Raw genomic sequence first — 113755 nt, forward strand, 5'->3', positions numbered from 1 at the left:
ACGCCTCCTTGGCGGCGGCGACCGCGGCGTCCACCTCTTCGACGGAGGCGAAGGCGACCTTGGCGGTGACCTCGCCGGTCGCCGGGTTCGTCACCGGCCCGTACGTGCCCGAGGCGCCTTCGGCGGTCCTGCCGCCGATCCAGTGGTTGACGATGTCCGTCATGACCGCGAACTCCTTCACAGATGGGTGCCGACGCGTCGTGGCGTGCCGTTCGTCCGGCTCACGGGCCGCGGCCGGCGACGGTCGGGTCGCGGTCACGGCCGTGGGTCCATCTCAGCAGCCGGGCGCCCGGCGCGCGCCCGACATTGTGTCTGCGGTTCGGGTGCCCGCGTAGACACGTGGGGGTGTGGCGGCTCCCCCGCCCGCCGGGGCCGGTCCGTCGTGGCCCGTTCCCTGGTCTGTCTCCACGTCACCCGTGTCGCCCGTGTCGCCCGTGTCGCATCCGTGTCACGGACACCGCGTTCTCGTCACGGGTGTCACAGGCGTGCAGGTCTTCGGTCACGCCCGGGTACGGGCCCCGGCCACACGCCGCCGGTCGTCGTTCACCCGGAACAGGCTTGGTGATCGTCAGCGCAGCGCCCGGCTCCCCCCGGCGGCCGTCCCCGGCCGCGGCCGTGGTGCGCGCGGGGAGGTGCGTGTGCCGACCGACCGAAGGCTCTGGTCGTACAAGGACATCGCGGCCCACATCAAGGTGCGGCCGGACACCGTGCGCTCGTACCGCAAGCACGGGCTGCTGCCGCCGCCCGACCACGTGGAGGGCGGGAAGCCCTACTGGTACGCGGACACGGTCCGCGCCTGGGTGGCGTCCCGGCCCCGCAACCGGGGCCGGTAGCGCGGCGACCGGGCGCGGACGGGAGGCTGCGCGGCGTTCATACCCCCTGGGGGTACAGTGGGACGTGGTGTGGTCCGACGGCGGGCCACGGTACCGACGGGTGTCCGCCCGCGCGCGGGTACCCGTTCCGCACGGCCCGAAGAGGAGTACGACATGAGCGCCCAGACCGAGACCCCGGGTTCCGTCACCACCGTCTACAAGGTGAGCGGCATGAGCTGCGGCCACTGCGAGGGTGCCGTCTCCGGTGAGATCTCCGAGATCCCCGGCGTCGGCTCGGTGCAGGCCGTCGCCGCCACCGGCGAGGTCACCGTCGTCTCCGACGCCCCGCTCGACGAAGCGGCCGTGCGCGCCGCCGTGGACGAGGCGGGCTTCGAGCTCGTCGGCAAGGCCTGACCCCTCGCCCCCAGCGGCCTCACGACAGCCCCACAGCCCCACAGCCCCGCCGACCGGGCCGCCCCACCGGCTCTCGGGCCGGTCGTGTCCGGCCCGGTCGGCCCCTGGAGCCCGGACATGACCAGCACCACCGCGGACACGCCCACGACCACCGAGCCGGACCTCGCCGAGGTCGAGCTGCTGATCGGCGGGATGACCTGCGCCTCCTGCGCGGCCCGCGTCGAGAAGAAGCTCAACCGCATGGACGGTGTGAGCGCCACGGTGAACTACGCGACGGAGAAGGCCCGGATCACCTACCCGGCCTCCCTCACGGTCGCCGACCTGATCGCCACCGTCGTGAAGACCGGGTACACCGCCGAGGAACCCGCGCCGCCGCCGACGGAGTCCGCCGGGGACACGGAGGGGCCCCGGGAGGCGGACGACCCCGAGCTGTCCGCTCTGCGGCGGCGTCTCGTCGTCTCGGCCCTCCTCGCCGCCCCCGTCGTGCTGCTCGCGATGGTCCCGGCGCTGCAGTTCGACAACTGGCAGTGGCTCTCGCTCACCCTGGCGGCGCCCGTCGTCGTCTGGGGCGGGCTGCCCTTCCACCGCGCCGCCTGGGCCAACGTCCGGCACGGCGCGGCCACCATGGACACCCTCGTCTCCCTCGGCACGCTCGCCGCGTTCGGCTGGTCGCTGTGGGCGCTGTTCTTCGGGGACGCGGGTATGCCGGGCATGCGGCACGGCTTCGACCTCACCGTCTCCCGCTCCGCCGGCGCCTCCGCGATCTATCTGGAGGCCGCCGCCGGGGTCACCGTCTTCCTCCTCCTCGGCCGCTGGCTGGAGGCCCGCTCCAAGCGCCGCGCCGGCGCCGCGCTGCGGGCGCTGATGGAGCTGGGCGCGAAGGACGTGGCCGTGCTGCGCGACGGCCGCGAGGTGCGCGTGCCGGTGTCCGAGCTGGCCGTCGGCGACCGGTTCGTCGTCCGGCCCGGCGAGAAGATCGCCACCGACGGCGTCGTGGCCGAGGGCGGCGGTGCCGTGGACACCTCCCTGCTGACCGGTGAGTCGGTGCCGGTGGACGTGACCGCCGGCTCCGCCGTCACCGGCGCCACGGTCAACGCCGGGGGCCGGCTGGTCGTCGAGGCCACCCGGGTCGGTGCCGACACGCAGCTGGCGCGGATGGCGAGGCTGGTGGAGGACGCGCAGAGCGGCAAGGCCGAGGTGCAGCGCCTCGCCGACCGGGTGTCGGGCGTCTTCGTGCCCGTCGTGCTGCTGATCGCGGCCGGCACCTTCGGCGGGTGGCTGGGCGCCACCGGGGACGCGGTCGCCGCGTTCACCGCGGCCGTCGCCGTCCTGATCATCGCCTGCCCGTGCGCGCTCGGCCTCGCCACGCCGACCGCGCTGCTGGTCGGCACGGGCCGCGGCGCCCAGCTCGGCATCCTGATCAAGGGCCCGGAGGTGCTGGAGTCCACGCGGCGCGTCGACACGGTCGTCCTCGACAAGACCGGCACCGTCACCACCGGCCGCATGACCCTCCACGAGGTGTACGCCGCCGAGGGCACCGACGAGAAGCAGGTGCTGCGGCTCGCGGGCGCCGTCGAGCACGCCTCCGAGCACCCCGTGGCCCGCGCGATCGCCGCCGGCGCTATGGAGCAGACCGGCGCGCTGCCGGACGTCACGGACTTCGAGAACGTCCCCGGGCGGGGCGTGCGCGGGCGCGTGGAGGGCCACGAGGTGACCGTGGGGCGCCTCCACGGCGATCTGCCGGCCGGGCTGGCCCGCGCCAAGGAGGAGGCCGAGAGGGAGGGCCGTACGGCCGTCGTGGCCGAGTGGGACGGGGTGGCGCGGGGTGTCCTCTCCGTCGCGGACACCGTGAAGGAGACCAGTGCCGAGGCGGTGGCCGAGCTGCGCCGGCTGGGGCTCACGCCCGTGCTGCTGACCGGCGACAACCGGCGGGTCGCCGAGTCGGTCGCCCGGGCGGTGGGCGTGGACGAGGTGATCGCGGAGGTCCTGCCCGAGGACAAGGCCGACGTGGTCCGGCGGCTGCGGGCCGAGGGCCGTACGGTCGCCATGGTCGGGGACGGTGTCAACGACGCCGCCGCGCTCGCCACCGCCGACCTGGGGCTCGCCATGGGCACGGGGACGGACGCGGCGATCGAGGCGGCCGACCTGACCCTCGTACGCGGTGACCTGCGGGTGGCGGCGGACGCGATCCGGCTGTCCCGGCGGACCCTCGCCGTGATCAAGGGCAATCTCGTGTGGGCCTTCGGCTACAACGTGGCCGCGCTGCCGCTGGCCGCCGCGGGACTGCTGAATCCGATGATCGCGGGCGCGGCGATGGCGTTCTCGTCGGTGTTCGTGGTCACCAACAGTCTCAGGCTGCGTACGTTTCGCTGAGTCCGCGGGGGAAGTGCGGCCGATTGTCCCGGAAAGTGCCCCTGGAGTCCGGCACGTGTCTCACATAAGCTCTTCACAAGACTCTTGCATCTCCCTTACGCGGGAGTCTCGTTCGCCGTAACGGGGCTCTTGCGTATTTTTCGGACATATGCAAGAGACGCAGATCACAGTGGAGCGAACGTAACCATCGAGGGGGCTCGAAGGTCTAAGTTGGCGATGTCAGGCAGCGTCTTGGGGGGCGCCACCTGGCATCTGGGGATGTCTTGGGGGACCTTCCCAGAGATGCGTTGCCGGGACACGTACACCGGGAAGCTTTGAGCGGCCCTCCCGGGCGTGCGCTGTCCCGGCAGACCGCAGCCCGCGACATGACCGCAGGTACGTTCGCGGCACGTCCGCAGCGATTCAGGCGCTGCCTCTCAGACGCCCGGCCGGATCCCGTGGGGGGAATCCGCACCGGGACACGGGAAGGCGCCCCGGTCGCCGGCCCGTGGGGGGACCGGCACCGGGGCGCCTTCTTTCTCATGCGGTGGTACAGCGCACCACAAGTGCGCCCCGGGGGAGCGTGGCCGGCCCCGCAGCCGCCCACGCCCCTCCAGTGACACCCCCTGAGGCGGACGGCGCCCCCAGCGGCAGGTGTCAGCGCTGCTCGACCGGGACGAAGTCGCGCTCGACGACGCCCGTGTAGATCTGGCGCGGGCGGCCGATGCGGGAACCCGGCTCCTTGATCATCTCGTGCCACTGGGCGATCCAGCCCGGCAGCCGGCCGAGGGCGAACAGGACCGTGAACATCTCGGTCGGGAAGCCCATGGCCCGGTAGATCAGGCCGGTGTAGAAGTCGACGTTCGGGTAGAGGCTGCGCGAGACGAAGTAGTCGTCGGAGAGCGCGTGCTCCTCCAGCTTCAGGGCGATGTCCAGCAGCTCGTCGGACTTGCCGAGGGCGGAGAGCACGTCGTGCGCGGCGGCCTTGATGATCTTGGCGCGCGGGTCGAAGTTCTTGTAGACCCGGTGGCCGAAGCCCATCAGGCGGACGCCGTCCTCCTTGTTCTTCACCTTGCGGATGAAGGAGTCGACGTCGCCGCCGGAGTCGCGGATGCCCTCCAGCATCTCCAGCACCGACTGGTTGGCGCCGCCGTGCAGCGGGCCCCACAGGGCGTTGATGCCGGCGGAGATCGAGGCGAACATGTTCGCCTGCGAGGAGCCGACCAGGCGGACCGTGGAGGTCGAGCAGTTCTGCTCGTGGTCCGCGTGCAGGATCAGCAGCTTGTCCAGGGCGGCGACGACCGTCGGGTCGAGCTCGTACTCCTGGGCCGGGACCGAGAACGTCATGCGCAGGAAGTTCTCGACGTAGCCGAGGTCGTTGCGCGGGTAGACGAACGGGTGGCCGATCGACTTCTTGTACGCGTACGCCGCGATCGTCGGGAGCTTGGCGAGCAGCCGGATGGTGGAGAGGTTGCGCTGACGCTCGTCGAACGGGTTGTGGCTGTCCTGGTAGAACGTGGACAGCGCGGAGACGACCGACGACAGCATGGCCATCGGGTGGGCGTCGCGCGGGAAGCCCTTGTAGAAGTTCTTGACGTCCTCGTGCAGCAGGGTGTGCTGCGTGATCTCGCCCTTGAACGCGGCCAGCTGGTCGACGGTCGGCAGCTCACCGTTGATCAGCAGGTAGGCGACCTCCAGGAAGGTGGAGCGCTCCGCGAGCTGTTCGATCGGGTAGCCGCGGTACCGGAGGATGCCCGCCTCGCCGTCCAGGTACGTAATGGCGGATTTGTAGGCGGCCGTGTTGCCGTAACCGCTGTCCAGTGTGACCAGACCGGTCTGGGCGCGGAGCTTCCCGATGTCGAAGCCCTTGTCGCCGACGGTGCTGTCGATCACCGGGTAGGTGTACTCGCCGTCGCCGTACCGCAGTACTACAGAGTTGTCGCTCACGTCTTCCCTCACCGACGTAGTGCCTCATCTTCGAGGTGCCCTGACTGTCTCTACCATCCCCCACTTGGCTCAGGAGAGTGCACTCGGGGTCGACCATCGGGCCTATCGGCGGCACTGAGTGCCGCCAACTTGCCCATCCTGCCCCCTCTCCTTCCCTTCCGGAAGGGTTCTGTGACCTTTGCGACTCATTTGATCGATCATTTTTTCCTGGCGGCGGCCGGGCCCGGCGTGGACCTTCCCGGTCAGGCGCCCGCGAGCCGGAAGTCGAGCGCCGTGCAGCGTCTTCCGGCGGAGACCGTGCGCACCGCCTGCCCGATCGCCCTGCGCGAGCCGACGAGGACGACCAGCTTCTTGGCCCGGGTGACCGCTGTGTAGAGCAGATTCCGCTGGAGCATCATCCAGGCGCCGGTGGTCACGGGGATGACCACCGCCGGGTACTCGCTGCCCTGGGAGCGGTGGATGGTCACGGCGTAGGCGTGGGCGAGTTCGTCCAGTTCGTCGAAGTCGTACGGGACCTCCTCGTCCTCGTCGGTCAGGACGGTGAGGCGCTGGTCGACCGGGTCGAGCGAGGTGACCACGCCGACGGTGCCGTTGAAGACGCCGTTCTCGCCCTTCTCGTAGTTGTTGCGGATCTGGGTGACCTTGTCGCCGACGCGGAAGACGCGTCCGCCGAACCGCTTCTCCGGCACGTCGGGGCGGCCCGGGGTGACGGCCTGCTGGAGCAGCCCGTTCAGCGTGCCGGCGCCGGCGGGGCCGCGGTGCATGGGGGCGAGGACCTGGACGTCACGGCGCGGGTCGAGCCCGAACCTGGCCGGGATGCGGCGGGCGGCGACGTCGACCGTGAGCCGTCCGGCCTCCTCGGTGTCGTCCTCGACGAAGAGGAAGAAGTCCTTCATGCCCTCGGTGACGGGGTGCTGTCCGGCGTTGATGCGGTGCGCGTTGGTCACCACGCCGGACTGCTGGGCCTGGCGGAAGACCCGGGTGAGGCGGACGGACGGGACGGGGCTGCCGTCGGCCAGCAGGTCCCGCAGCACCTCCCCCGCGCCGACGCTGGGCAACTGGTCGACGTCCCCGACGAAGAGGAGGTGGGCGCCCGGGGGGACGGCCTTGACCAGCTTGTTGGCGAGGAGCAGGTCGAGCATGGACGCCTCGTCGACCACGACCAGGTCGGCGTCGAGGGGCCGGTCCCGGTCGTAGGCGGCGTCACCGCCGGGCTTGAGCTCCAGCAGGCGGTGCACGGTGGACGCCTCGGCGCCGGTCAGCTCGGCGAGGCGCTTGGCGGCGCGGCCGGTCGGGGCGGCGAGGACGACCTTCGCCTTCTTGGCGCGGGCCAGCTCCACGATCGACCTCACCGTGAAGGACTTGCCGCAGCCGGGGCCGCCGGTGAGGACGGCGACCTTCTCGGTCAGCGCCAGCTTGACGGCGGCCTCCTGCTCGGGGGCGAGTTCGGCGCCGGTACGTCCCTTCAGCCAGCCGAGCGCCTTGTCCCAGGCCACATCCCGGAAGGCCGGCATCCGGTCCTCGCCGGCCGTCAGGAGGCGGCGGAGCTGCGCGGCCAGGGCCAGCTCGGCGCGGTGGAAGGGGACGAGATACACGGCGGTGACGGGGTCGCCGCCCTCCGGGTCGGGCACCTTCTCGCGTACGACGCCGGGGTCGTCGTCCGGGCTCTGAGGCTCGGCGGCCAGCTCGGCGAGGCACTCGATGACCAGGCCGGTGTCCACCTGGAGCAGCTTCACCGCGTCGGCGATCAGCTTCTCCTCGGGGAGATAGCAGTGCCCCTGGTCGGTGGCCTGCGACAGGGCGTACTGCAGCCCGGCCTTCACCCGGTCCGGGCTGTCGTGCGGGATGCCGACGGACTGGGCGATCCGGTCGGCGGTGAGGAAGCCGATGCCCCACACGTCGGCGGCGAGACGGTAGGGCTGGTTCTTCACGACGGAGATGGAGGCGTCGCCGTACTTCTTGTAGATGCGCACGGCGATGGAGGTGGACACCTCGACGGTCTGGAGGAAGAGCATGACCTCCTTGATCGCCTTCTGCTCCTCCCACGCCTCGGCGATCTTCTTGGTGCGCTTGGGCCCGAGGCCGGGAACCTCGATGAGCCGCTTGGGCTCCTCCTCGATGATCCTGAGGGTGTCGATGCCGAAGTGCTGCGTGATGCGGTCGGCGAAGACCGGTCCGATGCCCTTGACCAGTCCGGAGCCGAGGTAGCGCCGGATGCCCTGCACGGTGGCGGGCAGCACGGTCGTGTAGTTCTCGACGTGGAACTGCTTGCCGTACTGGGGGTGCGACCCCCAGCGGCCCTCCATCCGCAGCGACTCCCCCACCTGCGCGCCGAGCAGCGCGCCGACGACGGTCAGCAGGTCGCCGGCGCCCCGGCCGGTGTCGACGCGGGCGACCGTGTAGCCGTTCTCCTCGTTGGCGTACGTGATGCGCTCGAGGACGCCTTCGAGAACGGCGAGCCTCCGTTCACCGGGGGCGGCTGCGGCAGCGGACTGGTCGGGCATGGCTCCGACGGTACCGGTGGGGTGTGACAGGGGTGGGCGGGGAGCGGACTTCTCGGCGCGCTCGGCCGGTGCGGCCCGCTGCCGGGCGCCGCGTTCAGCAGCTCTCCTCGATGTAGAGGAGGGTGAGACCGTCTGTGGAGACGAACTCGTACGGGACGTAGCTCGGCGTGCACTCCGCCAGGAGCCGGTCCTCGATCTGGCGCCAGGCCGCGATCCGCTCGGTCGCGGGCACGGGGCGGAATCGTTCTCCGCCGCCTTCTCCGATGATCAGCACATCCGCCCGGGCCACCAGACGCCGGGCGAGCCGTCGATGGAGCGGGCCTCGGACTTTCCGCCAGAGCCGGCCCTCGTCGTCGGCGAACTCCTCACGGCCGGCGGGCGACGGCACCCATGCGACGGGCGGATCCGGGGCCGGGGGCAACGAGGCCAAGACCTCGGCCAGAGTCGCTTTGCGCGGACGCTTGTCGGGCATGCCTGAACACCTCCACGCGATGCGGGCGGATCTTCTTACGTCGGTTCTTCACGCAGAGGCATGCCTCACGGCTGCCCCGCCGCCCTTTTCAACGCTTCGAGGAAGGGAGCGAAGGCCCCTGCCGGGAAGGTGAGGGTGGCTCTGGCGGGGGCTTTGGAGTCGCGGACGGCGACGTGGGTGGGCGAGGTCGCGATCTCGACGCACTCGTTGCCGTCGCCCGGGCCCGAGTAGGACGACTTACGCCAGTTGTCCATGTGGCTCACAGCTCCTTCGCCAGGCCGTGGATGAAATCACGCGACCGTCCGGGGTCGAGTGACGCGGCCTCCACTTTATGAAAACTCGTTCGGTAGGTGTTGAGCTGAGCCTCGGAATCGATGAAGGCCGAGCCGTGCAGCGCGTCGCGGACCACGGTGTCCAGTTTGGGCAAGGGTCCGCCCACGTACGTCATCGTGCTGGAGGCCAGGGCGAATCCGTCCAGGTCGAAGGGGATGACGCGTACGGTGATGTGATCCGCTTCGGAGAGTTCCAGGAGGTGCACGAGTTGCGCTCTCGAGGTGGCGCGGTCACCCACTCTGATGCGCAGTGCCGCCTCGTGGATCACCGCTTCGTAGGGGATGGTGAACTGCTGGCGCGCCTTGCGGTGTCGGATGCGCAGTTCGAGTTCCTCGGCGGTCAGTTCCGGCAGCCTGGACGAGAAGACGGCACGTGAGTACTCCTCGGTCTGCAGCAGGCCCGGCACGTACAGGATCGCTACGTGACGAAGGAACCGAGCGTGGTGCTCCAGCTCGGACAGGTCCAGGAACGACGTGGGCAGGAGACCCTGTACTCCTCCCACCAGCCGGTCGTCCGGTCGGTGGCCATCTGTACGAGGGCGTCGATGAACTCCTCGCGACGGAGCTGGTGTCCAACGCCGTACGGCACACCAAGGGTCCCGCCGCCCTGCGCGTGCGCTGGTCGCCGCCGGGGACGTTGCGGATCGGCGCCTGGGACGCGGACCCCGAGCCGCCCGAGCCGCCCCGGCCGTACGAGGCGGAGGCGGAGGCCGAGGACGGGCGGGGGCTGGCGCTGGTGCGGGCCTGCGCCGACGTGTGGGGCTGGCAGCCGCTGGCCGGGCAGGGCAGCCTGGGCAAGTACGTGTGGTGTGAACTGTCGGCTGCCTGAAAGTCCTTTGCGGTACCGCGGCCCGGGGCCCAGACTGTGCCGGTGCTGATCCGACGCGAAACACCTGCCGATGTCCCCGCTGTCCGCGCCGTCACCGCGGCGGCCTTCGCCAAGCCGGAGACTCCGGTTCCGGTGGAGGTGACCCTGCTCGACGAGCTGCGCACCTGCGACGGCTGGCTGCCGGAACTGTCGCTCGTGGCACTCGACGACAAGGACGAGGTGGTGGGCCACGTGGTCTGCACCCGGGGCCATGTCGGCGCTGCCCCCGCCCTGGGCCTCGGCCCGCTCAGCGTGCACCCCGACCACCAGCGCCGCGGCGTCGGCCTCGCCCTTGTCCACACCGTGCTCGGCGCGGCGGACGCCCTGGGCGAGCCCCTCGTCGCCCTCCTCGGCAGCCCGGCGTACTACGGCCGCTACGGTTTCCGCACCAGCACGGACTACGGCATCACCGCACCGGACCTCTCGTGGGGCGAGTACTTCCAGGTCCGCCCCCTGGCCGCCCACGATCCCGCACTGCGGGGCGCCTTCACGTACGCGGAGCCGTTCGAGCGGGTCTGACCTCGGTGCGGGCGTCGGCCTTCGGGCTCCGTCGGTCGACGACCGGCGTCCCGGCGCCGCGCCTGTAACCTCGATGATGACCAACCAATCGCCTCACCGCCGGGAGAAACGGCCCATGGCGAAAGGCCCGTTCGTCGCCATGTCCGCCGCGACCGCCGCACTGGGGACGGCGTTCGGTTCGCTCGCGCTCCAACTGGACGCGAACGGCTACGGACAGTACGTCGACTCCGTGGCGGCCTTCAGCGTCCTGATGTTCATCACCTCGGCGCTGACCATGGTGACCTGGGGGCGGGACGGACGTCCGCACTCGGACTGAGGGTGGCGGGCCAACCCAGCCGCCGGTCAGCCCGTGATGGAGAAGAAGATCGTGTCCTGGGTGTACCAGTCGAGGTTCTTCGTGGCGTACTCCCACTCCTCGTGCTCGGACTCCAGCTTCTCGATCACCTCCCGGACGTCGTACCGGAAGCCCTCGTCCATCCGGTCCAGCACCGCGCGGTAGGCGTCGGCGGCCGGCTTCGCCTTCGCCAGCGGGAACATGCCGATGTCCGGCCCGTCCACGGGGTACGGGATGCGGAAGGGGATCTCGTGCGGCGGCCCGGAGAAGAGGTGGTCGCGCAGCAGGAGACCGGCGCTCACACCCAGTCGGCGCAGCTCCTCGTCGACCAGGCCGAAGAAGGTGAACGGCTTGGAGTACACGCCCAGATCCGAGGGGTCGGAGCCGTTGCAGTCGATGATGGTCTGGAGCGCGTGGTAGTAGGCGCTCGCCGCGTACTCGGCCTTCGAGTCCGCGTGGCCGGCCACCAGGTGGTCGAGCGCGTCCGGTATGGACAGGCCCAGGTCGATGCCCTGACGGTCAAGGTCGTGCTGGCGCTGACGCGCCCGGTCACGCATCGCGCCGAGCACGCGCCGCTGATCCACCGTCAGGTTGTCGGCGGCGCCCAGGAAGGCGAGGACGTCGGCCTTGTCGGCCGTGCTGTAGGAGATGATCCGGCTCATGCTCTGCATCCTGTCAGCCGCCGCTGACAGCGGTGCTCCGCGGCCGGGGAGTCGGGTGGCCGGAGCCCGGTGAACAGTCCGGCCGGCGGCCTGAGTCTGGGCGGTTTCCCCCCGGCCGGGGGAAGCGGCTCCCCCGCAGGTGGGATCTCATCGTGGGCGCCGCCGCGTGTACTGGGGCTGTCGGTGACAACGGAAGGACTCACATGCGCGGCCTCACAAGACGACGTCTGCTCATCTCCGCCGCATCGGCGACCTCGGCGGTGGGCCTGGGAACCCTGCCCGCGCGGGCCTCGGACCGGGCCGGGGCGCCCGGCGACGTGGTGGACGCCCTGCGGAGGCTTCCGGGCCTCCGGGTGATCGAGGAGCGACCGGGCGCCGAACCCGGTTACCGCTTCTTCGTACTCGGCCTGCGCCAGCCGGTGGACCACACCGATCCCGGGGCCGGAACCTTCGAGCAGCGCCTGACCCTGCTCCACACCGCCGTCGACCGGCCCACCGTCCTGTTCACCACCGGGTACGACGTGCCGCTGATCCCACGGCGTACGGAACCGGCCATCCTGCTGGGCGGCAACCAGATCGGCGTCGAGCACCGCTTCTTCGGCACCTCGCGTCCTGCCGTGTCCCACTTCGGCCACCTGACGATCCGGCAGGCCGCCGACGATCACCACCGTGTGGTCCGTCTCTTCCGTCGGCTGTATGCCGGCGCGTGGATCTCCACCGGCGGCAGCAAAGGCGGTATGGCCAGCGTCTACCATCGCCGTTTCCACCCTCACGACGTGTCCGGAACCATCGCCTATTCGGCCCCGAACAACGTCGACGACCGCGAGGACTCCGCCTACGTGCGGTTCCTGGAACGCGTGGGCACCGCCACCGCCCGCGACGCCCTGAAGAGGGTGCAGCGGCAGATCCTGCTGCGCCGCGCACCACTGGTCGCCCGCTACGAGGCATGGGCAGCCGGCGCCGGTGACACGTTCCGCATCATCGGCAGCGCCGACAAGGCACTGGAGATCGCCGTCCTGCGGGCACCGTTCATGTTCTGGCAGAGCCGCACCACCGCCGACGCCGCCGCCATCCCCGGTCCGGACGCCACCACCGATGCGCTGTACACATGGCTGGAAAAGACGGCCGGCCTGCCCGTCTACGCCGATTCCACGGCCCGGGAGTACATCCCCTACTGGTACCAACTCGGCACGCAGATGGGGTACCTGGACGTTCCCAAGGCGCATCTCGACGGACTGCTGCGGTACCCGGATGCCCTCGAACCCCGCAGCTTCGTACCCCGTGACGTCCCGATGCGCTTCGACGCCGAGGCCATGCCCGACATCGACCGCTGGGTACGGCTCCACGGTGACCGGCTGCTCTTCGTCAACGGCACCCAGGACCCGTCCGTCGCCGAGCCCTTCCGGCCCGGCGCCCGCGACAGTCGCGTGCTGTGGGTGCCGCACGGCAACCACCACGTCACGATCGCGGATCTCCCCGCCACCGACCGGTCGGAGGCCGTCACCATGCTCCGGCGATGGTCCGGGGACATACGCCCCGCGCGCCCCGGGAGAGGCCCCGCGACGTCTGCGGTGTGACTGCGGTGTGCTCCTGTGGCGCGCGGGCCGAGGCCCGACGGGATCTGGTGGTCCGTTCGCGCGACAGCCCTGCGGCAGGCGGTCCCGGTGCCGTCTCCCGACGGCGGCCGGTGCCCGTGAGGCCGTGGAGAGACGGCCGTCAGAGCGCGGCGAACAGTCCGGCCAGCGGGGCGGGTGTCCGGTCGGGGTCGGGGTCGAGGGCCTCGGTGAGGACGCGGCCGTAGTGGATCTTGCGGCCCTTCTTGGTGCCGAGGAAGCGGCGCAGTTGCTGCTCGGCGGGGCGGCCCTGCTGGGCGGGCTGGCGGAGGAAGGTCTGGAGGGGGCGCAGATCGCCCTCGGCCTCGACGAGTTCCGTCACCCGCGGCACGCCGAGCGCGCGGATGAGTTCGTCCTCCAGGTCGGCCGCGCAGACGAAGAGGTCGTGCGGTGCCGCATCCGCCCGCTCCAGGGCGCGGACGTAGTAGCCGCGTTCCCGTTCGTCGCACAGGCCGGTGAGGCGGAGGTCCAGGCCGGACGGGCCGAGGAGGCCGGCGAAGCGGCCGACGCTCATCGCGCCGCCCATCGGGAGGACGCAGATGCCCTCCGCCGCCAGGTCCCGGCCGCGGCTCGCGGCCAGTGCGTCGACCGCCGCCGCGTCGCTCGGGCCTTCGAGCAGGACGGTCGTCCGGACGGACAGGCGTCCGGCCAGCTCGCGGGCGAGTTCGCCGGGGCCGTGGAGGGCGTGAGGGCCCCGGGGGTCCTCGGCCGCCCATGCGGTGACCGCGTTCCGGAACGAGTCCATGTCCGCCATGAGGCCGAGTCTGGTTCCTGCGCCGCCACCGCGCCAGGGGTTTAGGCGGGATTCCCTGCGGGGAGGGGCGGGGACCGTGGTCAGGGCCAAGACCAGGGGCCGGGGCTGGGGTCGTCGCGGAGACCGCCGGGGCTCGGGCGGCGGCGGTCCCCTCGGGTGCCCGGTGGGCGGGGCGGAGGCGACCGCCGGGCGCGTGCTCAGCGGTGCAGGGCGGTCTCCCGGCGCATGCCCATGAGCTTCTCGGGGTTGCGGACGGCGTAGAGGCCGGTGACGCGGCCCTCGTCGAAGCGCATCGCCAGCACGGTGTCGAGCTCGCCGTCGAGCCGGAGGACCAGGGCAGGGTGGCCGTTGACCTGGGCCGGTGCCGCGGACACGGCGGCCTTCTGCTTCCTCAGTCCGCCGATCATCAGGCGGACCACCTTGTCGGCCCCCGTGACGGGCCGCAGGACGGCCTGCTTGATGCCGCCGCCGTCGCCCAGCAGGACGACGTCCGGGGCGAGGATGTCGAGCAGCCCCTGGATGTCGCCCGTCTCGACCGCCCGTTGGAACGCGTCGAGCGCGTTCCGGGTCTGGGCCTGCGAGACGGCGCCGCGCGGCCGGCGTGCCGCGACGTGCGCGCGGGCCCGGTGCGCGGTCTGGCGGACGGCGGCCTGGCTCTTGCCGACGGCCTCGGCGATCTCGTCGTAGTCCAGGGCGAAGACCTCGCGGAGCACGAACACCGCCCGCTCGGTCGGCGTGAGCGTCTCCAGGACCAGCATCATCGCCATCGAGACACTGTCGGCGAGCTCGACGTCCTCGGCCACGTCGGGCGTGGTGAGCAGCGGCTCGGGCAGCCAGGAGCCGACGTAGGACTCCTTGCGGCGGCCGAGCGTGCGCAGCCGGTTCAGTGCCTGGCGGGTGGTGATCCGGACCAGGTAGGCGCGCGGGTCGCGCACCGCGGCGAGGTCGGTGCCCGCCCACCGCAGCCAGGTCTCCTGGAGGACGTCCTCGGCGTCGGCGGCCGAGCCGAGCATCTCGTAGGCGACGGTGAAGAGGAGGTTGCGGTGGGTGACGAAGGCCTCGGTGGCGTGGTTCATGACGGAGGCGGTGTCGTCCGTGGCGGAGACATCCGTGGCGGTGTCGTCCACGGCGTCGCTGTCGGCGGCGGCAGTGGTGGTGCCGCGCAGGGGCGTGCTGTTCCGTGTGTGTCCGCTGTTCTCGTTCGTCACCGGTTTCTCCCGTTCGTCTGCTCCTGCGGTCTCCCGCGCACGGGACACCGGCCGCCGTTGTCCCGTGACACCCGTCGGGCGTGTTCCACGTCACGCCGGTGTCCTGTCACAGGGGCCGGGACGCCGGAGTCCTGTGGTTGTCAGTAAGGCATCGAGAGCGAGGACGGGATCATGGAGACTCGATTCAACCTGTTCGAGAACGAGTTCGGCGGCAGGTTCGCCAAGCGGTTCGCGGGCGCGGGGATGCTGGTCCACCAGTCGTCCCTGCCCGCGTCCACGCAGGAGCTGGTGTCGCTGCGGGCCAGCCAGATCAACGGCTGCGGACACTGCATCGACATGCACGTCAAGGAGGCCGCGGCCGCCGGGGAGAGCCAGGTCCGGCTCCATCTGGTCGCCGCCTGGCGGGAGTCGACCGTGTTCACCGAGGCCGAGCGGGCCGCGCTGGCGCTCGCCGAGGAGGGCACCCGGCTCGCCGACGCCCACCAGGGCGTGTCCGAGGAGACCTGGGCGCTGGTGCGCAAGCACTACGACGACGACCAGATCGCCGCGCTGGTCTGCCTGGTCGCTCTGATCAACGCGGCCAACCGGCTCGCCGTGATCACGCACCAGCGGGGTGGGTCCTACGAGGCGGGCATGTTCGCCGCCGCGATGGGCTGACCACCCCGCGGCGAACGCCTCCCGCACCTCCGGCCGGCCCGGTCCGGGATCGCGCGATCCTGGACCGGGCCGCCGCACGTCCGGGCCGTGACGTCGGCTTCGACGGCACGCCGGACGGGCTGGAGGCGGTCGAGGCGGGACGAGGCGGGCACACTGTACGCCTCCGTCGCACAGCAGCCGGGGGAACCGGGCAGGATCGCCGCCCGGCTCGGATTCACTCGGATTCACTGAGGTTCACTCGGATCGGGGAGCGATTCATGTACGACTACGACCTGCTGGTCGTGGGATCGGCCAACGCCGACCTCGTGATCGGCGTCGAACGGCGGCCTGGCGCCGGCGAGACGGTGCTCGGCACCGACCTGGCCGTCCACCCGGGCGGCAAGGGCGCCAACCAGGCGGTGGCCGCCGCCCGCCTCGGCGCCCGTACGGCCCTGCTGGCCCGGGTCGGTGACGACACCTACGGCCGGCTGCTGCTGGACTCGCAGCGGGCGGCCGGCGTCGACACGGTCGGCGTGCTGGTGGGCGGCGCCCCGACCGGCGTCGCGCTGATCACCGTCGACCCGTCCGGGGACAACAGCATCGTCGTCTCGCCGGGCGCCAACGGCCGTCTGGCACCGGAGGACGTGCGTGCCGCCGCGAGCCTCTTCCACGCCTCCCGGGTCGTGTCGGCGCAGTTGGAGATCCCGCTGGAGACGGTCGTGGAGGTGGTCCGGAGTCTGGCGCCGGGCAGCCGCTTCGTGCTGAACCCGTCGCCGCCGCGGCCGCTGCCGCAGGAGGTGCTGGCGGCCTGCGACCCGCTGATCGTCAACGAGCACGAGGCGAAGGTGATCCTCGGCGACGCGTGCGTGAGCGAACGCCCCGAGGACTGGGCCCGCATCCTGCTGGCCAAGGGGCCGCGCTCGGTCGTCGTCACCCTGGGCGCGGAGGGCGCGCTGACCGCCTCGGCGGCCGAGGGCGTCTCCCGCGTCCCGTCCGTGAAGGTGGACGCCGTGGACACGACGGGCGCCGGTGACGCGTTCACGGCGGCGCTGGCCCGGCGGCTCGGCACGGGCGCGTCCCTCGCCGAGGCGGCGGCGTACGCGGCACGGGTCGGCGCGGCGGCGGTGACGAAGGCGGGGGCGCAGGCGTCGTACCCGACGGCGGCGGAGGTGGAGACGCTGTGACATCCCACTGCCCCCAGGTCCCGTAGAGGTTCTCCCCGGCCGGCGCGGCGGCGGTCGGCGGCGGCCGGCACGTCACGGTGATGCCCGTGTCGTCGGACCCGGCGACGGCTGTGTCCTCCGGTACGCGTATGTCCTGCTCACGCGGGATGTGACCGCGGCACACGGCGATGCCGTGAGCCCCCTGGACATAACATAGAGTTCATTCTTTTTTCTTGTCGGGCGGTCTCGAGAGAACAGGAACCGGGAGCATGGCGCGCCAGATGCAGGAACGGGCCCAGCGAACGCGTGAGGTACTGCTGCGTGCCGCCGCCGAGGTGTTCGACGAAGTGGGTTACGCCGGGGCCAGCATCAACAAGATCCTCGACCTCGCCGGGGTGACCGCGGGGGCGGTGTACTTCCACTTCAAGTCGAAGGAGGGGCTGGCCCGCGCGGTGATCCTCGAGCAGGCCGCCGATCTGCGGTTCCCGCAGGAACGGGACGGTCTGCAGCAGCTGATCGACATGACCCAGTACCTGGCCCTGGAGATGCAGCGCAACACACTCCTGCGGGCAGGCGTACGGCTCGCGGTCGAGCAGAGCGACTCCGGCCTGCAGGACTACACGATCTACGACTGGTGGACCGAGCACTTCCGCGAACAGCTCCTCCGGGCGGGCGAGCTGGGTGAGCTGCTGCCGGACGTGAACGAGACGGAGTTCGCCCAGCAGCTGGTCGGTTCGTACACGGGAACGCAGATCATGTCGCAGATCTCCTGCGGGCGGGCCGACCTCCCGCGGCGGATCGCCGTCATGTGGCGCTACCTGCTGCCCGCCATCGCGCCCGCCGAGGTGATCGCCCGCCTGGACCTCTCCCCCGGGCACACCGAGGGGAGCCTCTCCACCGAGGGGCCGGCAGCGGAGGCCTGAGCCCGCCGCGTACGTCCCTCGCCGGAGCGACCGGTTCCGGCGGCCCTCCACCGCGCACGTGTTCTCCCGGAACAGTGACCCGGGTGCCCCCCGAGGCGAAAAAATAGCGAACGTTCTCTATTCTTCTGTGGAGCGCCCCTGAGCGGGCCGGCACGAGGGAGGGGGGACAGGTGTGTCCGTGCAGCAGGAGGCTCGGAAACCGGCGTCGCTCCCGTCCGCACGCCCGGGCCGTACGGGTGGATCCCCGAGCACCCAGACACAGCGACAAAGGAGAACGGCATGCCCACGGTCTCGACGTCCGACTCGGTGGTGGAGTACTTCGTCACCGGCACCGGAACCGGGCTCGCGCTGATCCACGGCACCGGCGGTGACGCGGCCGGGTACGAGCACCTGCTGAAGAAGTTCGACGACCGCCGCACCGTCATCACCCCCAACTACTCCGGCAGCGGCGCCACCGAGGACGCCGGTGGACCGCTCACCCTGGAACTCCTCGCCGAACAGGTCGTCGCGGCCGTCGAGGACAGCCCCGCCGAGGGGCCGGTCGACCTCGTGGGCTGGTCCCTCGGCGCGGTCGTCGCGGCCAAGATCGCCGCGGACCACCCCGAGCTGGTGCGCCGCCTGGTCCTGCTGACCGGGTGGGCCTCGCTCGACGAGCGTCAGCGGCTGTTCTTCGACCTGTGGCACCGCCTCGACCGGCTCGACCACGACGCGTTCGGCCGTTTCCTGCAGCTGCACGGCTGGACCGACGAGCAGCTGAACGTCCTCGGCGCCAAGGGCGTCGAGGAGCTGGTCTCGGGTGGCATCCCGGCGGGCATCGGCCGTCAGATCGCGCTCAACCTGACGACCGACATCACCGGCCTGCTGCCGAGGATCACGGCGCCGACGCTGGTGATCGGGGCCAAGCACGACCGCATGGTGCCCGTGAAGCACTCGCGCGAACTGCACGAGTCGATCGCCGGCAGCACGTACGTGGAGATGGACGCGGGCCACTTCGCGCTCTTCGAGAAGGCGGACGAACTGGCCGGTCTCATCAACGGGTTCATCCACCAGGACGCGGCCGGGCCGAGCGCCGCCTGACGCCGTCCGGGAGGGCCCGGTCACCGACCGGGCCCTCCCGGCCCCCCTCCCCCCCTCAGGCCTCCCGCAATCCCCCCGGATCTCCCCCACAGGCGTCCTGATGCCAAGTACGACAGGCGGGAGGCGAAGAGGGTTGCACGGTCCGCCGGAGAATTTCCCGCCGGTCCCCGTGGCGCCCTCCACAGCAACGGAGACCGGCGCCTTCCGGGCGTTCCGGAAGGACGTGTCACACGTGCCGCTGTCGGGTGCGCGGGCCGGGTGTCAGGGGCGGGGGGCCTCCGCGTCCGTCCGCGGGGTGCGGATGCCGTCGATGATGCGGGACCAGTTGTCCTTCCCGTGGCCGTCGGCGATCGCGCGGTGGTAGTGGGCCTGGACGGCGCGCGGGAGGGCGAGGTCGATGCCGAGGGCCGTGCTGGTGTCGGCGATGTGGTCGGCGGTGGCCCCCATCATGGTCACCGTGCTCAGATGGCCCGGGTGCTCGCCGGCGTCGATCTGCGCGCCGACGTCCTCGCCGGCCTCGAGCATCGCCGGGATGCCGGCCAGCGTCGGCATCAGCTCCGAGAACGCCCGCGTCGCGCTGATCCCCGCCGTTCCCAGCAGCGCGGTGGCGTGCATGAGCGACGAGAGGCTCGTCAGGAACACGTCGAGGTGGGCCAGGTACATCAGCTGCGCCAGCCCGGGGTCCTCGCCGAGGTGGCGCGGCGACCCGATCCGGGCCAGCACCGGACGGTGCTCCTCGAAGACCTCGGGCGCCCCGCTGTAGTACACGAACGACGCCTCGGTGCCGACCATCGGCGCGGGCACCATCACACCGCCGGACACGAAGCGCGCCCCGTGTCCGGCCGCCCAGGCCGCCGCCTCGCGGGCGCGGTCGGGGGTGTCCGAGCTCAGGTTGACGATCGTACGGCCGGCCAGCGCCGCGGTCGCGGGCCGGAGGATGTCGTACATCGCCTCGTAGTCGGTGAGGCTGAGGATCACCAGCTCGCTCGCGGCGACCGCGTCGGCGGGCGACGCCGCCAGGGTGGCGCCGTCGGCCACGAGGCCTTCGGCCCGGGAGGCGGTCCGGTTCCAGACGGTGACCGGGTGGCCCGCGGCGAGCAGCGTGCGGGCCATGGCCTGGCCCATCGGGCCGAGGCCGATGAGTGTGACGGGGGTGGCGTTCATGCGTCGTTCCTCTCGTTGTCGGAGCCGACGGTGTCGGCGGGACCGGCGGGACCGGCGGGACCGGCGGGACCGGCGGTGTCGGCGGCGCGCAGGCTCTCGTAGGTCCTCGCGAAGCCCTCGGAGCCGTGGCCCGCGGCGACCTGCCGCCTGATCAGCTCCTGGACGACGGCGATCGGGGCGGGGTCGACGCCCTGGTCCTCGCTGGCCCGCACGATGTGTGTCAGGTCGGAGAAGTCGAGGCTCTGCTGGCCCGGGACGGTGTAGTCGCCGCCGTCGACGACCTTGGCGTAGCCGGCGAGTTCCTGGGTCATGGCGGCCAGGAAAGGGGCCTGCCGGGCGGCGAAGTCGGACGCGCTCATCCCCGTGGTGGCGACCATCGCCGCGCCGTGGAAGAAGCCCGCGAACATCTGGTACATCCCCGACAGCATCGCCAGGTCCACCAGCGACGCCCGGCCCGCGTCCTCGCCGTGGAACTCGCTCGTGGCCCAGAGGCCGAGGGTCGGCAGGAGGTCGTCGTAGGCCGCCCGCGAGCCGCTGTAGAAGATCTGGCCCTCGCGGGCACCGATCATGGCGGGCACGGCCATGATGGCGCCGTCGAGGTAGGTGATGCCGTGCCCGGCCGCCCAGGAGGCGAGTTCGCGGGACTCGTTCGGCGTCGTGGTCGTGAGGTTGACGAGAGTACGGCCGCTCAGTTCGCCGACGACCGGATCGAGGGTCTCCCGGACCGAGGAGTACTTGAGCAGGCAGGCGACGATCACCGGGCTCGCCGTCACGGCCTCGCGGACCGAGCCGGCCGCGCGGGCGCCGCGGGCCACCGGTTCCGCGGCGCGGGAGGGGGTGCGGTTCCACACGGTCACGGAGCGGCCGGCGTCGAGCAGCGCGGCCGTCAGCGTGCTGCCCATCGCGCCGAGGCCGAGCATGGAGATTTCGGTCGACTGGGTCGAATTCACGGGCTTTCCGGTCATGACCACTATCCTGCGGACCGCTGTATCGTCGCGGAAGTACCCACTATTTACTGCGGTACTTACCTCTTGGTAAGCAAGGAGGAGCCATGGCCAAGGCGCCCCGCAACGGTCCCTACATCTGCGGTATCGACGCCGCGCTCGACGTCGTCAGCGGCAAGTGGAAAGGGCTCGTCCTCTGGGAACTGCACACCCACGGCGTCCGGCGCTTCGCCGAACTGCGCCGCGCGCTGCCGGGTGTGAGCGAGAAGATGCTGACGCAGCATCTGCGCCAGATGGAGGAGGACGGTCTCGTCCACCGCACGGTCTACGCGGAGGTGCCGCCGCGCGTGGAGTACTCGCTGACCGAGTCGGGCGCGGCCCTCAACGAGGCGCTGCGGCCGCTCGCCGAGTGGGGCCGCGACCGGATCCGCCGCGATCGGCTCGACGTGGTCGCCGCCCTCGGAACACCGGCACCGATGCCGTCCTGACCTGCGAGGCCTCCGGTCCGGCTCCCGACCAGGCCCAGACGAACAGGAGTGCCGCGGCAGATCGCGGACGGTGATGCTCCGCTCGTCGTTCCCGGATCCTGACACGCTCCCCGGGAGCAGTCCGCCCACCGCCTGGTCGAGGGAGATCCGCTCCTCGCCCGCCAGCTGCAGAGTGTCGGTGACGACGAACGCCTGGAGAGCCCCGACCCCTGCCAGGCGATCACTTCATAGGATCATGTGGCCAACGGACGCAGGCAGTTGCCTGCCGCTGTCGAACGGAACGGGGGAAGCCACCATGGAGAAACCCGATGTACCTGCTCGTCAAGGCGCCAATCCTGATCTGCGTGTCTCCGACGACGACCTGACCAAGCTCGCGGACGACCTCGACGACATGCAGGACCACCTGGACAAGCAGGTCAAGCGGATGGACGGGGTGGTGGACCGCATCGAGGCCGGTTGGCGTGGTCCCGCCGGGACCGCCTACCGCGGTTTCCACCGGGCGGCGGCCGAGGACGCCGTGCGGATCCGTGAGGTGATACGCCACCTCGAACAGGCGGTACGCCTCAGCAGGGACGGCTTCACCCAGCGCGATCTTGACGTACTCGCCCAGCTCCAGCACATCCGGGTCGACGTCGACAGCGAGGTCGACAGGCTGTCCACGCCGTACACGGACTCCGGGGCGGACGCCGCTCCGGCCCGTCACCGCAGCAGCCTCGACGCGTTCTGATCACCTGGCTGCACAGCACCATCGCATACGCAGGCATTGACGTACGGGGAATGTATGCCACACGAGAAGCCCGCCGAGGACCGCATAACGGTCTCCTTCGGCACGCTCCATGAGCTCGCCGTGGAGTTGGAGGACATCCTCGAGAAACTGAACGAGAAGCTGGATGACCTCTACGACCGTGTCGTCCCGGTCGTGCTGTCGTGGGAGGGTGAGGCCCGGGAGGTCTTCGTCGACAAACTCGACGAGTGGGACCGTTCGGCACAGGATCTCCAGGCGGCCCAGAAGTGGCTGCACGAGATAGTGACGACCGGTCACGTCAACTACACGTCGGCGCACCGCGCCGTGCTGCGCGGCTGGGGAGCCGCCTGATGACCACGCCGGCGGGCCCGGGATCCCCGAGCGGGACGGTGGACGTCACACCGTCCGTTCTCTACGGCGTCTCCCTGGGGTTCGCCGACCAACAGGACCAGATGCACCGAGGTGTCAAGGCGTTCCTCACCGAACTGGCGCGCTACCCGGACGGTGGCGGCAGAGGGACGGCCGTCCAGAGCTTCACCAGCGCCTACAAGGACGTGGCGGAACGCTTCCTCGACGTGTGGGCCAAAGCCGTGGTGAGCGTGGGAGGTGCGGCGGTCGGTTTCACCGTCACCGGCAACAACTACGCGGCGGCCGACGCCGCGACCAACCCGTCCCCCACGGTTCAGCCGCGGCACCAGCACCCTCCGGTCGTCATCGACACCCCTCCCTCGTACGGTCCCGTCACGGACTTCAAGTGGGGGGACTTCGACGACAGCCAGGACTTCGTCCAGCGCGCCTTGGAGGGTGTGGAGGCGGTGGTCCTGACCGTACTGCGCCCCCTCCTCGAAGACGCCTGCCGCTGGGGCAAGGCCGCCGAGATCCTGCCGCTGCCCAACCACCACCGCGTCAACTCGGTCTCGGAGACCTGGCGCATGCCACAGACGACCCTGGCTGCGGTCGACGGAACACTCACGCCGCTGATGCAGAGCATCACCGACCAGTCGAACAGCGAGTGGTACGGCGCCATGCGTACGTTCTGCAGCACGCTGTGGGGCACATCCGCCTGGGGCAAAGGCCGGCACGGCTACAACTGGAAGAACGACGAGGCCACCAACCGCGGCACGAGTCACCCGGTTTTCGCCGTCCTGTTCGACACGTGTGAAGTGATGGTGGACGCCCTCGCGCACTTCGCGAAGGCCGCCGAAGACGTCCGCGACGACCTCCACCGGATCTACCGTAAAGCGGTCATCGACACCCTGCCCCAGATCGACCTGAGCGACGGCGTAGACCTCAAGGACGTCAAGAATCTGGGCAAAGGGCTGCTGAAAATGGGGAAGGGGATCGTCACCGATCTCTCGTCCGGCATCGTGCTGAACATCGACGAGCAGGCCATGAACGACGCGGTCACGGCATACGACAACCGCGTCGAACGCCAGACACGACGCATCAAGGACCTGCTGGAAGCCCTGGACGAGGCTTCCAAAAGCGCCCCTACCTTCAAGGCGGAGGAAGCCCGGGCCGAAGCGTTCGGTGCACGAGCGCTGACAGATTTCAAGGGCGACCCTCTCTACACCGTCCCCGGAGACGACGAGTCGAAGCACAAGTATCCCGTGGACCTGGCCAATCAGGAGGGTCTGGTGGGTGCTCACGTCATCGACAAACACGTAGGCAAGACGGACGCACAACTCGAGCAGCGACTCAGGGACCAAGCGAGACTTTACCCCGACGGGGTCACCAGGCCCATCGCTGTGTCCACGTTCCACGACCTCGGCCAGGCACAGCGATACACCCAGGCCGTCCTCGACGATCCCGACAACCAGCGCAAGATCGACCGGTGGCTCAGCAGAAATCCGACACAGCCCAACCAGACGAGGAACATCGGCCTCGAGTTCAGTCACCCCGTGGGCCGCTCCTGGGCGCGCGGAGACGCACAGGCACACGACTCCGACAAGGTGCTGGTAACTCTTCGGCCTCGTCCAGGCGGTCATCCCCCATATGTTGTACTGACCGCGATGCCCAGCGACACCCTGCCCAACACATAAAAAGGAGTGCCGTGCCGGAGGAAAAACCCACTGTCGATGCAGACTCCTGGAAATCCGCCCTGTTCGATCTGTTCGGTGGCGGATGGACTTTCGCTCAGGTGGGCCCCAGGCGTCACGAGGACTGGCGCCTCGACGTGACCACGATCATGTCCCTCAAGGCCGCCGATCCACGAAACTGGGCCTCACTCAATTATGCGCCCGAAGTCGACGAAAACCGCAGTGGCACGAACTCACCGTTCTACCCCTGGAGTCCCGAGGAGACCGGGGCGTCACTGCACGAGGTCAAAGCGGAATCAGCCGGCCGACTCCTGGTGGCACTGAAAGGTGAATTTTACCAGGCTCACAATATCCCTAATTTCGAGCAGCGAAAAGAAATACTCTTCCGGAGCTCACGCACGATTCTGTCGCGATTCGGCCCCGACAGCCAATTCTTCACGAATGCCGCCGAGGCCCACAGAGACCCCGACGCCGACCTCCTGAATCCCGACACGGAATGGGACTGTCTTTCCGTCTACACAACTGACTGTGGACTCGTCGCGGTATCCGACTCAGAGATCGGCGTCTTCTGGGCGTTCTGGGAAGACTGAAGGGACCTGACTTTGCGTACCCGTTCCGCCACCTACCCCGACCGTGGCACCGCACAGTGGGCGACCCAGCAGGTCGTCACCGCCAATGAACAGGTGATCCACCGCTGGCTGGCCCAGTCCACACGGTCACGCCTGACCATCGAGGCGTCCTGGCCCACTCGCCCCGAACCGGTGGGACGCGTCCTGTTGCAGGCGATGATGTTCGCCGGACGGGATCCTGTCGACGTACGTGCGGCCCGGGTGATCCTCAAGCGGGACGCAGGCACCCCGCACGGCTTCACCGTCCACGCCACCTTCCCCATCCACCTGTAGAAGACCGATCACCATGCCTCTGAGCCCTCTCGATCACGATCACCGCTACGGCGAGTTGGACCAGGTGATCCGCGCCTACGTCGGGCACGCCGCCGACGACACCCCGGAACAGGCCGGGCCCGCCCTCACCGCCTACCTTCGCCACACGTGGCACACCCGGCCGTGGGCGCTGGCCATCGCCGAACGGCAGCTCCGCGATTACGCCGAGCACCCGCCCGGGAGACTGCGACGGAGACTCGGTGAGTTCTACGCCGTCCCCGACGTCGGTCTGCCCGACAACGAGATCCAGCAGTGGCTGCGCTGTCTCGCCGATCACCTCAGGCGAAGCATCGAGCAAGGGGCCGCCCCGCCCCCGGCCGTCCCCGCGACGCACTGGGAGTGGCATGCCCGGTTCCCGGAGACCGGACAGTTCCTGGGCGGCTGGTTCTCCCAGGACATGCCGGACGAATTCGCCGACCACGACGATGCGGTCGAGGACTACCGCTCCTCCACTGCTCCCCAGCTCGTGGCGCGACTCGTCGGCGAGCTGCACGAACTGCTCGCCATGGGACTCGACGAGTCCGCCTACGCCGTGGCCGTCGCCGAACTGGGTATGGAAGTCGACCCACCGGCTCCCTACACTCCGGCCGCGTGGCTGGAACTGGTGGCGCACAGGCTCGGCATGCCTCCGGCCGATTACGCGCCCGCCCCGCACGAAGGCGTGGAGTGATGCCATGGGCAGCGGCCGCATTGCGCAAAGGATCAGATCTCTCCCTTCCGCAGGTTCCCCGACGCCAGGTACGCCTCTCGGGAGACGGTGCGAGGTGGCACCGCACGGCCCGGAGGCCTCTCGTTCAACAGTCATGAACAGGAGTTCCATGCCTCGGCAAGACCCCTTCCTCGACTCCGGCTCCTGGGCAGCGGCGCTGCTGGACCTCTTCGGCGGCGGCCGGACGTTCGCGCGGGTGGGCCCACGTCACAGGGCGATCGTCCCGGGGAGCGGAAGCCGTCGGCGGGGAACGCGTCAAGAGCTGTGTTGCCGAACTCGCCTTACCGCGTAGCGGCATGGTCCACGCCTTCCATGCCGCCCGGCGCCCCCGCACGGCCTGATCCGTCGACCAGACCCAAGGACGTACACGTGAGTGAAATCGACAGGGATTCCTGGAACCGCTCCCTGCGTGCCCTTTTCGGTGAAGCCATGTTCGCGTCGACCGGTGCTCGACGGCACGAGGACTGGCGGCTGGACGCCCTCGACATCATGCGTCTGCGGACACGAGACCCGCGCGGCTGGCCGGTCATGACCCTCTCTCCCGGCGGAAGCTCCTACAGGGAGGTGGACGGGCCCTTTCTCCTGGTGACAGCCGCTCACTTCGACCACGTCCTCCCGGTGTCACGCCGTGGAGCAACGGAAGTGCTCGCCACCTTGCAGGGGGAATGGTTCCGTCCCGACGACATCCCGGACTTCGCGGAGCGGAAGGAGGAACTCCTGTCACACGCACAACGGATTCTGTCCCGCTTCGGTGAGAACGCCGCCTGCTTCACCAACGCGGCGGCGGTGAAGGGAGACCCGGACGCCGACATGCTGAACCGCGAGGGAATCCACGAGGGTCTCACCGAGTACACCGCCGACTGCGGCGTGATCGCGGTCTCCGACACGGAGGTCGGCGTCTTCTGGGCTTTCTGGGAGGACTGACGAACGCGCCGTGTCCCCACGTCACAGGGTGATCGGCCTGGTCGTCGAGCCTGGCGTGCCGACTGCGGGAGTCGCCGGTGCGGGCGGGGCGGGCCCGGGTGCCGGAGGAAAGATCGCTCACGGGCGATGACTTCGCTCCGGAACGGGAGTCTCCGTCACGAGCACCCGTGCCGGACGCCCGCCCGTTGCGGTCCGGGTGCGACGTGGAGCGTGGCCTGTGACAGGAGATCTTCCCCATGACCGATCCGAAGCCGACCGCGGACCGCAGCCGCGGGACCGGCGTCTGGCCCCTGATACACACCGAGCGCGCGGCCCTGGCGGCCGACCTCGAGGACCTGACCGACGAGCGGTGGGAGACGCCCTCGCTCTGTGCCGGGCTGTCGGTGCGCGAGGTGCTGGCGCATCTCACCGCGGGGGCGAGCCTCAACGCCGTGCGCTGGATGGCGGGGGTGATCCGCTGCCGGTTCGACTTCGACAGGCAGGTGGCCGTGCGGCTGGCCGAGCAGCTGGGCGACACCCCCGCCGAGACCCTCGCGCGGTTCCGGCGCGTCGTCCCGAGCACGACCAAGCCGCCCCTGCCGGCCGTCGCCATGCTGGGCGAGACACTCGTGCACGGGGAGGACATCCGGCGCCCGCTGGGCATCCGTCACGACCGTCCGGTCGACGTCGTCACCCGGGTCGCCGAGTACTACGCGGGCTCGGACCTCGTGGTCGTCGCCAAGGGGCGCGTCGGCGGGCTGCGGCTCGTCGCGGACGACGGCCCCTTCACGACCGGTTCCGGGCCCGTGGTGTCCGGTCCCACCCTGGCCCTGGTGATGGCCATGACCGGTCGCGCGGCGTACTGCGACGACCTCGGGGGCGACGGCGTGGAGATCCTGCGCGGTCGCTGCGGGACGGCGTGAGCGCGGTCGTACGGCCGTGCCGCACGGGGGTCGTGCCCGCCCCGTGCGGCACGGTGTCCACGGGTCCCTCACGTCGGGGAAGCGACCGAGCGGCCGTTCCTACGCCGCGTGTTCCGCGAAGCGGGCCGCCGTCTCCGCCAGGACCTCCCGGCCGTCCCGGGCCCACAGGGCGTCGTTGAACAGCTCGACCTCGATGGCGCCGGTGTAACCGGCCGCGTCGACGTAGGACTTCCACTCGCGCATGTCGATCGCGCCGTCGCCGATCTGGCCGCGGCCGTTGAGGACGCCCTCCGGGAGAGGGGTCGTCCAGTCGGCGAGCTGGAAGGTGTGGATGCGGCCGGAGGCGCCCGCCCGGGCGATCTGCTCCGGCGCCCGGTCGTCCCACCAGATGTGGTACGTGTCGACGGTGACGCCGACCTGGTGGGCGGGGAAGCGCTCGGCGAGGTCCAGGGCCTGGGCGAGGGTGGAGACCACGCAGCGGTCCGAGGCGAACATGGGGTGCAGGGGCTCGATGGCGAGGCGTACGCCGTGCTTCTCGGCGTAGGGGCCCAGTTCGGCCAGCGCGTCCGCGATGCGTTCGCGGGCCGCGTGCAGGTCCTTGCCGCCGGGCGGGAGGCCGCCCGAGACCAGCACCAGGGTGTCGGTGCCGAGGGCGGCGGCCTCGTCGACCGCGCGGCGGTTGTCGGCGAGGGCCCGGGCGCGCTCGTCCGGGTCGGTCGCCGTGAGGAAGCCGCCGCGGCACAGGGTGGTGGCGTTCAGGCCCGCGTCGCGGACCAGTTTCGCCGCCGCCTCGACGCCGTACTCCTGGACCGGCTCGCGCCACAGGCCGACGTTGCCGATGCCCAGGTCGCGGCAGGCGGCGGTCAGTTCGGGCAGCGAGAGCTGCTTGACCGTCATCTGGTTGATGCTGAAGCGCGCGAGATCGGTCACCGGTCCACCCCGTACAGGCTCAGCAGGTTCCGCATGCGGTCCTCCGCCAGCTTCGGGTCGGGGAACAGGCCGAGGCCGTCGGCGAGTTCGTAGGCGCGGGCGAGGTGCGGCAGGGAGCGGGCCGACTGGAGGCCGCCGACCATCGTGAAGTGGGACTGGTGGCCCGCCAGCCAGGCCAGGAACACCACGCCCGTCTTGTAGAAGCGGGTGGGGGCCTGGAAGAGGTGGCGGGAGAGGGGGACGGTGGGGTCGAGGAGGGCGCGGAAGCCCTCCGTGTTCCCGGTGTCCAGGACGCGGACCGCCTCGGCGGCCAGCGGGCCCAGCGGGTCGAAGATGCCGAGCAGGGCGTGGCTGAAGCCCTGGTCGTCACCGGCGATCAGCTCGGGGTAGTGGAAGTCGTCGCCGGTGTAGCAGCGCACGCCCTTGGGGAGGCGGCGGCGCAGGTCCACCTCGCGCCGGGCGTCCAGCAACGAGACCTTGATGCCGTCGACCTTGTCGGGGTGGGCGGCGATGACCTCCAGGAAGGTGCCGGTCGCCGCGTCCAGGTCGGAGGAGCCCCAGTAGCCCTCCAGGGCCGGGTCGAACATGGGGCCCAGCCAGTGCAGGATCACCGGCTCGGCGGCCTGGCGCAGCAGGTGGCCGTAGACCTCCAGGTAGTCCTCGGGGCCCTGGGCCGTGGCGGCGAGGGCGCGGGAGGCCATCAGGATGGCCTGGGCGCCGGACTCCTCGACGACGGCGAGCTGTTCCTCGTAGGCCGCGCGGACCTCGGCGAGGGTGCCGGCGGTGAGCTGGTCGGTGCCGACGCCGCAGGCGATGCGGCCGCCGCACGCCCTGGCCTCGGCGGCGGAGCGGCGGATCAGTTCGGCCGCGCCGGCCCAGTCCAGGCCCATGCCGCGCTGGGCGGTGTCCATCGCCTCGGCGACGCCGAGTCCGTGGGACCACAGGTGGCGGCGGAAGGCGAGGGTGGCGTCCCAGTCGACGGCGGCGGGCGAGTCGGGGGTGGTGTCGGCGTACGGGTCGGCGACGACGTGCGCGGCGGAGAAGACCGTACGGGAGGTGAAAGCGCTTCCCGTGGAGAGGGCGAGGGGTTCGGTGCGGGGTTCGTAGGCGCGCAGGGCGCCGTTCGCGTCGGGCAGGTGGAGGGTCACAGCGAGATCTCCGGTACGTCGAGGCGGCGGCCCTCGGCCGAGGACTTCAGGCCCAGTTCGGCGAGCTGGACGCCGCGGGCGCCGGCCAGCAGGTCCCAGCGGTAGGGGGCGTCGGCGTAGACGTGCTTGAGGAACAGCTCCCACTGGGCCTTGAAGCCGTTGTCGAACTCGCCGTTGTCGGGGACCTCCTGCCACTGGTCGCGGAAGACCTCGGTGGCGGGGATGTCCGGGTTCCAGACGGGCTTGGGGGTGGCGCTGCGGTGCTGGACACGGCAGTTGCGCAGGCCCGCGACGGCGGAGCCCTCGGTGCCGTCGACCTGGAACTCGACGAGTTCGTCGCGGTTGACGCGGACCGTCCAGGAGGAGTTGATCTGCGCGATCGCGCCGCCGTCGAGTTCGAAGATGCCGTAGGCGGCGTCGTCGGCGGTGGCGTCGTAGGGCTTGCCGTCCTCGTCCCAGCGCTCGGGGATGTGGGTGGCGGTGAGGGCCTGGACGGTCTTCACGCGGCCGAACAGCTCGTGCAGGACGTACTCCCAGTGCGGGAACATGTCGACGACGATGCCGCCGCCGTCCTCGGCGCGGTAGTTCCACGAGGGGCGCTGGGCGTCCTGCCAGTCGCCCTCGAAGACCCAGTAGCCGAACTCGCCGCGCACGGACAGGACGCGGCCGAAGAAGCCGCCGTCGATGAGGCGCTTGAGCTTGAGCAGGCCGGGGAGGAAGAGCTTGTCCTGGACGACGCCGTGCCTGACGCCGGCGGCGTTCGCCAGGCGGGCCAGTTCCAGGGCGCCGTCGAGGCCGGTGGCGGTGGGCTTCTCGGTGTAGATGTGCTTGCCGGCGGCGATCGCCTTCCTGATCGCCTCCTCGCGGGCCGAGGTGACCTGGGCGTCGAAGTAGATCTCGACGCTCTCGTCGGCGAGGACGGCGTCCAGGTCGGTGGAGACGTGCTCCAGGCCGTGCTTCTCGGCGAGCGCCCGCAGCGCGTGCTCGCGGCGGCCCACCAGGACCGGCTCCGGCCACAGCACGGTGCCGTCGCCCAGGTCGAGGCCGCCCTGTTCGCGGATGGCCAGGATGGAGCGGACGAGGTGCTGGCGGTAGCCCATGCGTCCGGTCACACCGTTCATGGCGATCCGCACCGTCTTGCGTGTCACGTCGTTCCCTTCGTACGGCGGTCCGCGCGCCGCATACGCCGAAGAGTGGACAGGCGATACAGCAAGCGCTTTCTATGTGTCATGAAGCTAGCCTGTGGACGGAGGTCCGGACAAGAGCGCGGCCGGAGCGAGTTGTTCGAGGGGGCGAACAAACGCGTGCGCCGGGCTTAAGGTCGGCACGGAACCCGGGCCGGCCCCGGGGTCCGTGCACGAAGGCGTACGACGTGGGCGTACGGCGAGGACGACGAGACGGCCGACCGGAGGACGAGGACATGACGGTGACACTGGCGGACGTGGCGGCCCGCGCCAAGGTCTCCCCCGCGACGGTGTCGCGCGTGCTGAACGGGAACTATCCCGTGGCCGCCTCCACCCGGGAGCGGGTGCTGAAGGCGGTCGACGACCTGGACTACGTCCTCAACGGTCCCGCGAGCGCCCTGGCGGCGGCGACGTCCGACCTGGTGGGCATCCTGGTCAACGACATCGCCGACCCCTTCTTCGGCGTGATGGCCGGTGCGATCCAGTCGGAGATCGGCGGCCCGGGCGGCAGGGCCGGCGGCGAGAGACTCGCCGTGGTCTGCAACACCGGCGGCACCCCGGAGCGCGAGCTGACCTACCTCACGCTGCTGCAGCGGCAGCGGGCGGCGGCCGTGGTGCTGACCGGCGGGGCTATGGAGGACGCGGCGCACCAGAAGGCGGTGGCGGCCAAGCTGCGGAAGCTGACGGACGCCGGGACGCGGGTGGTGCTGTGCGGGCGTCCGCCGGCACCCGGCACCGGGGCGATCGCGCTGGCCTTCGACAACCGCGGGGGCGGCCGGGAGCTGACCGAGCACCTGATCGGACTCGGCCACCGGCGGCTCGGCTACATCGCGGGCCCCCGGGAGCGCACCACCACCAGGCACCGGCTGGAGGGCCACCGGGCCGCGCTCGCCGCGCACGGCATCGAGGAGGACCCCCGCTGGACGGTCCACGGCCGCTACGACCGGCAGTCCGGCTACGAGGCCACGCTGGAGCTGCTGCGGCGGGACCCGGAGCTGACCGCCGTGGTCGCCGCGAACGACTCCGTCGCGCTGGGGGCGTGCGCGGCGCTGCGGGACTCCGGGCTGCGGATCCCGGCGGACGTGTCGGTGGCCGGCTTCGACGACCTGCCGTTCAGCATCGACGCGGTGCCCGCGCTGACGACGGTGCGGCTGCCGCTCGCGGAGGCGGGGGCGCGGGCGGGGCGGATCGCGATGGGACGGGAGGATGCGCCGCCCGGGGGGATCGCGACGGTACGGGGGGAGTTGATGGTGCGGGGCTCCTCCGGAGTGCCGCGGGGATAGACGCCGTTCCCTCGGGGACGCGGGGCGTCCGTGCGGGCGCGGCGGGGGCTTCCACCACGGCCGCCAGGAGTGGCTCGACCGCGTCACCATGAACCGGGCCGTGCGCTACGACATCGTCCATGAACCCGCCCGCGGCCGCTGGTACCTCGACGCCTCCTGGTCCCTGGACACCAACCCGCTGCTCACACCGCAGCAGATCCGCGCGTCAGGCACACGTCTGCTCGGCGTCGGCCTCAACGCCGACCACCTTGCCGTCACCGTCCTCGACGAGCACGGCAACCCGGTCGGCGAACCCCACACCGTCCCGCTCGACCTGACAGGCCCCGCCACCACACGGGACGGCCGCCTCCGCACGGCGATCAGCCGCCTGATCACCATCGCCCACGAGCACGGCTGCGCCGCGGTCATAATCGAGGACCTCGGCTTCACCGACGCCCGCGCCACCGGCCGCGAGACCATGGGCCGCGGACAGCGCGGCAAACGCTTCCGCCGCGCGGTCGCAGGCATCCCCACCGCACGCTTCCGCGAGCGGCTGCGCGGCATGGCCTACCACCAGGGTCTCCACATCATCGCCGTCGACCCCGCATACACCAGCATGTGGGGCGAGAAGCACTGGAAGACCCCGCTCCAGCAGCAGACCAGGACCACCGTCACCCGGCACCACGGTGCCGCCGTGGCGATCGGCAGGCGCGGCCTGGGACACAGGATCCGGCGTCGGCCAGGTGTGACCGCACCCGACCAGAGGATCGGGCCACGGAGAGCTACCGGCCAGACCGCATCCCTCCCCAGGCCGCGCGGGACCACGAGCCCGCCCAGGACAGCGGGCACGCCCACTCAGGGCGGCAAGACCCGACCGCGCCGAGGTGACCAGCACGTGCTGCTCCCCGACCTCGAAGACCGTTCGCGAGGTCACCTGGCCCTCACCGGCCCGGTCTACGGCGAGTCGGCCGACACAGGCCAACCCCCATAAGAAACGGTAGGGTCCCCGGGCATGAAGCTGGCGTTCTCCACCCTCGGACTGCCCGGACTGCCGCTGAGCGATGTGCTGCGGCTCGCCACCGACCACGGATACCACGGCGTCGAACTGCGCGCCCATCCCGAGGAGCCGGTCCACCCCGGTCTCTCCCCCGAGCAACGGGCCGACGCCGCCGCCGCGTTCGAGGCGGCCGGTGTCGAGGTGCTCTGTGTCGCGGGGTACGCGCGGGTCGCCGCGCCCGGTGACGACGACGCCGTCGTCGCCGAGGTCCGCACCCTGCTCGACCTGGCCCGCGATCTGGGCGCCCCGTACGTCAGGGTCTTCCCCGGCGGCGGTACCGATCAGAGCCCCGAGGAGGCCGACGCGACGGCCGCCCGGCGGCTGGGCACCGCCGCCGAGTACGCCACCGGCGTCGGGGTGCGCATCCTGCTGGAGACCCACGACTCGCACCGCACCGGCGCCGACGCGATGCGCGTGCTCGGCCTGGTCGGTCACCGGCAGGTCGGCGCGGTGTGGGACGTCATGCACACCTGGCTGGGCGGCGAGCAGCCCGTGGAGTCCTACGCGGCCCTGTCACCGCACCTCGGCTACGTCCAGGTCAAGGACATCGCCTCGCCCGACGACACCACGCCGCTGCCGCTCGGCGCGGGCGTGCTGCCGCTGGCCGAGTGCGTGGAGGTGCTCTCCCGGGAGGGCTGGGACGGCTGGCTGTGCTGGGAGTACGAGAAGCGGTGGTACGAGGCCGCCGCCCCGCTGCCCGGGCTGCTGGACGGCGGCAGGGCTCATCTCGCCCGGCTGCTCAACGAGTCGGCCTGAGAGCCGGCGTACCGGGGCTGCGGGAAGGGGCCGGGCGGACGCTGGGGCTGGTTGCGCAGCGACCGGTTGTCACTGATCACGTACGTCTTGGTGGTGGGCTCCGGCGTCCGGGGGGCGGGTGACGGCGCGGGACGGTGAGGACCGCGGCCGTCGTCGCGGCGCACACCGCCGGGCCGGTCGCGGTCGTACGCGCCGCCGGACCGGGGGCCCTCGTGGCGCGTCCCGTCGGGCCGGGGGCCGTCGTGGCGGCCGGTGCCGGTGTCGCGGCCGGTGCCGGTGTCACGGCCGGTCCCGGTGTCGCGGCCCGGTGCAGGGTCCGGCGCGCGCGCCGTGTCGGGGTCCTGCGGGGACGGCCGCAGACGGTGGCGGGGGGTGGTGCGCCGGGGCGGGCGGGTCAGCGTGATCTGGCGTACGAGCTGCTGGAAGCAGGTCAGGGAGGCCAGGCCCGGCAGGGCGGCGGCCGCGATGTCCATGACGGTGCGGGAGGTCTGCGCGGAGACGCACAGGGCCATCGCGATGAGGGAGAAGGCGAGGACCACGCACCAGGAGTGCACGGCCCGGCGCTGGTGCAGGGCCGCCCTCAGCACGGACAGCGACGCCGCGAGCCAGGGGCCGTAGACGAGCAGGGGCCACCAGGAGACGACATCGGTCTGCAACCGGGTCAGGGCGACGACGCGCAGGGGGTCGTAGGCGACCATGCCGCCGAAGAGGCTGACCGCGGAGGCGATGACGGTGATGGCGGCGGCGATGACGTAGCTGACCGCCCGCAGGCCCCTCGGGCCGCGCCGCTCGCGCACCTTGCGGTGGCTGCGGGTGCTCCCCCTCAACGGCGGCAGCTCGGCCGTGATCTGCTGCAGGTTCTCCAGGGGGCCGCCCGGTGCCGGAGGGGCCGGTGCCGGAGGGGCCGGTGCCGGAGGGGCCGGGGGGGCCGGGGGCTCGTGCGGAGGCGGCGGGGAGGCCGTCTGCGGGAGCTGCTCCTCCAGGGCGTCCTGGAGCATGAAGGCCAGTTCCTCGGCCGGGTCCCAGGACATGTCGGGGACGAGCGGCAGGGAGGGGTCGTCGACGGGTGCGCGGTGACGGCCGTGGCCCGCCTCGGGACGGGGCTCGGGACCCGTCCCGTGGGGAAAGCCGAAGCCCGTCTCGTGCGGGAGGCCGAAGCCCGCCTCGGGGCCGGGCCAGGAGTAAGGGTGGGGGGTGGAGTGGTCCGGTCCGTAATACGGTTCTTCTTCGTACACGGCCCGGTCACTCGGCTCGCGAGAGGACGGGCCATTCCCTGATGGCGTCCCGGCGTCGGGCGGGGTATTTCCGCGGCCCGTCCGTGTCGTTCGGGAAATCCCGCGCAAAGGGGTCGGTACCGCCGGGTGCGACGGAGCGTCCGCCTCTGCCCAGAGTGCCGTTCGGCGTGGCCGACGCGCACGTCACTGCCGGGTCATGAGCGCAAGGGACCGATGGAACCGCGTGGCCCCCCATGATGTTCCTACGCTCGAAAGCCCAAGGGAGACACTTTCCCCCAGTTACCTTGGTCATATTCTCACTAACGCCGCCCGACTCATCCGGATGCGCGGCAAAAGAGTGAAGGATTAACCAGACAATGAGCCTGTCATGGTGCTTGTCCGTCCCTCCGGGGGAGGACGCGCGGCGGGCGTTCGCACCCTGACGCTCCACCGGGCCCCACCGGTCCCGCCCCACCGGCCCCTCCGGGCCCGTCCGTCCCGACTTCGGATTCCGGGTCCGGAACGGGAACCCGCGGCGGGGGTCGCCCGTCCAATCCGCAGACTGCCGGAAGAGTCTCCGCCGTGCGGTGTCGGCCTCGCTGCTGGCTGCGATCGCTGACCACCCTCTCCTCCGCACCGCGGCCGGCAGCACGCCGCCATCGGCGCGCCCCCCTCCCGAGCGCCGGTGGCGGCCCCTCCGCCCCTCTCCCTCTCACCGCCCGGCCCAGCCCGCCCCGGCCCGGCCGGTGACTCCTGTGCGCTCCCTTGACTGGCAGAAACTTCCCGGATATTGGTGACTCCTTGGAAGTTTCCTTCAGTGTCCTTCAGCAGCTCTCCAGCGATCCCCCGCGGATCACTCCGGAAGGAGCGCACGTGCACGACAGCAGCACGGCCGGCCCGGGAAGCACCGCACGCCCCTCCAGACGCACCGTCCTCGCCGCCACCGCGGGTGTCACCGCGGTGCTCGCGGCCGGCGGCACCGCCGTCGCCGCCCCCCGCCGGCCCGACGACGACAGGCTCCGTGCCCTCATCTCCCGCATGACGCTGGAGGAGAAGGTCGGCCAGCTCTTCGTGATGCGGGTCTACGGCCACTCCGCCACCGCCCCCGACCAGGCCGACATCGACGCCAACCTCGAGGAGATCGGCGTCCGCACCGCCGCCGAGCTGATCGCCAAGTACCGCGTCGGCGGCGTCATCTACTTCGCCTGGGCCCACAACACCCGCGACCCGCACCAGATCGCCGGTCTGTCCAACGGCATCCAGAAGGCGTCCCTGTCGCTGCCGCGCGGGCTTCCGGTGCTGATCTCCACCGACCAGGAGCACGGCATAGTGGCCCGCGTGGGCGAGCCGGCGACCCTCTTCCCCGGCGCGATGGCCGTCGGCGCGAACGGCTCGCGCTCCGACGCCCGCGCCCTCGGCCGGATCGCGGGCGCCGAACTGCGCGCGATGGGCGTCCGGCAGGACTACTCCCCCGTGGCCGACGTCAACGTCAACCCGGCCAACCCCGTGATCGGCGTGCGCTCCTTCGGCGCCGACCCCGAGGCGGTGGCCGGTCTGGTGGCCGCCGAGGTGACGGGGTACCAGCGCTCCGGTGTCGCCGCGTGCGCCAAGCACTTCCCCGGGCACGGCGACACGGCCACCGACAGCCACACCGGTCTGCCGGTCATCACGCACAGCCGCGCCGAGTGGGAGAAGCTGGACGCGCCGCCGTTCCGCGCGGCGATCGCGGCCGGCATCGACGCGATCATGACCGCGCACCTCGTCGTCCCGGCGCTCGACGACTCCGGTGACCCGGCCACCCTCTCCCGCCCGATCCTCACCGGCATCCTGCGTGAGGAACTCGGCTACGACGGCGTCGTGGTCACCGACTCCCTCGGCATGGAGGGCGTACGGACGAAGTACGGCGACGACCGGGTGCCGGTGCTGGCGCTGAAGGCCGGCGTCGACCAGCTCCTCAACCCGCCGGACCTGGACCTCGCGTGGAACGCGGTGCTCACGGCCGTGCGCGAGGGCGAGCTGACCGAGGCGCGGCTCGACGAATCGATCCTGCGGGTGCTGCGGCTGAAGGCGAAGCTCGGTCTCTTCGAGAACGCCTACACCAGCGCCCGGGACGTGGACCGCACGGTCGGCACCCGGGGGCACCTGGCCGCCGCCGACCGGATCGCCGAGCGGAGCACGACGCTGCTGGTCAACGAGGGGCAGCTGCTGCCCCTGTCCCGGCGCCGGACGCCGAGGCTGCTGGTCGTCGGCGCCGATCCCGCCTCCCCGTCGGGCACCACGGGCCCTCCGACCGGCACCCTCGCGGGCGCGCTGGGCGAACTCGGCTTCACCGCCACCACCCTGTCCACCGGCACCGCCCCGTCTGCCGCGACCATCGACCGGGCGGTCGCCGCCGCCGGGGAGGCGGACGCGGTGGTGGTGGCCACCTACAACGTCACCGCGGGCAGCAGCCAGCGCACGCTGGTCGCCCGGCTGCTCGCCACCGGGAAGCCGGTGGTCGCGGTCGCGATCCGCAACCCGTACGACGTGGCCCGGCTGCCCGGCGTGCCGGCCGTCCTCGCCGCGTACTCCTGGACGGACGTCGAGATGCGGGCGGCGGCCCGGGTGATCGCCGGCCGGGTGCGGCCGCGCGGGAAGCTGCCCGTGCCGGTGATGCGCGCGGACGATCCGACGGCGGTGCTCCACCCGATCGGACACGGACTGACGTACCGGTCGTAGGCGGCGTACGCCACCCGCCCGGAGCGCACCCGTCACCGTGCGCAAAGCTCCCCGCACGACTGGCGTGCACCCGCCTCGGCGGGTCACGCTGGGCGGGGGATCCGGGGGGACGGCTATGCGTGGGAGAAGGCGGACGGGCGCGCGGCGCGCGCCGGCGGCGCTGCCGGCCGTACTGACGGCCGTACTGCTGGCGGGCTGTCAGGCTCCGACGTCCGGCGGGACGGATCCGCACGGGCGGCTCGGCGGTCCGTCGCCGTCGGCCGCGTCCACCCGGCTCACCGGGTACGGGGCGGTGTTCCTGGCGGTCGACGAGTGCAGCTCGTTCGGGACGGTCAGCTTCACCGAGGTGCCGTGCGCGAGCGAGCGGGCGGCGGCCCGGGTCGTGGCCCGGCACGACGGGAAGGCGTCGGGCGGGCCGCCCTGCCCGCCGGTCACCGACTTCGTCCTGCACATCAGCGAACAGCGGCCCTCCGCCGACGAGGACGGCGACGGCGCGGTGGCGCAGGGCTACGCCTGCATGCGCTCGCTGCAGCCGCCGCACCCCGGCGACCCCGGCGGCGGGGGCGGCCCGCGCACCATCGTCGGCGACTGCGTCTACGACGCCGGCCGCGGCAAGGTCCGCGAGACCGCGTGCGACGGGAAGGGTGAGCGGAAACCGCAGTACAAGGTGGTCCGGGCGGTCACCGGCCGGGACCGCTGCCCCGCCGGGACCGCCCTGTTCGTCCGCCTCGGCGACGGTGACCGCCCGGTGGGCTGCGCCCGGCCGCTGTGAGCGTCCTTCACGCACAACGGCCGGACACGGCCCGGTGGGTGCGCGGCACTATGGACGCAGCGCCGTCTCCTGCCGGACGTCCCGCTTGTCCAGCCTGGCGTCGAACGCCGCCAGCGGGCGGGCCGTCGCCGGGTTCTCCCGGACGGTGGCGGGGGCGACGCCCGCCCAGTCGAGGATGCGGGCGGTGGCCAGGGCCTTCTGCTCGGGCACCAGGCCGGCGACGTTGGCGCCGTGGTTCATGCCGGGCGCGGTCATGACGTAGGAGTCACGCGCGCCGTGGCCGAGGCGGAAGGGCTCGGCGCCCCACGGGTCGTTCTCGCCGTACACGAACAGCATGTGGCGGGCGTTGTGCCTCACCCAGGTGTCGACGTCCCGCATCGCCCACGGCTGGAACTCCATCTCGATCGCGCGGGGCACGAAGTTGCGCGGCGGCTGGTAGCCGTAGCGGATGTACTTCTTCTCGATGTGCGGGAAGCGGATCGTCGGCGCGCCCAGCTGGGTGCCGGCCTGGTAGTAGTACGGCGTGTACCGCTCCAGGCCCTGGTCGGTGTAGGCGGCGAAGCCGGAGACGGTGTCGACCGACTCCCAGATCACGTCGTCGGTGGCGTTCTTCGCGTCGGCGGGGATGCCGGCGCAGTCCTTCAGGGTGCTGTACTGCCAGAAGCCCCACACGTAGTCGAGGACGACGGCCTCGTAGGCGCGGTCGAGGCTGCCGATCGTGTCGAAGGTGTAGCCGTTCTCGGCCGCGTACGCCGCGTACTTCTTCTCCAGCGGCGCCCGGCGCACCAGGGCCTCGCGCTGCACGCCGTTCAGGCGGTCGCGGCACTCCTCCGTGCCGACGGTGGCGAAGAAGCGGTCGTACGCCGAGTCCTCCTTGTTCACCACGTCGTTGGGGGCGACGTAGGCGACGACGCCGTCCATGTCGCGGGGGTAGAACCGCTCGTAGTAGGTGGCGGTCATGCCGCCCTTGGAGCCGCCGGTGGAGATCCAGTTCTCGGAGTAGACGGGCTTGAGGGCCTTGAAGATGCGGTGCTGGTCACTGGCGGCCTGCCAGATGTCCAGCTTGGACCAGTCGGCCGGCTGGGGCCGGGACGGGGTGAAGTAGCGGTACTCCATGGAGACCTGGTTGCCGTCCACGATCTGGGTCGGCTCGCGGCGGCTCGGGTTCGTGGAGATGTGGTAGCCGCCGGTGTAGAAGACCGTCGGGCGGCTCACGTCCTTGTGCAGCACGGTGATCCGCTGCTGGAACGTGCCCTTGGACGGGTGCCGGTGGTCGACCGGCTGCGTGTAGTTCAGGACGAAGAAGCGGTAGCCGGTGTACGGCTTCTCCTCGATCAGGCTCATGCCCGGTATGGACAGCAACCGGTCCTTGATGTCGACGGCCTTCGGCTCGGCGGCGGTGGCCGCGCCCGCCGTGCCGGCGGTGCCTATGAGCACCACGAGCGCCAGCAGCCATCTGAGCGCCTTGCGCATGCACCCTCCCTGGGAAACAGACGTGCGCCGGAAGCTATCGGAGCAAGTCACCCGTACACCAGGGGAGATGGGGAAATGGCCGGCCCGGGGCCGGTGACGGACGCCGGGGTGCCGGCCCCGGTCGGCGGGAGGGCGGCGGTCAGCGGGAGGCGGCGACCGGCTCCTCCGGTCCGGCGGCGCCGACGAAGGTACGCCACAGCCGCGCGTACCGTCCGTCGAGTGCCAGCAGCTCCTCGTGCGTGCCGTCCTCGGCGACCCGCCCGTGGTCCATGACGACGACCCGGTCGGCGCGGGCGGCCGTGGTCAGCCGGTGTGCCACGACCAGGGTCGTACGGCGGCCCGCGATCCGGTCGGTGGCCTGGTTGACCTGGGCCTCGGTGGCCAGGTCCAGTGCCGCGGTCGCCTCGTCGAGGAGGAGGACGTCCGGGTCGACGAGTTCGGCGCGGGCCAGGGCGATCAGCTGGCGCTGTCCGGCGGAGAGGTTGCGGCCCCGTTCGGCGACCTCGTGGAGGTAGCCGCCCTCCAGGGTGGCGATCATCTCGTGGGCGCCGACCGCGCGTGCCGCCGCCTCCACCTCGGCGTCGGTGGCGTCGGGGCGGCCGTAGGCGATGGCGTCGCGGACGGTGCCGGGGAAGAGGTAGGCCTCCTGCGGGACGACGCCGAGGCGGTGCCGGTAGGAGGTGAGGTCGAGGTCGCGCAGGTCCCGCCCGTCGACGGTGACCCGCCCGCCGGTCGGGTCGTAGAAGCGGGCGACCAGCTTGACCAGGGTCGACTTGCCGGCGCCGGTCTCGCCGACGAAGGCGACGGTCTGCCCGGCGGGGATGCGCAGGTCGATGCCGGTGAGGGCCTCCTCCTCGTCGCCGTACCGGAAGTGCACGTCCTCGAAGGCGATCTCGCCGCGCAGGGAGGTGACCTCGGCCGGTTTCTCGGCGGTCCGGGTCGAGGTGGGCTCGCGCAGCAGTTCCTGGATGCGGCCCAGGGAGACGGTCGCCTGCTGGTAGCCGTCGAAGACCTGGGAGAGCTGCTGGACGGGGGCGAAGAACAGGTCGATGTAGAGCAGGTAGGCGACCAGCGCGCCGGTGGTCAGCGTGGCGTCGTCGATGCGCGCGCCGCCGACGACCAGCACGGCGACGGCCGCGGCCGAGGACAGCAGCTGCACGAACGGGAAGTACACCGAGATCAGCCACTGGCCGCGGATGCGGGCCCGCCGGTAGCTGTCGCTGTGCTCGGCGAAGCGCCGCCCGCCGTCGTGCTCGCGCCGGAACGCCTGCACGATCCGCAGGCCGGCCACCGACTCCTGCAGGTCGGCGTTGACCGCGGACACCCGCTCGCGGGCCAGTTCGTACGCCTTCACGCTGGCCCGGCGGAAGAAGAAGGTGGCGACGACCAGCGGCGGCAGCGTCGCGAAGACGACCAGGGCGAGCTGTACGTCGATCACCAGCAGGGCGGCCATGATGCCGAAGAAGGTGACGACCGAGACGAAGGCGGTGACCAGTCCCGTCTGGAGGAACGTCGACAGCGCGTCGACGTCCGTGGTCATCCGGGTCATGATCCGGCCGGTCAGCTCGCGCTCGTAGTAGTCCAGGCCGAGCCGCTGGAGCTGGGCGAAGATCTTCAGGCGCAGGGCGTACAGGATCCGTTCGCCGGTGCGGCCGGTCATGCGGATCTCCCCGGTCTGCGCCGCCCACTGCACGAGCACCGTGAGCAGGCCCAGCAGGGAGGCCGTCCAGACCGCGCCGAGGGCGAGCCGGGTGACGCCGTCGTCGATGCCGTGCCGGATCAGCACCGGCAGCAGCAGGCCCATGCCGGCGTCGGCGGCGACCAGGGCGAGGCTGACGAGCAGCGGGCGGCCGAAGCCGCGCAGGAGGCGCCGCAGGCCGTACGACTCCTCCGGCAGCACGGCGCGGGCCTCGTCGACGTCCGGGGTGTCGGTGGCCGGGGGCAGGGCGTCGACCTGGGCGAGCAGCTCGGGGGTGGCCGGGGTGCCGGCGAGGGCGGTGTCCTTGGGCGCGCGGTCGCCGGTCCACAGCCGCGGGGTGACGCCGCGCTCGGCGTCGAACTCGGCGTCCAGCTCGTCGCGGACGGAGGTGTCCTCCGGCGCCTCGGCGGGGCGGGTGTGGCCGGGCGAGACGCCGCCGAGCTCGTCGGGGTCGGTGAGCAGGCGGCGGTAGAGGGCGCACCGTTCCTGGAGCTCGTCGTGGGTGCCGATGTCGGCGAGGCGGCCGTGGTCGAGGACGGCGATGCGGTCGGCGAGGCCGAGGGTGGAGCGGCGGTGGGCTATCAGCAGGGTGGTGCGGCCCCGCATGACGTGCGCCAGCGCCTCGTGGATCTCGTGCTCGACGCGGGCGTCCACGGCGGAGGTGGCGTCGTCCAGGACGAGCAGCCGGGGGTCGGTGAGGATGGCGCGGGCGAGGGCGACGCGCTGGCGCTGGCCGCCGGAGAGGGTCAGTCCGTGCTCGCCGACGGTGGTGTCGTAGCCGTCGGGCAGCTCGCTGATGAAGCCGTGGGCCTGCGCGGCGCGGGCCGCGGCCTCGATCTCCTCGTCGGTGGCGTCGGGGCGGCCGTAGGCGATGTTGGCGCGCACGGTGTCGGAGAAGAGGAACGAGTCCTCGGGCACGAGCCCGATCGCGGCGCGCAGCGAGTCGAGGGTCAGTTCCCGCACGTCGTGGCCGCCGACGAGGACGGCGCCGCGCGTCACGTCGTAGAAGCGCGGCAGGAGCAGGGAGACGGTGGACTTGCCGGAGCCGGAGGAGCCGACGACGGCGAGGGTCTCGCCGGGCCGGATCTCGAAGGAGAGTCCGTCGAGGACGGGCCGGCCGGGGTCGTAGCCGAAGGACACGTCGTCGAACTCGACGGTGGCGGGCGCGTCGGCCGGGAGTTCCCGGGTGCCGTCGGTCAGGGACGGCTCGGTGTCGATCAGCTCCAGGACGCGTTCGGTGCCGGCGCGGGCCTGCTGGCCGACGGTGAGGACCATGGCGAGCATGCGGACCGGGCCGACGAGCTGGGCCAGGTAGGTGGAGAAGGCGACGAAGGTGCCCAGCGTGATGTTCCCGCGGACGGCCAGCCAGCCGCCGAGGGCGAGCATGGCGACCTGGCCGAGGGCGGGGACGGCCTGGAGGGCGGGGGTGTACCGGCTGTTCAGCCGGATCGTCCGCAGCCGTCCGGCGAACAGCCGCCTGCCGACCTCCCGGAGCTTGCCGGTCTCCTGCTCCTCCTGCCCGAAGCCCTTCACCACGCGTACGCCGCTCACCGAGCCGTCGACCACGCCGGCGACGGCGGCGGCCTGGGCCTGGGCGTACCAGGTGGCGGGGTGCAGCCGGGTGCGGCTGCGGCGGGCGATGAACCACAGCGCGGGGGCGACGGCGAGGGCGACCAGGGTGAGCGGCGGGGACAGCCACGCCATGATCACCAGGGAGATCAGGAAGAGCAGGACGTTCCCGATGGTCATCGGGAGCATGAACAGCAGGCTCTGGATCAGCTGGAGGTCGCTGGTGGCGCGTCCGACGACCTGGCCGGTGGACAGCTCGTCCTGCCGTCGCCCGTCGAGCCGGGTGATCGTGTCGTACATGTCCGTGCGCAGGTCGTGCTGCACGTCGAGGGCGAGCCGGCCGCCGTAGTAGCGGCGGACGTAGGTGAGGCCGTAGACGGCGAGCGCGGCGCCGACCAGGAGCCCGGCCCAGGTGGCCATGGACCTGCTCTTGTCGCCGATCACGTCGTCGACGATCACCTTGGTGATCAGCGGGACGAGGGCCATGACGGCCATGCCGCCGAGGGAGGACCCGAGGGCGAGGACGACGTCCTTGGGATACCGCCAGGCGTACCCCGCCAGCCGTCGTGCCCATCCCCGTTGCGCGTCCACGCGGTGCCCTCCGGTCGGTCGTCCTGCTCGTCTGATCTACCGGAAGGCACCAACACGGGCGAGCGGGGATTTCATCCCGCCGCAACATTCGGGCTCCCGCCTCGGATGCGGTACGCCCCGCCCCGGCGGGTCCTGTCCGGCCGTGAGGGGGGTGAGGGCGTTGACGCCCCGGCCGTGGCCCCCGGTGCCCAGGGCGAAGCAGCTCGTCGCGCCCGGCCGGGGCGCGGGCCGGGGCCCTGTACGTGGTGGTGTCCTCCCGTGCGGCGTCCTCGTCGTCCTCTCGTCCGCTCGGCGTGCGGGCGGGTTCCTCAAGGAGCCGCTCGTCCGGCCCGGGGAGCCGCTCGTCCGGCCCGGGGAGCCGTCCCTCGCCGCAGACGGAGGTGTCGGCGCGGCGCACCACGGCCCCGTTCCCGGCCGGGGGCGCAGTCCGGTCCGGCGCCGTGCTCGCCGAAGCGGTACGCCTGGGCGGGGCCGTGGCGGCGGCCCGGTCCGGTGACGGCTCCGGGCACCGCGCCGACGCGCTCGGGGTCGGCGGGGTTGTGCCGGGGTCCCACGATCAACGTCCAGCCGCCCGCCTCGGGGTGACGTACACGCGGCGGGGGCGGGACGGTCGTCGCTGTCGGGGAGGACGGCGCTGTGCCCCGGCGCGACGAAGGCCGCGAGCCGTTCGCCGTACAGGCCAGAGCGCCGGTGGTGCCCGTCCGGTCCTCTCCGGGGACGGCGGTCCGGGAGGCGGAGCAGCCCTCCAGCGGCTCGGGCCGGTCGTCGAACGCCCCTTGATCCGGATCAGTCGCGCGCCGGCCGCCCGGTCCCGCTCGGACAGCGCCTCCTCGCCACCGGCCGCGGCCGGCGCGGTGAAGGCGCGCGCCCGCAGGGCACCAGGGCCGTCGCGCCGTGTCCGTCACAGCGGTTCGAGGACGGCGCCCCCGGCGTCGGCAGCGTCCCCCAGGGCGCGCCGCGCGGCGTCCGGGTCCGGATCGGCGAGAAGAGGGACGGGTGTGTCGGTCACCGGGCCGACGTCGCTCCGGCGCGTCGGCGTGCGGCCGAGGAACACCGGGCATGCGGACCGGATGCCGACGGCGGCGGACTCGCGCACGGCCGGCGAGGGGGACGGCGCCCCTGGCGCCGTCAGAGTCTCATGAGCGGCCCGGCCCGCCGGGGATCTCCGAGTTCCCCGACCGGGTCTGCGTACCGTCTCCCGCTCCGTGCGCCGTTGCGGCCCGGAGGCCGGGCTCTCCTCTCCCTCCCCCTTCCGAAAAACATGAGCATTTCGGCCTCTACTGTCCTCGCCTCGCTCATTTGAGTGGACTGAGGACATTCCGGCCCCGAGTGCTCACGTTTTTTCGATGCTGAGTGCATGGAGCGCAATCCTCTCGGCACCGGACATGTGATCAGCACGGTGTGCACGCTGATGCGGGAAGACGGTCTGGACGTGTCCCTGGCAGCCGTCGCTCGGACGTGCGGAGTCTCACGCAACTTCCTCTGGACGTACTGGAAGACGGCCTCCGCCCTGCATCTGGCGGCGTTGAGGGCGGAGCTGGCGCAGGCATTCCGCACCGCGCGGCAAACCCACCCGAGCGACGGCACCGTGCCGGGCATCGTCGCGCACCTGGGTCAGGTCGTACGCGTGGTGCGGGGGCATCCGACGACGGCCGCCGTCGCGCGGACCGCCCGTGAGGCGCTGCCGCGGGCGCACGGGACCGTCGACGGGCCGCTGGTGGGCGTCGTGACGGAACACGTCGGCGACCTGCTGCATCCGCTCGCCCCGCACGGCGGGGTGTGAAGCGATCCCGCGCTGTACGACCTGCCCTGGAAGATCCTGTGGATCGCCCGCCCCGCCGCCCTCTGCGTCGAAGCGGTCGGTGACCGGGAGTGGGAGGGCAGGCTGGACGGGGCGTTCGGAGCGCTGCTGGGCGACCTGCTCCGCCCCTGGGCCGGGGCGGGGCCGTCGCAGGACGACGCCTGACGGGGACGCGCCGGGCCGGCCGGATGCCGCCCACCGCTCGCCGCCCACGGGCACGGGCAGGAACAGGGGCACGGGCGGGTGACCCGCCCGGCAGGATGCCCCGCAGGACGTCCGGCCGGGCGGCCGCCGGCTACAGGTAGGGGCGGGTGATCAGTTCGATGGCGTGGCCTGCCGGGTCCTTGAAGTAGACGCCGCGGCCGCCGTGTCCGGTGTTCGTCTCACCGGGGCGCCGCATCTGGGGGTCGGCCCAGTGCTCGATGCCGCGGTCGAGCAGGCGCCGGTAGGCGCGGTCGAAGAGGTCGTCGTCGACCAGGAACGCGTAGTGCTGCATCTGGATCTCGACCGGCGGCTCGGCGAACTGGAGCAGTACGCCGTCGGCGAGCTGGATGTTGGTGAACGGGCCCCAGGACGGTGCCGCGTCCGCTTCCAGCAACTCCTGGAAGAAACGGGCGGATTCTTCGCGGTCCTCGGCGGCGATGATGGTGTGGTTGAACGTGGCTGGCATGCGGTCGGCCTCACGGTGGGTTCGGTGCGGAAACGGGCTCGTCGGGGTGGACGAGCACGGGGAGGTCCGCGTGCCGAACCGAGGGGGCGCCCACCGCGCGCCCGGCGCGGGGTCAGCCCTCCACCGGGTCGCCGTTCCGTGTGTGGCCCATGGCCGGTCCGGTGTTCACGTCGGCCAACGCTAGGTGACGGACACTCACCTGGCAACCCGGGGGCGGTCGTTCACTGTCCCGCGCCCTGTCACGCAATCGCCACCTTCCCTTCACGCCGCCGCGTGCATGCCCATGTCACTGTCTGCGGTATCACCCAGACATCAACCCGCGTAGATCGGACACCCCACATGCTCGCGATACGCATATCCGCAGGCCGGCGGCGTCGGAAGGCGACCGCGCTGGCCGCCGCCGCCCTCGTCGCCCTCGCCGCCCCCACCCTCTCCGCGGCCCCGGCGACGGCAACGACGACAACGGCGACGGCGACGGCGACGGCGGCGACCGGCAGCGACTACGACTCGACGTACTACAAGGACGCGCTCGGCAAGACCGGCGCCGCGCTCAAGTCCTCCCTCCACACGATCATCAGCGACCAGACAAAACTCCCCTACTCGGCCGTCTGGGACGCCCTGAAGAACACCGACCAGGACCCCGCCGACAGCGGCAACGTGATCCTGCTCTACTCGGGCGTCTCCCGCAGCAAGTCGCTCAACGGCGGTGACACCGGCGACTGGAACCGGGAGCACGTCTGGGCCAAGTCGCACGGCGACTTCGGCACCTCCATCGGACCCGGCACCGACCTGCACCACCTGCGCCCCGAGGACGTCCGGGTCAACAGCGTCCGCGGCAACAAGGACTTCGACAACGGCGGCAGCACCGTGAGCAACGGCGGCGGCAGCCTCACCGACTCCGACTCCTTCGAGCCCCGCGACGCCGTCAAGGGCGACGTGGCGCGCATGATCTTCTACATGGCGGTGCGCTACGAGGGCGGCGACGGCTGGGCCGACCTGGAGGTCAACAGCAGCGTGAACAACGGCAGCAAGCCGTACATCGGCAAGCTCGCCGTCCTGAAGGAGTGGAACGACGAGGACCCGCCGGACGCCTTCGAGAAGCGCCGCAACCAGGTCATCCACGAGACCTACCAGCACAACCGCAACCCGTTCATCGACCACCCGGAGTGGGTCGAGGCGATCTGGTGACGGCCCCGGCGGCGGTCCGCCCTCAGCCCAGGTGCGTCGGCGCGAACATCCGCAGTACGGCGGGGAGTACGACGACCGAGGGGCCGGGGGCGGCCAGGGCCTTCGCGAGGTCGGCCTCCAGGGTCTCGGGGGTCGTGCGCACCCCCGGCACCCCGAACGACTCGGCGAGCGCCACGTAGTCGGGGCGGGTGAGCTCCGTCGCCGTGGGCTCGCCGAAGGCGCCGGTCATGTACTCGCGCAGGATGCCGTAGCCGCCGTCGTCGACGATCAGCCAGGTGACGTTCAGGCCGTACTGGCGGGCGGTGGCCAGTTCGGCGACGGAGTACAGGGCGCCGCCGTCGCCGGAGACCGCCAGCACCGGGCGGGTGGGATCGGCGGCCGCCGCTCCCAGCGCGGCCGGGAAGGCGTAGCCGAGGCCGCCGGCTCCCTGAGCGGAGTGCATGGTGTTGGGCGCCTTGGCGTCGAAGGCCGACCAGGCCCAGTAGGCCAGGATGGTCATGTCCCAGAAGGACGGGGCGTCGGCCGGCAGGGCTCGGCGGACGGCCGCGAGGACGTCCTGCTCCAGGGTGAGGTCCTGGGAGGCGAGGCGTTCGCCGACCCTGTCCAGCAGGGCCCGCACGCGCTCGGGCGCCGTCGGGTCGTGCCGCTCCTCCACCGTCTCCAGCAGAGCCTGGAGGGCGAGGCGTGCGTCGGCGTGGATGCCCAGGGCCGGGTGGTTGGACTCCAGCTTGCCGAGGTCGGCCTCGATCTGGATCACCCGGCCGCGCGGCCGGAAGGTGTGGTAGTTCGAGGAGAGTTCGCCGAGGCCCGAGCCGACCACCAGCAGGACGTCCGCGTCCTCCAGGAAGTCGGTGGTGTGGCGGTCCTCCAGCCAGGACTGGAGGGACAGGGGGTGCGTCCAGGGGAACGCGCCCTTGCCGCCGAAGGTCGTGACCACGGGCGCCTGGAGCCGCTCCGCCAGCTGCCGCAGCTTGCCGGAGGCGTCCGCGCGGACCACTCCCCCGCCCGCGATGATCGCGGGGCGTTCGGCACGCGCGAGCAGGTCGGCAGCCACCGCGGTCAGTTCGGGGCGCGGGGGCAGTTCCTCGGGGAAGGTGTCGCCGCCGGTCACCACGGGGATCGGCGTCTCGGCCAGCAGGACGTCCTGCGGGATCTCCACCCACACGGGGCCGTGCGGGACGGTGAGCGCCGACGTCCAGGCCTCGGCGAGCGCGGACGGGATCTGGGACTGTGTGCGGACGGTGTGGACGGACTTCACCACGCCCCGGAAGGACGCCGCCTGGTCGGGGAGTTCGTGCAGATAGCCGTGGCGGCCGCCGCCCAGGCCGGCCGTCGGGACCTGGCTGCTGATCGCCAGGACGGGGGCGGAGGCCGCCCGCGCCTCCTGGAGCGCGGCCAGGGAGGTGAGGGCTCCCGGGCCGGTCGACAGGAGGAGCGGGGCGGCCTCGCCGGTGATCCGGCCGTAGGCGTCCGCCGCGAAACCGGCGTTGTTCTCCACCCGCAGGCCGATGTAGCGCAGGTCCGAGCGGCGCAGGGCGTCGAACATGCCGAGGGCGTGCTGGCCGGGCAGGCCGAAGACGGTGGTCGCGCCGAGGGCGGCCAGGGTCTCCACGACCAGGTCTCCGCCGATGCGGCCGGGAGGAGGGTTCAGCGCGGCCTCCGTCTGGGCGGCGGTCGGACGGAGCACCAGGTCGTGGTCGTGGGTCACTTGCCCTCGTTCTCCTCGCGGGCGGCCGCGATCTGGCGGCTCATGATGGTGGTCAGTTCGTACGCGGTGTGGGACGCGGCCACCGACGTGATCTCCGCGTGGTCGTACGCGGGGGCCACCTCGACGACGTCGGCCGACACCAGGTTGCAGGAGGCCAGGCCGCGCAGGATCTCCAGCAGCTCGCGGGAGGTCATGCCGCCGGCCTCGGGGGTGCCGGTGCCGGGGGCGTGGGCCGGGTCCAGGCAGTCGATGTCGATGGAGATGTACAGCGGGCGGTCGCCGATGCGCTGGCGCAGCTGGTCGGCGATCTCGTCGGCGCCGCGGCGGTAGACGTCGGCGGAGGTGACGATGCCGAAGCCCATCTTCTCGTCGTCGGTCAGGTCCTTCTTGCCGTACAGCGGGCCGCGGGTACCGACGTGGGAGAGCGCCTCCGTGTCGAGGATGCCCTCCTCGACCGCGCGGCGGAAGGGGGTGCCGTGCGTGTACTCGGCGCCGAAGTAGGTGTCCCAGGTGTCCAGGTGGGCGTCGAAGTGGAGCAGGGCGACCGGGCCGTGCTTCTTGGCGACCGAGCGCAGCAGCGGCAGCGCGATGGTGTGGTCGCCGCCCAGGGTCATCAGGCGGGCGCCCGTGCCGAGGAGGTCGTCGGCGGCGGCCTCGACCGTCTCGACGGCCTCGTTGATGTTGAACGGGTTGACCGCTATGTCACCGCCGTCGGCGACCTGGGCGAGGGCGAAGGGCGAGGCGTCCTGCGCCGGGTTGTAGGGGCGCAGCAGCCGGGAGGCCTCGCGGATGGCGTTGCCGCCGAAGCGGGCACCGGGCCGGTACGAGACCCCCGAGTCGAACGGCACGCCCACCACGGCGACGTCGGCGGTGCCCACCTCGTCCAGGCGGGGCAGCCGGGCGAAGGTCGCCGGCCCGGCGTACCGCGGGACGCGGGAGGAGTCGACGGGGCCGCGGGGCGTCTCGTTGCTGCTCATGAATTGCCTTCCTTCTTACGCTTCTTCGCGTATTTACTGCTCTGTACCGCTCGGTACGACTCTACTGGTGGGCCGGTACCGGTTCGGGTGCGGATTCGGGGGCGCGGCCGGCGAGACGTTCGCGCCAGGCGGCCAGGACGGCCGCGTCGGTGGGCCGGGTCGCCAGGGAGACGACGACGTAGGCGGCCAGGGAGGCCAGCAGGCCGTAGTAGACGGGCTCGTTGGCGAGGATGCCGTAGCCGGCCATGAGGCCGACGACCGCGAGGCCGCCGACGGCGACGGCGGCGAGGGCGCCCTGTGCGGTGCCGCGCTTCCACAGCAGTCCGCCGAGGATGGGCACGAGGAGGCCGCCGACGAGGAGGTTGTAGGCGACGGTGAGCGCCTCGACGACGTCGTTCAGGGCGATCGCGGCGCAGATCACGGCGACGCCCATGACGAGGATGAAGACGCGGTTGCCCTTGACCTCGTCGTGCTCCTCGTCCGTCTTGCGCATCACGCCGCGCAGCCGGGACCAGATGTCGTTGTTGGCGACGGTGGCGCAGGCGATGAGGGCGCCGGAGGACGTGGACATCACCGCGGCCAGGGCGGCGGCCAGCACCAGGCCGCGCACGCCGACGGGGAGTTCGTCCTTGACGATGGTGGCGAAGGCGTCGTCGGGGCTGGCGAGCTTCGGGTAGAGAACCTTGGCGGCCGTGCCGATGATCGCGCCGGCGACGGCGTAGACGAGGCAGTAGGTGCCGGCGACGGTGCCGCCCCACTTGGCGGTGCGGTCGCTGCCCGCGGTGAAGACGCGCTGCCAGATGTCCTGCCCGATGAGCATGCCGAAGGTGTAGATCAGGACGTAGGTGAAGATCGTCTCGCCGCCGACGCCGAGCGGGTCGAAGTAGGAGGTCGGCAGCTTCGCCTTCATCTCGCCGAAGCCGCCGGCCCGGATGACGGCGATGGGCAGCAGCAGGAGCAGGACGCCGATGGTCTTCACCACGAACTGCACCATGTCGGTGAGCGTGATGGACCACATGCCGCCGAGGGTGGAGTAGGCGACGACGATCGTGCCGCCCAGGACGATCGCGAGGGTGCGGTTCACGTCGAAGAGGACGTCGAAGATGGTGGCGTAGGCGATGGTGGAGGTCACCGCCAGCATCAGCGTGTACGCCCACATGACGACGCCGGAGATGATGCCGGCCCTGCCGCCGTAGCGCAGGTCCAGCATCTCGGAGACGGTGTAGACCTTCAGCCGGGCGATGCGGGCGGAGAAGAAGATCGACAGGGCGAGGATGCCGAGGCCGATGGTGACGACCATCCAGGCACCGGAGAGCCCGTACTGGTAGCCGAGTCCGACACCGCCGATGGTGGACGCGCCGCCGAGGACGATGGCCGCCATGGTGCCCGAGTACATCGCGGGGCCGAGACGGCGGCCGGCGACGAGGAACTCGCTCTTGGACTTGGCGCGGCGCATGCCCCACCAGCCCATGGCGAGCATGCTGGCGAGATAGACGACGATCACTGTGTAGTCGACGGCCATGGGGGGGGCTCCTTCGCGCACTCGTCGGTGGCGTGTCGTGCTGATGGGGGGATTGTCCGGACGCACTGTCCGGCCGGCACCTCGCGGGGACATCCGCCCGTACCCGCGACGGCCGGTCCGACACCGGTGGGGAATTCCGGTCCGGATTGACATTAGGTGGCCGAAAAGCAACTGCGAAGTGTACGTTCCATCCATTCGGACCCGCCGGAGTGGAGGTAACGTCCATGGCGCAGGAGAGAGTCGCCCCGCCCACGCCTCCCGTGTCCCTCGCGGCCCTGCTGTCCCGCGAGGATCTCGCCCTGCGCCAGATCACCGGGCCCCCGGCGGCACAGGTGACGGTCCACTGGGCGCAGGCCTCCGAGATGGCCGACCCCTGCCCGTACATGCTGGGCGGCGAACTGCTGCTGACGGCCGGCGTGCACATCCCCGCGGGGACGGAGGCGGAGACGGCGGGCTACTTCGACGCGTACGTCGCGCGGATCGTGGCAGGGGGCGGCGCGGCTCTCGGTTTCGGGGTGGCGCCGGTGCACGACACGGTGCCCGAGGCGCTGGTCGCGGCGTGCGAGGCGCACGGGCTGCCGCTGGTGGAGGTGGAGCCGCGGACGACGTTCTCGGGCGTGGCCCGTGCCGTGTGGCAGCTGATGGCGCAGACCCGGCTGGCCGAGGTGCGGCGGGTGTCCGAGGCGCAGCAGGCGCTGGCCGCGGCGGCGTCCCGGCCGGACCCGGTGCCGTCGGTGCTGCGCCGGCTGGCCGCCCGGCTCGACGGGCGGGCGGTACTGTACGGGCCGGGGGGCGCCGAGATCGCGGCGGCGGGGCGGGAGCCGGAGGGCGAGGCGGGCGGGGCGGGCGGAGCGCTGGCGGAGCTGGCCCGGGACGTCGTCCGCCGGGGCTCCACGACCGCCACCGACACGGTCGCCGGTGTCCGTCTGGCCGCGTACGTGCTCGGCAACGGCGGGGGATTCGTGCTCGGTGTCGCCGCGCCGCGGCGGGAGCCGGGGGACCACACCGTCGCGTCGGTCGCCGCCGTGCTGCTCTCCCTGCTCACCGGTGAACACCGGAGCGGCACCGGCGCGGACCGCTCCGCGGCCCTGGTGCGGCTGTTGCTGGGCGCCCGCCCCGAGGAGGTCGCGCCCCTGCTCGGCGGCGGCGCGGACGCCCGCTGGCACGTCGTGCACGCCCGCCCGGACTCCGGCTCCCCGGACCCGGTGGCGGCCTCCGCGCTGGGTGCGGCGCTGGGCTCCCCGCTGGTCGACCCGGCCGGCGACGTCGTCCGGGTTCTGGTACCGGCGACTCCGGAGCCCGGGCACGGGGCGGAGCGGACGGCCGGTGCGGAGGCCTCCCCGGGCTCCCCCGCCGGTGCCGGGCCGGCCCCGCAGCCGGGCTGGACGCTGGGGGTCAGTGCCGCCGTCGCCCCGGCCGAGTGGGCGACCGCCGACGCGCAGGCGGCGCGGGCACTGGCACGGGCGCGGGCGACCCGCGTGCCGGCGGTGCGGCACGCCGCCCGGCCCGCCCTGGCCGGCCTGGTCCCGGACGCCGAGGCCGAGGCGTACGCCCGCGCGCTCCTCGCGCCGGTCGCGGCGGTGCCGGCGCTGACGGAGACGCTGCGCGTCTGGCTGTCCCTGCACGGCAGCTGGGACCGTACCGCCGTCGCCCTGTCCGTGCACCGCAACACCGTCCGCCAGCGCATCGCCCGCTGCGCGGCCCTGCTGGGCGCCGACCTCGACGACGCCGACGTACGGATGGAGCTGTGGTTCGCGCTGCGCCGGCTGTGACCGCCGCCGGGGCCGGGTGACGCGCGTCCCAGCAGGCGGTACCCGGCAGACGCGCCCAGGCGGCTGCTACACAATGGAGTCATGCCGATACCCGGGACACCCAGCCGCGCCGAACTCGCCGAACACCTCGTCAGAACGCGTATCGCGGGCGACGTCGCCACCCCCCGCGAGAACAACCTCTCCCACTACCGGAAGCTGGCGAACGGCGACCGCCACTACTGGCTCGGTCTGGAACTGGGCGACCGCTGGACCGACGAGCAGGACGTGCTCGCGGTGATGGCGGAGCGCGTCGGCGTCAACGACGACCCGGAACACCGGTACGGGCAGGACACCATCGACCCGGAGCTGACCGTGGCCGCGCTGGAGCGCATGGCCGGGCGGCTGCGCAAGGCGGCCGACGGCGGGCAGCGGGTGCTGTTCGCCACCGGGCACCCGGGCGGACTGCTCGACGTGCACCGGGCCACGGCCGCCGCGCTGCGCGCCGCCGGCTGCGAGATCGTCGTCATCCCGGAGGGGCTGACGACGGAGGAGGGCTACGTCCAGCAGTTCGCGGACGTGGCGGTGCTGGAGCACGGCGCCACGCTGTGGCACACGCACTCCGGGGAGCCGATGAAGGCGATCCTGACCGGTCTGGAGCGCGCGGGCCGCCCGCTGCCGGACCTGGTCGTCGCCGACCACGGCTGGGCGGGTTACGCCGGCCAGCACGGCGTCGACTCCGTGGGGTACGCCGACTGCAACGACCCGGCGCTGTTCCTCGCCGAGACCGAGGGCACCGTCCAGGTCGTCGTGCCGCTGGACGACCACGTGGTCAGCCCGCGCCACTACGACCCGATGACGGCGTACCTGCTCGGCGAGGCGGGGCTGGGGACGGGGCCGGGTCCCGCATAGCGGGTGCTGCGGGCGCGGCCGGGAACCGGGACGTGCGGCTCCGCCGGTGCGGAGCCGCACGTCCCGTCCCGCTTCATCGACGGGTCGTCGGATCAGTGGCCGCCCCAGCCGCCGTGGCCGTTGTCGTAGCCGCCGTGGCCGTTGTCGTAGCCGCGGTCGTAGCCACGGTCGTGGTCGTAGCCGCGGTCGTGGTCGTAACGATCCCAACCATGGTGGTAGTCGCGGTCCCAGCGGTCCCAGCCGCGGTCGTGGCCGCGGTCGTAGTCGCGGCTGTAGCTGTGGCGGTCGTGGTGCGACGAGTCGCTCGCCGACGCGGTGCCCGCCGTGCCTATCGCGATACCACCGGCCATCGTCAGTCCGGCCGCCGACACCGCGACAAGGCGCCTTACTCGCTGTGCTCGCATGAGAGATTCCCTTTCGTTCCACCGACTCCCGCGCATGACGCGAAGCGATGTCGAGAGCGGATGGCCGCACCGCCTTGAAAGGTACGGAGCGGTCGTGGGGGTCTGACCGCACATTCATCCGGACACGCAACCCGATCGCCGGCACCACCGGACCGCCCGGAACGGTTCGCGGGCGGGTGCTGCGCCCCTGGCCCGGAGGTCACGAGCCGACTCGGTCGGGTAAACCGTGTCTGCGGCCCTTCACTCATAGAGCCTAATCACTCATGTGGCCCAAGTCACATGGGGAGTCCATCGGGATTCAGGTCACCGGGGGATCCGGACCAGACCCTCCTGGACCACCGAGACGGCCAGCCTCCCGTCCCGCGTGTAGATGCGGGCCTGGCCGATGCCCCGCCCGCCGGACGCGGACGGCGACTCCTGGTCGTACAGCAGCCATTCGTCGGCGCGGAACGGCCGGTGGAACCACATGGCGTGGTCGAGCGAGGCCCCGACGACGTCCCCGACGGCCCAGCCGCCCCGGCCGTGCGCGAGCAGCACGGAGTCGAGGAGGGTCATGTCGGAGACGTAGGTGGCGAGCACGACGTGCAGCAGGGGGTCGTCGGTGAGCTTGCCGTCGGTGCGGAACCACACCTGGGAGGGCGGCTCGCGCGGCTCGCCGAAGTCCCCGAAGGGCGGGTCGTCCACGTACCGCAGGTCGACGGCGGCCCGGGCCTGGAGGAACCGCTCCACGGTCTCGGCCGGCAGGTGCGGATAGCCCCGCAGCCGCTCCTCGCCGGTGGGGAGGGTCGCCGGGTCCGGGGCGTCCGGCATCGGGGCCTGGTGGTCCAGGCCCTCCTCGTACGTCTGGAAGGACGCCGACAGACCGAAGACCGGCTTGCCGTGCTGGACGGCGACCACGCGGCGGGTGGTGAAGGAGCGGCCGTCGCGGAGGCGGTCGACGTGGTAGACGATGGGCGCGCCGGGGTCGCCGGGGCGCAGGAAGTACGCGTGCAGGGAGTGCGCGAACCGGTCCTCGGGGACCGTGCGCCCGGCCGCCACCAGGGCCTGGGCGGCCACCTGCCCGCCGAAGACCCGGGGGACGACGGCGGAACGGGACTGCCCGCGGAAGATGTCCTCCTCGATCCGCTCGAGGTCGAGCAGATCGAGGAGGGACTGGAGTGCTTCGCTCATGTCCTGAAGGCTCTGGAAGCTCTGACGGCTCTGAAGACTCTGGCGGCTCTGGCGGATCCGGGGCCTACAGGCCCATGTCCTTCGCGATGATCGTCTTCATGATCTCGCTGGTGCCGCCGTAGATGCGGTTGACCCGGTTGTCCGCGTACAGGCGGGCTATCGGGTACTCGTTCATGTAGCCGTAGCCGCCGTGCAGCTGGAGGCAGCGGTCGATGACGCGGTGGGCGACCTCGGTGCAGAACAGCTTGGCGCTGGCGGCCTCGGCGGGGGTCAGCTCGCCGGCGTCCAGGGCCTCGGTGGCGCGGTCGGCGACGGCCTCGGCGGCGTCCACCTCGGCCTGGCAGGCGGCCAGCTCGAACTTGGTGTTCTGGAAGGCGGCGACCGGCTTGCCGAAGACGGTGCGCTCCTGCACGTACTGCTTGGCGAAGCGGACGGCGGCCTTGGCCTGGGCGTAGGCGCCGAAGGCGATGCCCCAGCGCTCGGAGGCCAGGTTGTGGCCGAGGTAGGAGAAGCCCTTGTTCTCCTCGCCCAGCAGATCCTCGACGGGCACCTTGACGTCGACGAACGCCAGCTCGGCGGTGTCGGAGACCCGCAGGCCGAGCTTGTCCAGCTTGCGGCCCACCGAGTAGCCCTCGGCCTTGGTGTCCACGACGAACAGGGAGATGCCGAAGCGGCGGTCGTCCTCGCGCGGGGCGGAGGTGCGGGCGCAGACGATCACCTTGTCGGCGTGGACGCCGCCGGTGATGAAGGTCTTGGCGCCGTTGAGGACGTAGTGGGTGCCGTCCTCGGAGAGCCTGGCGGTGGTCTTCATGCCCGCGAGGTCGGAGCCGGTGCCCGGCTCGGTCATCGCGATGGCCCACATCTCCTCGCCGGTGACGAACTTCGGCAGGTACCGCTTCTTCTGCTCGTCGGTGGCCAGCATCTTGATGTAGGGCAGGGCGAGCAGCACGTGCACGCCGGAGCCGCCGAAGCTGACGCCCGCGCGGGCGGTCTCCTCGTACAGGACGGCCTCGAACTTGTGGCTGTCCAGGCCGGCGCCGCCGAACTCCTCGGGCACGTTGATGCCGAAGATGCCCAGCTCGCCGAGCTTGTAGTAGAACTCGCGCGGCGCCTGGCCGGCGGCGAACCACTCGTCGTAGACGGGGACGACCTCGGCCTCGATGAAGGCGCGGAGGGTCTCCCGGAACGCCTCGTGGTCCTCGTTGAACACCGTACGGCGCACGGCGCCACCTCCAGGGTACGTGTCTAAGCGCTTGCTCAGACTTCACGGTACCGGTGGGTAGCCGAGGGCGTCCAGAGCGGGGAACGGGTAACCCTCGTCACTCCGCGGGCCGGGGCGGCGGGCCCCCTCAGCCCTCCGCCACCGCCGCGAACGCCCCGCGCGCCATGCGGTGCAGGAGGTCCGCCGTCGCCGCGCGGCCCGGGAGGGAGCCGGGCCGGCCCAGGTGCGGGGTGGAGTTCAGGAGGCCGAAGACCGAGTGGACCGCCGAACGGGCGGAGGGCTCGGCCACGTCCGGGTACACCTCGCGGACCACCCCGACCCACAGCTCGACGTACTGCCGCTGCAGCTGGCGCACCATCCTGCGGTCGGCGTCCCGGAGGCGGTCCAGCTCGCGGTCGTGCAGGGTGATGAGCGGGCGGTCGTCGAGCGCGAAGTCGATGTGACCCTCGATGAGCGAGTCGAGGACCGCCTCGGGACCCGCGCCGCCGGATCCCGCACCACCGGACCTCGCACCACCGGTCCCCGCGCCGGGGCCGGCCGCGCCCTCCGCCTCCGCCAGCCGTCGCTTCGCCCCGGTCAGCAGCGAGTCGCTGATGCCGATCAGCAGCTCGGCGAGCATCGCGTCCTTGCCGGGGAAGTGCCGGTAGAGGCCGGGGCCGCTGATGCCGACCGCGGCGCCTATCTCGTCGACGCCGACACCGTGGAAGCCGCGTTCGGCGAAGAGCCGGGCGGCCTCCTTGAGGATCTGCTCGCGGCGGGTGGGGGCATCGGTTCTGGTGGCCATGGGAACGATTCTAGACAGGGAGGTTAGCGGTCGTTAACCTGAGGACGCATGCGTTAACGCTCATTAACTGGTCGACCACTGGGTGAGGGGACCGCAGAATGCACGAGGAGGCACCGGAGCTGACGAGCGCGGCCGATCCCGCGTCGGAGGCCTTTCGGGCCAACGAGGAGGCGCACCGCGTCCTCGTCGAGGAGCTGCGCGCCAAGCTGGCGGCGGCCCGGCTGGGCGGCGGTGAGCGGGCCAGGGCCCGGCACACCGCGCGCGGCAAGCTGCTGCCGCGCGACCGCGTGGAGACGCTGCTGGATCCGGGTTCGCCGTTCCTGGAGCTGGCGCCGCTCGCGGCCGACGGGCTGTACGACGGGCAGGCCCCGGCGGCCGGCGTGATCGCCGGGATCGGGCGGGTCGGCGGCCGGGAGTGCGTGATCGTCGCCAACGACGCCACCGTCAAGGGCGGCACGTACTACCCGATGACCGTGAAGAAGCACCTGCGGGCGCAGGAGGTGGCGCTGGAGAACCGGCTGCCGTGCCTGTACCTCGTGGACTCCGGGGGCGCCTTCCTGCCGATGCAGGACGAGGTCTTCCCCGACCGCGAGCACTTCGGGCGGATCTTCTACAACCAGGCCCGGATGTCGGGCGCCGGCATCCCGCAGATCGCCGCCGTGCTCGGCTCCTGCACGGCCGGCGGGGCGTACGTACCGGCGATGAGCGACGAGGCGGTGATCGTCCGCGGCCAGGGGACGATCTTCCTGGGCGGCCCGCCGCTGGTGAAGGCGGCCACCGGTGAGGTGGTGAGCGCGGAGGAGCTGGGCGGCGGCGAGGTCCACTCCCGCGTGTCCGGGGTGACCGACCACCTCGCCGAGGACGACGCGCACGCCCTGCGCATCGTGCGCACCATCGTCTCGACGCTCCCCGCGCGCGGGGAGCTGCCCTGGGAGGTGCGGCCCTCCGTCGAGCCGAAGGCCGACCCCCAGGAGCTGTACGGCGTGGTGCCGGTCGACTCCCGCACGCCCTACGACGTCCGCGAGGTGATCGCGCGCGTGGTGGACGGCTCCCGGTTCGCCGAGTTCAAGTCCGAGTACGGGCAGACCCTGGTCACCGGCTTCGCCCGGATCCACGGCCACCCGGTGGGGATCGTCGCCAACAACGGCATCCTGTTCTCCGAGTCGGCCCAGAAGGGCGCCCACTTCATCGAGCTGTGCGACCAGCGCGGCATCCCGCTGGTCTTCCTCCAGAACATCTCCGGCTTCATGGTCGGCAGGGACTACGAGGCGGGCGGCATCGCCAAGCACGGCGCCAAGATGGTGACGGCGGTGGCGTGCACGCGCGTGCCGAAGCTGACGGTCGTGATCGGCGGGTCGTACGGCGCGGGGAACTACTCGATGTGCGGGCGGGCGTACTCGCCGCGCTTCCTGTGGATGTGGCCGAGCGCCAAGATCTCCGTGATGGGCGGCGAGCAGGCCGCGTCGGTGCTGGCCACGGTCAAGCGGGACCAGATGGAGGCCCGGGGCGAACAGTGGCCGGCCGAGGAGGAGGAGTCCTTCAAGGCGCCGATCCGCGCCCAGTACGAGCGGCAGGGGAACGCCTACTACGCGACCGCCCGCCTGTGGGACGACGGGGTCATCGAGCCCGCCGACACCCGGCGCGTGCTGGGGCTGGCCCTGACCGCGTGCGCCAACGCGCCACTGGGCGAGCCCCGGTTCGGCGTCTTCCGGATGTGAGGGAGGGGACTTGATGTTCGACACGGTACTGGTGGCCAACCGGGGCGAGATCGCCGTCCGGGTCGTGCGGACGCTGCGCTCGCTGGGCGTGCGCTCGGTGGCGGTCTTCTCCGACGCCGACGCGGACGCCCGGCACGTGCGGGAGGCCGACACCGCGGTACGGATCGGCCCGGCGCCCGCGGCGGAGAGCTATCTGTCCGTCGAGCGGCTGCTGGAGGCCGCCGCCCGCACGGGCGCGCAGGCCGTCCACCCGGGGTACGGCTTCCTCGCCGAGAACGCCGGTTTCGCGCGGGCCTGCGAGGAGGCGGGGCTGGTCTTCGTCGGGCCGCCCGCCGACGCCATCGCCCTGATGGGCGACAAGATCCGCGCCAAGGAGACGGTGGCGGCGGCCGGGGTCCCGGTCGTGCCGGGTTCCAGCGGCAGCGGGCTGACGGACGGGCAGCTCGCCGGGGCGGCCCGCGGGATCGGGATGCCGGTGCTGCTGAAGCCGTCGGCCGGCGGGGGCGGCAAGGGCATGCGGCTGGTGCGGGACGAGGCCGTGCTGGCCGACGAGATCGCCGCCGCCCGCCGTGAGGCCCGCGCCTCCTTCGGCGACGACACGCTGCTGGTGGAGCGGTGGATCGACCGGCCCCGGCACATCGAGATCCAGGTCCTCGCCGACGGCCACGGCAACGTCGTGCACCTGGGCGAGCGCGAGTGCTCGCTGCAGCGCCGGCACCAGAAGGTCGTCGAGGAGGCGCCGAGCGTCCTCCTGGACGAGGCGACGCGGGCCGCGATGGGCGAGGCGGCCGTGCAGGCGGCGCGCTCCTGCGGCTACCGGGGCGCGGGCACGGTGGAGTTCATCGTGCCGGGCGGGGACCCGTCCTCGTACTACTTCATGGAGATGAACACCCGCCTCCAGGTGGAGCACCCGGTGACCGAGCTGGCCGTGTCCATCGGGGCGGCCGGCGACGCGGGCGGCCCGGACCTGGTGGAGTGGCAGCTGCGGGTGGCGGCGGGCGAGCGGCTCGGCTTCGCGCAGGAGGACGTACGGCTGACCGGGCACGCGATCGAGGCCCGGCTGTGCGCCGAGGACCCGGCGCGCGGCTTCCTCCCCTCCGGCGGAACCGTGCTGCGGCTCCACGAACCGCAGGGCGACGGCGTCCGCACCGACTCCGGGCTCAGCGAGGGCACCGAGGTCGGCAGCCTCTACGACCCGATGCTGTCCAAGGTGATCGCGTACGGCCCCGACCGCGCCACCGCGCTGCGCAGGCTGCGGGCGGCCCTCGCTCAGACGGTGACGCTGGGCGTGCAGACCAACGCCGGGTTCCTGCGCCGGCTCCTCGCGCACCCGGCGGTGGTGGCGGGCGAGCTGGACACCGGGCTGGTGGAGCGGGAGGTGGCGGCGCTCGTCCCGCACGAGGTGCCGGCGGAGGTGTACGCGGCGGCGGCGCTGCTGCGGCACGCGGCGCTCGCCCCCGCCCCGCGCACGGCCGGCTGGTCGGACCCGTTCGATGCGGCGGACGGCTGGCGGCTGGGCGGCGAGCGGGCCTGGACGGCGCACCACCTGCGGGTGCCGGGCCGGGACCCGGTCACCGTGCGGGTGCGCAGCACACCGGACGGCGGCATCGAGGTGTGGCCGCAGGGCGCGCAAGGGCCCCTCCCCGCGTCCCCGGTCGTCCCGTCGGGCGACGGGCACCGGTACACGTTCCGGCTCGGCGGCGTCACCCACGTCTTCGCCGCGCTGCCCGACGGCACCTGGCTGGGCCGGGACGGCGACGCCTGGCAGGTGCGCGACCACGACCCGGTCGCCGCCTCGCTGTCCCGCGCCGCCCACGCCGGCGCCGACTCCCTGGCGGCGCCCATGCCGGGCACGGTGACGGTGGTGAAGGTCGCCGTCGGCGACGAGGTGAGCGCCGGGCAGAGCCTGCTGGTGGTGGAGGCGATGAAGATGGAGCACGTCGTCTCCGCCCCGCACGCCGGCACCGTCACCGAGCTGGACGTGTCCCCCGGCACGACGGTCGCCATGGACCAGGTGCTGGCGGTCGTCACCCCCGCCGGGGAGAGCAGCGAGGAGGAGACGGCGTGAACACCCCGGAACCCGGCCTGCCGATGACCGTGCCCGCCGAGGGCCTGCCCGCGCGGGTGCGGATCCACGAGGTCGGCGCCCGCGACGGCCTGCAGAACGAGAAGGCGACCGTCCCGACGGAGGTGAAGGCGGAGTTCGTCCGCCGCCTAGCCGGCGCGGGACTGACCACCATCGAGGCGACGAGCTTCGTGCACCCCAAGTGGGTGCCTCAACTGGCCGACGCCGAGCGGCTGTTCCCGGCGGTCGCCGACCTGCCGGTGGACCTTCCGGTGCTGGTGCCCAACGAACGCGGTCTGGACCGCGCGCTCGCGCTCGGCGCCCGCCGGGTCGCCGTCTTCGCCAGCGCCACCGAGTCCTTCGCCAAGGCCAACCTCAACCGCACCGTGGACGAGGCGCTGGCCATGTTCGCGCCGGTGGTGCGCCGGGCGAAGGACGCGGACGTCCACGTCCGGGGCTACCTGTCGATGTGCTTCGGCGACCCCTGGGAGGGCGCCGTGCCCGTCGAGCAGGTGGTGCGGGTCTGCCGGGCCCTGCTGGACATGGGCTGCGACGAGCTGAGCCTCGGCGACACGATCGGCGTGGCGACGCCGGGGCACGTCGAGGCCCTGCTCCGCGCGCTCACCGGGGCCGGCGTCCCCGTGGCGGCGCTCGGCGTCCACTTCCACGACACCTACGGCCAGGCCCTGTCCAACACCCTGGCCGCGCTGCGGCTCGGCGTCACCACGGTCGACGCCTCCGCCGGCGGACTCGGCGGCTGCCCGTACGCCAAGTCCGCCACCGGCAACCTCGCCACCGAGGACCTCGTGTGGATGCTGCGCGGCCTCGGCATCGACACCGGGGTCGACCTCGGCCGTCTCGTCGCCACCAGCGTCTGGATGGCCGCGCACCTGGGCCGGCCCAGCCCGTCCCGCACCGTACGCGCCCTCTCCCACCAGGAGCCGTGACAGCATGGACCACAAGCTCTCCCCCGAACTGGAAGAACTCCGCCGTACGGTCGAGGAGTTCGCGCACGACGTCGTGGCGCCGAAGATCGGCGACCTCTACGAGCGGCACGAGTTCCCGTACGAGATCGTGCGGGAGATGGGCCGCATGGGCCTGTTCGGCCTGCCGTTCCCCGAGGAGTACGGCGGCATGGGCGGCGACTACCTGGCCCTCGGCATCGCCCTGGAGGAACTGGCCCGGGTCGACTCGTCGGTGGCCATCACGCTGGAGGCGGGCGTCTCGCTGGGCGCGATGCCGATCCACCTGTTCGGCACCGAGGAGCAGAAGCGGCAGTGGCTGCCGAAGCTGTGCTCGGGCGAGATCCTGGGCGCCTTCGGCCTGACCGAGCCCGACGGCGGCTCGGACGCGGGCGCGACGCGGACGACGGCCCGGCTGGACGAGGCCACGGACGAGTGGGTGATCAACGGCACCAAGTGCTTCATCACCAACTCGGGCACGGACGTCACGGGCCTGGTGACCGTCACCGCGGTCACCGGGCGGGGGCCGGACGGCCGCCCGCTGATCTCGGCGATCATCGTGCCGTCCGGCACGCCGGGCTTCACGGTGGCCGCCCCCTACTCCAAGGTCGGCTGGAGCGCCTCGGACACCCGGGAGCTGTCCTTCACCGACGTCCGGGTCCCGGCGGCGAACCTGCTCGGCGAACAGGGCCGCGGCTACGCGCAGTTCCTGCGCATCCTGGACGAGGGCCGCGTCGCCATCGCCGCCCTGGGCACGGGGCTGGCGCAGGGCTGTGTCGACGAGTCGGTCAAGTACGCGAAGGAACGTCACGCCTTCGGCAGGCCGATCGGGGCGAACCAGGCGATCCAGTTCAAGATCGCCGACATGGAGATGAAGGCCCACACGGCCCGCCTCGCCTGGCGGGACGCGGCCTCGCGGCTGGTGGCGGGCGAGCCGTTCAAGAAGGAGGCGGCCATCGCGAAGCTGTACTCGTCCACGGTCGCGGTGGACAACGCCCGGGACGCCACCCAGATCCACGGCGGCTACGGCTTCATGAACGAGTACCCGGTCGCCCGCATGTGGCGCGACTCCAAGATCCTGGAGATCGGCGAGGGCACCAGCGAGGTCCAGCGGATGCTGATCGCCCGGGAGCTGGGTCTGGCCGGATGAGCCGGCGGGCCGCCCGGACGGGGCGGTGCGACCCCCGCCACTGGACAATGTCTGAGGTTAGGCTAACCTACCTTCGAATTGTCCGGCGGACGTTCCGCCCCGTTCGAAAGCGGCCCACACCATGTCCAACGTCAGAGCTGCCCACCCGACCCGCCGCGGAATCCTCGCCGCCGGCGGTGCCCTCGGCCTCGGTGCCGTACTCGCGGCCTGCGGTGACGACGACGGGAAGAGCGGCGGCTCGGGCAAGGAGACGGGTGCCGCGAAGTCCGGCCCCTGGTCCTTCAAGGACGACCGCGGCACGACCGTGAAGCTGGACAAGGTCCCCACGAACATCGTCGCCTTCACCGGCGTCGCCGCCGCCCTGTACGACTACGGCGTCGAGGTCAAGGGCGTCTTCGGTCCCACCAGGACCACCGACGGCAAGGCCGACGTGCAGGCCGGCGACATGGACGTCAGCAAGCTGACGATCTTCGGCAACAAGTTCGACAGCTTCAACGTCGAGCAGTACGCGGCCTTCCGGCCCGATGTGCTCATCTCCACGATGTTCGACGACGCGGGCACCCTCTGGTACGTGCCGGAGGCCTCCAAGGACAAGATCGCCAAGCTCGCCCCGAGCATCGCGATCTCCGTCTACGACCGCCAGATGCCCGCGCCGCTGCAGCGCATGGCCGAGCTGGCCGAGTCGCTGGGCGCCGACATGAAGGCGACGAAGGTCGTCGAGGCGAAGAAGAAGTTCGAGGCCGCCGCCGAGCGCCTGCGCAAGGCCGCCAAGTCCCGCCCGGAGATCAAGGTGCTGGCCGGTTCCGCCGCGCCGGACCTCTTCTACGTCTCCGGCTCCAACTTCTCCATCGACCTGGAGTACTTCAAGGCCCTCGGCGTGAACCTCGTCGAGCCCTCGGAGGAGGCCAAGAAGGCGACCGGCGGCTGGTTCGAGAGCCTGAGCTGGGAGAACGCCGACAAGTACCCGGCCGACGTCATCATCATGGACGACCGCGCCTCGACCATCCAGCCCGCCGACATCACCGAGGGCACCTGGAAGGCGCTGCCCGCGGTCAAGGCCGGCCAGGTCATCTCCCGCTCCCCCGAGCCGATCCTCTCCTACGACAAGTGCACGCCGCTGCTCGACAACCTCGCCGAGGCGATCGAGAAGGCGAAGAAGGTCAGCTGACCCCGTCCGTCCCGACTCCCAGGAGCCGTCCGTGACGACTGCCGTAGCCGCCCCGTTCCGTTTCTTCTCCCTCCAGGTCGTACGGACGAGGCGGCTCGGCCCGTCTCTGACCCGGGTCACCTTCGCCGGGCCCGACCTGGCCGGTTTCCGCTCCGAGGGACGCGACCAGTCCCTGTCGCTGTTCCTGCCGCACCCGGGCCAGCCGGAACCGGTGGTGCCGGTCGAGCTGGGCGAGGACTGGTGGCGGGGGTGGCGTGAACTCCCGGACGACGTGCGGGCGGTGATGCGCTCGTACACGCTGCGGGCGCTGCGCCGGGACGCCCGCGGGAACACCGCCGAGATCGACATCGACTTCGTCCTGCACGGCGTCGGGGCGCCCGGCTCACCGGGCGAGCCGGGTGCGCCCGCCGCGGAACCCCAGGCCGGCCCCGCCTCCCGCTGGGCCGCCCGGGCCGCCGCCGGGGACCGGGTCCTCCTGCTGGGTCCGGCGGTCGCCGACAACCGGGCGATCCGCTTCCGGCCGCCCGAGGACACCGACCTGGTGGTGGTCTGGGGCGACGAGACCGCCCTGCCCGCCGTCGCCGCGTCCCTGGAGTCCCTCCCCGCCGGCACCCGCGCCCGCGTCTGGCTGGAGGTCCCGCACGCCGGGGACGTCCAGGAGCTGACGACCGCCGCGGACGCCGAGGTCACCTGGCTGGTCCGCGAGAACGCCGAGGCCGTCGGAGATGCCGGGGACGCCGGGGCCGGCCTCGCCCTCACCGCGCTCCGCGCCGCGGAACTGCCGCCCGCCGCGCACCCGTACGTCTGGATCGCGGGCGAGTCCGGCCGCGTGAAGGAGCTGCGGCGGCACTTCGTGGGCGAGCGCGGCATCGACCGCAGACGCGTCACCTTCGTCGGTTACTGGCGGCAGGGACTCACGGAGGAGCAGTTGCGCGAGCAGGAGTGAGGCCCAACCCCCCTGTCCCGCCCCCGCGTTGCCCCGGGCAGTGACGGCGGTCACGCAACCCCCGTACGCGGACACTGTTATTTAGGTTAGGCTAACCTAAGTCGAAGTGAGGGCGCTGCCCTCCCCCGCCCCTCTCGGATCGTCCCCACCGGAGGACCCCCCATGCGCTCGCACCTGCTCAACGACACCACCGCGGAGCGGTACCGCCACTCCGTGACCCAGGGAGTCGAGCGGGTGGCCGCCAAACTCGCCACCACCGACCGCCCGTTCACCGGCGTCACCGCCGACGCCCTCGCTCCCCGCATCGACGGGATCGACCTCGACAAGCCGCTGCACGACACGGCCGCGGTCCTGGACGAGCTGGAGGAGGTCTACCTCCGCGACGCCGTCTACTTCCACCACCCCCGCTACCTCGCCCACCTCAACTGCCCGGTCGTCATACCGGCCGTGGTCGCCGAGGCCGTGCTGTCCGCCGTCAACTCCTCCCTCGACACCTGGGACCAGTCGGCCGGCGGCACTCTCATCGAACGCAAACTGATCGACTGGACCTGCGCCCGCATCGGCCTCGGCCCCGCCGCCGACGGCGTGTTCACCTCCGGCGGCACGCAGTCCAACCTCCAGGCGCTGCTGCTGGCCCGCGAGGAGTCGAAGACCGACGACCTCGGCAGGCTGCGCGTCTTCGCCTCCGAGGTCAGCCACTTCAGCGTGCAGAAGTCCGCGAAACTGCTCGGCCTCGGCCCGGACGCCGTCGTGTCGGTCCCCGTCGACCACGACAAGCGCATGCAGACCGTCGCCCTCGCCCGCGAGCTGGAGCGCTGCGCCGAGGACGGCCTCGTCCCCATGGCCGTCGTCGCCACCGCCGGCACCACCGACTTCGGCTCCATCGACCCGCTGCCGGAGATCGCCGCGCTCTGCGCCCAGTACGGCGCGTGGATGCACGTGGACGCGGCCTACGGCTGCGGACTGCTGGCCTCCCTCAAGCACCGGGACCGCATCGACGGCATCGAGCGCGCCGACTCGGTCACCGTCGACTACCACAAGTCCTTCTTCCAGCCGGTGAGTTCGTCCGCCGTGCTGGTCCGGGACGCGGCCACCCTGCGCCACGCCACCTACCACGCGGAGTACCTCAACCCGCGCCGCGCGGTGCAGGAGCGCATCCCCAACCAGGTGGACAAGTCCCTGCAGACCACCCGCCGCTTCGACGCGCTCAAGCTGTGGATGACGCTGCGCGTGATGGGCGCCGACGGCATCGGCGAGCTCTTCGACGAGGTGTGCGACCTGGCGGCCGAGGGCTGGGAACTGCTCGCCGCCGACCCGCGCTTCGACGTCGTGGTCCGGCCGTCGCTGTCCACCCTGGTCTTCCGCTACGTCCCGGCGGCCGTCACCGACCCCGCCGAGACCGACCGCGCCAACCTGTACGCCCGCAAGGCCCTGTTCGCCTCCGGCGACGCGGTGGTCGCGGGCACCAAGGTGGCCGGGCGCCACTACCTGAAGTTCACCCTGCTCAACCCCGAGACGACCACGGCCGACATCGCCGCCGTCCTCGACCTGATCGCCGGCCACGCCGAGCAGTACCTGGGAGAGTCCCTTGACCGCGCTTCCTGAAGCCAGTGCCCCGTACGACTTCGTCGGGATCGGCCTCGGCCCCTTCAACCTCGGCCTGGCCTGCCTCACCGAGCCCATAGCCGAACTGAACGGCGTCTTCCTGGAGTCCAAGCCGGACTTCGAGTGGCACGCCGGCATGTTCCTGGACGGCGCCCACCTGCAGACGCCGTTCATGTCGGACCTGGTCACCCTCGCCGACCCGACCTCGCCGTACTCCTTCCTCAGCTACCTGAAGGAGAAGGGCCGGCTGTACTCGTTCTACATCCGGGAGAACTTCTACCCGCTGCGCGTCGAGTACGACGACTACTGCCGCTGGGCCGCGAACAAGCTGAGCAGCGTCCGCTTCTCCACCACGGTCACCGAGGTGACCTACGACGAGCGCGAGGAGCTGTACGCCGTCGCCACCACCTCCGGCGACGTCTACCGCGCCCGCCGCCTCGTCCTCGGCACCGGCACCCCGCCGCACGTCCCGGACGCCTGCCGGGGCCTGGCCGGCGACTTCATCCACAACTCCCGCTACGTGCAGAGCCGGGCGGAGCTGGTGAAGAAGGAGTCGATCACGCTGGTCGGCAGCGGCCAGTCCGCCGCCGAGATCTACTACGACCTGCTCGGCGAGATCGACGTCCACGGCTACCGGCTGAACTGGGTGACCCGCTCCCCGCGCTTCTTCCCGCTGGAGTACACCAAGCTCACGCTGGAGATGACCTCGCCGGAGTACATCGACTACTACCGGGCGCTGCCGGAGGCCACCCGCTACCGGCTCACCGCCGAGCAGAAGGGCCTGTTCAAGGGCATCGACGGCGATCTGATCAACGCGATCTTCGACCTGCTCTACCAGAAGAACCTCGGCGGCCCGGTCCCCACCCGGCTGCTCACCAACTCCGCGCTGACCGAGGCCCGGTACGAGGACGGCACGTACACGCTCGGCTTCCGCCAGGAGGAGCAGGGCAAGGACTTCGAGATCACCTCGGACGGACTGATCCTGGCCACCGGCTACCGGTACGCCGAGCCGGAGTTCCTCAAGCCCGTCCGGGACCGGCTGCGGTACGACTCGCAGGGCAACTTCGACGTGGGCCGCAACTACGCCATCGACGTCACCGGCCAGGGCGTGTTCCTGCAGAACGCGGGTGTCCACACGCACAGCATCACCAGCCCCGATCTGGGCATGGGTGCCTATCGCAACAGCTACATCATCCGAGAGCTGCTCGGTGGCACCGAGTACTACCCGGTCGAGAAGACGATCGCGTTCCAGGAGTTCAGCGTATGAGCACCACCACCCCGGACGCCGGCATCGGCGCCCTCACCCTCCGCCCCCTCGACCCGACGAAGGACGCCGAGCTGCTGCACGGCTGGGTCACCCACCCCAAGTCCGCGTTCTGGATGATGCAGGACGCGAGCCTGGTCGACGTCGAGCGCGCCTACATGGAGATAGCCGCCGACGAGCACCACCACGCCTACCTCGGCCTGCACGACGGCGTCCCCGCCTTCCTGATGGAGAAGTACGACCCGGCCCACCGTGAGCTGGTCGGCCTGTACGAGCCGGAGCCGGGCGACGTCGGCATGCACTTCCTGGTCGCCCCCACCGACCGGCCCGTGCACGGCTTCACCCGGGCCGTGATCACCGCCGTGATGACCGAGCTGTTCTCCGACCCGGCCACCGCCCGCGTCGTCGTCGAGCCGGACGTCGGCAACAAGGCCGTCCACGCCCTGAACGCGGCCGTCGGGTTCGTGCCCGAACGCGAGATCCGGAAGCCGGAGAAGAAGGCCCTGCTGAGCTTCTGCACCCGCGAGCAGTTCGAGAAGGCGGTGTCCGCATGAGCCTCGCCGACGCCGTCGCCCACCTGACCCCCGAGCACTGGGAGAAGGCCAACCGCCTGCTGATCCGCAAGGCACTGGCCGAGTTCACCCACGAGCGGCTGCTCACACCGGAACGGGACGGTGACGCGTACGTCGTCCGCAGCGACGACGGCCACACCTCCTACCGCTTCACCGCCACCGTCCGCGCCCTGGACCACTGGCAGGTGGACGCCGCCTCGATCACCCGCCACCGCCACGGCGGCGAACTGCCGCTCGCCGCACTGGACTTCTTCATCGAGACGAAGGAGTCGCTGGGCCTGAGCGACGAGATCCTCCCGGTCTACCTGGAGGAGATCTCCTCCACCCTCTCCGGCACCTGCTACAAGCTGACCAAGCCGCAGGTCACCTCCGCCGAGCTGGTGGACGCCGGCTTCCAGGCGATCGAGACCGGCATGACCGAGGGCCACCCCTGCTTCGTCGCCAACAACGGGCGGCTCGGCTTCGGCGTCCACGAGTACCTGTCGTACGCCCCCGAGACCGCGAGCCCCGTCCGGCTGGTGTGGCTGGCCGCGCACCGCTCCCGGGCGGCGTTCACGGCGGGCGTGGGCATCGAGTACGAGTCCTTCGTACGGGACGAGCTGGGCGAGGCGACCGTCGAGCGTTTCCACGGCGTGCTGCGCGAGCGGGGCCTGGACCCGGCCGACTACCTGCTCATCCCGGTCCACCCCTGGCAGTGGTGGAACAAGCTCACCGTCACCTTCGCCGCCGAGGTCGCCCGGCAGCACCTGGTGTGCCTGGGCGAGGGCGAGGACGAGTACCTGGCCCAGCAGTCCATCCGCACCTTCTTCAACACCAGCCACCCCCGGAAGCACTACGTGAAGACGGCCCTGTCCGTCCTCAACATGGGCTTCATGCGCGGCCTGTCGGCGGCGTACATGGAGGCCACCCCGGCCATCAACGACTGGCTGGCGCAGCTCATCGAGGGCGACCCGGTGCTGAAGTCGACGGGCCTGAGCATCATCCGGGAGCGGGCGGCCGTCGGCTACCGGCACCTGGAGTACGAGCAGGCCACCGACCGCTACTCGCCGTACCGCAAGATGCTGGCCGCGCTGTGGCGGGAGAGCCCGGTCCCCTCGCTCCAGGAGGGCGAGTCGCTCGCCACCATGGCCAGTCTCGTCCACGTCGACCACGAGGGCGCCTCGATCGCGGGCGCGCTGATCGAACGCTCCGGCCTCGCGCCCACCGAGTGGCTGCGGCACTACCTGCGCGCCTACTACGTGCCGCTGCTGCACAGCTTCTACGCCTACGACCTGGTCTACATGCCGCACGGCGAGAACGTCATCCTCGTCCTGAAGGACGGGGTGGTGCGGCGCGCGGTCTACAAGGACATCGCCGAGGAGATCGCGGTGATGGACCCGGACGCCGTGCTGCCGCCGGACGTCTCCCGCATCGCCGTGGACGTCCCGGAGGACAAGAAGCTCCTGTCGATCTTCACGGACGTCTTCGACTGCTTCTTCCGCTTCCTCGCCGCGAACCTCGCCGAGGAGGGGATCCTGGAGGAGGACGCCTTCTGGGGGACGGTCGCGGAGGTCACCCGCGAGTACCAGGCGTCGGTGCCGGAACTGGCCGAGAAGTTCGACCGGTACGACATGTTCGCGCCCGAGTTCGCGCTGTCCTGCCTCAACCGGCTCCAGCTGCGCGACAACCGGCAGATGGTGGACCTCGCGGATCCCTCCGGCGCGCTGCAGCTCGTCGGCACCCTGAAGAACCCCCTCGCGGGCCTGTAGCACGGGCCCGGCACGGACGGGCGGGCACCCCGGAGACGGTCCTTGGGGGTGCCCGTCGGCATGCCCGCCGGGTGCCGCGGGCCGCACCCCCGTGCCCCTGACCGCGGTGGAACAATCTCCGCATGGCGGAAATCATCCAGAAGGACGGAACGTGGGTCTTCGACGGCGACACCCTGCGGCTGACCCCGGGCCGGGACAAGAACGTCAGCCCGCTCCGCCGGGAACTCGGTGAACTGACCGTACCCCTGCGGGCGCTGGCGGGCATGTCGTTCGAGCAGGGCAAGAAGTCCGGGCGGCTGCGGCTGCGGCTGCGGGACGGCGCCGACCCCCTCCAGCACGCCACCGGCGGCCGGCTGTCCGAGCCGCACGACCCGTACCGGCTGACCGTGGAACCCGACCGGTACGGCGTCGCCGAGTACCTGGCGGACGAGGTCCGCAACGCTCTGCTGCTGGAACAGGTGCCGTCCGGCCCGGCCGACACCTACCTGCTGCCGGGGCCCTCCGTCCCCCTCTCGGTGTCCGCCGGGGACGCCACCGCCACCTTCGACGGCGAGCGGGTGCGGCTGGAGTGGAAGTGGCAGGCGGAGGAGGCCAAGACGGCCGGCGGGCCGCGCGTCGTCCCGCTCGCGGACATCACCGCCGTGCAGTGGCAGCCGGCGGTGGGTCTGGAGAACGGCTTCCTCCGCTTCACCGTGCGGGGCGCGCCGAGCAAGCAGCCGCCCAAGTACGACCCGAACGCGGTCGAGTTGTGGGGGTTCCGGAAGGACCCGCTGATGGCCCTGGTGGCCGCCGCCGTCCAGGCCCGCCTCCCGCACCCGTCGGCGCCGCTGGCCCTCGACCGGGCGCACCCCGCCGACGACGCCCCGGCCTCCGCGCCCGCCGCAGCACCCACCGCCGCGCCCGCCTCCGTGCCCACCACCGCGCCCGCCGAGGACGATCACGACGCGCTGCTGCGGCGGCTGCGGGAGCTGGGCGAGCTGCACCGCTCCGGTGTGCTGACGGACGAGGAGTTCACGCTCGCCAAACAGGCGGTACTGAAGCGCATGTAGCCCGCCTGCCCGAAATCGGGCAGAATTCTTGCAGTTCTTTCGCCCGTACTTCAGGATCTACCGGGTGCACGACGAACTCGTTGATCATCTGACGCGGTCCACTCCCCTCAGCCGGGGCGAGGCGTTGCGGGTGGTCCAGGACGTTCTCGCCTACTTCGACGAGACGACCGAGGAATTCGTCCGCCGCCGCCACCGCGAGCTCCAGGCCCAGGGCCAGGTCAACGCGACGATCTTCGAGCGGATCGCGGCGGAACTGAAGTACCGGGCGGTGGCACCGCCGGAGCTGACGCTCCGCCAGTTGCGCCGCATCGTCTACGGCTGAGAAGCCGCCGGACACCAGACTTGTGAGGAACACGGTATATGTGCGGAATCGTCGGATACATCGGCAAGCGTGACGTCGCGCCCCTGCTCCTGGAGGGCCTGCAGCGCCTGGAGTACCGCGGCTACGACTCGGCGGGCATCGTCGTCACGTCGCCGAAGGCGGCCGGCCTGAAGATGGTCAAGGCCAAGGGCCGGGTCCGTGACCTGGAGGCCAAGGTCCCGGCGCGCTTCAAGGGCACCACCGGCATCGCCCACACCCGCTGGGCCACCCACGGCGCCCCCTCCGACGTGAACGCCCACCCGCACATGTCGGCCGACCACAAGGTCGCCGTCGTCCACAACGGCATCATCGACAACGCCGCCGACCTGCGCCGCAAGCTGGAGGCGGACGGCGTCGAGTTCCTCTCCGAGACCGACACCGAGGTCCTCGTCCACCTCATCGCCCGCTCCGAGGCGGAGAAGCTCGAGGACAAGGTCCGCGAGACCCTCCGCGTCATCGAGGGTACCTACGGCATCGCCGTGATGCACGCCGACTTCCCCGAGCGCATCGTCGTCGCCCGCAACGGCTCGCCGGTCGTCCTCGGCATCGGCGAGAAGGAGATGTTCGTCGCCTCCGACATCGCCGCGCTGGTCGCCCACACCCGGCAGATAGTCACCCTCGACGACGGCGAGATGGCCACCCTCAAGGCCGACGACTTCCGCACCTACACCACCGAGGGCACCCGCACCACCGCCGAGCCCACCACCGTCGAGTGGGAGGCCGCCTCCTACGACATGGGCGGCCACGACACCTACATGCACAAGGAGATCCACGAGCAGGCCGAGGCCGTGGACCGCGTGCTGCGCGGCCGGATCGACGACCGCTTCTCCACCGTGCACCTCGGCGGCCTCAACCTGGACGCCCGCGACGCGCGCGCCGTGCGCCGCGTGAAGATCCTCGGCTGCGGCACCTCGTACCACGCGGGCCAGATCGGCGCCCAGATGATCGAGGAGCTGGCCCGCATCCCCGCGGACGCCGAGCCCGCCTCCGAGTTCCGCTACCGCAACGCGGTCGTCGACCCCGACACCCTCTACATCGCCGTCTCCCAGTCCGGTGAGACGTACGACGTGCTGGCCGCCGTGCAGGAGCTCAAGCGCAAGGGCGCCCGCGTCCTCGGCATCGTCAACGTGGTCGGCTCGGCGATCGCCCGCGAGGCCGACGGCGGCATGTACGTGCACGCCGGCCCCGAGGTCTGCGTCGTCTCCACCAAGTGCTTCACCAACACCTGCGTCGCCTTCGCGCTGCTCGCCCTGCATCTGGGCCGCACCCGCGACCTGTCCGTGCGCGACGGCAAGCGGATCATCGAGGGCCTGCGCAAGCTGCCCGCGCAGATCGAGGAGATGCTGAAGCAGGAGGAGGACATCAAGAAGCTGGCCGCGCAGTACGCCGACGCCCGCTCGATGCTCTTCATCGGTCGCGTGCGGGGCTACCCGGTCGCCCGCGAGGCCTCCCTGAAGCTCAAGGAGGTCTCCTACATCCACGCCGAGGCCTACCCGGCCTCCGAGCTGAAGCACGGACCGCTCGCCCTGATCGAGCCGGCCCTGCCGACGGTCGCGATCGTGCCGGACGACGACCTGCTGGAGAAGAACCGCGCCGCGATGGAGGAGATCAAGGCCCGCAGCGGCCAGATCCTCGCCGTCGCCCACCGGGAGCAGGAGAAGGCCGACCACACCATCGTCGTCCCGAAGAACGAGGACGAGCTGGACCCGATCCTCATGGGCATCCCGCTGCAGCTCCTCGCCTACCACACGGCGCTGGCCCTGGGCCGGGACATCGACAAGCCGCGCAACCTCGCCAAGTCCGTCACGGTGGAGTAGCCCACCGGAGCCGGCACCGGAACCGGCACAGCCGAACGGCCCCGCACCCGCGGGGCCGTTCGCACGCCGTCACGCCGTCACAAGGTCCGCCCGGACCGTCAGGGGATGACCACCACGGGCCGCTGCGCCCGCTTGGCGAGGCGCCCCGCCACGGAGCCGAAGAGCCGGCCCACCAGGCCGTGGCTGGAACCGACCACGATCGCGTCCGCCGCGTACTCCCGGCCGACCTCCTCGAGTTCGTGGCAGATGTCACCGCCGCGCTCGACCAGGATCCAGGGCACCTCGGCGAGATAGTCCGCACACGCCAGCTCCAGACCCAGCACCTCGGTGCGGTGGTCGGGCACGTCGACGAAGACCGGGGGCTCGCAGCCCGCCCACACCGTGGTCGGCAGCCGGTTGGCGACGTGCACGATCACCAGGCCGGAGCCCAGCCGGCGCGCCATGCCGATGGCGTACGCCAGGGCACGCTCGCTGGAGGTGGAACCGTCGAAGCCGACGACGACGCCGTGCTTGAAGGCGGGGTCGCACGACTGGCGTGGCTCTTCGGCCGCCAGGGGTTCGGCCGCCGTCGGTTCGGCGACGGGCCGCCTGCGGTCCGCGGGTTCGATGAATTCGTGACCGGCCATGGCTGTCTCGGCGTTTTTATCCTCTATGGGGCGACAGTGGGCGGCGGAGCTGTGTCCGGGAATGGTCTTCCCCACCCCATACCCTCAAGGGTACGGCGGCACTCCTCCTTCGCCCGGAACCCGCAAAGGGGCTTCGGCGGGTTCACCGGAGCATGCCTGAGGGGACGCCCGTCACGCAATGGTCGCTGCGCCGTACAGGCGGTTTGCACGGCATTCACCTGCCCGTACGCCCGGCGGTGCGGTACCGGCCCGCCCTCCCGCTCTTCCGCGCACCCGGACCCCGGGCCCCGTCGTCGCCGCCGTCGCCGCTGCCGTGGGACGGTGTCCCGGTGCGGTCCGCCCGCCGCCCGCCGCCGCGCGGACCGCGCCCCGGCCGGCCCGGCCGGGCCGGCCGGCCCTCGGGAACGAGCGGCGCCCCGGGGGCGACGCACCGGTCGGCTGACCGGTTTCCGCGCACGCGTCCGCTTTTTTTCAGCCAACTTCCAGCATGAGCCCACCGCCCGCTCCGGCCGCCCTCCAACCCCCGTTCCACCTGCACGGAAAGGGTCTGCGCGACCTCGCGCACCCTACGGGGATTGGCCACTGCCACAAGGCGCACTTCCCAGCGGCCTTCCGGAGTGCAACGCTTCGTAATCGACTGCTTCACGCCAAGTTGCCATGTCGACAATGTCCCGAGTGCCGAACCGGCCACCTCGGTACGACGGGACACAGTAGATTCGATCTTGACTGTCTACGGCGGGGGACTCGTGCAGGACCGAGGGGAAACGTGTTGGAGCGACAGACCCGAAGGGACCAGGGCGCCGCGACCACCGAGGGGGGCTTAGCGGGATGAGCCAGGACTCCACCGCCGCGCCGGAGGCCGCGGCCCGCAAGCTCGCCGGACGCCGCCGCAAGGAGATCGTCGCGGTACTGCTGTTCAGCGGCGGCCCCATCTTCGAGAGTTCCATACCGCTGTCGGTGTTCGGCGTCGACCGCCAGGACGCCGGCGTACCGCGCTACCGGCTGCTGGTGTGCGCCGGTGAGGAGGGCCCCCTGCGGACCACGGGGGGCCTGGAACTCACCGCGCCGCACGGCCTGGAGGCCATCGCCCGGGCCGGCACCGTCGTGGTGCCCGCCTGGCGTTCCATCACCTCGCCGCCGCCCGGGGACGCGCTCGACGCCCTGCGCCGGGCGCACGAGGAGGGCGCCCGCATCGTCGGGCTGTGCACCGGTGCCTTCGTGCTCGCGGCGGCCGGCCTGCTGGACGGCCGCCCCGCCACCACCCACTGGATGTACGCGCCGACGCTGGCCAAACGCTACCCGTCGGTGCACGTCGACCCGCGCGAGCTGTTCGTGGACGACGGCGACGTGCTGACCTCGGCGGGCACCGCGGCCGGCATCGACCTGTGCCTGCACATCGTGCGCACGGACCACGGCAACGAGGCGGCCGGCGCGCTGGCCCGCCGCCTGGTGGTCCCCCCGCGCCGCTCGGGCGGCCAGGAACGCTACCTCGACCGGTCTTTACCCGAGGAGATCGGCGCCGACCCGCTCGCCGAGGTCGTCGCCTGGGCACTGGAACACCTCCACGAGCAGTTCGACGTGGAGACACTGGCGGCCCGCGCGTACATGAGCCGCCGCACCTTCGACCGCCGCTTCCGCTCGCTGACCGGCAGCGCGCCGCTGCAGTGGCTGATCACCCAGCGGGTGCTGCAGGCGCAGCGCCTCCTGGAGACCTCCGACTACTCGGTGGACGAGGTCGCGAGCCGCTGCGGCTTCCGCTCGCCGGTGGCGCTGCGCGGCCACTTCCGCCGCCAGCTGGGCTCCTCCCCGGCCGCCTACCGCGCCGCCTACCGGGCACGCCGCCCGCAGGGCGACCGTCCGGCGGACCCGGAGGCCGGTACGGCGGGGATCCCCCGGTCCCCCGTCACCGACGAGGGCGTCCCGCCGGCCGCGGCCCAGGCGGACGGCCAGGTTCCCTACCAGTCCCGCCGCGCCCCGGCCCCGGCCCCGCTCCAGGCCGCCGCGGCGAGCCTCCCGGGCCAGCGCAGCGCGCCCTGACCGCCACGTGAACGCCGACGGGCCCCTCGGGTCCGTCGGCGGGGCGGGCTCGCCGACGGGCCCGCCCCGCCCCGGGGCGCCCTGTGAAGCCCCCGCCCACGCCGGAGGACCGGCCACCGGGCGTCAGCCGTAGGGTGGTCCCATGAACGATCGCATGGTGTGGATCGACTGCGAGATGACCGGCCTCTCGCTGTCCGACGACGCGCTCATCGAGGTGGCCGCCCTCGTCACCGACTCCGAGCTGAACATCCTCGGCGACGGTGTCGACATCGTCATCCGCCCGCCGGAGGGCGCCCTGGAGACGATGCCGGAGGTGGTGCGCCAGATGCACACCGCGTCCGGCCTGCTCGCCGAACTCGACGCCGGCACCACGCTGGCGGACGCCGAGGCGCAGGTCCTGGCGTATGTGCGGGAGCACGTGAAGGAGCCCGGCAGGGCCCCGCTGTGCGGCAACTCGGTCGGCACCGACCGGGGCTTCCTGCTGCGGGACATGCCGACGCTGGAGGACTACCTCCACTACCGGATCGTCGACGTCTCCTCGATCAAGGAGCTGGCCCGGCGCTGGTACCCGAAGGCGTACTTCAACAGTCCCGAGAAGAACGGCAACCACCGCGCCCTCGCCGACATCCGCGAGTCCATCGCCGAGCTGCGCTACTACCGCGAGGCCGTCTTCGTGCCCCAGCCCGGCCCCGACTCCGACACCGCCAGGGCGATCGCCGCCAAGCACGTCGTGTCCGCCGGGTAGCCGCTCCGGGCCGCCGCTCCGGACAGCCGCTTAGGGCCGCCGGGACACGGCCTCGCGAAAGGCGTGCGCGAGCACCCCTTCGGACCCTGTACACTTTTTCTCAGCCGGTCGGGAAACCCGCCACGCGGGATTCGAGCATCGGCCTTGGTGGGTGTAGCTCAGCTGGTAGAGCACCTGGTTGTGGTCCAGGATGCCGCGGGTTCAAGTCCCGTCACTCACCCTGAGTGATCAGCCGGTGACCTTCGGAAGAAGGTCACCGGCTGATCACGTTGCGGGCGGCGCGGGGGAACCGCGCCGCCCCTTCTCATGACGAGGCGCGTTCCACCAGTTCCGTCGCCAGGACGACCTGGTGGCGTTCGCGCTCGCGGGTGTCCGCCGGGCGGTGGCCGGCGATCTCCGTGAGCAGGAGGTCGATCATCGCGCGGCCCATCTCCTCGATGGGCTGGCGGACACTGGTCAGCGGCGGGTCCAGGTGACGGGCGATGGCCGAGTCGTCGTAGCCGACCAGCGCCACGTCGTCCGGGATGCGCCGGCCCGCCTCGCGCAGGGCCTGGCGGGCACCGGCGGCGGTGACGTCGGAGGCGGCGAAGACGGCGTCCAGGTCCGGGCGGCGGCGCAGCAGCTCCGTCATCGCCCGGCGGCCGCCCTCCTCGGTGAAGTCCCCCGGCTCGATCAGCTCGCCGGCCTCGCCGAGTCCCCCGTCGCGCAGGGCGTCGCGGTAGCCGTCGGCGCGGCGCTGGGCGCCGTAGACGTCGAGGTGGCCGGTGATGTGGGCGATGCGGCGCCGGCCCCGGGACAACAGGTGCTCGACGGCCGAGCGGGCGCCGCCGTAGTTGTCGGAGTCCACGGAGGGCAGGGTCTCCGCGGCCGAACGGGGGCCGCTGATCACCGCGGGGATCTCCAGCTGGGTCAGCATGTCGGGCAGCGGGTCGTCGGCGTGCACCGAGACCAGCAGGACGCCGTCCACGCGGTGGGCGGCCAGGTACTGGGCGAGCCGCCGCCGTTCGCGGTCGCTGCCCGCGAAGATCAGCAGGAGCTGCATCTCGGTGTCGGTGATCTCCGCGCCGACGCCGCGCAGCATGTCCGAGAAGTAGGGCTCGGCGAAGAACCGGGTCTCCGGCTCCGGGACGACCAGGGCGATCGCGTCGGTGCGGTTGGCGGCGAGGGCGCGGGCGGCGGTGTTCGGGACGTAGCCGAGTTCCGCGACGGCCGCCTCGACGGCCGCACGGGTCGCGTCGCTGACCCGGGGCGAGCCGTTGATCACCCGGGAGACCGTGCCGCGGCCGACGCCGGCCCGGGCGGCGACCTCCTCGAGGGTGGGGCGTCTGGCGCCCCGGCTCCGCGCACCGTTGACCGCCATGGTCGTCGCCTTTCCTCGCTGCCGTCCGGCCAGGAATCTAACAGTCCCCGGCCCGTGTCCCCCGCCCCCATCGTGCCTCGCGGGAGGCGGAATTCCCCCCTCCGCGCAGGAGGGACCGCGGGGGCGCGGCCGGTGGCCGGCCGCTCCCCCGTGGCGCGGGTGCCGCGGTGCCTCAGCCGGTGGCGGGCAGCGCGTTGCGCCGGATCACGTCGGCGTACCAGTGGGCGCTCGCCTTGGGGATGCGGCGCTGGGTGCCGTAGTCGACGTAGACGGCGCCGAAGCGCTTCGAGTAGCCGTAGGACCACTCGAAGTTGTCCAGCAGGGACCACAGGAAGTAGCCGCGGACGTCCGCGCCGTCGGCGACGGCCCGGCGGACGGCGTCCAGGTGGGAGTGGAGGTAGGCGATGCGCCGGGTGTCGACGACCCGGCCCTCGGGGGAGACGTAGTCGTCGAAGGCGGCTCCGTTCTCGGTGACCATCAGCGGCAGGCCGGGACGGGCCTTCGCCAGGTCGGTGAGGAGGGTGTGCAGGCCGCTCGCGTCGATGGCCCAGTTCATCGCGGTGAGGTCGTCGTTGGCGAGGTGGAAGGCCACGTCCTCGGCCCCGGTCCACGGCGAGTGCTCGCTGGCGCCGTGGCCGTCGTTCTTCGTGGTGCCCGTGCCGTCGGCGGGTGCGGAGACCACGGTCGGCGAGTAGTAGTTGACGCCGAGCACGTCGATCGGGCGGGAGATCTCCGCCAGGTCGCCGTCCTTGACCAGCGCGTTCCAGTCGACGAGGTGCGCGGTGTCGGTGATCAGGTCCTCGGGGTAGGCGCCGTCGAGGAGGGGGCCGGTGAAGATCCGGTTGCCGACCGCGTCGATGCGGCGGGCCGCCTCGGCGTCCTCGGGGGCGTCGGTGAGGGGGCGCACCTGGTGCAGGTTGAGGGTGACGGAGGTCTGGGCGGCCTGCGGCAGGGCCGCGCGCAGGACGCCGACGGCCTTGCCGTGGGCCAGGTTGAGGTGGTGGGCGGCGCGCAGGGTCGCGGCCGGGTCGGTGCGGCCGGGGGCGTGCACGCCGGAGCCGTAGCCGAGGAAGGCGCTGCACCAGGGCTCGTTGAGGGTGGTCCACACGCCGACGCGGTCGCCGAGGGCGCGGGCCATGATGCCGGCGTACTCGGCGAAGCGGTCGGCGGTGTCGCGGTGCGGCCAGCCGCCGGCGTCCTCCAGCTCCTGGGGCAGGTCCCAGTGGTAGAGGGTGACGACGGGGGTGATGCCCGCCTCGAGGAGCTCGTCGGTGAGGCGGCGGTAGAAGTCCAGGCCGCGCTCGACGGCGGGGCCGCGGCCGGTGGGCTGGACCCGGGACCAGGAGACGGAGAAGCGGTACGCCTTGAGGCCGAGCTCCTTCATCAGCGCCACGTCGTCGCGGTAGCGGTGGTAGTGGTCGGCGGCGATGTCGCCGGTGTCGCCGTTGTGGACCTTGCCCGGGGTGTGGCTGAAGGTGTCCCAGATGGAGGGGGTGCGGCCGTCCTCGGCGGCGGCGCCCTCCACCTGGTAGGCGGCGGTGGCGGCGCCCCAGACGAAGCCCGTCGGGAAGGAGGCGGCGGTGGCCTGCTGGGCGGGGGTCTCGGGTCGTACGGCGGTCATGGTGAGGACGCTCCCAAGTGGCGTAGGAGAGCCGGGCGGTGGGGCCCGGCGGGGCGGGGGAAGGCGGGGCGGGGCGCGGGGTGCGCGCCCGGAGCCGGCAGGACCCGCGTACGGGCGGGCCCTGCCGGGCGGCGGAGTGCGTGGACCGGGTCAGCCCTTGACGGCGCCCGCCATGATGCCGCCGACGATCTGCTTGCCGAAGACCACGAAGACCACCAGCAGCGGCAGCGTGCTGATCAGCGCTCCCGCCATGACGATGCTCTGGTCGGGGGTGTAGGAGGCGCTGAGCTGGCCGAGCGCGACCTGGATGGTGGGGTTCTCCTGACTCAGGGCGAGGAACGGCCAGAAGAAGTCGTTCCAGGCCTGGACGAAGGTGAGCATGCCGAGCACCATCATCGCGGGCCGGGCCGCGGGCAGGACGATGCTCCACACGATGCGGAGGTTGTTCGCCCCGTCCACCTTGGCCGCCTCGATGAGTTCGTACGGCAGGGCCTCGATGAGGTACTGGCGCATGAAGAAGACGCCGAAGGCGCCGACCAGGGTCGGGAAGATCACCGACTCCAGCTGCCCGCCCCAGCCGATGTCCGACATCATCATGAACAGCGGGACGACGCTGAGCTGCGGCGGGATGGTGAGGGTGGCGATGACCGCGGTCATCAGCACGCCGCGGCCGCGGAAGCGCATCTTGGCGAAGGCGTAGCCGGCCAGCGTGCAGAAGAACAGCGTGGCCGCGGTGATCGAGCCGGCCACGATGGCGCTGTTGACGATGGCCTTGCCGAGGTTGGCCTGTTCCCAGGCCGTTTCGAGGTTGCTGAGCAGCCTGCCGCCCGGGATGAACGGCGGCGGGTTGTCGAGGACCTTCTGCTGGTCGTGCGAGGCCGCCACCAGCGTCCAGTACAGCGGGAAGACGGATCCCAGGCCGACGACGATCAGCGCGAGGTAGGTGAAGGGACCGCCCTTGAGCTGCTGGCCGGCACCGATCCTGAAGCGGCCGCCCCCGCCGCCGGGGGCGGGGGCCGGGGCCGTGGGGGCCGGGCCCGAGGCGGACTTGTAGGGAGTACTTGTCGTGGTCATCGTTGTCGCTCCCGTCAGGCCGCGCTCTTGCGCACGAACCGGCTGACGATCCAGTTGATCAGGGCGATGAGCAGCAGCAGGACGAGCATGGCCCAGGCCACGGCGGCCGCCGGACCCAGGTGGCCCAGCTTCCAGCCGTAGTTGTAGAGGTAGATGCTGAGCGTCTCGTACTGGTGCTCGCTGCCGCCGACGGAGCCGAGCGTGCCGCCCTCCAGCAGCAGCGGCTCACCGAACAGCTGCATGGCGCCGATCGTCGAGATGACGATGGTGAACAGGATCGTCGGCCGCAGCGAGGGGATGGTCACCTTGCGGAACTGCTGCCAGCGCGAGGCGCCGTCGATCGAGGCCGCCTCGTACAGGTCGGTCGGCACGGCCTGCATGGCCGCCAGGTAGATCAGGGCGTTGTAGCCGGTCCAGCGCCAGATCACGATGATCGAGATGGCGATCTTGGACGTCCAGTGGCCGCTGCCCCAGTCGATGCTGTCGACGCCGACGAGGCTCAGCACCCAGTTGAGCAGACCGCCGTCGGCCCGGAACACCAGGGCGAAGACGAGGGCGGCGGTGGCCACCGAGGTGGCGTACGGGGTGAGGATGACCGTCCGCCAGAAGGTGCTGGCGCGCAGCTTGTAGTTGAGCAGGTGGGCCAGGCCCAGGGCGACCAGCAGCTGCGGGACGGTCGAGATGACGCCGATGACGAAGGTGTTGGAGACGGCCGTCCAGAACTCGGAGTCCTGGATGATCTTGGCGAAGTTGTCGAAGCCGACCCACTCGGACTGGTCGAGGCTCGTCATCTCCACCCGGTGCAGGGCGATCCAGCCGGTGTAGAGGAGCGGGTAGAGCCCGAAGGCGCCGAAGACGAGGAAGAAGGGGGCGATGTACGCGTACGGCGACACCTTGTCGTCGAGGCGCCACAGTCGCGCACGCCACGCGCTGCGCCCTGCGGACGCGGCGTGGGATCCGCCGGTGGGCGGAGTCTTGGCGCCCCGTGTGGGGGTTGTCGTTGCCACGGAGGGAGTCCTTCCCTGGGAGGTCGGGCCTGGGACGGTCGGGCCTGGGATGTCTGGCCGGATGGGAGCGGGAGGCGGGCCGGCGTCCGTCCCGCCGGGGCCCCGCCCGTACGTTCCGGCGTGCTGCCGGGCGAGGTGCGACGGTGCGCGGTGCGCGGTACGCGAGGCGGCCGGTGGTGTGCGGCGCGTACGGCACGGGTTCCGACACGCGGTGACGTGGCCGGCGTCGGGGGCGGGCACCGGTCCCTGGCGCCGGAGCCGGAGCGGACCGTGCCGGAGTGGACGGTGCCGGAGTCGGTCGAGGTGGTCGGGGCTCGGGTCGTGGGCCGGGACGGGGATGCGCCTGTCCTGTTCACGGCCCCGCTCGGGCGGGCCGGCCGCGGCCGGCGGCCCGTGCCGCTCGGTGCGCGGGCCGGTCACGGGGAGGACGGTGCGTCCGTCCGCGGACGGGGCGGGCGGGCCGGGCCGTCCCGGCGAGGGCGTCGCGGACCTGACGCCACGCAGCAGACCCGCCGAGGACGGCCGGGTCTGCTGCGGGCGCCCCCGCGCCTGCGGGCGGGGGCCGCCGTTCCTCACGGCCCCCGGTGCGCACGGTGCGGGCGGTGCGGGGCGGCTGGTGGGACCGCCCGCACCGTGCGCGGGTCAGCCGATGGCCTTGTCGATGGCCTCGGTCGCCGCGTCCCAGGCCTTGTCGGGCTTGGTCCCGCGCTGCTCCATGTTGTTGATCTCACGGGAGATCGTGTCCTTGATCGCACCGTCCTTCGGGCCGAGCACGGCCACCGGGATGGACTTGGCCTCCTCGGCGTAGATCTGGCCGACGGGGGCGTTGTTGAAGTACGGGAGCTTGCCGTCCTTCACCTCGGGCAGGTCGTAGGCGCCCTTGTTGGACGGGAAGAGACCGGCGGCCTTGAACACGGCGGCCTGCTGCTCGGGCGCGGTCAGCCACTTGACCAGCTCGGTGGCCTCCTTGACGTGCTTGCCGCTCTTGGGCACGGTCAGGAAGGAACCGCCCCAGTTGGCCGCGGTCGCGCCGGGCGCACGCGAGATGTCCCACTTGCCCGCGAAGTCGTTGCCGGAGAAGTTCTGGATCTGCAGCGCCATCCAGGCGGGGCACACGACGGTGGCCACGGAGCCCTTGCGCAGCGCCGACTTCCAGGGGTCCTGGAACTGCGCCAGGCCCTGGGTCAGCTTCTTGTCCGCGGCCTGGGCGGCGAGGTTCCAGCCCTCCTGCACGGACGGGCTCTCCTTGTAGATCGCCTTGCCGTCGGCGTCGTAGTACTGGGACTCGGAGGAGCTGACGACAGCGTTGAACATGGCGCTGGCGGAGTCCATGAAGTAGGTGCCCTTGGGCGCCTTCGCCTGGTACTGCTCGCCGAGCTTGATGTAGTCCTCCCAGCCGCCGGAGACCGCCTTGGCGACCTCCTCGCGGTCGGTCGGCAGGCCCGCCTTCTCGAAGAGGTCCCTGCGGTAGCAGAGGGAGATCGGACCGATGTCGGTGCCGGCGCCGATGACCTTGCCGTCCTTGGTGGTGGCCTGCTTGGCCTTCCAGTCGACCCACTGGCCGGTGTCGATGGAGCCCTTGAGGTCGGTGAACTTGTCCGCCCGGGTGTCCACGATCTCCTTGATGCGGGCGACCTCGATGCCGACGACGTCTCCCAGGCCGCTGCCCGAGTTCAGCTGCTGAAGGAGCTTCGGGTAGTAGTCCTGCTCGTTGGCGGTGGTCTCCTCCTTCACCTCGATGTTCGGGTGAAGCTGCTGGTACTTCTCGAACAGGCCGGCTTCCTTGTAGCCGAACTGTCCGTAGTCGCTCACCGTGAGGGTGATCTTCCCATTGGAGTCCGAGGCGTCCGAGTCGCTGTCACTGTCGCTGCTGCAGGCGGTCAGCAGCAGGGCCGAGGCCGTCAGGACCGACGTGGTCAGGGCCGCTGCTCTGCGGCCACGGCCGCCGCCGGTTCGGGTGATGCGCATTCCACTACTCCTTGTTCCAGTGGGAACGGGGACCTCAGGAATCAGACCGCCGGGTTCGACGGTCCCGACCTGCCCTCTCGGTTCGAGCAGCGGCCAGCCCGGAGCAACGCGTGCGCGGTGCGAAGATGCTGGTCAACGATGTGCCATGCGAGGCGGAGGGAAGGGCCGATGGTGCTTCGGTCCACGCGGAAGCCGGTCCCGGAATTCCGTGGGACCGCTCCCACGCGGCTTGCCCCGAAGACTGGTTGCTGGCGGGGTCAGGTGTCAAGACTTGAAAACGCCCTTGTTGCCCAAGCGTTTTCCGCGCGTCACGGGAACGTGTCGCCCCGCTCCCCGCCGAACTCCGGCTCCTAGCCGCCACGTTCCCGAATTCCCGCAGGTCACAGGCGAGTTGCCGTTCGCCCCGGTCTCCGGCGGGGTCCGCGCGGAGGGGGTTCGCGCCCTCTGGGCCAGAATGAAGCCGGACCCCCACAGCACGCCGGAAGGTGAACGATGAGCCCAGCCGAACCGCCGCCCGCCGCCGTGGACGTCCGGCGTCCGACCCTGAACGCGGTGGCGGCCCGCGCGGGTGTCGGCCGCGGCACGGTCTCCCGGGTCATCAACGGTTCGCCCAAGGTCAGCGACCGCTCCCGCGCCGCCGTGGAGCGCGCGATCGCCGAACTCGGCTACGTCCCCAACCCGGCCGCCCGCTCCCTGGTCACCCGGCGCACCGACTCGGTGGCGCTGGTGGTGCCCGACGCGCAGACCCGGCTGTTCTCCGAGCCGTACTTCTCAGGGATCATCCGGGGCGTCTCCGCCGGTCTCGCGGACGCCGGGATGCGGATGCTGCTGGTCATGGTGCGCGACGACGAGGAGTACGCGCGGCTCGCCCCGTACCTGTCCGGGCAGCACGTGGACGGGGTGCTGATGGTCGCGGTCCACAGCGACGACACGCTGCCCGACCAGCTGGAGGCGCTCGCGATCCCGACCGTGCTGGCCGGGCGGCGCGGTGACGGGGAGCCGCTGGGGCACGTGCGCGCGGACAACCGAGGCGGTGCCGGGGCCGCCGTCCGGCATCTGCTGGCGGGGGGCCGCCGGACCGTCGCCACCATCACCGGGCCGCTCGACATGGAGGCGGCCCGCGAACGCCTGGACGGGTACCGGGAGGCACTGCGGAACGCCGGTATCCCCGTCACCGAGGAGCTGATCGCCGACGGCGACTTCACCGAGGAGGGCGGCCGGGCGGCCATGCGGGAGCTGCTGCGGCGGTGCCCCGGTCTGGACGCGGTGTTCGCCGCCTCGGACGTGATGGCGTCCGGCGCCGTGCTGGAGCTGCGCGCCGCGGGCCGGCGGGTGCCCGGCGACGTGGCCGTCGTCGGCTTCGACGACTCCATCGTGGCCCGGCACGTCGACCCGCCGCTGACCAGCGTCCGGCAGCCGCTGGAGGAGATGGGCCGCGCCATGGCGCGGATGCTGCTGGACGAGATCGCCGACCGGGGCTCCGGCCACCGCGAAGTGGTCCTGCCGACACGGCTGGTGGTGCGGGAGTCGGCCTGAGCCCGGGGGCGGCCTGGCGGGACGTGCGCCTGGGCGGGACGTGCGCCCGGGTGCGGAGCGCGCAGCCTGGACGAGGGGTGCGCCTCGGGCGCGGGAGTGCGGCGGATCCGGTCGTATCGGCGATCGGGACAGACCTTTTGCGATGGGAGCGCTCCCATGCATAATGAGGCCCCCGACACCGTGGGAGCGATTCCATGCCTGAACCGACGCCCGTCTCCTTCCCTCCTGCCTTCCTGTGGGGCGCCGCGACCTCGGCGTACCAGATCGAGGGCGCGGTGCGGGAGGACGGCCGCACCCCTTCGATCTGGGACACCTTCAGCCATACGCCGGGCAGGACGGCCGGCGGCGACACCGGTGACGTGGCGGTCGACCACTACCACCGCTACCGCGACGACGTGGCGCTGATGAAGGACCTGGGTCTGGGCGCCTACCGTTTCTCCGTCTCCTGGCCCCGGGTGCAGCCCACCGGCCGCGGCCCCGCCGTCCAGCGCGGCCTGGACTTCTACCGGCGTCTGGTGGACGAGCTGCTGGCCGCCGGGATCAAGCCGGCCGTCACCCTCTACCACTGGGACCTGCCGCAGGAGCTGGAGGACGCGGGCGGCTGGCCGGCGCGGGAGACGGCGTACCGGTTCGCCGAGTACGCGCAGATCGTCGGCGAGGCGCTCGGCGACCGCGTGGAGCAGTGGATCACGCTCAACGAGCCGTGGTGCGCGGCCTTCCTGGGGTACGCGTCCGGGGTGCACGCGCCCGGCCGGACCGACCCGGCGGCCGCGCTGCGTGCGGCGCACCACCTGAATCTGGCGCACGGTCTGGGCACCGTGGCCCTGCGTTCGGTGACACCGGCCCGCAGCTCGGTGGCGATCAGCCTGAACACGTCCGTCGTGCGGCCGCTGACGCAGAGCCCGGCGGACCTGGCGGCGGCGCGGAAGATCGACGACCTGTCCGGCGGCATCTTCCACGGCCCGGTCCTGCACGGCGCCTACCCGAAGACCCTCCTCGAGGCGACGGCGCCGGTGACCGACTGGTCGCACGTGCGGGACGGCGACCTCGGTCTGATCCGCCAGCCGCTGGACGCGCTCTGCCTCAACTACTACACGCCCACCGTGGTGTCGGCGGCCGACCCGGACGCGCGCGGTCCGCGTGCCGACGGTCACGGCGAGAGCGACCACTCCCCGTGGCCGGCCTCGGACGACGTGGCCTTCCACCAGCCGCCGGGCGAGCGCACGGCGATGGGCTGGAGCGTCGACCCGACCGGTCTGCACGAGCTGATCATGCGTTACCACCGGGAGGCCCCCGGCCTGCCGCTGTACATCAGCGAGAACGGCGCCGCCTACGACGACAAGCCCGGCGCGGACGGCACGGTCCACGACCCCGAGCGGGTCGCCTACCTGGACGGCCACCTCAGGGCGGTCCACCGGGCCATCGCCGACGGCGCGGACGTGCGCGGCTACTACCTGTGGTCCCTGCTGGACAACTTCGAGTGGGCCTACGGCTACGAGAAGCGGTTCGGCGCGGTCTACGTCGACTACGACTCCCAGGAGCGCACGCCCAAGTCGAGCGCCCTGTGGTACGCGCGGGCGGCGCGCTCGGGCACGCTGGCGCCGGTGGAGTCGGTGGGGCCGGTGGAGTCGGTGGCACCGGTGGCGCCTGCCCAGTAGTCCCGTCCGACGGGGGGCCGGGCCGGCCCGGGGCGTGGCGTCGGGGGGCGTCACGCCCCGGGCCCGTGGGGCGCGGGCCCGGGTGCGCTCAGGTGCGGGACCCGGACCGGGGCCGGGGGAAGGCGAGAGGCGTGCGGGACCGGCGACGCCGTACGGCTCCCCGGTGTCCGTGCCGCGGCGGCGCCGTGCGCCCGTCGAGCTGGAACCAGATCCGCACCTCGGTCCCGCCGAGCACGGACGGGCCGATCCGTACGTCCCCGCCCGTGGACTCGGCGAGCCGGCGCACGATGTCCAGGCCGAGCCCGGTCGACCCGTCGGTGCCCGAGCCCCGGCCGCGGGCCATCGCCGCCTCGGGGTCGGGTATGCCGGGGCCCGCGTCCGACACGAGCACGATCACCGCGTCCTCGCCGTGGTGCAGGTCGACCGCGAAGGCGGTGCCCTCGGCGGTGTGCCGGAAGACGTTGCCGAGCAGGGCGTCGAGGGCGGCGGCCAGCTCGGCGCGGGCCACGGGCACGCGCACCGGCCGGTCGGCGCCGGCCACCCGCCATCTGCGTCCCTCGTCCTCGGCGAGCGCGGACCAGAAAACCATCCGTTCGCGCACCACCTCGGCCGCGTCGCACCCCGCGCCGGGGCCGGCCGCCGCGGTCTGCGGCTTGGCGTCCCGGGCGGTGCGGATGATGGTGTCGACCTCGCGCTCCAGCTGCTCGACCGCGGCCCTGGTCTGCTCGGCGGCCGGACCGTCGCCGAGGGAGGCCGCGTTGAGGCGCAGCACGGTCAGCGGAGTGCGCAGACGGTGGGACAGGTCGGCGGCCAGCTCCCTCTCGTTGGCGAGGAGCCGGACGACCTGGTCGGCCATGGAGTTGAACGCGACCGCCGCGAGCCGCAGTTCGGTCGGCCCTTCCTCGGGGACGCGGGCGCCCAGCTTGCCCTCCCCCAGCTCGCGCGCCCCCTCCACCAGTCTCCGCGCGGGCCGCACCATGCGCACGCCCAGCCGGTCGGCGACCGCGACCGAGCCGACGACCAGCGCGGCACCGACGGCGGCGAGCACCGCCCAGGCCGTGCCGACGCCGTGGGTGACCTCGGACGCGGGGACGTACACCTCGACGACGGCGATCTCGCCGGAGCTGAGCGCGACCGGCTGGAGCAGCACGGAGCCGCCGGGCACCTCGGTGGTGGAGGCGCGTCCCATCTCGCGCACGGCGTCGATGTCCTCGTCGGTGGCGCGCTGCCGGCCGATGTCGGCGCCGCCGCCCCTGCCGTCGGCCGGCGGCAGGTGCACGGACATCCCGGCGTCCGAGCCGGCGGAGGCGACGACGCGTTCCAGCTGGTCCCGGTCGGTGGTGATGGACAGCGCGGGCGCCACGGCGGCGGCCTCCCGCTCGGCGCCCGCGAAGGCGCGGTCGCGGGCCATCTCGCGGACGACGAGTGCGAGGGGGACGGCGAAGGCGACCACGACCATGACGGTGACCGCCAGCGACACCTTGACCAGGGCCCATCTCATCGTGGTGGCTCCGCCCCGGCGGACTTCGCGGCCGGCGGCTCGAGTTTCACGCCGACACCGCGCAGGGTGTGCAGGTAACGGGGCCGCGCGGCGGTCTCCCCCAGTTTCCGGCGCAGCCAGGACAGGTGGACGTCGATGGTCTGGTCGTCGCCGTAGGACTGCTGCCAGACCTCGGCGAGCAGCTCCTTGCGGGAGACGACCACTCCGGGGCGGCCGGCGAGGAAGGCGAGCAGGTCGAACTCACGCCGCGTCAGGTCGAGCCGTACGCCGTCCAGTTCGGCCTGGCGGCGCAGGGGGTCGACGGTCAGGCCGCCGACACTGAGGACCGCGGACGGCGGTGTCTCCCCGGTGCCGGCGCGGGCGCGGCGCAGTACGGCGGCCATGCGGGCCGACAGGTGCTCGACCGAGAAGGGCTTGGTGAGGTAGTCGTCCGCGCCCGCGTTCAACAGCCGGACGATCTCCGCCTCGTCGTCCCGGGCGGTGGCGACGATGACGGGGACGTCGGTGATGCCGCGCAGCATCTTCAGCGCCTCGGAACCGTCCAGGTCGGGCAGTCCGAGGTCGAGGACGACCACGTCGAAGCGGAGATGGGCGACCTCGCGCAGCGCCTCCAGCGCCGTGCCGACGCTGCGCACGAGGTGCGAGGCGTCGGTCAGGTGCCGGATGAGCGCAGAGCGTACGAACTGGTCGTCCTCGACCACGAGCACATGTGCCATGGGCGGCACCGTACGTCATGCGGGCGCACCCGGTGCGGGCCTGTGGACAACTCCGGGCGGGGCTCCGGCGGCGGTTGTGGACGACTCCGGGACCGCCCCGCCCGGACGACACGCGTGGGGCGCGTGGGGCAGTATGGCCGCGATGCGCAGAGGACTCGTACACGTACTGGCCTGGCTGCTGGCCACCGGCGCGGCGGCCACGCTGTCGTGGTGGGGCGTGCACACGGTGATGACGGGCACGGTCTACGACCCTCCCCGCGCCCTGCCCATCACGGCGGCCGACGTGGCCGGTGCGGCCGGGCGGGATGCGCGGGACTCCGAACCGTCGGCGTCCTCCACCAAGCGCCCTTCTCCGGGCGCGAGACCGTCGGCGAGTCCGTCGGGCGGTCCGGTGGGAGGCCTCTCGGCGAGTCCGCGGGAAGACCGGTCCGGTGGCCCGTCGGCGGTGCCGGACCGGGCGTCCCGCGAGCCGGGTCCGGCGCCCTCGCGGACCGCGCCGGCCACCTCCCCCGCCCGCTCGGACGCCTCCCCCGCCGCCTCCGGACAGGTGCGGGGCTACGACACCGAAGGCGGCCGGGCCGTGTTCGACCTCGGCGCGTCCTCCGCGTCGCTGGTGTCGGCGACCCCGCGCGCGGGCTGGTCGATGCAGGTGTGGAAGACGCGGACGTGGATCCGGGTGGAGTTCACCTCGGGCGCGGACCGGGTGTCGGTGTTCTGCACCTGGCACGACTCCCCGCCCCGGGTGGAGGTCGGCAGGTACTGAGCCGCCCGCCGGGTCACCGGAGGAACCGGGTCACCGAAGGAGCCGGGTCACCGGAAGACCGAGGCCGGCGGTGCCGGTGAGGCGACCGCCGCCGTGTCCGTGACGGGCAGGGCACCGCCGGTGAAGTCGGTCAGCGCCCTGCCGTGCTCCACGCGCGCGGGATGCGGGTCGGAGGCGGCGCGCCGGGTGAGTTCGGCGACCGGCAGCGGGTGGTCGGAGGCGACGAGGACCGCGTTGCCGAAGCGTCTGCCGCGCAGCACGGCGGGGTCGGCGATCAGGGCGAGTCCGGCGAAGCGCGCGGCGGCGGTGGCGACCTGGCCGCGCAGGTGGGCGAGGGGCGGCCCGTCGGCGAGGTTGGCCACGTACGTCCCGCCGGGCGCGAGCGCGCGCCGCACCTCGTCGAGGAACTCGGTGGACGTCAGGTGGGCCGGGGTGCGGGCCCCGTCGAACACGTCCGCGACGACCAGGTGCGCCCATCCGTCGGGCACCTTGGCGAGTCCGGCGCGGGCGTCGGCGGAGCGCACCCGGACGCGGGCGCCGGGGTCCAGGGGGAGTTCCCGCCGGACCAGTCGGACGAGGGCGGCGTCCCGCTCGACGACCTGCTGGGTGGAGCGGGGCCGGGTCGCGGCGACGTAGCGGGCGAGGGTGAGGGCGCCGCCGCCGAGGTGCACGACGTGCAGGGGTGTGCCCCGCGGGGCGGCCAGGTCGATGACGTGCCCGATGCGGCGCTGGTACTCGAAGGAGAGGTACGCCGGGTCGTCCAGGTCGACGTGCGACTGCGGGGCGCCGTCGATCAGCAGGGTCCAGGCCCTCGCCCGGTCCCGGTCGGGTATCAGCTCGGCACGGCCGCCGTCGACGTCCTCGACGACGGCTTCCACGGCCGCGCGCCCGCGGCGGGTGTTCCTGGACTTTCCCATCGGACCATTATCGGACTCCGTCACCGCGCGGCGGCGCGCCCGCCCGCGTGCGGGGCAGTGCCGGGGCCGTACGGATCCGCACGGGTCCGGGAGACGTGCGGCGGCCGGTGTCCGTCCGCGCGTACGGAAGATGTCCCGCGGTGTCCACGGGCCGGGCCGGACGGCCGGCGTCAGGTGGCGGGTGTCCGGCCGCGGGTACGGACGGACACCGGTCCGGGCCGTGTCCGGCGGCTCAGCGGCAGCTGTCCGCGGCCTCGATGAGCCGGGCCGCCTCGCCCAGCGCGGCCCGCAGGACGGCGGGGTCGGTCGCGAGGTCCGCGCCGCCGGGCGGCAGCAGCCAGTCCGAGCCCTCCACCGGAGGCTCGGGGGCCAGGTCGAGCCTCAGCCCCCGGCCGTCCGTCCCGGTGCAGGTGCTGCCCGGCACGTCCCAGGCGGCGGCCGTCCCCGGGGGCACCAGGAAGCCGAGCGTGCCGCAGCCGTCGTCGTGCAGTACGGGGCCGACCGCCTCACCCGCTCCCCGCCGGAGGATGTCGACGGCTTCCAGCCCGTACCGGGCCGGCACGGTGACGACGTCACAACCGCCGTCTCCGTCGCCGCAGATGCCTGAAACGTCGCTGATCCGGCTGGTCTTCATCCCGGCCTCCACCACGAACTCCTCCTTGGACGAGCGGATCGGGAGTCGGGGGCCTCCCGGTCCACGGGGTTCAACGCGGCAGACCGTCAACGGCTACGGCACAAGTCCGCCGCAAAGGATGGCACTTCATGGCAGATCCCGGTTGAGATATCCGGTTCATCCCCAAACAGCGCGTGGCGGCTCCGTCACAGACGGTACGTTCTTGCTCGCCGGAAACAGGGCGGCGGCCGGGCAGCCTCCCGGGTCCTCCCTCCTCTTCCGGCATGGTTCGACGGTTCGCACGAGAGGACCCGGCCATGGCGACGTCAACGGCGACCTCAGCCCGGCCCGACCGGCCACCGCGGCCGAACCTGGCCTTCCGGCGCCTGCGCGGACAGCGCTCGCCGGCCGAGTTCGCGGCGGCGGTCCGCCGGGCCGCGCGCGAGATCGGCGAGCGGGTCAGCTGCGACGCGCGCTACATCGGCCGCGTGGAGGCGGGCGAGATCCGCTGCCCCAACTACGCCTACGAGCGGGTGTTCCTGCACATGTTCCCCGGACGCACGCTCACCGATCTGGGCTTCGCGCCTCGTTCGTCCGTCCGCGGACGCCGGGCGCGCACGGACGAGGACGCGCCCCCGGCGCACCCCGCCGGGCCGCCGGGCGCCCCGAGCGGGACGGGCGGAACGGACGGAACGGACGGGACGGGCGAGCCGTACGACCCGCACCACACGCACGACGACAACGAGGAGAGCGACGTGCTGCGTCGCGCATTCATGACGAGCGGTGCCGCCGTGGCCGCCGTCTCCCTGGGCCCCCTGGCCCTCGTCACCGACGCCGCGGCGGTGCCGCGCGCCGTGCGCCGGGCCGGGACGAGTCACGCGGGGGCCCTCGAAGAGGCCGTCCGCCGGATCCGGGTGCTCGACGACCGGCACGGCGCGGACGGTCTCTACCGGGTCGCGGCGGCCCCGCTGCGCACGGCGTACGCGCTGCTGGACGCCGGCGCGACCCGGCAGGCGACGGCGGACCGGCTCTACGCGGGCGCCGGCGAGCTGGCCATCTCGGTGGGCTGGCTCGCCCACGACTCGGGCCGCTTCGACGACGCGCGCTCCCACTACGCGGAGGCCCTCGCCACCGCCCGGATGACCGACGACCCGGGGCTGGAGGCGCACGCCTTCTGCAACATGGCGTTCCTGGCACGGGACGCCGGCCGGCCGCGCGAGGCGGTGCGGGCGGCGCAGGCCGCGCAGCGCGCCGCCCGGCCGCTGGGGTCGTCCCGGCTGATGTCGCTGCTGGCGCTGCGCGAGGCGGGCGGCTGGGCGGGGCTCGCGGACCGCGTCGGCTGCGAGCAGGCGCTGGCCCGGGCGCAGGCGCTGTTCGACCGGGGCGCCTCGGACGCCGACCCCGAGTGGATGAGCTTCTACGGGGCGGCCGAGCTGGAGGGGCTGGAGGCGCAGTGCTGGTCCGCGCTGGGCGACTGGCCCCGGGCCGCCCGGCACGCGCGCCGGGCGGCGGAGCTGCAGGACCCGCACTTCACGCGGAACCTCGCGCTGTACTCGGCGGAACTGGCCGACGACCTGGCCCGCGGCGGTCGGCCCGACGAGGCGGCCGGGGCGGGGATGCGGGTGCTGGACCTGCTGGGCGAGGTCCAGTCGTCGCGGATCCGCACGATGCTGGCGGGAACGGCGCGGGTGCTGCAGCCGCACCGGCGGGCTTCGGGGGTGTCGGCGTTCCTGGAACGCCACGCGTCGCTGCCGCGGCCGGCCTGACCGGCCCGGTGGGCACCGGCCGGCCTGACCGGCCCGGTGGGCACCGGCCGGCCGGGCCGGTCAGGCCGGCTGCCCGGGAGGGGCGCGTCCGGGCCACCGGTGCTCTCCGGCGGCCCGGGTGGGCCGGCCGTTCTCAGGCCCCGTCGGCGAGCCGGTGGCGGAGGTGGTCGTAGGCCCAGGCGGCGAGCGTGGTCGGAGTGGTGGTCCGGACCGTGCGGCGCTGCTCGGGCACGAAGTTCTCGCGCAGGCCGGTCGACATGCCCAGCATCGCCTCGACCCACTTGTCGGGCATCCCGGCCCGGCGGAGCTGCGTGCGCAGGGTGTCGTCGGGGATCCGTTCGACGTGGATCTTCCGGCCCGTGGCGGCGGTGAGGATGTCGGCGACCTGGCTCCAGGTGAGGTCGGCGGGCCCGTGGACCGCCTGCACACAGCGCCCGGACCAGCCGGGGGCGAGGAGCCGGCCGACGGCGACCTCGGCGATGTCGCGGGGTGCCACCCAGGGCATGGAGTGGTCGAGCGGGTAGGTCACCTGGAGGGTGCCGGCCCGCAGGGCGTCGAGCTGGTACTCGAGATTGGTGAAGAAGTAGCCGCAGCGCAGGTGGGTGACGTCGACGCCGAGGCCGTCCAGAGCGGTCTCGGTGTGTGCCAGGCCGTCGATCTCGCCGACGCCGTGGCGCTTCTCGGCGCCGACGCTGCTCTGGAAGACGACGCGGCCGATCCCGTTGCCGGTGACGGCGCGCACCACGGCGGCGGTGGCACGGGCGTGGCCGGCGAGGGGGTCCTCGCCGGCGGCGGGCGGGTTCACCCAGAAGAGCGCGTCGACGCCTGCGGTGGCGGCCGCCACGGCTTCGGCGTCGTGCAGGTCCACCGGTACGGCGTCCACCTCGTCCCGCACGGGGGAGGCCAGGCGGGCGGGATCACGCAGCAGTACGCGCGGGCGGATCCCGGCCCGGACCAGCATGGCGACGACATGACGACCGACGTTCCCGGTCGGGGTGGTGACAGCGATCCGCACGATCTCTTCCTCTCACTCGACGACTCGGCCGCGGACCGGTGCCGCGGACCGGAACCACGGACCGGACCGCGGGCCGGACCACGGACTGCCCCGCAGGCTAGGGACAGAGACGGCCGGAATCTGTCCTCCTCTCCCGGGACTCCTGGAAAACTGCCGGCATGGACCTCGACCCGGTGACCAGGACCCTGAACCTGCTGGCCCTCCTGCAGTCGGGAGGCGAGCGGACCCCCGCCGAACTGGCCGAACGGCTCGGTACGAGCGTCCGCACCGTGCGCCGCGACGTCCAGCGGCTGCGCCGGCTCGGCTACACCGTCGAGGCGCGTCCGGGGCCCGGCAGCGCCTACCGGCTGCGCCCCGGGGTCAGGATCCCGCCCCTGCTGTTCACCGCCGACGAGATCACCGCGCTGGTGGCCGGGCTGCGTCTGATCCACGCCTGGCTCCCCGGGGAGACGGTCACGGCGAGCGCCCTGCTCAAGCTCGACCAGGTCCTCCCCCGCTCCCTGCGCAGCCGGGCGGCCGCCACCGACCTGGCGACCGAGGTGCTGCAGCAGCCCGACGCCGCGATCTCGGCGGCGACGGTCGGGGTGATCGCCGACGCGGTGGCCCAGGAGGGCAGGCTGCGGTTCCGGTACACCGACCAGCACCGCCGGCCGTCCACCCGCCTGGTCGAGCCGTACCGTCACTTCCTGCGCGCCGGCCACTGGTACCTCGTGGCGTTCGACGTCGACCGGGAGGACTGGCGCACGTTCCGCCTCGACCGGATCACCGACGTCACCCGGGAGCCGGGCGGCCACCGGCCCCGCGAGTTCCCGAGCCCGTCCCTCGAACACTGGCTGTCCCACGACTTCGGCCGCGCCGGCGCGTCCCCTGCCGCCGGACCGGCCGGGTGACCTCCGCACGGCCGGTCACGGCGATGCGCCGTGACCGTTGCCACCCGTGCCGTGCGGCTCCCTGTGTCAGAGGGCCGACGTGGCCGGTTGCGGGGCCGGGGTCCCCGGCTCCTGCTCCGTCCCCGGTTCCGGCTCCGGCCGGGTCTCGGTGGGCGCGCTCGTGCCGATCGGCGGGACGTGGCGCAGCAGTACCGTCACCAGGGCCGCCGTCGCCAGGGCCAGGGCCGCGCTGGCGGTGGCCGCCGTCTGGAGTCCCGCGGTGAAGGCGTCCTTCGCCGTGGCCAGCAGGGCGGCGCCGTCCGGCAGGCGTTCCGCGGCGGCGATCGCGGCGCCCACGGTGTCCTTGGCCTCGGCGGGCGCGTCGTCCGGCATCTCCGCGCGGTAGACGGCGGCGGCCAGCGTGCCCGTGAGGGCGATGCCGAGGGCGAGGCCGAGGTCGTAGGCGGTCTGGCCGGTCGCGGCGGCGGCGCCCGCCTTCTGCTCCGGTGCCGAGCCGACGGCCAGGGCGGTGCCGAGGACGCTGATCGGGGCGACGCCGAACATGATCACGGTCAGGCCGAGCGAGGCGGTCGGGACGCCTTCCGACAGGGCGATGGCGCCGTAGCCGGTCAGGGACAGCAGCAGGCCGCCGACCAGGACGTACGCGGGACGGTACCGGCGGGCGAGGACCGGGGTGAGCTGGGAGCCGGCGATCAGTCCCGCGGCTCCGGGCAGCAGCCACAGTCCGGCCTCCAGCGGGGACTGTCCGGCCACGGCCTGCAGGTACTGGGGGACGAGGTACTCGACGCCGTTGAGGGCGGTCATGCCGAGCAGCAGGGTGAGCAGTGCCCCGGTGAAGGCGCGGTCACGGAAGAGCCGCAGGTCCAGCAGCGGTGTGGCGAGCCGGTTCTGGCGGCGTACGAAGGCGATGGTGCCGGCCGTGGCGGCCGCGAGGGCCAGGGCGGGCTCCCAGGCGGGGGCGCCCGAGGCCAGGCTCTTGATCGCGTACACCGCCGGCAGGACGGAGAGCAGGAACAGCGCGACGCTCGCCAGGTCCAGCCGTCCCGGCTCCGGGTCGCGGTACTCGGGCAGCAGCACCGGGACCGTGGCCAGCGCGAGCAGCATGACGGGCACGCCCATCAGGAAGACCGAGCCCCACCACCAGCTCGCCAGCATCACTCCGCCGACGACCGGTCCGACGGCCAGGCCGGCCGAGAGCGCGGTCACCCACATCGCGATGGCCGTCGCGCGCTGCCGGGGGTCGGTGAACATGTGGCTGATCAGGGACAGCGTGGAGGGGAGGACGGCCGCGCCGGCGACGCCGAGCACCGCGCGGGCCGCGATCAGCACCTCGGGGCTGGGGGCGTACGCGGCGACCAGCGAGGCCAGGACGAAACCGGCGGAGCCGATCATCAGCAGCCTGCGGCGGCCGATGCGGTCACCGATCGTGCCCATGATGACCAGGGTGCCGGCGGTCAGGAAGCCGTAGATGTCGGTGATCCAGAGCACTTCGGCGCCGCTGGGCCGCAGGTCGGCGGTCAGGTGCGGGGTGGCCAGCCACAGGACGCCGAGGTCGGCGGTCATCAGGGCCACGGGGAGCAGCAGGACGGCGAGTCCGAGCCACTGCCGGACGCCTGCGCCGGCTGCCTTCCGGGGAGCGGGGGTTGCGAGTTCTGAGGTCATGGGAGGACTGTGCGGGCCGGTGTCTCGGAAGCGGCTCGGACGGTGTTGCGGTGGTGTTCGGGTGCGTCCGTGCCCCCGTTCCGCGCGGTCGGGGCGCGGGAACGGCGAACGCCGCGGCCACCCGTGACGTACCGGGTGACCGCGGCGTTCCGCGGGGTGGGTGGGAAGGTGGGGACGGGGCGTTCAGTGCGGCAGGTGCCGCTCCAGTGCGGTGCCGGCGGCCTCGAACACCTCGCGTGCCCGTGCCGGGCGCAGCGCCAGGGGCACACCGGAGAGCTCGGTGCCGTGCAGCAGGTGCACCGCCGCGTCGGTGATACCGCAGAACTCGGACACTCCGACGCGCAGTTGGACGTCCATCGCGGTGTCGAGGCCGTCCTTCGCGTAGTCGGTGCCGGTGCCGCCCGCGAGGCCCAGCCAGAGCATCCGCTTCCCGGCGAGCCGGGGCTTGCTGCGGCCGTAGGCGAACCCGTAGTTCCACACCCGGTCGATCCAGCCCTTGACGACGGCCGGCGGTGCGAACCACCACACCGGGAAGACGACGAGGATGTCGTCCGCGGCGGCGATCCGGTCCATGTGGTCGTGGACCTCGGGCGAGTACCTCTTCTCCCGGTCCTCCCAGTCCGGTTCGTCGGCGGGCGTCAGCCGGGGGTCGAAGTCCTCGGCGTACAGGTCGAGCAGGTCGACCGTGCCGCCCGCCTCCTTGAGGCGGATCTGCAGATGCTCGGCGGCCTGGGCGGTCAGCGAGTCGGGCCGCGGATGGGCCAGGACCAGCAGGGTGTGGCGCACGGGTGGCTCCCGTCTTCTCCGGTGGGCGGTGCGGATGGCGGGCGACGCGGGGCGGGCGACGCGGGCGGTGGGTGGCGTGGCCGGTGGGTGGCGTGGCCGGTGGGTGGCGTGGCCGGTGGGTGGCGTGGCCGGCGTACGGGGGTCAGAGGCCGAGGCCGCTGCCGCCGCTGGCGTCGATGTTCTGGCCGGTCACCCACCGGGCGTCGTCGGAGGCGAGGAAGGCGACGACGTCCGCGACGTCCTCGGGCTGCCCGACCCGGTCGAAGACGGAGAAGCCGGCGGCGTGGGCCTTGGCCGCCGGGTCGGCCATCCACGGGTGGATGTCGGTCTCGATGGTGCCGGGGGAGACGGCGTTGACGGTGATGCCGCGGGAGCCGAGGGTCTGCGCCAGGGTGAGGGTCAGGACCTCCACGGCCCCCTTGGAGGCGGCGTAGGACGTCATGTCGGGGAAGGCGACCTTGGTGACCCCGGAGGAGATGTTGACGATCCGGCCGCCGTCGCGCAGGCGCTCCAGGCCCTTCTGGATGATGAAGAAGGGCGCCTTCGTGTTGACCGCGAAGACCTTGTCGTAGTCGGCCTCGGTCACTTCGTGGATCCGGCCGGGGCCGGCGATGCCGGCGTTGTTGACGAGGATGTCGACGCCGTCCGCGTGGGCGTCGAACGCCTGCCACAGGGTCTCCGCGTCACCGGGGACGCCCAGCTCGGCGCGGAGGGTGAAGGCGTCTCCGCCGGCCGCCTCGACGGCGGCCGCGGTCTCCTTGGCGGCCACCTCGTTGCTCGCGTAGTGGATGCCGACCCTGGCGCCCTCCCGGGCCAGGCGCAGGGCGATGGCGCGGCCGATGCCGCGGCTGGCGCCGGTGACGAGGGCGGTCTTGCCGGTGAGCTTGCTCATGATGTGTTCCTTCGGTGGGTTCGTTGCCGTGCGGCCTTCGTGGGAACACTGTCCGCCGCGGGGTTTCGGGTCCGGCTCGGGCGGTGTTACGGAACGGTTCGGGCGACGGGATACGGTGACGCCATGCTTTTCGGGGTGCTGGGGGAGACGGCTGTCTGGACGGACGACGGACGGCCGGTGCGGGTACCGGAGTTGAAGGTGCGGGCCCTGCTCGCGTCGCTGCTCGTCGATCCGGGGCGGCCGGTGGCCACCCACCGGCTGATCGACGACCTGTGGGGCGACGAGCCGCCCGGGAACCCGGTCCGGGCCCTGCAGGCCAAGGTCTCCCAGCTGCGCCGCGTCCTGGAGGAGGCCGAGCCGGGCGGACGTCTCCTGGTGGTGTCCCGGGCTCCCGGCTACCAGCTGACCGTGGCCGAGGGTGCGCTCGACGCCGACCGGTTCGCCGCGCTGGCCGCCCGGGCCCGGACCGAACGGGACGCGCGGGCGCGGGCCGGCCTTCTCACCGACGCGCTCGCCCTGTGGCGCGGGCCGGCGTTCGCGGACTTCGCGGAGGAGGCCTTCACCCGGGCCGCGGTGAACCGGCTGGAGGAGGAGCGGATCACCGTCCTGGAGGACCGCGCCGAGGCCCGCCTCGAGAACGGGGAGCACGCCGGACTCGTCGGCGAGCTGACGGAGTTGGTGGAGCGGTACCCCCTGCGGGAGCGGCTGCGGGCGGTGCAGCTGCGGGCGTTGTACGGGGCCGGGCGGCAGAGCGAGGCCCTCGCCGGGTACGAGGAGCTGCGGGCCCGCCTCGCCGACGAGCTCGGCCTCGACCCCAGCCCCGAACTGGCCGCGCTGCAACAGGCGATGCTCCGGCAGGACCCCCTGCTGAGCGCCCCCCGGCCACAGCCCGGCCCCGCCCCTGACCGCACCCCCGAGCCAGGACCCGAACCCGAATCCGAACCCGGTCCTGCCCCCGCCCCCGTCCGTGTCCGGACGAACATCCCCGCCTCTCTCGGCGACCTGATCGGCCGGGAGGACGAGGTCACCGACGTACGCGAACTCCTCGGCACCCGGCGGCTGGTCACCCTCACCGGGCCGGGCGGCGTCGGCAAGACCCGGCTCGCGCTCGCCGTCTCCCGGCAGCTGGCGGGCGGTTTCCCGGACGGCGAGTGGCTGGTCGAACTCGCCGGCGTCCGCGGTGACCTGGCCGAGGTCGTCGCGGCCGCGATGGAGCTGCGGGACGACGGGAACTGGGGCGGCCGGCCCGACGGACAGTCACCGCCGGACGCGGCGGCCCGGCTCGCCGAGGTGCTGCGGGACAAGCGGATGCTGCTCGTCCTCGACAACTGCGAGCACGTGATCGACGAGGCGGCGGACCTGGTGGAGCTGCTGCTGCGGACGGCTCCCGGGCTGACGGTGCTGACCACCAGCCAGGAGCCGCTGGCGCTGGCCGGGGAGACCCTGTGGGCCGTGCCGCCGCTGTCCGCCCGGGGTGCGGCGGCCCTGTTCGCGGCACGGGCCGCGGCCACCGCCCCCGGCTTCGCGCTCGGTCCCTCCAACGCGGACGCCGTCGACGCCGTCTGCCGCCGGCTGGACGGCATTCCGCTGGCCCTCGAACTGGCCGCGACACGGGTGCGGGCCCTCGGTGTGCACCGGCTGCTGGAGCGGCTGGACGACCGGTTCCGGCTGCTCAGCGTCGGACGGCGGGGCGCGCCGGCCCGTCAGCAGACGCTGCGCGCGATGATCGACTGGAGCTGGGAGCTGCTGAGCGAGCCCGAGCGGACCGTGCTGCGGCGCCTGGCCGTGCACGCCGACGGGTGCACGCCGGAGGCCGCCGAGCAGGTGTGCGCGGGCGACGGGACCGACGCCGAGGAGGTGCTGAACCTGCTGGTGCGGCTGGTGGACCGGTCCCTCGTGGTCGCCGCCGAGGACGCCGAGGGGCTCCGGTACCGGCTGCTGGAGTCCGTCGCCGCGTACTGCGCCGAGCGGCTGCGGGAGGCGGGCGAGACGGACGCCGTACGCCGGCGGCACCGCGCGTACTACACGGAGCTCGCCGGACAGGCGGCGTCCGGGCTGCGCGGGCCCGCCCAGGGCGAGTGGCTGGCACGGCTGGACACCGAGAACGCGAACCTCCGCGCGGCCCTGGACGGCGCTCTCGAGGAGGGCGGGACGGACGACGCGCTGCGGCTCGTCGACGCGCTCTGCTGGTACTGGATCCTGCGCGGCCGGCTCGGCGAGGCACGGCGTTCGGTCACCGCGGCGTTCGACCTGCCCGGCGGGGGCCCGGCGCTGCGGGCGAGGGTGGGCGCCTGGCAGGCCGGCGTCCGGATCCTGTCCGGCGACGGGACCGACCGGGCGGCCCGGATCGCGTCGGCGCTCGACGCGTGCGAACGGGCCGGTGACCCGATGACGACGGCGTGGGCGCGGTGGTTCCTGGGGCACGCGCTGTGCGGCACCGGGAACATACCGGAGAGCGAGGCGCTCACCCTGGCGGCCCTGGACGGTTTCCGGGCGGCCGGCGAGCTGTGGGGAGAGGCGGCGGCCCTGGCCGACCGGTCCGTGCAGCGCCTGATACGGGGCGAACTGGCCGGCGCGGAGACGGACGCGCGGCGCAGCGCGGAGCTCTTCGACAAGGCCGGGGACGCGTGCGCGCGGTTGTGGTCGGTCTACCCGCTCGCGTCGGTGGCCGAGATCCACGGCGATTACGACAGGGCGGCCCGGCTGCTGCGGGACGGGCTGGAGACCGCCGAGGAGTTCGGCCTCTCCACCCAGGCGGCGGACCTGCTGTCCGGGCTCGGGAGGACGGCGCTGCTGGTCGGCGACTCCAGCGCGGCGCGCGAGTACCACGAGCGGTCCCGGCGTCTCGCCGCCGAACTCGGTTTCCGCGCGGGCGAGATCAACGCCGAGCTGGGTCTCGGCCTCGGCGCGCGCCGCGAGGGACTCCTCGACGAGGCCGAGACGCGGATGCGCACGGTCCTGCAGTGGCACCGTCAGGTCGGGCTGGACGGGGCGAACGCGCTGGTCCTGGCCGAGCTGGGCTTCGTCGCCGAGCTCCGTGGCGACCTGCGGGGTGCGCTGGCCCTCCACGAGGAGGGCTTCGAGACGGCCCGCGCCACCGGGGACCCCCGAGCGGTCGCTCTCGCCCTGGAGGGTCTCGCCGCCGCCCACGTCCTCGCGGACCGCCACGAGGCCGCGGCGCTCCTCCTCGGCGCGGCCGGCGCGGCCCGCGCCGCCACGGGCGCCCCCCTGCCGGCCGCGGAACGCCTGGACGTCGACCGGACCACCGCCGCGGCCACCGCCGCGCTGGGAGCCACGGGCTTCGCGGACGCCTTCGCCCGCGGGGAGTCGCTGACACCGGAAGCGGCCCACGCCCTGACGCGGCCGGCGGGGGAACGGCCCCCCGGACACGGTACGCAGTGATGAGGGCGGAGTGATGGAGAGCGACGACCCCGTGCCCCGGGAGGTGAAGGTCCTCGACACGGCCTCGCTGGCCGGGCTGGAGCAACGGGCCTTCGAGCTGGACCTCAACCAAGGGCTCGACCCGGCGTGGGTGCGGGAGAACGCGGCTCCGGAGGGGGCTCACTACCTGTGGCCGGCCGTGTGGCAGTGCGGCCCCCGGTATCCCGCCGTCCCACGCCAGTTGAGGTGTGAGCTGCTCATCGAGCTGCGTGCGCGGCAGTACGTGATGAGTCTGCTGGACGTCCTGCCCGACGACTTCGCCCCTCTGCCGAGAGTCACCTCGCGCGAAGAGGGCATGCGGGTCGCCCGGCTCCTGGACCACTCGCCGACGGTCGGGCAATGGACGCAGGGCAAAAGCGGATGAGGCCGGTCGTCCCGGGGTGACATTCTGGGGCCGTGAAGCCCTGGAACTCCGCCACGGTGCGTGGCCTGCGGGAACTGCTCAACGAGTGGGATCCGGTCGGTGTCGCCGACGACGTGGAGGACGAGTACGACTGCATGCTCGTCCCGCTGCTCGGGCGGCTCAGCCGTGGTGCCGGGCGGGCGGAGATCGGCGCGTACCTGCGGCACGAGCTGGCGGAGCACTTCGGTCTCGCCCCCGGCGGCCCGGAGCCCGACGCGGTGGCCGCCCGCGTGACCGCCTGGTGGGAGACCACCGGCCGCCACACCACCGGTCGGCACACCACCGGCCGGCACATCACCGGCCGGGGTGACGCCGCCCACGGCGCGTGACCGTTCCCTCCGGGCCGGCCGTCTCCCCCGGGACCGGTCGCCCGACTACGCGGTCAGGTGCCCCTGGTCGTTCCAGCTCTCGATGGCCGGTTCGCCGTAGGCCCAGCCGAGGACGGAGAGGGAGGTCGGGTTGAGGCGTATCCGGGCCGCGAAGTCCAGCGGCAGGCCCAGCCACCGGGCGCCGATCGACCGCAGGATGTGCCCGTGGGCGAAGAGCAGGACGTCGCGGTCCGCCTCCCGCGCCCAGGCGACGACCTCGTCGGCGCGCGCGGTGACCTCGGCCGGGCTCTCGCCCTCCGGGACCCCGTCGCGCCAGATCAGCCAGCCGGGCCGGACCGCCTGGATCTCGGCCGGCGTCATGCCCTCGTACGCCCCGTAGTGCCACTCCATCAGCGTGTCCCAGGTGCGGGCGCGCTCGCCGAAGCCGGCGAGTTCGCAGGTCTCGTGGGCACGGGACAGCGGACTGGTGCGCACCTCGACGCCGGGCAGGCCGTCCAGGGGCGCCCGGTGCAGACGCTCGCCGAGCAGCTTGGCGCCGCGCCGGCCCTCCTCCAGGAGCGGCACATCGGTCCTCCCGGTGTGCTTGCCGGACAGCGACCACTCGGTCTGTCCGTGCCGGGCCAGCAGGATGCGCGGTGCCATGGAGGGGCCTTTCCGGGAGATGTGCGGGAGGTGTGCCGAAGGTGTATCGGAGGGGTCCCCTCCATCATCGCGCACCCGGTGCGCGGGCAACCCGGGGGGACGTTCCGACGTCTGTCAGGGCCGGGGGCACTCCACGGGGAGGGCCCGCGAAGGCCGTAGAGTGGCACGCCCGGCGCCGTCGGGCACGCGTGAGGAAGAAGGGGGAGGGAGATCGGATTGCCGCACACCGAGACACCGGGCACCGAGGCGGTCCCGCGGACTCGGCTCCGCTGGTGGACCGAGCTCCCGCTGATCGTCCTCGTCTACGCCTGCTACTCGGCCGGCCGCCTCCTGGTGCGCGGTGACGTCTCGGACGCCGTCGGTCACGGCCTGGCGATCCTGCGCGTCGAGAAGGCGCTGTCCCTCAACGCGGAGCACCCGCTCAACCGTCTCTTCACCAGCGAACCGTGGATCGGCGTCCCGGCCGACTTCTGGTACGCGTCGCTGCACTACGCCGTCACCCCGGCGGTCCTGGTCTGGCTGTTCCGTTCGCGCACCGTGCGCTACCGGGCGGCCCGCACCTGGCTGATGACGTCCACGTTCATCGGACTGATCGGCTTCACCCTGCTGCCGACCTGCCCGCCCCGGCTGCTGGACGCGAGCCACGGCTTCGTCGACACGATGGCCCAGTACAGCTCGTACGGCTGGTGGGGCGCCGAGGCGAGCGCGCCGCGCGGTCTGGGCGGGATGACCAACCAGTACGCGGCCATGCCGAGCCTGCACGTGGGCTGGGCGCTGTGGTGCGGGGTGATCCTGTGGCGGTTCGGCGGCACGCGCGCGGCGCGGACGGCCGGTGTCGTCTATCCGCTGGTGACGACGATCGTGGTGATGGGCACCGCCAACCACTACTTCCTCGACGCGGTGGCGGGCGCCGCCGTGATGGGCGCGGGGTTCCTGCTGACGCCGGTCGTGCTGCGGGCCGCGGACCGGACACGGGCCCGGCTGACCGCCCGCCTCGCTCCCGTCTCCGCCTTCGCCTCCGCTTCTGCCTCCGCCTCCGACTCCGTCCCGCAGGGTTCCGGGGCCGCCAATTCCCCGATTGTCAGTGGCGGATGTCAGACTTCCGCGGGTGAGCGATTTCCACGGCAGCGCGAGCAGCGGTCCGCAGCGGGAGCCGGACCGGACGCCGTCCCCTCGGACGCGGGGGACGAGACTCCGGCACCGGCTCGCTGAGCTGCGCGGTCCCGGCGTCCAGGCCAAGGCGCTGGACGCGCGGGCCCTGGCCGCGCTCGCCGCGAACCCGGGGTGCAGGCGGCGCGCGATCCTCGACGGCGCCGGGGTGGACAAGGCGTCGCTGGCGAGCGCGCTGGGCGCGCCGTCGGTCTTCGGCCAGTCCCAGTTCGCGCTCACCCGGGGCAACGCCTTCGAGAAGCGGGTGAAGGCGGACGGCGGCGCCGAGCTGCTGCGGCTCGTGCACGAGCGGCTGGACCGGGGCGCCGAGCCGCCCGCCGGGGCGCTGGTGCCGGACCTGTCGGCGACCGGCCCCGAGGGCCGCACCGCCCGCACCGCGCTGGCCCTGCGGGAGGCCGCGCGGACCCCGGGCGCCTGGACGCTCCTGGACCACCCGATGCTGGCCCTGGACGTCGCGGGCTCCCCCGCCTTCCTGGAGCCGGACGCGGTCGTGGTGCACCCGGACGGCAGCTGGACGGTCGTCGAGATCAAGTCCTTCCCGATGCTGGACGGCGCCGCGGACCCGGCGAAGGTGGGTGCCGCCGCCCGGCAGGCCGCGGTGTACGTGCTGGCCCTGGAGCGGGTCGCGGCCCGGCTGGACCCGGCCCCGCGCGTACGCCACCGGGTGCTGCTCGTCTGCCCGAAGGACTTCTCCAACCTGCCCACCGCCTCCGCCGTGGACGTGCGCAAGCAGCGCGCGGTGACCGATCGTCAGCTGGCCCGGCTCACCCGTATCGAGGAGATCGCCGGCACGCTCCCCGAGGGCGTCTGCTTCTCCCCCGACCTGCCGGCCGACGAGCTGACGGCCGCGGTCGAGGCGGTCCCGGCGACGTACGCGCCGGAGTGCCTGTCCGCCTGCGAGCTGGCCTTCCACTGCCGCGCCCGGTCCCGTGAGGCCGGTGCGGTGACCGCGCTGGGCCGCCCGGTGCGGGCCGAACTGGGCGGGCTGTCCACGGTGGAGGAGGTGCTGGCGGCGGCGCGCGGCGAGGCCGGTGACCCGGACGACCCGGCGGTGGCGGCCCTGCGCCGCGCGGCCCGGCTGCGTGCGGAGGCCCTCGCGACGGCGGGCGCGGCAGCCGGCGCGACGGCCTCTGGTGAGTCTCTCGCCGCGGCCGGCTCCGAACCCCTCGCCACGGCCGGGACCGGCGGGGTGTCCGCGTGTCGCTGATCACCACGCTCGCCCGGCTCGAGGCGGTGCGCACCGGCCGGGCCCAGCCCGCCGCCACCGTCCGGCACCGGTATCTGTCCGACCGTCCGCTGGTCTTCGTGCCGCTGATCACCGCCGGTGAGGCGGGCGCCCCGCTCGGCGCGCTGGTCGGCACCGACCGGGACGCGCCGCGTCTGCTGGTCGTCCCCCAGCCCCGCGACCGCGACCTGCGCTTCGCGTTCCTGGCCGAGCTGGCCGGCATCGTGCTGCCGCACGTCGAGGAGTACGCGGACCGCGTCGAGACCGCCGAGCGCACCGAGACCGACCCGGGGACGGGCAGGCGCGTCAAGGTCGAGGTCGACCTGTGCGCGGACGCGGCGCAGCTGATCGTGCCGAGCCGCGCGGGCATCGACTTCGTAAGGCTGCTGGGCCGGTCCATGCGCTTCCGGCGCACGGCGGAGGAGGACCCCGAGGCGCCGTACCCGGCGCCGCCGCGGGTGCCGCTGCTCGGCCGGTGGCTGACCCACTACGGGGAGCGGGCCCGCGTGCCCGGCTCCTCCCTGCTCCTCGCCATGACCGACCTGCTGGGCCGGCACTGGGCGACCGGGCAGTCCTCCCTGGAGGACCAGCACCTGGGAGCGCTGCTCGCGTGGATCGCCCCGCCCGACGGCTTCCCCACCGGCGCCGAGGCCGCCCGTCACGCCGAACTCGCCCGCGACGCCGACGGTCAGCTGCGGTGCCCGCCCGCCGGCCCGGCGACCGACCCGGCCTTCGACAACAGGCTGCTCGCACCCGCCATCGAGCGCTACGACCGCGCCCGCACCGCGCTCGCCGCCGCCGAGGACGGCCTGGAGGCCGACGAGCGGCTGGGCGCGCTCACCGCCGCCGAGCAGGAGATCCGCGATCTGGTCGAGAGCCGTACGCGGCCCACCTGGGACGCGGTGTGGCGGGGCCTGGACCTGCTGCGGGAGCTGCCCGCCGGGGCGCACGTCGAGGACCGGTGGACGCGTGACCGCTGGTCCTTCACCTCGCACCGCGACCGTGTCCTCGCCGGTGAGCCCCCGCAGCCGCGCCGCGACGACGCGGTGACGGCTGCGAACAAGCTCGCCACGCGCGAGCGCGAGCAGGCCCGGCTGGAGGCGCAGGAGGCGCTGGACGACCCGCTGGTGATGGCCGGGCGGCGGTTGTCCGGGGAGGCCTTCGCGGGCGAGGTCGTGGACGTGGTCATGACGTACAGCGAGAGCAAGCGGCCCAGCCCGCGCCCGCTGGTCACCGTCCGCACGGACGACCGGCCGCACCTGGACGAGCGGGTGAAGGTGTACCGGTCGCTGGGCGGCAGGCCGCAGACGGCGGAGTACGTCGGGCAGGACGACGAGGGCGGACTGGTCCTGCGGATCACGGACAGGATGGGCCGCGGCAAGGAGCCCGAGGCCGGGTCGGTGCCCGAGAAGGGCGACCGGCTCTGCTTCACCCTCTTCGAGCACGAGCAGCGGGGCGGTGCGAAGCTGCCCGCCCCGGAGCAGACCCCGTGGACGCACGGCGGGCCGCCCGGTGAGGCGGCCGCCGTGCCGGAGCCCGCCGACGCCTGGACACCGGAGGACGTCCTGTGACCGCCGAGGCCGCCACCGCCCCCCTGGACGGGGCCTTCGACCCGGGTGCCGAGGCCGCCCGCGCCACCGCGGCGATCCTCGACGACACCCTGCACGGCACCGAGCGCGGTGTCGTCGTGGACTCCCCGCCGGGCGCCGGGAAGTCCACGCTCGTGGTGCGGGCGGCGCTGGAGCTGGCCGGGGCCGGCCGCCCCCTGATGGTGGTCGCGCAGACCAACGCCCAGGTGGACGACCTGGTCCTCCGCCTCGCCGAGAAGGCCCCCGACCTCCCGGTGGGCCGCCTGCACAGCAGCGATGCCGACCCCTACGACAAGGCGCTCGACGGCCTGGCGAACGTCCGCAAGTCCGCGAAGGCCGCGGACCTCGCCGGGCAGGCCGTGGTCCTGTCGACGGCCGCGAAGTGGGCGCACGTCACGGTGGACGAGCCGTGGCGGCACGCGATCGTCGACGAGGCGTACCAGATGCGCTCCGACGCGCTGCTGGCGGTCGCCGGCCTCTTCGAACGGGCGCTGTTCGTCGGCGACCCGGGCCAGCTGGACCCGTTCTCGACGGTGGGCGGCGAGCAGTGGGCGGGCCTGTCGTACGACCCGTCGGCCTCCGCGGTGACGACGCTCCTCGCCCACAACCCGGGCCTGCCGCAGCACCGGCTGCCGGTGTCCTGGCGGCTCCCGGCGTCGGCCGCGCCGCTGGTGTCGGCGGCCTTCTACCCGTACACGCCGTTCCGCAGCGGCACCGGCCACGGCGACCGGTCCCTGGCCTTCGCGGTGCCGTCGGACGGCTCCGGCCCCGACCGGGTCATCGACGAGGCCGCCGTCTCCGGCTGGGGCCTGCTGGAGCTGCCCGCCCGGCACACCCCGCGCACCGACCCGGAGGCGGTCCGGGCGGTGGCCGCGGTCGTGCGCCGGCTGCTGGACCGCGGGGGCGCGGCGACCTCCGAGCGCTCCCCCGACCCCGTCCCGCTGACCGCCGCCCGCATCGCCGTGGGCACCGCGCACCGGGACCAGGCCGCGGCGGTCCGGGCGGCCCTGGCCGAGCTGGGCGTGCGGGACGTCACGGTCGACACGGCCAACCGGCTCCAGGGCCGGGAGTATGACGTGACGGTGGTCCTGCACCCGCTCTCCGGCCGCCCCGACGCCACCGCCTTCCATCTGGAGACGGGCCGCCTGTGCGTGCTGGCCTCCCGGCACCGGCACGCGTGCATCGTGGTGTGCCGCGAGGGGGTCGACTCCCTGCTGGACGAGTACCCGTCCACGGAACCGGTCCAGCTCGGAACGCTGGTGAAGTTCCCGGACGGCTGGGAGGCCAACCACGCGGTCCTCGCCCACCTCGCCGAACACCGGGTCGCCTGGCGGCCCTGAGTCCGGTGGCGCGCCGTACACGTGTCCGGCGTGCGTCCGTGCCCCTCGTGCGGCCGAGGCCCACTTGCGCGGGCGCGGGACAATGGACGATGGCCCGCTCCACCGGGGGTGCCCCGCCGCGGGACGGGTCGTTCGTGACGTACGAGAAGGAGAAGTCATGGCGGAGCCCACGCCGGGCCGGAACCAACCGCGGCTGCGCCCCGCGCCCCTGCTCTTCGAACCCGCGGAGGCGACCTCCGATCCGGAGCACTTCTTCGACCTCGAGTCGCTCGACGACCCCCGGGCGTTGCTGGAGCGCGCGACGGAGCTGACGCAGGCGTTCCGGGCGGCGGCGGACCGGGCGATGGAGTTCCAGGCGATGGCCGCGGCGCAGCTGGCGGACCCGCGGAAGTTCGACCGGCTGACGCTCGCGGACGTCGCCGAGCGGGCCGGGTGGACCGAGGACTACGCCAAGAAGATGGTGGAGTTCGGGCGCGGCCTGCTGCGCGGCGGCGAGGGCGGCGGCCCGGGGCACATCGACCCGGTGTGACCGCACGGCGAGCGGCAACGGGTGGCCGACGACCGGCACCCCTTCGCCCAGCTGTTCGAATACCCCGATCGCATATGCCAGGTGGGCAGAATACCCGCCGCCCCGCCGCCCTGTCCCGGTTTCCGGCAACTCGGCGCGACGACCTCCTCACGCCCGGTAGATGTGGACGGCATGAGCAGCACACGGAATGCCTCGGACGTCACCGCGGACGGCGCCGCCTGGCTGGCCTCGGCGGGCACCTACCCGCGCAGCACGCTCGCCCTGTGGGAGGAACGGCCCGACGCCCCTCTCGTCCTGCCCTGCGGTTCGGCCTTCGACGTGGTCAGCGTCCCCACGGTCTTCGGACGCCGGATGCTGGACCGCCTGTGGGACGAGGGCCCGGGTTCGGGGCCGGTGGCCGAGTTCCGCGGCCGCATACTGCTCTTCGCCGCGCCGGGCACCGCCCACCGGCTGCCCTCCCTGCTGGAGTGGGAGGAGTGGAGCGCGCGCGGCCGGCAGGAGGGCCGCGCCGTCGCCGTGCCGCCGCTGCTGTGCCACGGCACCGGGGACGCGGTGACCGTCCCGGCCCTCGCCGGCGCCCCGGCCCGTTCCGGTTCCCGCTGGCTGGTGGCGCCGGACACCCGCCACCCGTGGCTGCCCGGCCCGGAGGTCCTGCTCTGGGCGGCCGTGCGGGCGGCCCGGGCCGCGGTGCGGATCTCGATTTCTCCTCCCGCCGACCAGGATGCTAAGGTCTACGACGTCAGCAGGCGCCGCTAGCTCAGTTGGTTAGAGCAGCTGACTCTTAATCAGCGGGTCCGGGGTTCGAGTCCCTGGCGGCGCACAGACACCGGAAGGCCCCTCGTGAGAGCGAGGGGCCTTCCGCGTATCCGGCCCCGTACCCAGCCGTATCCGGCCCCGTACCCGGCCACGGCCGTCCGGTCCGGCCGTCCGGTCCGGGCCGTCTACCCCGGGGTGATCTTCACCGTCCACGCCCCCGACGCCGTCCGCCCCTCCACCTGCACCCGTACGCCCTCCCCCGGCACCGTGAAGGTCTCACCGAGGGCGACCGGCGCGTCCGCGAGCGGCGGGTGGACGGACTCCTCCCAGCAGGCCTCCGTGCGCGGGTGGGCGTCGATCACCTGGATCGGCCCGCCCCCCGACCGCACCCCGCCGCGCACCCGGTACACCAGCACCCCCGCCCGGCAGGCGGCGGCGTCGTTGCCCGCCGGCACCCGCGCCTCGAAGGCGAGCGCGCTGTCGGGGCCGGTGCGGACCACGGCCAGCTTGGTGCCCCGCCCGAGCCCGAACGCGGGCGCCCCCGCGGCCCCCGCGACGGCCACCTCCGGGCCGGCGCCCAGCGGTTCCAGCGTCAGCCGGACCGGCTCGCCGCCGCGCACGCACGCCACCTGCCGGGGCCGCAGCCACCCCAGCTTCCACTTGTGCCAGCCGAACAGGTCCGGGGCCAGGGCGAACTGGCTGCCCATCAGGTCCCAGTCGCCGACGTACGTGTCCCAGTCGCCCTTGCCGTCGGCGGGCCGGTGGTACAGGTCCGGCAGGTCGAAGACGTGCCCGGTCTCGTGGGCGAGGACCAGCCGGTCCGGCGGATGGTTCTCGAACACCGTGACGAGGCGCCGGATGCCGGCGCCGTCGGCCCGCAGCGGGGTGTCCAGGTTGACGACCTTGGTGGCGTCGGAGTCGACGCCGGGGGCGTCCGGGTCGGCGACGAGGTAGACGACGTCGTAGCGGGAGAAGTCCACGTGCGGGTCGGCGGCGGCGAGCGCGTCGCGCAGGTAGGCGGCCCGGGGCCCGGGGCTCCAGTCGCGCCGCACGGCGTACGCCGTCGACGGCCTCGGCATGGGGATCCACTCCCGCAGGGTGTGCGGGCGGAGCGTGAAGGCGCCGTAGGAGGCGCGCCGGAAGAAGCGGGTGGTGGCCGGGAAGTGGTCGGCGGCCAGCTCGGCCGGGGCGGTCAGCGGCTGCGAGTCCGGGAAGGACAGGAAGACCATGACCGCGTCCAGCGCGCGGACCGGGCGCGGATAGGCGGTGTTCCAGGTGTCCAGGCCCTCGGAGTGGTGGGCGGCGGTGCGCGGCAGCGCGCAGGGGTCCGGGGAGAAGGGTTCGGCGACCGAGGGGGCGGTGATCAGGGAGGTCGCGGCGAGCGCCGACAGCGTGGTGCACACCGCCGCCGTGCTGCGCAGCCGGGAGCGGACCGTCCCCGTCGTCCCGCGGGCCGCGCCGGTGCCCTCGTGAGCCCCTCGGGGACGTCGCCTCAGGGGGAGCTGGCGCGGCACAGGGACCTCCGGGTGCGGTTCGCGGGACACCGCACCCAGCTTGTGTGTGTTTGTCGTACTGCGCCCTGTTCGCCTGCACCGGACGGGTGAGCCGCGCGGAACCGCTCCGGAACCCGTCGCCCCCGGGTCACTCACGGAACGTCACGACTGGTCGGAGGGGGAAAAGAGCCGCCCAGACACGGGCAGAAACGATCAACCGGAGGGCTCACTCGGTCCAGAAGGCGGTACGGCGGCTGGAAGGGCCCGGAGCCAGCCTCTATGATCGGCACACTTTCCTGCACGGACACAGACGGACCGAGATCGAGGCACTGCGGGAGCGAGCGGTGAACGGAACCTCCGAAGGGCCGGCGCCGGCAGACCTCGACCGGTCGGCCGTGACGGACAGTGACATCGACCTGGCCGCGCGTACCGGCCCCACCGCCTACCGCTCGGCGTTCGCGGCCGCCCCGCTCGCCATGGCCGTCGTCGATCCCGACGGCCTCGTCGTCAGCGCCAACGACACGCTGGGCACCCTGCTCGGCACCGACCCCGCCGCCCTGACCGGCCGCCCGGCCGCCGACCTGGTCAGCCTCGCCTCCGACGCGGGCATCTGGCACGCCTACCGCGAGGTGCTGGGCGGCCGGCAGCCCCGCCTGCGCTGCACCCGCCGCCTGAAGCGCACCGACGGCCGCTCCCTGTGGGTGCAGGTCACCGTGGCGCCGCTGGCCGGGGAGACACCGGGCCTGCTGCTCTCCGTCTCCGACGTCAGCGCCAGCCGCGAGCTCCAGGACCGGCTGCGCCACCTCCAGATGCACGACCCGGTGACCCGGCTGCCCAACCGCGCCCTGTTCTTCGAGCGCCTGACGGCCGCGCTGGACACGGACTCCTGCGAGCACGGCGGCACCGGCCGGATCGGGCTGTGCTACCTGGACCTGGACGGCTTCAAGGCCATCAACGACACCCTCGGCCACCGCGTCGGCGACCGGCTGCTGGCCGCCGTCGCCGAACGCCTGACGCGCTGCGCCGAGGAGTCAGCGGGCGCCCGGGGCGGGGTGCCGCTGGTGGCCCGGCTCGGCGGCGACGAGTTCGCGCTGCTCGTGGAGGACTCCACCGGCACCGACCAGCTCGCCGACCTCGCCGAGTCCGTCCTGGACGCCCTCCAGCAGCCCTTCGAGCTGTCCGGCCGCCGCCTGTCGGTCACCGCGTCGGCCGGCGTCGTCGAGCGGCACACCGCCGGGACGACGCCCACCGCCCTGATGCAGGCGGCCGACACGACGCTGTACTGGGCCAAGGCCGACGGCCGCGCCCGCTGGACGCTCTTCGACCCGGAGCGCA

98 protein-coding genes, 2 tRNA genes and 3 pseudogenes (2 of these 103 only partly in view) are annotated in these 113755 nt (G+C 72.7%); 61 read left to right on the forward strand and 42 right to left on the reverse strand.

The genetic code is table 11. The annotated features are described in order from the left end of the window. Positions 1–163 carry the beginning of a CoA-acylating methylmalonate-semialdehyde dehydrogenase gene (gene mmsA / locus ACFYOJ_RS13110; RefSeq protein ID WP_356554847.1) on the reverse strand. Its footprint begins 1340 nt before the window's first position, so only the first 163 of its 1503 coding nucleotides appear in the window; it begins with the start codon at positions 161–163; its stop codon lies off the left edge, out of view. 475 nt (positions 164–638) lie between these two features. On the opposite strand from mmsA, the gene ACFYOJ_RS13115 reads away from it, so the two are divergent. The 3 genes from ACFYOJ_RS13115 to ACFYOJ_RS13125 all read left to right on the forward strand — a co-directional run bounded on the left by ACFYOJ_RS13115 (position 639) and on the right by ACFYOJ_RS13125 (position 3599). After that, positions 639–833 carry a MerR family transcriptional regulator gene (locus ACFYOJ_RS13115; RefSeq protein WP_356554849.1) on the forward strand — a complete coding sequence of 65 codons (195 nt, stop codon included), beginning with the start codon at positions 639–641 and terminating at the stop codon, positions 831–833. Between the two features lie 153 nt (positions 834–986). Next, the gene (locus ACFYOJ_RS13120; RefSeq protein ID WP_356554851.1) at positions 987–1226 is read left to right on the forward strand and encodes a heavy-metal-associated domain-containing protein; all 240 of its coding nucleotides are present in this window, start codon (positions 987–989) and stop codon (positions 1224–1226) included. Between the two features lie 117 nt (positions 1227–1343). Further along, positions 1344–3599, forward strand: a complete 2256-nt coding sequence (locus ACFYOJ_RS13125) for a heavy metal translocating P-type ATPase (RefSeq protein WP_356554853.1) — start codon at positions 1344–1346, stop codon at positions 3597–3599. Between the two features lie 636 nt (positions 3600–4235). On the opposite strand, the gene ACFYOJ_RS13130 is transcribed toward ACFYOJ_RS13125, so the two are convergent. The 5 genes and pseudogenes from ACFYOJ_RS13130 to ACFYOJ_RS13150 all read right to left on the reverse strand — a co-directional run. Further along, positions 4236–5525, reverse strand: a complete 1290-nt coding sequence (locus ACFYOJ_RS13130) for a citrate synthase (protein ID WP_356554854.1) — start codon at positions 5523–5525, stop codon at positions 4236–4238. A gap of 242 nt (positions 5526–5767) precedes the next feature. Then, positions 5768–8029: an ATP-dependent RecD-like DNA helicase gene (locus ACFYOJ_RS13135; RefSeq protein ID WP_356554856.1), complete on the reverse strand. Its 2262-nt coding sequence runs from the start codon at positions 8027–8029 to the stop codon at positions 5768–5770. A gap of 94 nt (positions 8030–8123) precedes the next feature. Next, complete coding sequence (locus tag ACFYOJ_RS13140; protein WP_356554858.1) at positions 8124–8501, reverse strand: hypothetical protein; 378 nt, start codon at positions 8499–8501, stop codon at positions 8124–8126. A 65-nt stretch (positions 8502–8566) separates the two neighbouring features. Beyond that, the gene (locus ACFYOJ_RS13145) at positions 8567–8755 is read right to left on the reverse strand and encodes a DUF397 domain-containing protein (protein ID WP_356554860.1); all 189 of its coding nucleotides are present in this window, start codon (positions 8753–8755) and stop codon (positions 8567–8569) included. A 5-nt stretch (positions 8756–8760) separates the two neighbouring features. Continuing rightward, positions 8761–9389 (reverse strand): annotated as a pseudogene (locus tag ACFYOJ_RS13150) (DUF5753 domain-containing protein); the annotation flags it as partial. Between ACFYOJ_RS13150 and ACFYOJ_RS13155 the strand changes: the two are divergent. The 3 genes and pseudogenes from ACFYOJ_RS13155 to ACFYOJ_RS13165 form a co-directional block, all read left to right on the forward strand. Further along, positions 9381–9662, forward strand: a pseudogene (locus ACFYOJ_RS13155) (ATP-binding protein); the annotation flags it as partial. The pseudogenes ACFYOJ_RS13150 and ACFYOJ_RS13155 sit on opposite strands and share 9 nt — an antisense overlap. Before the next feature lie 42 nt (positions 9663–9704). Continuing rightward, positions 9705–10220 carry an N-acetyltransferase gene (locus ACFYOJ_RS13160; protein WP_356554862.1) on the forward strand — a complete coding sequence of 172 codons (516 nt, stop codon included), beginning with the start codon at positions 9705–9707 and terminating at the stop codon, positions 10218–10220. A 115-nt stretch (positions 10221–10335) separates the two neighbouring features. Continuing rightward, positions 10336–10536 (forward strand): SCO3870 family protein, encoded by a 201-nt coding sequence (locus ACFYOJ_RS13165; protein ID WP_356554864.1) that lies wholly within the window; start codon positions 10336–10338, stop codon positions 10534–10536. 26 nt (positions 10537–10562) lie between these two features. Here the strand turns inward: ACFYOJ_RS13165 and ACFYOJ_RS13170 are convergent, their stop codons facing one another. Next, on the reverse strand, positions 10563–11216 hold the full coding sequence (locus ACFYOJ_RS13170) for a hypothetical protein (RefSeq protein WP_356554866.1): 654 nt from the start codon (positions 11214–11216) through the stop codon (positions 10563–10565). Positions 11217–11419: 203 nt separating this feature from the next. Between ACFYOJ_RS13170 and ACFYOJ_RS13175 the strand changes: the two genes are divergently transcribed. Further along, a complete protein-coding gene (locus ACFYOJ_RS13175; protein ID WP_356554868.1) occupies positions 11420–12793 on the forward strand; it encodes a S28 family serine protease in 1374 nt (457 codons plus the stop codon). Positions 12794–12932: 139 nt separating this feature from the next. Here the strand turns inward: ACFYOJ_RS13175 and ACFYOJ_RS13180 are convergent, their stop codons facing one another. Further along, positions 12933–13583 (reverse strand): TOPRIM nucleotidyl transferase/hydrolase domain-containing protein, encoded by a 651-nt coding sequence (locus tag ACFYOJ_RS13180; RefSeq protein WP_356554870.1) that lies wholly within the window; start codon positions 13581–13583, stop codon positions 12933–12935. Positions 13584–13780: 197 nt separating this feature from the next. After that, positions 13781–14659 carry an RNA polymerase sigma-70 factor gene (locus ACFYOJ_RS13185; RefSeq protein WP_356554982.1) on the reverse strand — a complete coding sequence of 293 codons (879 nt, stop codon included), beginning with the start codon at positions 14657–14659 and terminating at the stop codon, positions 13781–13783. A 303-nt stretch (positions 14660–14962) separates the two neighbouring features. On the opposite strand from ACFYOJ_RS13185, the gene ACFYOJ_RS13190 reads away from it, so the two are divergent. The 4 genes from ACFYOJ_RS13190 to ACFYOJ_RS13205 all read left to right on the forward strand — a co-directional run bounded on the left by ACFYOJ_RS13190 (position 14963) and on the right by ACFYOJ_RS13205 (position 18590). Continuing rightward, entirely contained in the window at positions 14963–15448 is a 486-nt protein-coding gene (locus tag ACFYOJ_RS13190; protein WP_356554872.1) for a carboxymuconolactone decarboxylase family protein, read from the forward strand. 257 nt (positions 15449–15705) lie between these two features. Further along, the gene (locus ACFYOJ_RS13195; protein ID WP_356554874.1) at positions 15706–16611 is read left to right on the forward strand and encodes a ribokinase; all 906 of its coding nucleotides are present in this window, start codon (positions 15706–15708) and stop codon (positions 16609–16611) included. A 248-nt stretch (positions 16612–16859) separates the two neighbouring features. Then, on the forward strand, positions 16860–17513 hold the full coding sequence (locus ACFYOJ_RS13200) for a ScbR family autoregulator-binding transcription factor (protein WP_356554876.1): 654 nt from the start codon (positions 16860–16862) through the stop codon (positions 17511–17513). Positions 17514–17792: 279 nt separating this feature from the next. Continuing rightward, entirely contained in the window at positions 17793–18590 is a 798-nt protein-coding gene (locus tag ACFYOJ_RS13205) for an alpha/beta hydrolase (RefSeq protein WP_356554877.1), read from the forward strand. Positions 18591–18851: 261 nt separating this feature from the next. On the opposite strand, the pseudogene ACFYOJ_RS13210 reads toward ACFYOJ_RS13205, so the two are convergent. Continuing rightward, a pseudogene (locus tag ACFYOJ_RS13210) lies at positions 18852–19769 on the reverse strand (NAD(P)-dependent oxidoreductase); the annotation flags it as partial. Further along, positions 19751–20719, reverse strand: a complete 969-nt coding sequence (locus ACFYOJ_RS13215; protein ID WP_356554879.1) for an NAD(P)-binding domain-containing protein — start codon at positions 20717–20719, stop codon at positions 19751–19753. The pseudogene ACFYOJ_RS13210 and the gene ACFYOJ_RS13215, both read right to left, overlap by 19 nt. An 86-nt stretch (positions 20720–20805) precedes the next feature. On the opposite strand from ACFYOJ_RS13215, the gene ACFYOJ_RS13220 reads away from it, so the two are divergent. The 9 genes from ACFYOJ_RS13220 (at position 20806) to ACFYOJ_RS13260 (ending at position 27446) form a co-directional block, all read left to right on the forward strand. Continuing rightward, on the forward strand, positions 20806–21186 hold the full coding sequence (locus tag ACFYOJ_RS13220; RefSeq protein WP_356554881.1) for a helix-turn-helix domain-containing protein: 381 nt from the start codon (positions 20806–20808) through the stop codon (positions 21184–21186). Positions 21187–21481: 295 nt separating this feature from the next. Beyond that, on the forward strand, positions 21482–21913 hold the full coding sequence (locus tag ACFYOJ_RS13225; RefSeq protein ID WP_356554883.1) for a WXG100 family type VII secretion target: 432 nt from the start codon (positions 21482–21484) through the stop codon (positions 21911–21913). 54 nt (positions 21914–21967) lie between these two features. After that, positions 21968–22282, forward strand: a complete 315-nt coding sequence (locus ACFYOJ_RS13230) for a WXG100 family type VII secretion target (RefSeq protein WP_356554885.1) — start codon at positions 21968–21970, stop codon at positions 22280–22282. Next, the gene (locus tag ACFYOJ_RS13235; RefSeq protein ID WP_356554887.1) at positions 22282–23973 is read left to right on the forward strand and encodes an RNase A-like domain-containing protein; all 1692 of its coding nucleotides are present in this window, start codon (positions 22282–22284) and stop codon (positions 23971–23973) included. Before ACFYOJ_RS13230 ends, ACFYOJ_RS13235 begins: the two co-directional genes overlap by 1 nt. 11 nt (positions 23974–23984) lie before the next feature. After that, positions 23985–24560 (forward strand): hypothetical protein, encoded by a 576-nt coding sequence (locus ACFYOJ_RS13240; protein ID WP_356554889.1) that lies wholly within the window; start codon positions 23985–23987, stop codon positions 24558–24560. 12 nt (positions 24561–24572) lie between these two features. Next, entirely contained in the window at positions 24573–24872 is a 300-nt protein-coding gene (locus ACFYOJ_RS13245; protein ID WP_356554891.1) for an RNase A-like domain-containing protein, read from the forward strand. A gap of 13 nt (positions 24873–24885) precedes the next feature. After that, the gene (locus ACFYOJ_RS13250; RefSeq protein ID WP_356554893.1) at positions 24886–25581 is read left to right on the forward strand and encodes a contact-dependent growth inhibition system immunity protein; all 696 of its coding nucleotides are present in this window, start codon (positions 24886–24888) and stop codon (positions 25579–25581) included. Between the two features lie 408 nt (positions 25582–25989). After that, on the forward strand, positions 25990–26544 hold the full coding sequence (locus ACFYOJ_RS13255; protein WP_356554895.1) for a hypothetical protein: 555 nt from the start codon (positions 25990–25992) through the stop codon (positions 26542–26544). A gap of 236 nt (positions 26545–26780) precedes the next feature. Beyond that, positions 26781–27446, forward strand: a complete 666-nt coding sequence (locus ACFYOJ_RS13260; RefSeq protein ID WP_356554897.1) for a maleylpyruvate isomerase family mycothiol-dependent enzyme — start codon at positions 26781–26783, stop codon at positions 27444–27446. A gap of 99 nt (positions 27447–27545) precedes the next feature. Here the strand turns inward: ACFYOJ_RS13260 and ACFYOJ_RS13265 are convergent, their stop codons facing one another. The 3 genes from ACFYOJ_RS13265 to ACFYOJ_RS13275 are packed head-to-tail and all read right to left on the reverse strand — an operon-like array spanning position 27546 to position 30672. Beyond that, on the reverse strand, positions 27546–28376 hold the full coding sequence (locus tag ACFYOJ_RS13265) for a sugar phosphate isomerase/epimerase family protein (RefSeq protein WP_356554898.1): 831 nt from the start codon (positions 28374–28376) through the stop codon (positions 27546–27548). Then, positions 28373–29524, reverse strand: a complete 1152-nt coding sequence (locus tag ACFYOJ_RS13270) for a dihydrodipicolinate synthase family protein (protein ID WP_356554900.1) — start codon at positions 29522–29524, stop codon at positions 28373–28375. Before ACFYOJ_RS13270 ends, ACFYOJ_RS13265 begins: the two co-directional genes overlap by 4 nt. Then, complete coding sequence (locus ACFYOJ_RS13275; RefSeq protein WP_356554901.1) at positions 29521–30672, reverse strand: Gfo/Idh/MocA family oxidoreductase; 1152 nt, start codon at positions 30670–30672, stop codon at positions 29521–29523. The genes ACFYOJ_RS13270 and ACFYOJ_RS13275 overlap by 4 nt, the downstream gene beginning before the upstream one ends. A 272-nt stretch (positions 30673–30944) precedes the next feature. Between ACFYOJ_RS13275 and ACFYOJ_RS13280 the strand changes: the two genes are divergently transcribed. The 3 genes from ACFYOJ_RS13280 to ACFYOJ_RS13290 all read left to right on the forward strand — a co-directional run bounded on the left by ACFYOJ_RS13280 (position 30945) and on the right by ACFYOJ_RS13290 (position 33783). Then, positions 30945–31991 carry a LacI family DNA-binding transcriptional regulator gene (locus ACFYOJ_RS13280; protein WP_356554903.1) on the forward strand — a complete coding sequence of 349 codons (1047 nt, stop codon included), beginning with the start codon at positions 30945–30947 and terminating at the stop codon, positions 31989–31991. 88 nt (positions 31992–32079) lie between these two features. Beyond that, the gene (locus ACFYOJ_RS13285) at positions 32080–32961 is read left to right on the forward strand and encodes a hypothetical protein (RefSeq protein ID WP_356554905.1); all 882 of its coding nucleotides are present in this window, start codon (positions 32080–32082) and stop codon (positions 32959–32961) included. Between the two features lie 21 nt (positions 32962–32982). Next, positions 32983–33783 carry a sugar phosphate isomerase/epimerase family protein gene (locus ACFYOJ_RS13290; RefSeq protein WP_356554907.1) on the forward strand — a complete coding sequence of 267 codons (801 nt, stop codon included), beginning with the start codon at positions 32983–32985 and terminating at the stop codon, positions 33781–33783. On the opposite strand, the gene ACFYOJ_RS13295 is transcribed toward ACFYOJ_RS13290, so the two are convergent. Continuing rightward, positions 33750–35018, reverse strand: a complete 1269-nt coding sequence (locus ACFYOJ_RS13295; protein WP_388596810.1) for a DUF2637 domain-containing protein — start codon at positions 35016–35018, stop codon at positions 33750–33752. The two genes, ACFYOJ_RS13290 and ACFYOJ_RS13295, sit on opposite strands and share 34 nt — an antisense overlap. 852 nt (positions 35019–35870) lie before the next feature. Between ACFYOJ_RS13295 and ACFYOJ_RS13300 the strand changes: the two genes are divergently transcribed. Together ACFYOJ_RS13300 and ACFYOJ_RS13305 are read left to right on the forward strand one after the other, a co-directional pair. Beyond that, the gene (locus ACFYOJ_RS13300; protein ID WP_356554908.1) at positions 35871–37715 is read left to right on the forward strand and encodes a glycoside hydrolase family 3 protein; all 1845 of its coding nucleotides are present in this window, start codon (positions 35871–35873) and stop codon (positions 37713–37715) included. Between the two features lie 115 nt (positions 37716–37830). After that, a complete protein-coding gene (locus tag ACFYOJ_RS13305; protein ID WP_356554910.1) occupies positions 37831–38487 on the forward strand; it encodes a hypothetical protein in 657 nt (218 codons plus the stop codon). 48 nt (positions 38488–38535) lie between these two features. Here ACFYOJ_RS13305 and ACFYOJ_RS13310 read toward each other — a convergent pair whose 3' ends face one another. The 3 genes from ACFYOJ_RS13310 to ACFYOJ_RS13320 all read right to left on the reverse strand — a co-directional run bounded on the left by ACFYOJ_RS13310 (position 38536) and on the right by ACFYOJ_RS13320 (position 44915). Continuing rightward, a complete protein-coding gene (locus ACFYOJ_RS13310; protein WP_356554912.1) occupies positions 38536–39960 on the reverse strand; it encodes a S28 family serine protease in 1425 nt (474 codons plus the stop codon). 139 nt (positions 39961–40099) lie between these two features. Further along, positions 40100–43819, reverse strand: coding sequence for an ABC transporter ATP-binding protein (locus tag ACFYOJ_RS13315; protein WP_356554914.1), 3720 nt, complete (start codon positions 43817–43819; stop codon positions 40100–40102). A gap of 901 nt (positions 43820–44720) precedes the next feature. Next, complete coding sequence (locus tag ACFYOJ_RS13320) at positions 44721–44915, reverse strand: hypothetical protein (protein ID WP_388596815.1); 195 nt, start codon at positions 44913–44915, stop codon at positions 44721–44723. A 261-nt stretch (positions 44916–45176) separates the two neighbouring features. On the opposite strand from ACFYOJ_RS13320, the gene ACFYOJ_RS13325 reads away from it, so the two are divergent. Then, positions 45177–45602, forward strand: a complete 426-nt coding sequence (locus tag ACFYOJ_RS13325; RefSeq protein WP_356554916.1) for a hypothetical protein — start codon at positions 45177–45179, stop codon at positions 45600–45602. A 313-nt stretch (positions 45603–45915) separates the two neighbouring features. Here ACFYOJ_RS13325 and ACFYOJ_RS13330 read toward each other — a convergent pair whose 3' ends face one another. Next, a complete protein-coding gene (locus tag ACFYOJ_RS13330) occupies positions 45916–46290 on the reverse strand; it encodes a VOC family protein (protein WP_356554917.1) in 375 nt (124 codons plus the stop codon). A gap of 339 nt (positions 46291–46629) precedes the next feature. Here ACFYOJ_RS13330 and ACFYOJ_RS13335 point away from each other — a divergent pair, with 339 nt between their 5' ends. Beyond that, positions 46630–47478 (forward strand): endonuclease, encoded by an 849-nt coding sequence (locus ACFYOJ_RS13335; RefSeq protein WP_356554918.1) that lies wholly within the window; start codon positions 46630–46632, stop codon positions 47476–47478. Between the two features lie 22 nt (positions 47479–47500). On the opposite strand, the gene ACFYOJ_RS13340 is transcribed toward ACFYOJ_RS13335, so the two are convergent. The 3 genes from ACFYOJ_RS13340 to ACFYOJ_RS13350 all read right to left on the reverse strand — a co-directional run bounded on the left by ACFYOJ_RS13340 (position 47501) and on the right by ACFYOJ_RS13350 (position 51685). Next, positions 47501–49186, reverse strand: coding sequence for a thiamine pyrophosphate-binding protein (locus ACFYOJ_RS13340; protein WP_356554920.1), 1686 nt, complete (start codon positions 49184–49186; stop codon positions 47501–47503). Continuing rightward, positions 49183–50163: an agmatinase gene (speB, locus tag ACFYOJ_RS13345; protein ID WP_356554922.1), complete on the reverse strand. Its 981-nt coding sequence runs from the start codon at positions 50161–50163 to the stop codon at positions 49183–49185. The genes ACFYOJ_RS13340 and speB overlap by 4 nt, the downstream gene beginning before the upstream one ends. Before the next feature lie 61 nt (positions 50164–50224). Continuing rightward, positions 50225–51685, reverse strand: coding sequence for a sodium:solute symporter (locus ACFYOJ_RS13350; protein WP_356554923.1), 1461 nt, complete (start codon positions 51683–51685; stop codon positions 50225–50227). 224 nt (positions 51686–51909) lie between these two features. On the opposite strand from ACFYOJ_RS13350, the gene ACFYOJ_RS13355 reads away from it, so the two are divergent. Together ACFYOJ_RS13355 and ACFYOJ_RS13360 are read left to right on the forward strand one after the other, a co-directional pair. After that, positions 51910–53457, forward strand: a complete 1548-nt coding sequence (locus ACFYOJ_RS13355; protein WP_356554925.1) for a helix-turn-helix domain-containing protein — start codon at positions 51910–51912, stop codon at positions 53455–53457. 81 nt (positions 53458–53538) lie between these two features. Then, complete coding sequence (locus ACFYOJ_RS13360) at positions 53539–54345, forward strand: phosphatase (protein WP_356554927.1); 807 nt, start codon at positions 53539–53541, stop codon at positions 54343–54345. Between the two features lie 92 nt (positions 54346–54437). Here the strand turns inward: ACFYOJ_RS13360 and ACFYOJ_RS13365 are convergent, their stop codons facing one another. The 4 genes from ACFYOJ_RS13365 to ACFYOJ_RS13380 form a co-directional block, all read right to left on the reverse strand. Then, entirely contained in the window at positions 54438–54749 is a 312-nt protein-coding gene (locus tag ACFYOJ_RS13365; protein ID WP_356554929.1) for a hypothetical protein, read from the reverse strand. 303 nt (positions 54750–55052) lie between these two features. Further along, complete coding sequence (locus ACFYOJ_RS13370) at positions 55053–55919, reverse strand: acyl-CoA thioesterase II (protein WP_356554930.1); 867 nt, start codon at positions 55917–55919, stop codon at positions 55053–55055. A 64-nt stretch (positions 55920–55983) separates the two neighbouring features. Continuing rightward, positions 55984–57141, reverse strand: coding sequence for an acyl-CoA dehydrogenase family protein (locus ACFYOJ_RS13375; RefSeq protein WP_356554932.1), 1158 nt, complete (start codon positions 57139–57141; stop codon positions 55984–55986). 127 nt (positions 57142–57268) lie between these two features. Next, positions 57269–57925, reverse strand: a complete 657-nt coding sequence (locus tag ACFYOJ_RS13380) for a TetR/AcrR family transcriptional regulator (RefSeq protein WP_356554933.1) — start codon at positions 57923–57925, stop codon at positions 57269–57271. 98 nt (positions 57926–58023) lie between these two features. Here ACFYOJ_RS13380 and ACFYOJ_RS13385 point away from each other — a divergent pair, with 98 nt between their 5' ends. From ACFYOJ_RS13385 to glmS, 13 genes are all read left to right on the forward strand, one after another. Further along, the gene (locus ACFYOJ_RS13385) at positions 58024–59643 is read left to right on the forward strand and encodes a carboxyl transferase domain-containing protein (protein ID WP_356554935.1); all 1620 of its coding nucleotides are present in this window, start codon (positions 58024–58026) and stop codon (positions 59641–59643) included. A 13-nt stretch (positions 59644–59656) separates the two neighbouring features. After that, entirely contained in the window at positions 59657–61711 is a 2055-nt protein-coding gene (locus tag ACFYOJ_RS13390) for a biotin carboxylase N-terminal domain-containing protein (protein ID WP_356554936.1), read from the forward strand. Next, positions 61708–62655 (forward strand): hydroxymethylglutaryl-CoA lyase, encoded by a 948-nt coding sequence (locus ACFYOJ_RS13395; protein ID WP_356554938.1) that lies wholly within the window; start codon positions 61708–61710, stop codon positions 62653–62655. The genes ACFYOJ_RS13390 and ACFYOJ_RS13395 overlap by 4 nt, the downstream gene beginning before the upstream one ends. A 4-nt stretch (positions 62656–62659) precedes the next feature. Further along, complete coding sequence (locus ACFYOJ_RS13400; RefSeq protein ID WP_356554940.1) at positions 62660–63820, forward strand: acyl-CoA dehydrogenase family protein; 1161 nt, start codon at positions 62660–62662, stop codon at positions 63818–63820. Positions 63821–63941: 121 nt separating this feature from the next. Next, positions 63942–64988 (forward strand): ABC transporter substrate-binding protein, encoded by a 1047-nt coding sequence (locus ACFYOJ_RS13405; RefSeq protein WP_356554942.1) that lies wholly within the window; start codon positions 63942–63944, stop codon positions 64986–64988. Between the two features lie 31 nt (positions 64989–65019). Continuing rightward, the gene (locus ACFYOJ_RS13410) at positions 65020–65934 is read left to right on the forward strand and encodes a siderophore-interacting protein (RefSeq protein ID WP_356554944.1); all 915 of its coding nucleotides are present in this window, start codon (positions 65020–65022) and stop codon (positions 65932–65934) included. Positions 65935–66096: 162 nt separating this feature from the next. Continuing rightward, positions 66097–67539, forward strand: a complete 1443-nt coding sequence (desA, locus tag ACFYOJ_RS13415; protein ID WP_356554945.1) for a lysine decarboxylase DesA — start codon at positions 66097–66099, stop codon at positions 67537–67539. Continuing rightward, the gene (locus ACFYOJ_RS13420; RefSeq protein WP_356554947.1) at positions 67523–68806 is read left to right on the forward strand and encodes a SidA/IucD/PvdA family monooxygenase; all 1284 of its coding nucleotides are present in this window, start codon (positions 67523–67525) and stop codon (positions 68804–68806) included. Before desA ends, ACFYOJ_RS13420 begins: the two co-directional genes overlap by 17 nt. Then, positions 68803–69357 (forward strand): GNAT family N-acetyltransferase, encoded by a 555-nt coding sequence (locus ACFYOJ_RS13425; RefSeq protein ID WP_356554948.1) that lies wholly within the window; start codon positions 68803–68805, stop codon positions 69355–69357. Before ACFYOJ_RS13420 ends, ACFYOJ_RS13425 begins: the two co-directional genes overlap by 4 nt. Beyond that, a complete protein-coding gene (locus ACFYOJ_RS13430) occupies positions 69354–71123 on the forward strand; it encodes an IucA/IucC family siderophore biosynthesis protein (RefSeq protein ID WP_356554950.1) in 1770 nt (589 codons plus the stop codon). The genes ACFYOJ_RS13425 and ACFYOJ_RS13430 overlap by 4 nt, the downstream gene beginning before the upstream one ends. A 122-nt stretch (positions 71124–71245) precedes the next feature. Further along, on the forward strand, positions 71246–72172 hold the full coding sequence (locus ACFYOJ_RS13435) for a DUF4429 domain-containing protein (RefSeq protein ID WP_356554951.1): 927 nt from the start codon (positions 71246–71248) through the stop codon (positions 72170–72172). Positions 72173–72236: 64 nt separating this feature from the next. Beyond that, the gene (locus ACFYOJ_RS13440) at positions 72237–72494 is read left to right on the forward strand and encodes a hypothetical protein (RefSeq protein ID WP_356554953.1); all 258 of its coding nucleotides are present in this window, start codon (positions 72237–72239) and stop codon (positions 72492–72494) included. A gap of 38 nt (positions 72495–72532) precedes the next feature. Beyond that, a complete protein-coding gene (glmS, locus tag ACFYOJ_RS13445; RefSeq protein ID WP_356554955.1) occupies positions 72533–74350 on the forward strand; it encodes a glutamine--fructose-6-phosphate transaminase (isomerizing) in 1818 nt (605 codons plus the stop codon). Between the two features lie 98 nt (positions 74351–74448). Here the strand turns inward: glmS and ACFYOJ_RS13450 are convergent, their stop codons facing one another. Beyond that, positions 74449–74976 carry a universal stress protein gene (locus ACFYOJ_RS13450; RefSeq protein WP_356554956.1) on the reverse strand — a complete coding sequence of 176 codons (528 nt, stop codon included), beginning with the start codon at positions 74974–74976 and terminating at the stop codon, positions 74449–74451. A gap of 828 nt (positions 74977–75804) precedes the next feature. Between ACFYOJ_RS13450 and ACFYOJ_RS13455 the strand changes: the two genes are divergently transcribed. From ACFYOJ_RS13455 to ACFYOJ_RS13465, 3 genes are all read left to right on the forward strand, one after another. Continuing rightward, entirely contained in the window at positions 75805–77013 is a 1209-nt protein-coding gene (locus ACFYOJ_RS13455) for a helix-turn-helix domain-containing protein (protein ID WP_356554958.1), read from the forward strand. A gap of 142 nt (positions 77014–77155) precedes the next feature. After that, positions 77156–77758 carry an oligoribonuclease gene (gene orn / locus ACFYOJ_RS13460; RefSeq protein WP_356554959.1) on the forward strand — a complete coding sequence of 201 codons (603 nt, stop codon included), beginning with the start codon at positions 77156–77158 and terminating at the stop codon, positions 77756–77758. A 147-nt stretch (positions 77759–77905) separates the two neighbouring features. Next, positions 77906–77978 (forward strand) — tRNA-His (locus ACFYOJ_RS13465). Between the two features lie 84 nt (positions 77979–78062). On the opposite strand, the gene ACFYOJ_RS13470 is transcribed toward ACFYOJ_RS13465, so the two are convergent. From ACFYOJ_RS13470 to ACFYOJ_RS13490, 5 genes are all read right to left on the reverse strand, one after another. Next, entirely contained in the window at positions 78063–79118 is a 1056-nt protein-coding gene (locus ACFYOJ_RS13470) for a LacI family DNA-binding transcriptional regulator (RefSeq protein WP_356554961.1), read from the reverse strand. 172 nt (positions 79119–79290) lie between these two features. Further along, positions 79291–80739, reverse strand: coding sequence for a GH1 family beta-glucosidase (locus ACFYOJ_RS13475; RefSeq protein ID WP_356554963.1), 1449 nt, complete (start codon positions 80737–80739; stop codon positions 79291–79293). Positions 80740–80889: 150 nt separating this feature from the next. Continuing rightward, complete coding sequence (locus ACFYOJ_RS13480; protein ID WP_356554965.1) at positions 80890–81813, reverse strand: carbohydrate ABC transporter permease; 924 nt, start codon at positions 81811–81813, stop codon at positions 80890–80892. A gap of 14 nt (positions 81814–81827) precedes the next feature. Continuing rightward, the gene (locus tag ACFYOJ_RS13485; protein WP_356554966.1) at positions 81828–82820 is read right to left on the reverse strand and encodes a sugar ABC transporter permease; all 993 of its coding nucleotides are present in this window, start codon (positions 82818–82820) and stop codon (positions 81828–81830) included. Between the two features lie 642 nt (positions 82821–83462). Continuing rightward, positions 83463–84788 (reverse strand): ABC transporter substrate-binding protein, encoded by a 1326-nt coding sequence (locus ACFYOJ_RS13490; protein ID WP_356554967.1) that lies wholly within the window; start codon positions 84786–84788, stop codon positions 83463–83465. Between the two features lie 492 nt (positions 84789–85280). Between ACFYOJ_RS13490 and ACFYOJ_RS13495 the strand changes: the two genes are divergently transcribed. Further along, on the forward strand, positions 85281–86324 hold the full coding sequence (locus ACFYOJ_RS13495; RefSeq protein ID WP_356554969.1) for a LacI family DNA-binding transcriptional regulator: 1044 nt from the start codon (positions 85281–85283) through the stop codon (positions 86322–86324). A 194-nt stretch (positions 86325–86518) separates the two neighbouring features. Beyond that, on the forward strand, positions 86519–87982 hold the full coding sequence (locus ACFYOJ_RS13500; protein ID WP_356554971.1) for a GH1 family beta-glucosidase: 1464 nt from the start codon (positions 86519–86521) through the stop codon (positions 87980–87982). An 88-nt stretch (positions 87983–88070) separates the two neighbouring features. On the opposite strand, the gene ACFYOJ_RS13505 is transcribed toward ACFYOJ_RS13500, so the two are convergent. Further along, entirely contained in the window at positions 88071–89483 is a 1413-nt protein-coding gene (locus ACFYOJ_RS13505) for a HAMP domain-containing sensor histidine kinase (RefSeq protein WP_356554972.1), read from the reverse strand. After that, entirely contained in the window at positions 89480–90199 is a 720-nt protein-coding gene (locus ACFYOJ_RS13510) for a response regulator transcription factor (protein WP_356554974.1), read from the reverse strand. The genes ACFYOJ_RS13505 and ACFYOJ_RS13510 overlap by 4 nt, the downstream gene beginning before the upstream one ends. A 133-nt stretch (positions 90200–90332) precedes the next feature. Between ACFYOJ_RS13510 and ACFYOJ_RS13515 the strand changes: the two genes are divergently transcribed. Beyond that, positions 90333–90962 carry a hypothetical protein gene (locus ACFYOJ_RS13515; RefSeq protein ID WP_356554976.1) on the forward strand — a complete coding sequence of 210 codons (630 nt, stop codon included), beginning with the start codon at positions 90333–90335 and terminating at the stop codon, positions 90960–90962. A gap of 47 nt (positions 90963–91009) precedes the next feature. On the opposite strand, the gene ACFYOJ_RS13520 is transcribed toward ACFYOJ_RS13515, so the two are convergent. Together ACFYOJ_RS13520 and ACFYOJ_RS13525 are read right to left on the reverse strand one after the other, a co-directional pair. Beyond that, the gene (locus ACFYOJ_RS13520) at positions 91010–91879 is read right to left on the reverse strand and encodes a fused MFS/spermidine synthase (protein WP_356554977.1); all 870 of its coding nucleotides are present in this window, start codon (positions 91877–91879) and stop codon (positions 91010–91012) included. A 232-nt stretch (positions 91880–92111) separates the two neighbouring features. Further along, on the reverse strand, positions 92112–92528 hold the full coding sequence (locus tag ACFYOJ_RS13525) for a hypothetical protein (protein ID WP_388596828.1): 417 nt from the start codon (positions 92526–92528) through the stop codon (positions 92112–92114). 281 nt (positions 92529–92809) lie between these two features. Between ACFYOJ_RS13525 and ACFYOJ_RS13530 the strand changes: the two genes are divergently transcribed. Further along, positions 92810–94258, forward strand: a complete 1449-nt coding sequence (locus tag ACFYOJ_RS13530) for a hypothetical protein (RefSeq protein WP_356554979.1) — start codon at positions 92810–92812, stop codon at positions 94256–94258. A gap of 133 nt (positions 94259–94391) precedes the next feature. Here ACFYOJ_RS13530 and ACFYOJ_RS13535 read toward each other — a convergent pair whose 3' ends face one another. Further along, positions 94392–95273 (reverse strand): NAD(P)H-binding protein, encoded by an 882-nt coding sequence (locus ACFYOJ_RS13535; RefSeq protein WP_356557611.1) that lies wholly within the window; start codon positions 95271–95273, stop codon positions 94392–94394. A gap of 158 nt (positions 95274–95431) precedes the next feature. Here ACFYOJ_RS13535 and ACFYOJ_RS13540 point away from each other — a divergent pair, with 158 nt between their 5' ends. Then, positions 95432–96163 (forward strand): YafY family protein, encoded by a 732-nt coding sequence (locus ACFYOJ_RS13540; protein ID WP_356557610.1) that lies wholly within the window; start codon positions 95432–95434, stop codon positions 96161–96163. 66 nt (positions 96164–96229) lie between these two features. On the opposite strand, the gene ACFYOJ_RS13545 is transcribed toward ACFYOJ_RS13540, so the two are convergent. From ACFYOJ_RS13545 to ACFYOJ_RS13555, 3 genes are all read right to left on the reverse strand, one after another. Further along, on the reverse strand, positions 96230–97825 hold the full coding sequence (locus ACFYOJ_RS13545) for an MFS transporter (RefSeq protein ID WP_356557609.1): 1596 nt from the start codon (positions 97823–97825) through the stop codon (positions 96230–96232). Between the two features lie 183 nt (positions 97826–98008). Continuing rightward, positions 98009–98611 (reverse strand): NAD(P)H oxidoreductase, encoded by a 603-nt coding sequence (locus tag ACFYOJ_RS13550; protein ID WP_356557608.1) that lies wholly within the window; start codon positions 98609–98611, stop codon positions 98009–98011. Positions 98612–98753: 142 nt separating this feature from the next. Continuing rightward, positions 98754–99503, reverse strand: a complete 750-nt coding sequence (locus tag ACFYOJ_RS13555) for an SDR family oxidoreductase (RefSeq protein ID WP_356557607.1) — start codon at positions 99501–99503, stop codon at positions 98754–98756. A 123-nt stretch (positions 99504–99626) separates the two neighbouring features. Between ACFYOJ_RS13555 and ACFYOJ_RS13560 the strand changes: the two genes are divergently transcribed. From ACFYOJ_RS13560 to ACFYOJ_RS13570, 3 genes are read left to right on the forward strand one after another with little or no spacing between them, the layout of a single operon-like run. Next, positions 99627–102905, forward strand: coding sequence for a BTAD domain-containing putative transcriptional regulator (locus tag ACFYOJ_RS13560; RefSeq protein ID WP_356557606.1), 3279 nt, complete (start codon positions 99627–99629; stop codon positions 102903–102905). Between the two features lie 13 nt (positions 102906–102918). After that, on the forward strand, positions 102919–103308 hold the full coding sequence (locus ACFYOJ_RS13565; RefSeq protein ID WP_356557605.1) for a hypothetical protein: 390 nt from the start codon (positions 102919–102921) through the stop codon (positions 103306–103308). Between the two features lie 32 nt (positions 103309–103340). Beyond that, a complete protein-coding gene (locus ACFYOJ_RS13570) occupies positions 103341–103676 on the forward strand; it encodes a hypothetical protein (protein ID WP_356557604.1) in 336 nt (111 codons plus the stop codon). Positions 103677–103721: 45 nt separating this feature from the next. Here the strand turns inward: ACFYOJ_RS13570 and ACFYOJ_RS13575 are convergent, their stop codons facing one another. Next, positions 103722–104318 carry a histidine phosphatase family protein gene (locus ACFYOJ_RS13575; protein ID WP_356557603.1) on the reverse strand — a complete coding sequence of 199 codons (597 nt, stop codon included), beginning with the start codon at positions 104316–104318 and terminating at the stop codon, positions 103722–103724. A gap of 216 nt (positions 104319–104534) precedes the next feature. Between ACFYOJ_RS13575 and ACFYOJ_RS13580 the strand changes: the two genes are divergently transcribed. The 7 genes from ACFYOJ_RS13580 to ACFYOJ_RS13610 all read left to right on the forward strand — a co-directional run bounded on the left by ACFYOJ_RS13580 (position 104535) and on the right by ACFYOJ_RS13610 (position 110991). Next, positions 104535–105530, forward strand: a complete 996-nt coding sequence (locus ACFYOJ_RS13580) for a phosphatase PAP2 family protein (protein WP_356557602.1) — start codon at positions 104535–104537, stop codon at positions 105528–105530. After that, positions 105427–106695 (forward strand): hypothetical protein, encoded by a 1269-nt coding sequence (locus ACFYOJ_RS13585; RefSeq protein WP_388596833.1) that lies wholly within the window; start codon positions 105427–105429, stop codon positions 106693–106695. Before ACFYOJ_RS13580 ends, ACFYOJ_RS13585 begins: the two co-directional genes overlap by 104 nt. Further along, entirely contained in the window at positions 106686–108284 is a 1599-nt protein-coding gene (locus ACFYOJ_RS13590) for a hypothetical protein (protein WP_356557601.1), read from the forward strand. The genes ACFYOJ_RS13585 and ACFYOJ_RS13590 overlap by 10 nt, the downstream gene beginning before the upstream one ends. A 23-nt stretch (positions 108285–108307) precedes the next feature. Further along, on the forward strand, positions 108308–109642 hold the full coding sequence (locus ACFYOJ_RS13595; protein ID WP_388596861.1) for an AAA domain-containing protein: 1335 nt from the start codon (positions 108308–108310) through the stop codon (positions 109640–109642). A gap of 157 nt (positions 109643–109799) precedes the next feature. Further along, positions 109800–110171, forward strand: coding sequence for a hypothetical protein (locus ACFYOJ_RS13600; protein ID WP_356557599.1), 372 nt, complete (start codon positions 109800–109802; stop codon positions 110169–110171). A 171-nt stretch (positions 110172–110342) separates the two neighbouring features. Further along, positions 110343–110927, forward strand: coding sequence for a bifunctional DNA primase/polymerase (locus ACFYOJ_RS13605; protein WP_356557598.1), 585 nt, complete (start codon positions 110343–110345; stop codon positions 110925–110927). After that, positions 110918–110991 (forward strand) — tRNA-Lys (locus tag ACFYOJ_RS13610). The genes ACFYOJ_RS13605 and ACFYOJ_RS13610 overlap by 10 nt, the downstream gene beginning before the upstream one ends. Before the next feature lie 121 nt (positions 110992–111112). On the opposite strand, the gene ACFYOJ_RS13615 is transcribed toward ACFYOJ_RS13610, so the two are convergent. After that, a complete protein-coding gene (locus ACFYOJ_RS13615) occupies positions 111113–112471 on the reverse strand; it encodes a M6 family metalloprotease domain-containing protein (protein ID WP_356557597.1) in 1359 nt (452 codons plus the stop codon). A gap of 293 nt (positions 112472–112764) precedes the next feature. Here ACFYOJ_RS13615 and ACFYOJ_RS13620 point away from each other — a divergent pair, with 293 nt between their 5' ends. Next, positions 112765–113755 carry the 5' portion of an EAL domain-containing protein gene (locus tag ACFYOJ_RS13620; protein WP_356557596.1) on the forward strand. The gene runs 887 nt beyond the window's last position, so only the first 991 of its 1878 coding nucleotides appear in the window; its start codon is at positions 112765–112767; the stop codon falls past the right edge of the window.

Source organism: Streptomyces sp. NPDC006384 (assembly GCF_042870695.1).
Lineage (GTDB): Bacteria > Actinomycetota > Actinomycetes > Streptomycetales > Streptomycetaceae > Streptomyces.

Coding starts and splice junctions, on each gene's coding strand:
- ACFYOJ_RS13120 (WP_356554851.1), top strand. CDS start 987: ATGAGCGCCCAGACCGAGACCCCGGGTTCCGTCACCACCGTCTACAAG.
- ACFYOJ_RS13125 (WP_356554853.1), top strand. CDS start 1,344: ATGACCAGCACCACCGCGGACACGCCCACGACCACCGAGCCGGACCTC.
- ACFYOJ_RS13135 (WP_356554856.1), bottom strand. CDS start 8,029: ATGCCCGACCAGTCCGCTGCCGCAGCCGCCCCCGGTGAACGGAGGCTC.
- ACFYOJ_RS13140 (WP_356554858.1), bottom strand. CDS start 8,501: ATGCCCGACAAGCGTCCGCGCAAAGCGACTCTGGCCGAGGTCTTGGCC.
- ACFYOJ_RS13145 (WP_356554860.1), bottom strand. CDS start 8,755: ATGGACAACTGGCGTAAGTCGTCCTACTCGGGCCCGGGCGACGGCAAC.
- ACFYOJ_RS13165 (WP_356554864.1), top strand. CDS start 10,336: ATGGCGAAAGGCCCGTTCGTCGCCATGTCCGCCGCGACCGCCGCACTG.
- ACFYOJ_RS13170 (WP_356554866.1), bottom strand. CDS start 11,216: ATGAGCCGGATCATCTCCTACAGCACGGCCGACAAGGCCGACGTCCTC.
- ACFYOJ_RS13175 (WP_356554868.1), top strand. CDS start 11,420: ATGCGCGGCCTCACAAGACGACGTCTGCTCATCTCCGCCGCATCGGCG.
- ACFYOJ_RS13180 (WP_356554870.1), bottom strand. CDS start 13,583: ATGGCGGACATGGACTCGTTCCGGAACGCGGTCACCGCATGGGCGGCC.
- ACFYOJ_RS13185 (WP_356554982.1), bottom strand. CDS start 14,659: ATGAACCACGCCACCGAGGCCTTCGTCACCCACCGCAACCTCCTCTTC.
- ACFYOJ_RS13190 (WP_356554872.1), top strand. CDS start 14,963: ATGGAGACTCGATTCAACCTGTTCGAGAACGAGTTCGGCGGCAGGTTC.
- ACFYOJ_RS13195 (WP_356554874.1), top strand. CDS start 15,706: ATGTACGACTACGACCTGCTGGTCGTGGGATCGGCCAACGCCGACCTC.
- ACFYOJ_RS13200 (WP_356554876.1), top strand. CDS start 16,860: ATGGCGCGCCAGATGCAGGAACGGGCCCAGCGAACGCGTGAGGTACTG.
- ACFYOJ_RS13205 (WP_356554877.1), top strand. CDS start 17,793: ATGCCCACGGTCTCGACGTCCGACTCGGTGGTGGAGTACTTCGTCACC.
- ACFYOJ_RS13215 (WP_356554879.1), bottom strand. CDS start 20,719: ATGACCGGAAAGCCCGTGAATTCGACCCAGTCGACCGAAATCTCCATG.
- ACFYOJ_RS13220 (WP_356554881.1), top strand. CDS start 20,806: ATGGCCAAGGCGCCCCGCAACGGTCCCTACATCTGCGGTATCGACGCC.
- ACFYOJ_RS13225 (WP_356554883.1), top strand. CDS start 21,482: ATGGAGAAACCCGATGTACCTGCTCGTCAAGGCGCCAATCCTGATCTG.
- ACFYOJ_RS13230 (WP_356554885.1), top strand. CDS start 21,968: ATGCCACACGAGAAGCCCGCCGAGGACCGCATAACGGTCTCCTTCGGC.
- ACFYOJ_RS13235 (WP_356554887.1), top strand. CDS start 22,282: ATGACCACGCCGGCGGGCCCGGGATCCCCGAGCGGGACGGTGGACGTC.
- ACFYOJ_RS13250 (WP_356554893.1), top strand. CDS start 24,886: ATGCCTCTGAGCCCTCTCGATCACGATCACCGCTACGGCGAGTTGGAC.
- ACFYOJ_RS13260 (WP_356554897.1), top strand. CDS start 26,781: ATGACCGATCCGAAGCCGACCGCGGACCGCAGCCGCGGGACCGGCGTC.
- ACFYOJ_RS13280 (WP_356554903.1), top strand. CDS start 30,945: ATGACGGTGACACTGGCGGACGTGGCGGCCCGCGCCAAGGTCTCCCCC.
- ACFYOJ_RS13285 (WP_356554905.1), top strand. CDS start 32,080: ATGAACCGGGCCGTGCGCTACGACATCGTCCATGAACCCGCCCGCGGC.
- ACFYOJ_RS13290 (WP_356554907.1), top strand. CDS start 32,983: ATGAAGCTGGCGTTCTCCACCCTCGGACTGCCCGGACTGCCGCTGAGC.
- ACFYOJ_RS13305 (WP_356554910.1), top strand. CDS start 37,831: ATGCGTGGGAGAAGGCGGACGGGCGCGCGGCGCGCGCCGGCGGCGCTG.
- ACFYOJ_RS13310 (WP_356554912.1), bottom strand. CDS start 39,960: ATGCGCAAGGCGCTCAGATGGCTGCTGGCGCTCGTGGTGCTCATAGGC.
- ACFYOJ_RS13325 (WP_356554916.1), top strand. CDS start 45,177: ATGGAGCGCAATCCTCTCGGCACCGGACATGTGATCAGCACGGTGTGC.
- ACFYOJ_RS13330 (WP_356554917.1), bottom strand. CDS start 46,290: ATGCCAGCCACGTTCAACCACACCATCATCGCCGCCGAGGACCGCGAA.
- ACFYOJ_RS13335 (WP_356554918.1), top strand. CDS start 46,630: ATGCTCGCGATACGCATATCCGCAGGCCGGCGGCGTCGGAAGGCGACC.
- speB (WP_356554922.1), bottom strand. CDS start 50,163: ATGAGCAGCAACGAGACGCCCCGCGGCCCCGTCGACTCCTCCCGCGTC.
- ACFYOJ_RS13350 (WP_356554923.1), bottom strand. CDS start 51,685: ATGGCCGTCGACTACACAGTGATCGTCGTCTATCTCGCCAGCATGCTC.
- ACFYOJ_RS13355 (WP_356554925.1), top strand. CDS start 51,910: ATGGCGCAGGAGAGAGTCGCCCCGCCCACGCCTCCCGTGTCCCTCGCG.
- ACFYOJ_RS13360 (WP_356554927.1), top strand. CDS start 53,539: ATGCCGATACCCGGGACACCCAGCCGCGCCGAACTCGCCGAACACCTC.
- ACFYOJ_RS13365 (WP_356554929.1), bottom strand. CDS start 54,749: ATGCGAGCACAGCGAGTAAGGCGCCTTGTCGCGGTGTCGGCGGCCGGA.
- ACFYOJ_RS13370 (WP_356554930.1), bottom strand. CDS start 55,919: ATGAGCGAAGCACTCCAGTCCCTCCTCGATCTGCTCGACCTCGAGCGG.
- ACFYOJ_RS13380 (WP_356554933.1), bottom strand. CDS start 57,925: ATGGCCACCAGAACCGATGCCCCCACCCGCCGCGAGCAGATCCTCAAG.
- ACFYOJ_RS13385 (WP_356554935.1), top strand. CDS start 58,024: ATGCACGAGGAGGCACCGGAGCTGACGAGCGCGGCCGATCCCGCGTCG.
- ACFYOJ_RS13390 (WP_356554936.1), top strand. CDS start 59,657: ATGTTCGACACGGTACTGGTGGCCAACCGGGGCGAGATCGCCGTCCGG.
- ACFYOJ_RS13400 (WP_356554940.1), top strand. CDS start 62,660: ATGGACCACAAGCTCTCCCCCGAACTGGAAGAACTCCGCCGTACGGTC.
- ACFYOJ_RS13405 (WP_356554942.1), top strand. CDS start 63,942: ATGTCCAACGTCAGAGCTGCCCACCCGACCCGCCGCGGAATCCTCGCC.
- desA (WP_356554945.1), top strand. CDS start 66,097: ATGCGCTCGCACCTGCTCAACGACACCACCGCGGAGCGGTACCGCCAC.
- ACFYOJ_RS13425 (WP_356554948.1), top strand. CDS start 68,803: ATGAGCACCACCACCCCGGACGCCGGCATCGGCGCCCTCACCCTCCGC.
- ACFYOJ_RS13430 (WP_356554950.1), top strand. CDS start 69,354: ATGAGCCTCGCCGACGCCGTCGCCCACCTGACCCCCGAGCACTGGGAG.
- ACFYOJ_RS13435 (WP_356554951.1), top strand. CDS start 71,246: ATGGCGGAAATCATCCAGAAGGACGGAACGTGGGTCTTCGACGGCGAC.
- glmS (WP_356554955.1), top strand. CDS start 72,533: ATGTGCGGAATCGTCGGATACATCGGCAAGCGTGACGTCGCGCCCCTG.
- ACFYOJ_RS13450 (WP_356554956.1), bottom strand. CDS start 74,976: ATGGCCGGTCACGAATTCATCGAACCCGCGGACCGCAGGCGGCCCGTC.
- ACFYOJ_RS13455 (WP_356554958.1), top strand. CDS start 75,805: ATGAGCCAGGACTCCACCGCCGCGCCGGAGGCCGCGGCCCGCAAGCTC.
- orn (WP_356554959.1), top strand. CDS start 77,156: ATGAACGATCGCATGGTGTGGATCGACTGCGAGATGACCGGCCTCTCG.
- ACFYOJ_RS13470 (WP_356554961.1), bottom strand. CDS start 79,118: ATGGCGGTCAACGGTGCGCGGAGCCGGGGCGCCAGACGCCCCACCCTC.
- ACFYOJ_RS13475 (WP_356554963.1), bottom strand. CDS start 80,739: ATGACCGCCGTACGACCCGAGACCCCCGCCCAGCAGGCCACCGCCGCC.
- ACFYOJ_RS13480 (WP_356554965.1), bottom strand. CDS start 81,813: ATGACCACGACAAGTACTCCCTACAAGTCCGCCTCGGGCCCGGCCCCC.
- ACFYOJ_RS13490 (WP_356554967.1), bottom strand. CDS start 84,788: ATGCGCATCACCCGAACCGGCGGCGGCCGTGGCCGCAGAGCAGCGGCC.
- ACFYOJ_RS13495 (WP_356554969.1), top strand. CDS start 85,281: ATGAGCCCAGCCGAACCGCCGCCCGCCGCCGTGGACGTCCGGCGTCCG.
- ACFYOJ_RS13500 (WP_356554971.1), top strand. CDS start 86,519: ATGCCTGAACCGACGCCCGTCTCCTTCCCTCCTGCCTTCCTGTGGGGC.
- ACFYOJ_RS13505 (WP_356554972.1), bottom strand. CDS start 89,483: ATGAGATGGGCCCTGGTCAAGGTGTCGCTGGCGGTCACCGTCATGGTC.
- ACFYOJ_RS13510 (WP_356554974.1), bottom strand. CDS start 90,199: ATGGCACATGTGCTCGTGGTCGAGGACGACCAGTTCGTACGCTCTGCG.
- ACFYOJ_RS13515 (WP_356554976.1), top strand. CDS start 90,333: ATGGCCGCGATGCGCAGAGGACTCGTACACGTACTGGCCTGGCTGCTG.
- ACFYOJ_RS13520 (WP_356554977.1), bottom strand. CDS start 91,879: ATGGGAAAGTCCAGGAACACCCGCCGCGGGCGCGCGGCCGTGGAAGCC.
- ACFYOJ_RS13530 (WP_356554979.1), top strand. CDS start 92,810: ATGGCGACGTCAACGGCGACCTCAGCCCGGCCCGACCGGCCACCGCGG.
- ACFYOJ_RS13540 (WP_356557610.1), top strand. CDS start 95,432: ATGGACCTCGACCCGGTGACCAGGACCCTGAACCTGCTGGCCCTCCTG.
- ACFYOJ_RS13545 (WP_356557609.1), bottom strand. CDS start 97,825: ATGACCTCAGAACTCGCAACCCCCGCTCCCCGGAAGGCAGCCGGCGCA.
- ACFYOJ_RS13555 (WP_356557607.1), bottom strand. CDS start 99,503: ATGAGCAAGCTCACCGGCAAGACCGCCCTCGTCACCGGCGCCAGCCGC.
- ACFYOJ_RS13560 (WP_356557606.1), top strand. CDS start 99,627: ATGCTTTTCGGGGTGCTGGGGGAGACGGCTGTCTGGACGGACGACGGA.
- ACFYOJ_RS13565 (WP_356557605.1), top strand. CDS start 102,919: ATGGAGAGCGACGACCCCGTGCCCCGGGAGGTGAAGGTCCTCGACACG.
- ACFYOJ_RS13575 (WP_356557603.1), bottom strand. CDS start 104,318: ATGGCACCGCGCATCCTGCTGGCCCGGCACGGACAGACCGAGTGGTCG.
- ACFYOJ_RS13600 (WP_356557599.1), top strand. CDS start 109,800: ATGGCGGAGCCCACGCCGGGCCGGAACCAACCGCGGCTGCGCCCCGCG.
- ACFYOJ_RS13605 (WP_356557598.1), top strand. CDS start 110,343: ATGAGCAGCACACGGAATGCCTCGGACGTCACCGCGGACGGCGCCGCC.